This window comes from Streptomyces sp. NPDC007164, assembly GCF_040634135.1.
Classification (GTDB): domain Bacteria; phylum Actinomycetota; class Actinomycetes; order Streptomycetales; family Streptomycetaceae; genus Streptomyces; species Streptomyces sanglieri.
On the sequence record NZ_JBEYFB010000021.1, the window covers coordinates 1 to 112,222 of the forward strand.

97 protein-coding genes, 6 pseudogenes and 1 riboswitch (1 of these 104 cut by a window edge) are annotated in these 112,222 nt (G+C 71.6%); of the genes and pseudogenes, 37 read left to right on the plus strand and 66 right to left on the minus strand.

Annotated features, from left to right (window positions below):
• The 3 genes from ABZ622_RS24325 to ABZ622_RS24335 all read left to right on the plus strand — a co-directional run.
• On the plus strand, window positions 1–2,049 hold a 2,049-nt coding region (locus ABZ622_RS24325; RefSeq protein WP_360546456.1), incomplete at its 5' end, for a hypothetical protein.
• Window positions 2,050–2,172: 123 nt separating this feature from the next.
• The gene (locus ABZ622_RS24330; protein WP_360546458.1) at window positions 2,173–2,802 is read left to right on the plus strand and encodes an SMI1/KNR4 family protein; all 630 of its coding nucleotides are present in this window, start codon (window positions 2,173–2,175) and stop codon (window positions 2,800–2,802) included.
• 59 nt (window positions 2,803–2,861) lie between these two features.
• Window positions 2,862–3,644 carry a hypothetical protein gene (locus tag ABZ622_RS24335; RefSeq protein ID WP_360546460.1) on the plus strand — a complete coding sequence of 261 codons (783 nt, stop codon included), beginning with the start codon at window positions 2,862–2,864 and terminating at the stop codon, window positions 3,642–3,644.
• Here ABZ622_RS24335 and ABZ622_RS24340 read toward each other — a convergent pair.
• From ABZ622_RS24340 to ABZ622_RS24350, 3 genes are read right to left on the minus strand one after another with little or no spacing between them, the layout of a single operon-like run.
• Window positions 3,615–4,391, minus strand: coding sequence for a hypothetical protein (locus ABZ622_RS24340; protein ID WP_360546462.1), 777 nt, complete (start codon window positions 4,389–4,391; stop codon window positions 3,615–3,617). The two genes, ABZ622_RS24335 and ABZ622_RS24340, sit on opposite strands and share 30 nt — an antisense overlap.
• 13 nt (window positions 4,392–4,404) lie before the next feature.
• On the minus strand, window positions 4,405–4,782 hold the full coding sequence (locus ABZ622_RS24345) for a hypothetical protein (RefSeq protein ID WP_360546464.1): 378 nt from the start codon (window positions 4,780–4,782) through the stop codon (window positions 4,405–4,407).
• Window positions 4,763–5,230 carry a hypothetical protein gene (locus ABZ622_RS24350; RefSeq protein ID WP_360546466.1) on the minus strand — a complete coding sequence of 156 codons (468 nt, stop codon included), beginning with the start codon at window positions 5,228–5,230 and terminating at the stop codon, window positions 4,763–4,765. Before ABZ622_RS24350 ends, ABZ622_RS24345 begins: the two co-directional genes overlap by 20 nt.
• A 202-nt stretch (window positions 5,231–5,432) precedes the next feature.
• Between ABZ622_RS24350 and ABZ622_RS24355 the strand changes: the two genes are divergently transcribed.
• Window positions 5,433–6,179, plus strand: coding sequence for a hypothetical protein (locus tag ABZ622_RS24355; protein ID WP_360546468.1), 747 nt, complete (start codon window positions 5,433–5,435; stop codon window positions 6,177–6,179).
• A gap of 25 nt (window positions 6,180–6,204) precedes the next feature.
• On the opposite strand, the gene ABZ622_RS24360 is transcribed toward ABZ622_RS24355, so the two are convergent.
• Complete coding sequence (locus ABZ622_RS24360) at window positions 6,205–6,474, minus strand: hypothetical protein (protein ID WP_360546470.1); 270 nt, start codon at window positions 6,472–6,474, stop codon at window positions 6,205–6,207.
• A gap of 42 nt (window positions 6,475–6,516) precedes the next feature.
• On the opposite strand from ABZ622_RS24360, the gene ABZ622_RS24365 reads away from it, so the two are divergent.
• The gene (locus ABZ622_RS24365) at window positions 6,517–6,849 is read left to right on the plus strand and encodes a transposase (RefSeq protein ID WP_360546472.1); all 333 of its coding nucleotides are present in this window, start codon (window positions 6,517–6,519) and stop codon (window positions 6,847–6,849) included.
• A gap of 45 nt (window positions 6,850–6,894) precedes the next feature.
• Here ABZ622_RS24365 and ABZ622_RS24370 read toward each other — a convergent pair whose 3' ends face one another.
• Complete coding sequence (locus tag ABZ622_RS24370; RefSeq protein ID WP_360546474.1) at window positions 6,895–8,355, minus strand: amino acid permease; 1,461 nt, start codon at window positions 8,353–8,355, stop codon at window positions 6,895–6,897.
• Between the two features lie 270 nt (window positions 8,356–8,625).
• Between ABZ622_RS24370 and ABZ622_RS24375 the strand changes: the two are divergent.
• A pseudogene (locus tag ABZ622_RS24375) lies at window positions 8,626–8,736 on the plus strand (ATP-binding cassette domain-containing protein); the annotation flags it as partial.
• Window positions 8,737–8,904: 168 nt separating this feature from the next.
• Window positions 8,905–9,039 carry a hypothetical protein gene (locus ABZ622_RS24380; RefSeq protein WP_360546476.1) on the plus strand — a complete coding sequence of 45 codons (135 nt, stop codon included), beginning with the start codon at window positions 8,905–8,907 and terminating at the stop codon, window positions 9,037–9,039.
• Between the two features lie 164 nt (window positions 9,040–9,203).
• Here the strand turns inward: ABZ622_RS24380 and ABZ622_RS24385 are convergent.
• The 3 genes and pseudogenes from ABZ622_RS24385 to ABZ622_RS24395 form a co-directional block, all read right to left on the minus strand.
• Window positions 9,204–9,591, minus strand: a pseudogene (locus ABZ622_RS24385) (transposase); the annotation flags it as partial.
• A gap of 239 nt (window positions 9,592–9,830) precedes the next feature.
• Entirely contained in the window at window positions 9,831–10,664 is an 834-nt protein-coding gene (locus tag ABZ622_RS24390; RefSeq protein WP_360546478.1) for a PIG-L family deacetylase, read from the minus strand.
• A gap of 772 nt (window positions 10,665–11,436) precedes the next feature.
• Entirely contained in the window at window positions 11,437–12,168 is a 732-nt protein-coding gene (locus tag ABZ622_RS24395) for a PIG-L deacetylase family protein (protein WP_360546480.1), read from the minus strand.
• A gap of 164 nt (window positions 12,169–12,332) precedes the next feature.
• Here ABZ622_RS24395 and ABZ622_RS24400 point away from each other — a divergent pair, with 164 nt between their 5' ends.
• A complete protein-coding gene (locus ABZ622_RS24400; protein ID WP_360546482.1) occupies window positions 12,333–13,718 on the plus strand; it encodes an MBL fold metallo-hydrolase in 1,386 nt (461 codons plus the stop codon).
• A complete protein-coding gene (locus ABZ622_RS24405) occupies window positions 13,715–14,476 on the plus strand; it encodes a sulfite exporter TauE/SafE family protein (protein WP_360546484.1) in 762 nt (253 codons plus the stop codon). Before ABZ622_RS24400 ends, ABZ622_RS24405 begins: the two co-directional genes overlap by 4 nt.
• A gap of 24 nt (window positions 14,477–14,500) precedes the next feature.
• Here the strand turns inward: ABZ622_RS24405 and ABZ622_RS24410 are convergent, their stop codons facing one another.
• Window positions 14,501–14,779: a metal-sensitive transcriptional regulator gene (locus ABZ622_RS24410; protein WP_360546486.1), complete on the minus strand. Its 279-nt coding sequence runs from the start codon at window positions 14,777–14,779 to the stop codon at window positions 14,501–14,503.
• Window positions 14,780–14,878: 99 nt separating this feature from the next.
• Between ABZ622_RS24410 and ABZ622_RS24415 the strand changes: the two genes are divergently transcribed.
• On the plus strand, window positions 14,879–15,451 hold the full coding sequence (locus ABZ622_RS24415; protein WP_360546488.1) for a rhodanese-like domain-containing protein: 573 nt from the start codon (window positions 14,879–14,881) through the stop codon (window positions 15,449–15,451).
• A 102-nt stretch (window positions 15,452–15,553) separates the two neighbouring features.
• Here ABZ622_RS24415 and ABZ622_RS24420 read toward each other — a convergent pair whose 3' ends face one another.
• Window positions 15,554–16,849, minus strand: coding sequence for an alpha/beta fold hydrolase (locus tag ABZ622_RS24420; RefSeq protein WP_360546490.1), 1,296 nt, complete (start codon window positions 16,847–16,849; stop codon window positions 15,554–15,556).
• 106 nt (window positions 16,850–16,955) lie between these two features.
• Between ABZ622_RS24420 and ABZ622_RS24425 the strand changes: the two genes are divergently transcribed.
• Window positions 16,956–18,119, plus strand: a complete 1,164-nt coding sequence (locus ABZ622_RS24425) for a betaine/proline/choline family ABC transporter ATP-binding protein (protein WP_360546492.1) — start codon at window positions 16,956–16,958, stop codon at window positions 18,117–18,119.
• Window positions 18,120–18,172: 53 nt separating this feature from the next.
• On the opposite strand, the gene ABZ622_RS24430 is transcribed toward ABZ622_RS24425, so the two are convergent.
• From ABZ622_RS24430 to ABZ622_RS24450, 5 genes are all read right to left on the minus strand, one after another.
• The gene (locus ABZ622_RS24430; RefSeq protein WP_360546494.1) at window positions 18,173–19,456 is read right to left on the minus strand and encodes a transporter; all 1,284 of its coding nucleotides are present in this window, start codon (window positions 19,454–19,456) and stop codon (window positions 18,173–18,175) included.
• 4 nt (window positions 19,457–19,460) lie between these two features.
• Entirely contained in the window at window positions 19,461–20,054 is a 594-nt protein-coding gene (locus tag ABZ622_RS24435) for a hypothetical protein (protein WP_360546496.1), read from the minus strand.
• Window positions 20,051–22,180: a hydantoinase/oxoprolinase family protein gene (locus ABZ622_RS24440; protein ID WP_360546498.1), complete on the minus strand. Its 2,130-nt coding sequence runs from the start codon at window positions 22,178–22,180 to the stop codon at window positions 20,051–20,053. The genes ABZ622_RS24435 and ABZ622_RS24440 overlap by 4 nt, the downstream gene beginning before the upstream one ends.
• 100 nt (window positions 22,181–22,280) lie before the next feature.
• The gene (locus ABZ622_RS24445; protein ID WP_360546500.1) at window positions 22,281–23,891 is read right to left on the minus strand and encodes an FAD-dependent oxidoreductase; all 1,611 of its coding nucleotides are present in this window, start codon (window positions 23,889–23,891) and stop codon (window positions 22,281–22,283) included.
• Between the two features lie 38 nt (window positions 23,892–23,929).
• Window positions 23,930–25,036 (minus strand): LacI family DNA-binding transcriptional regulator, encoded by a 1,107-nt coding sequence (locus tag ABZ622_RS24450; RefSeq protein WP_360546502.1) that lies wholly within the window; start codon window positions 25,034–25,036, stop codon window positions 23,930–23,932.
• Window positions 25,037–25,189: 153 nt separating this feature from the next.
• Between ABZ622_RS24450 and ABZ622_RS24455 the strand changes: the two genes are divergently transcribed.
• Window positions 25,190–26,164, plus strand: coding sequence for an acetylxylan esterase (locus ABZ622_RS24455; protein ID WP_360546504.1), 975 nt, complete (start codon window positions 25,190–25,192; stop codon window positions 26,162–26,164).
• A gap of 221 nt (window positions 26,165–26,385) precedes the next feature.
• Here the strand turns inward: ABZ622_RS24455 and ABZ622_RS24460 are convergent, their stop codons facing one another.
• The 11 genes from ABZ622_RS24460 to ABZ622_RS24510 all read right to left on the minus strand — a co-directional run bounded on the left by ABZ622_RS24460 (window position 26,386) and on the right by ABZ622_RS24510 (window position 38,858).
• On the minus strand, window positions 26,386–27,336 hold the full coding sequence (locus tag ABZ622_RS24460) for an ABC transporter substrate-binding protein (RefSeq protein WP_360546506.1): 951 nt from the start codon (window positions 27,334–27,336) through the stop codon (window positions 26,386–26,388).
• A complete protein-coding gene (locus ABZ622_RS24465) occupies window positions 27,333–28,010 on the minus strand; it encodes an ABC transporter permease subunit (RefSeq protein ID WP_360546508.1) in 678 nt (225 codons plus the stop codon). Before ABZ622_RS24465 ends, ABZ622_RS24460 begins: the two co-directional genes overlap by 4 nt.
• On the minus strand, window positions 28,007–28,684 hold the full coding sequence (locus ABZ622_RS24470; protein ID WP_360546510.1) for an ABC transporter permease: 678 nt from the start codon (window positions 28,682–28,684) through the stop codon (window positions 28,007–28,009). Before ABZ622_RS24470 ends, ABZ622_RS24465 begins: the two co-directional genes overlap by 4 nt.
• 138 nt (window positions 28,685–28,822) lie before the next feature.
• A complete protein-coding gene (locus tag ABZ622_RS24475; protein ID WP_360546512.1) occupies window positions 28,823–29,269 on the minus strand; it encodes a nitroreductase family deazaflavin-dependent oxidoreductase in 447 nt (148 codons plus the stop codon).
• A gap of 132 nt (window positions 29,270–29,401) precedes the next feature.
• Window positions 29,402–31,000, minus strand: coding sequence for a helix-turn-helix domain-containing protein (locus ABZ622_RS24480; RefSeq protein ID WP_360546514.1), 1,599 nt, complete (start codon window positions 30,998–31,000; stop codon window positions 29,402–29,404).
• A gap of 118 nt (window positions 31,001–31,118) precedes the next feature.
• The gene (gene menC, locus ABZ622_RS24485) at window positions 31,119–32,225 is read right to left on the minus strand and encodes an o-succinylbenzoate synthase (protein WP_360546516.1); all 1,107 of its coding nucleotides are present in this window, start codon (window positions 32,223–32,225) and stop codon (window positions 31,119–31,121) included.
• On the minus strand, window positions 32,222–33,079 hold the full coding sequence (locus ABZ622_RS24490; protein ID WP_360546518.1) for a GNAT family N-acetyltransferase: 858 nt from the start codon (window positions 33,077–33,079) through the stop codon (window positions 32,222–32,224). Before ABZ622_RS24490 ends, menC begins: the two co-directional genes overlap by 4 nt.
• Window positions 33,076–34,221, minus strand: coding sequence for a M20 family metallopeptidase (locus ABZ622_RS24495; RefSeq protein ID WP_360546520.1), 1,146 nt, complete (start codon window positions 34,219–34,221; stop codon window positions 33,076–33,078). The genes ABZ622_RS24490 and ABZ622_RS24495 overlap by 4 nt, the downstream gene beginning before the upstream one ends.
• Before the next feature lies 1 nt (window position 34,222).
• The gene (locus tag ABZ622_RS24500; protein WP_360546522.1) at window positions 34,223–35,593 is read right to left on the minus strand and encodes a serine hydrolase domain-containing protein; all 1,371 of its coding nucleotides are present in this window, start codon (window positions 35,591–35,593) and stop codon (window positions 34,223–34,225) included.
• Window positions 35,594–35,616: 23 nt separating this feature from the next.
• Window positions 35,617–37,248 carry a prolyl oligopeptidase family serine peptidase gene (locus ABZ622_RS24505; RefSeq protein WP_360546524.1) on the minus strand — a complete coding sequence of 544 codons (1,632 nt, stop codon included), beginning with the start codon at window positions 37,246–37,248 and terminating at the stop codon, window positions 35,617–35,619.
• Window positions 37,248–38,858 (minus strand): ABC transporter substrate-binding protein, encoded by a 1,611-nt coding sequence (locus tag ABZ622_RS24510; protein ID WP_360546526.1) that lies wholly within the window; start codon window positions 38,856–38,858, stop codon window positions 37,248–37,250. The genes ABZ622_RS24505 and ABZ622_RS24510 overlap by 1 nt, the downstream gene beginning before the upstream one ends.
• 282 nt (window positions 38,859–39,140) lie before the next feature.
• On the opposite strand from ABZ622_RS24510, the gene ABZ622_RS24515 reads away from it, so the two are divergent.
• A complete protein-coding gene (locus tag ABZ622_RS24515; protein WP_360546527.1) occupies window positions 39,141–39,707 on the plus strand; it encodes a DUF4291 domain-containing protein in 567 nt (188 codons plus the stop codon).
• Window positions 39,708–39,870: 163 nt separating this feature from the next.
• On the opposite strand, the gene ABZ622_RS24520 is transcribed toward ABZ622_RS24515, so the two are convergent.
• Entirely contained in the window at window positions 39,871–40,887 is a 1,017-nt protein-coding gene (locus tag ABZ622_RS24520) for an aminoglycoside phosphotransferase family protein (protein WP_360546529.1), read from the minus strand.
• Between the two features lie 142 nt (window positions 40,888–41,029).
• The gene (locus ABZ622_RS24525) at window positions 41,030–41,539 is read right to left on the minus strand and encodes a DUF664 domain-containing protein (RefSeq protein WP_360546531.1); all 510 of its coding nucleotides are present in this window, start codon (window positions 41,537–41,539) and stop codon (window positions 41,030–41,032) included.
• A gap of 207 nt (window positions 41,540–41,746) precedes the next feature.
• Here ABZ622_RS24525 and ABZ622_RS24530 point away from each other — a divergent pair, with 207 nt between their 5' ends.
• Complete coding sequence (locus tag ABZ622_RS24530) at window positions 41,747–42,688, plus strand: aminoglycoside phosphotransferase family protein (RefSeq protein WP_360546533.1); 942 nt, start codon at window positions 41,747–41,749, stop codon at window positions 42,686–42,688.
• On the opposite strand, the gene ABZ622_RS24535 is transcribed toward ABZ622_RS24530, so the two are convergent.
• From ABZ622_RS24535 to ABZ622_RS24560, 6 genes are all read right to left on the minus strand, one after another.
• A complete protein-coding gene (locus ABZ622_RS24535) occupies window positions 42,675–43,790 on the minus strand; it encodes a hypothetical protein (protein ID WP_360546535.1) in 1,116 nt (371 codons plus the stop codon). The genes ABZ622_RS24530 and ABZ622_RS24535 overlap by 14 nt on opposite strands.
• 152 nt (window positions 43,791–43,942) lie before the next feature.
• Complete coding sequence (locus ABZ622_RS24540; protein WP_360546537.1) at window positions 43,943–44,980, minus strand: MsnO8 family LLM class oxidoreductase; 1,038 nt, start codon at window positions 44,978–44,980, stop codon at window positions 43,943–43,945.
• 91 nt (window positions 44,981–45,071) lie between these two features.
• Entirely contained in the window at window positions 45,072–45,263 is a 192-nt protein-coding gene (locus ABZ622_RS24545; RefSeq protein ID WP_360546539.1) for a DUF6381 family protein, read from the minus strand.
• A gap of 69 nt (window positions 45,264–45,332) precedes the next feature.
• The gene (locus ABZ622_RS24550) at window positions 45,333–45,791 is read right to left on the minus strand and encodes a hypothetical protein (RefSeq protein WP_360546541.1); all 459 of its coding nucleotides are present in this window, start codon (window positions 45,789–45,791) and stop codon (window positions 45,333–45,335) included.
• Between the two features lie 109 nt (window positions 45,792–45,900).
• Window positions 45,901–46,725, minus strand: coding sequence for a hypothetical protein (locus tag ABZ622_RS24555; protein WP_360546543.1), 825 nt, complete (start codon window positions 46,723–46,725; stop codon window positions 45,901–45,903).
• Window positions 46,726–46,966: 241 nt separating this feature from the next.
• Window positions 46,967–48,409, minus strand: coding sequence for a M60 family metallopeptidase (locus ABZ622_RS24560; RefSeq protein ID WP_360546545.1), 1,443 nt, complete (start codon window positions 48,407–48,409; stop codon window positions 46,967–46,969).
• A 494-nt stretch (window positions 48,410–48,903) separates the two neighbouring features.
• Here ABZ622_RS24560 and ABZ622_RS24565 point away from each other — a divergent pair, with 494 nt between their 5' ends.
• Together ABZ622_RS24565 and ABZ622_RS24570 are read left to right on the plus strand one after the other, a co-directional pair.
• Window positions 48,904–49,965 (plus strand): tetratricopeptide repeat protein, encoded by a 1,062-nt coding sequence (locus tag ABZ622_RS24565; protein ID WP_360546547.1) that lies wholly within the window; start codon window positions 48,904–48,906, stop codon window positions 49,963–49,965.
• Window positions 49,962–51,014 carry a polyprenyl synthetase family protein gene (locus ABZ622_RS24570; protein ID WP_360546549.1) on the plus strand — a complete coding sequence of 351 codons (1,053 nt, stop codon included), beginning with the start codon at window positions 49,962–49,964 and terminating at the stop codon, window positions 51,012–51,014. Before ABZ622_RS24565 ends, ABZ622_RS24570 begins: the two co-directional genes overlap by 4 nt.
• A gap of 43 nt (window positions 51,015–51,057) precedes the next feature.
• Here the strand turns inward: ABZ622_RS24570 and ABZ622_RS24575 are convergent, their stop codons facing one another.
• Window positions 51,058–51,939 carry a LysR family transcriptional regulator gene (locus tag ABZ622_RS24575; RefSeq protein ID WP_360546551.1) on the minus strand — a complete coding sequence of 294 codons (882 nt, stop codon included), beginning with the start codon at window positions 51,937–51,939 and terminating at the stop codon, window positions 51,058–51,060.
• Between the two features lie 75 nt (window positions 51,940–52,014).
• On the opposite strand from ABZ622_RS24575, the gene ABZ622_RS24580 reads away from it, so the two are divergent.
• Together ABZ622_RS24580 and ABZ622_RS24585 are read left to right on the plus strand one after the other, a co-directional pair.
• On the plus strand, window positions 52,015–52,728 hold the full coding sequence (locus ABZ622_RS24580) for a hypothetical protein (protein WP_360546553.1): 714 nt from the start codon (window positions 52,015–52,017) through the stop codon (window positions 52,726–52,728).
• On the plus strand, window positions 52,728–52,922 hold the full coding sequence (locus ABZ622_RS24585) for a hypothetical protein (protein ID WP_360546555.1): 195 nt from the start codon (window positions 52,728–52,730) through the stop codon (window positions 52,920–52,922). The genes ABZ622_RS24580 and ABZ622_RS24585 overlap by 1 nt, the downstream gene beginning before the upstream one ends.
• 69 nt (window positions 52,923–52,991) lie before the next feature.
• On the opposite strand, the gene ABZ622_RS24590 is transcribed toward ABZ622_RS24585, so the two are convergent.
• Window positions 52,992–53,723: a 2OG-Fe(II) oxygenase gene (locus tag ABZ622_RS24590; protein WP_360546557.1), complete on the minus strand. Its 732-nt coding sequence runs from the start codon at window positions 53,721–53,723 to the stop codon at window positions 52,992–52,994.
• A gap of 260 nt (window positions 53,724–53,983) precedes the next feature.
• On the opposite strand from ABZ622_RS24590, the gene ABZ622_RS24595 reads away from it, so the two are divergent.
• Window positions 53,984–54,985 carry a nitroreductase family protein gene (locus ABZ622_RS24595; protein ID WP_360546559.1) on the plus strand — a complete coding sequence of 334 codons (1,002 nt, stop codon included), beginning with the start codon at window positions 53,984–53,986 and terminating at the stop codon, window positions 54,983–54,985.
• A 300-nt stretch (window positions 54,986–55,285) separates the two neighbouring features.
• On the opposite strand, the gene ABZ622_RS24600 is transcribed toward ABZ622_RS24595, so the two are convergent.
• Window positions 55,286–55,414, minus strand: a complete 129-nt coding sequence (locus ABZ622_RS24600) for a hypothetical protein (RefSeq protein WP_360546561.1) — start codon at window positions 55,412–55,414, stop codon at window positions 55,286–55,288.
• A 215-nt stretch (window positions 55,415–55,629) separates the two neighbouring features.
• Between ABZ622_RS24600 and ABZ622_RS24605 the strand changes: the two genes are divergently transcribed.
• Entirely contained in the window at window positions 55,630–57,240 is a 1,611-nt protein-coding gene (locus ABZ622_RS24605) for a hypothetical protein (RefSeq protein ID WP_360546563.1), read from the plus strand.
• 27 nt (window positions 57,241–57,267) lie between these two features.
• Here the strand turns inward: ABZ622_RS24605 and ABZ622_RS24610 are convergent, their stop codons facing one another.
• Both ABZ622_RS24610 and ABZ622_RS24615 read right to left on the minus strand, forming a co-directional pair.
• Entirely contained in the window at window positions 57,268–57,981 is a 714-nt protein-coding gene (locus ABZ622_RS24610; RefSeq protein ID WP_360546565.1) for a TetR/AcrR family transcriptional regulator C-terminal domain-containing protein, read from the minus strand.
• 184 nt (window positions 57,982–58,165) lie between these two features.
• Window positions 58,166–59,772 (minus strand): annotated as a pseudogene (locus tag ABZ622_RS24615) (amidohydrolase).
• A 333-nt stretch (window positions 59,773–60,105) separates the two neighbouring features.
• Between ABZ622_RS24615 and ABZ622_RS24620 the strand changes: the two are divergent.
• Window positions 60,106–60,261 (plus strand): hypothetical protein, encoded by a 156-nt coding sequence (locus tag ABZ622_RS24620; RefSeq protein ID WP_360546567.1) that lies wholly within the window; start codon window positions 60,106–60,108, stop codon window positions 60,259–60,261.
• A 72-nt stretch (window positions 60,262–60,333) separates the two neighbouring features.
• Here ABZ622_RS24620 and ABZ622_RS24625 read toward each other — a convergent pair whose 3' ends face one another.
• The gene (locus ABZ622_RS24625) at window positions 60,334–60,957 is read right to left on the minus strand and encodes a TetR/AcrR family transcriptional regulator (RefSeq protein ID WP_360546569.1); all 624 of its coding nucleotides are present in this window, start codon (window positions 60,955–60,957) and stop codon (window positions 60,334–60,336) included.
• A 170-nt stretch (window positions 60,958–61,127) separates the two neighbouring features.
• Between ABZ622_RS24625 and ABZ622_RS24630 the strand changes: the two genes are divergently transcribed.
• Window positions 61,128–62,312: an amidohydrolase gene (locus tag ABZ622_RS24630; protein ID WP_360546571.1), complete on the plus strand. Its 1,185-nt coding sequence runs from the start codon at window positions 61,128–61,130 to the stop codon at window positions 62,310–62,312.
• Between the two features lie 137 nt (window positions 62,313–62,449).
• On the opposite strand, the gene ABZ622_RS24635 is transcribed toward ABZ622_RS24630, so the two are convergent.
• The 4 genes from ABZ622_RS24635 to ABZ622_RS24650 form a co-directional block, all read right to left on the minus strand.
• Window positions 62,450–63,856, minus strand: a complete 1,407-nt coding sequence (locus tag ABZ622_RS24635) for an SMI1/KNR4 family protein (RefSeq protein ID WP_360546573.1) — start codon at window positions 63,854–63,856, stop codon at window positions 62,450–62,452.
• Window positions 63,857–63,891: 35 nt separating this feature from the next.
• On the minus strand, window positions 63,892–64,110 hold the full coding sequence (locus tag ABZ622_RS24640; protein ID WP_360546575.1) for a hypothetical protein: 219 nt from the start codon (window positions 64,108–64,110) through the stop codon (window positions 63,892–63,894).
• Between the two features lie 67 nt (window positions 64,111–64,177).
• Window positions 64,178–65,263 carry a CU044_5270 family protein gene (locus ABZ622_RS24645; protein ID WP_360546577.1) on the minus strand — a complete coding sequence of 362 codons (1,086 nt, stop codon included), beginning with the start codon at window positions 65,261–65,263 and terminating at the stop codon, window positions 64,178–64,180.
• Window positions 65,260–65,964 (minus strand): sigma-70 family RNA polymerase sigma factor, encoded by a 705-nt coding sequence (locus ABZ622_RS24650; protein ID WP_360546579.1) that lies wholly within the window; start codon window positions 65,962–65,964, stop codon window positions 65,260–65,262. Before ABZ622_RS24650 ends, ABZ622_RS24645 begins: the two co-directional genes overlap by 4 nt.
• A gap of 142 nt (window positions 65,965–66,106) precedes the next feature.
• Here ABZ622_RS24650 and ABZ622_RS24655 point away from each other — a divergent pair, with 142 nt between their 5' ends.
• The 3 genes from ABZ622_RS24655 (at window position 66,107) to ABZ622_RS24665 (ending at window position 69,524) form a co-directional block, all read left to right on the plus strand.
• Window positions 66,107–67,708 carry a serine protease gene (locus ABZ622_RS24655; protein WP_360546581.1) on the plus strand — a complete coding sequence of 534 codons (1,602 nt, stop codon included), beginning with the start codon at window positions 66,107–66,109 and terminating at the stop codon, window positions 67,706–67,708.
• A 208-nt stretch (window positions 67,709–67,916) separates the two neighbouring features.
• Window positions 67,917–68,951, plus strand: coding sequence for a DUF4073 domain-containing protein (locus ABZ622_RS24660; protein WP_360546583.1), 1,035 nt, complete (start codon window positions 67,917–67,919; stop codon window positions 68,949–68,951).
• Window positions 68,952–69,077: 126 nt separating this feature from the next.
• Window positions 69,078–69,524 carry a hypothetical protein gene (locus tag ABZ622_RS24665; RefSeq protein ID WP_360546585.1) on the plus strand — a complete coding sequence of 149 codons (447 nt, stop codon included), beginning with the start codon at window positions 69,078–69,080 and terminating at the stop codon, window positions 69,522–69,524.
• Window positions 69,525–69,549: 25 nt separating this feature from the next.
• Here ABZ622_RS24665 and ABZ622_RS24670 read toward each other — a convergent pair whose 3' ends face one another.
• The 8 genes from ABZ622_RS24670 to ABZ622_RS24705 form a co-directional block, all read right to left on the minus strand.
• The gene (locus ABZ622_RS24670) at window positions 69,550–70,233 is read right to left on the minus strand and encodes an SGNH/GDSL hydrolase family protein (protein WP_360546587.1); all 684 of its coding nucleotides are present in this window, start codon (window positions 70,231–70,233) and stop codon (window positions 69,550–69,552) included.
• Between the two features lie 78 nt (window positions 70,234–70,311).
• Window positions 70,312–71,142 (minus strand): TIM barrel protein, encoded by an 831-nt coding sequence (locus ABZ622_RS24675; protein ID WP_360546589.1) that lies wholly within the window; start codon window positions 71,140–71,142, stop codon window positions 70,312–70,314.
• 148 nt (window positions 71,143–71,290) lie between these two features.
• Window positions 71,291–72,718: a polysaccharide lyase 6 family protein gene (locus ABZ622_RS24680; protein ID WP_360546591.1), complete on the minus strand. Its 1,428-nt coding sequence runs from the start codon at window positions 72,716–72,718 to the stop codon at window positions 71,291–71,293.
• Window positions 72,719–72,848: 130 nt separating this feature from the next.
• The gene (locus ABZ622_RS24685; protein ID WP_360546593.1) at window positions 72,849–74,282 is read right to left on the minus strand and encodes a polysaccharide lyase 6 family protein; all 1,434 of its coding nucleotides are present in this window, start codon (window positions 74,280–74,282) and stop codon (window positions 72,849–72,851) included.
• Window positions 74,283–74,328: 46 nt separating this feature from the next.
• Complete coding sequence (locus ABZ622_RS24690; protein WP_360546595.1) at window positions 74,329–75,672, minus strand: alpha-L-fucosidase; 1,344 nt, start codon at window positions 75,670–75,672, stop codon at window positions 74,329–74,331.
• 98 nt (window positions 75,673–75,770) lie between these two features.
• Window positions 75,771–76,637 (minus strand): carbohydrate ABC transporter permease, encoded by an 867-nt coding sequence (locus ABZ622_RS24695; RefSeq protein ID WP_360546597.1) that lies wholly within the window; start codon window positions 76,635–76,637, stop codon window positions 75,771–75,773.
• A complete protein-coding gene (locus ABZ622_RS24700) occupies window positions 76,634–77,605 on the minus strand; it encodes a sugar ABC transporter permease (RefSeq protein WP_360546599.1) in 972 nt (323 codons plus the stop codon). Before ABZ622_RS24700 ends, ABZ622_RS24695 begins: the two co-directional genes overlap by 4 nt.
• Window positions 77,602–78,930, minus strand: a complete 1,329-nt coding sequence (locus ABZ622_RS24705; RefSeq protein WP_360546601.1) for a sugar ABC transporter substrate-binding protein — start codon at window positions 78,928–78,930, stop codon at window positions 77,602–77,604. Before ABZ622_RS24705 ends, ABZ622_RS24700 begins: the two co-directional genes overlap by 4 nt.
• A 534-nt stretch (window positions 78,931–79,464) precedes the next feature.
• On the opposite strand from ABZ622_RS24705, the gene ABZ622_RS24710 reads away from it, so the two are divergent.
• Entirely contained in the window at window positions 79,465–80,475 is a 1,011-nt protein-coding gene (locus ABZ622_RS24710; protein ID WP_360546603.1) for a hydroxyacid dehydrogenase, read from the plus strand.
• A gap of 459 nt (window positions 80,476–80,934) precedes the next feature.
• Here ABZ622_RS24710 and ABZ622_RS24715 read toward each other — a convergent pair whose 3' ends face one another.
• Window positions 80,935–81,171: a hypothetical protein gene (locus tag ABZ622_RS24715; protein WP_360546605.1), complete on the minus strand. Its 237-nt coding sequence runs from the start codon at window positions 81,169–81,171 to the stop codon at window positions 80,935–80,937.
• A 179-nt stretch (window positions 81,172–81,350) separates the two neighbouring features.
• A complete protein-coding gene (gene cobN, locus ABZ622_RS24720) occupies window positions 81,351–84,947 on the minus strand; it encodes a cobaltochelatase subunit CobN (protein WP_360546607.1) in 3,597 nt (1,198 codons plus the stop codon).
• Window positions 84,948–85,017: 70 nt separating this feature from the next.
• A riboswitch (cobalamin riboswitch) is annotated at window positions 85,018–85,167 on the minus strand.
• A 46-nt stretch (window positions 85,168–85,213) separates the two neighbouring features.
• Between cobN and cobG the strand changes: the two genes are divergently transcribed.
• From cobG to ABZ622_RS24735, 3 genes are all read left to right on the plus strand, one after another.
• Window positions 85,214–86,542 (plus strand): precorrin-3B synthase, encoded by a 1,329-nt coding sequence (cobG, locus tag ABZ622_RS24725; RefSeq protein WP_360546681.1) that lies wholly within the window; start codon window positions 85,214–85,216, stop codon window positions 86,540–86,542.
• An 81-nt stretch (window positions 86,543–86,623) separates the two neighbouring features.
• The gene (locus tag ABZ622_RS24730) at window positions 86,624–87,250 is read left to right on the plus strand and encodes a precorrin-8X methylmutase (protein WP_266919945.1); all 627 of its coding nucleotides are present in this window, start codon (window positions 86,624–86,626) and stop codon (window positions 87,248–87,250) included.
• 2 nt (window positions 87,251–87,252) lie between these two features.
• A complete protein-coding gene (locus tag ABZ622_RS24735; protein ID WP_360546609.1) occupies window positions 87,253–88,758 on the plus strand; it encodes a precorrin-2 C(20)-methyltransferase in 1,506 nt (501 codons plus the stop codon).
• Here the strand turns inward: ABZ622_RS24735 and ABZ622_RS24740 are convergent.
• Entirely contained in the window at window positions 88,743–89,531 is a 789-nt protein-coding gene (locus ABZ622_RS24740; RefSeq protein WP_360546611.1) for a cobalt-precorrin-6A reductase, read from the minus strand. The two genes, ABZ622_RS24735 and ABZ622_RS24740, sit on opposite strands and share 16 nt — an antisense overlap.
• A gap of 11 nt (window positions 89,532–89,542) precedes the next feature.
• On the opposite strand from ABZ622_RS24740, the gene ABZ622_RS24745 reads away from it, so the two are divergent.
• Window positions 89,543–90,658: a cobalt-precorrin-5B (C(1))-methyltransferase gene (locus ABZ622_RS24745; RefSeq protein ID WP_360546613.1), complete on the plus strand. Its 1,116-nt coding sequence runs from the start codon at window positions 89,543–89,545 to the stop codon at window positions 90,656–90,658.
• Window positions 90,659–90,688: 30 nt separating this feature from the next.
• On the opposite strand, the gene cobM is transcribed toward ABZ622_RS24745, so the two are convergent.
• The 4 genes and pseudogenes from cobM to ABZ622_RS24765 all read right to left on the minus strand — a co-directional run bounded on the left by cobM (window position 90,689) and on the right by ABZ622_RS24765 (window position 93,775).
• Complete coding sequence (gene cobM / locus ABZ622_RS24750; protein WP_360546615.1) at window positions 90,689–91,438, minus strand: precorrin-4 C(11)-methyltransferase; 750 nt, start codon at window positions 91,436–91,438, stop codon at window positions 90,689–90,691.
• Complete coding sequence (cbiE, locus tag ABZ622_RS24755) at window positions 91,435–92,697, minus strand: precorrin-6y C5,15-methyltransferase (decarboxylating) subunit CbiE (RefSeq protein WP_360546682.1); 1,263 nt, start codon at window positions 92,695–92,697, stop codon at window positions 91,435–91,437. Before cbiE ends, cobM begins: the two co-directional genes overlap by 4 nt.
• A 151-nt stretch (window positions 92,698–92,848) precedes the next feature.
• Window positions 92,849–92,971 (minus strand): annotated as a pseudogene (locus ABZ622_RS24760) (iron transporter); the annotation flags it as partial.
• 285 nt (window positions 92,972–93,256) lie between these two features.
• A complete protein-coding gene (locus ABZ622_RS24765; RefSeq protein WP_360546617.1) occupies window positions 93,257–93,775 on the minus strand; it encodes a DUF402 domain-containing protein in 519 nt (172 codons plus the stop codon).
• 165 nt (window positions 93,776–93,940) lie between these two features.
• Here ABZ622_RS24765 and ABZ622_RS24770 point away from each other — a divergent pair, with 165 nt between their 5' ends.
• The 3 genes from ABZ622_RS24770 to ABZ622_RS24780 all read left to right on the plus strand — a co-directional run bounded on the left by ABZ622_RS24770 (window position 93,941) and on the right by ABZ622_RS24780 (window position 99,285).
• Window positions 93,941–95,185 carry an MFS transporter gene (locus tag ABZ622_RS24770; protein WP_360546619.1) on the plus strand — a complete coding sequence of 415 codons (1,245 nt, stop codon included), beginning with the start codon at window positions 93,941–93,943 and terminating at the stop codon, window positions 95,183–95,185.
• 198 nt (window positions 95,186–95,383) lie between these two features.
• Window positions 95,384–98,200 (plus strand): heparinase II/III family protein, encoded by a 2,817-nt coding sequence (locus tag ABZ622_RS24775; RefSeq protein ID WP_360546621.1) that lies wholly within the window; start codon window positions 95,384–95,386, stop codon window positions 98,198–98,200.
• 344 nt (window positions 98,201–98,544) lie between these two features.
• Window positions 98,545–99,285, plus strand: coding sequence for an ankyrin repeat domain-containing protein (locus ABZ622_RS24780; protein ID WP_360546623.1), 741 nt, complete (start codon window positions 98,545–98,547; stop codon window positions 99,283–99,285).
• Here ABZ622_RS24780 and ABZ622_RS24785 read toward each other — a convergent pair.
• The 3 genes from ABZ622_RS24785 to cynR form a co-directional block, all read right to left on the minus strand.
• Window positions 99,271–99,621 carry a hypothetical protein gene (locus ABZ622_RS24785; RefSeq protein WP_360546625.1) on the minus strand — a complete coding sequence of 117 codons (351 nt, stop codon included), beginning with the start codon at window positions 99,619–99,621 and terminating at the stop codon, window positions 99,271–99,273. The two genes, ABZ622_RS24780 and ABZ622_RS24785, sit on opposite strands and share 15 nt — an antisense overlap.
• Before the next feature lie 265 nt (window positions 99,622–99,886).
• Window positions 99,887–100,534, minus strand: a complete 648-nt coding sequence (locus tag ABZ622_RS24790; protein ID WP_360546627.1) for a GntR family transcriptional regulator — start codon at window positions 100,532–100,534, stop codon at window positions 99,887–99,889.
• Between the two features lie 61 nt (window positions 100,535–100,595).
• Window positions 100,596–101,504 carry a transcriptional regulator CynR gene (gene cynR, locus ABZ622_RS24795; protein ID WP_360546629.1) on the minus strand — a complete coding sequence of 303 codons (909 nt, stop codon included), beginning with the start codon at window positions 101,502–101,504 and terminating at the stop codon, window positions 100,596–100,598.
• Between the two features lie 276 nt (window positions 101,505–101,780).
• Between cynR and ABZ622_RS24800 the strand changes: the two genes are divergently transcribed.
• Window positions 101,781–102,281 carry a nucleoside deaminase gene (locus tag ABZ622_RS24800; protein WP_360546631.1) on the plus strand — a complete coding sequence of 167 codons (501 nt, stop codon included), beginning with the start codon at window positions 101,781–101,783 and terminating at the stop codon, window positions 102,279–102,281.
• Between the two features lie 9 nt (window positions 102,282–102,290).
• Window positions 102,291–102,575 (plus strand): annotated as a pseudogene (locus tag ABZ622_RS24805) (cytosine permease); the annotation flags it as partial.
• 429 nt (window positions 102,576–103,004) lie between these two features.
• On the opposite strand, the pseudogene ABZ622_RS24810 reads toward ABZ622_RS24805, so the two are convergent.
• Window positions 103,005–103,514, minus strand: a pseudogene (locus ABZ622_RS24810) (MFS transporter); the annotation flags it as partial.
• Window positions 103,515–103,582: 68 nt separating this feature from the next.
• On the opposite strand from ABZ622_RS24810, the gene ABZ622_RS24815 reads away from it, so the two are divergent.
• Window positions 103,583–104,572, plus strand: a complete 990-nt coding sequence (locus tag ABZ622_RS24815) for a CehA/McbA family metallohydrolase (protein ID WP_360546633.1) — start codon at window positions 103,583–103,585, stop codon at window positions 104,570–104,572.
• A 73-nt stretch (window positions 104,573–104,645) separates the two neighbouring features.
• Here ABZ622_RS24815 and ABZ622_RS24820 read toward each other — a convergent pair whose 3' ends face one another.
• Both ABZ622_RS24820 and ABZ622_RS24825 read right to left on the minus strand, forming a co-directional pair.
• Complete coding sequence (locus ABZ622_RS24820; protein ID WP_360546635.1) at window positions 104,646–106,676, minus strand: prolyl oligopeptidase family serine peptidase; 2,031 nt, start codon at window positions 106,674–106,676, stop codon at window positions 104,646–104,648.
• A 62-nt stretch (window positions 106,677–106,738) separates the two neighbouring features.
• Window positions 106,739–107,701, minus strand: coding sequence for a helix-turn-helix domain-containing protein (locus tag ABZ622_RS24825; RefSeq protein WP_360546637.1), 963 nt, complete (start codon window positions 107,699–107,701; stop codon window positions 106,739–106,741).
• A 91-nt stretch (window positions 107,702–107,792) separates the two neighbouring features.
• On the opposite strand from ABZ622_RS24825, the gene ABZ622_RS24830 reads away from it, so the two are divergent.
• A complete protein-coding gene (locus ABZ622_RS24830) occupies window positions 107,793–112,022 on the plus strand; it encodes a S8 family serine peptidase (RefSeq protein ID WP_360546639.1) in 4,230 nt (1,409 codons plus the stop codon).
• Window positions 112,023–112,145: 123 nt separating this feature from the next.
• Here the strand turns inward: ABZ622_RS24830 and lysA are convergent, their stop codons facing one another.
• Window positions 112,146–112,222, minus strand: partial view of a diaminopimelate decarboxylase gene (lysA, locus tag ABZ622_RS24835; RefSeq protein ID WP_360546641.1) — the 3' portion only. Its footprint extends 1,315 nt past the window's final position; only the last 77 of its 1,392 coding nucleotides appear in the window; its start codon lies beyond the right edge, outside the window — the gene reads right to left on this strand; it ends in the stop codon at window positions 112,146–112,148.

Below are 112,222 nucleotides of genomic sequence, written 5' to 3' on the forward strand. Positions count from 1 at the left end.
GCCGATGCCGATGCCGATGCGGAGGCAGCTGCCCGCCCGCCAGGCAGCCCCCGCCACAGCGGCAGGCCGCATGTGTCATTCAAGGAGCACCAGGTCATCGAACCCGGTGCGGCGGAAGAACGGTTCACTCTGTCCGCCGATGTGAATTGTCCGCACGACGGGGGGTCCGGACCGCCGGTCCGCCTCTACGGCGGAGATCTGCGCATCCGGGGCGACCTGGACTCCGAACGCAAGCCGCCGCACTGGCTGGCCCATGTGATCGTCGACGGGGATCTCGTCATCGGCGTCGGCCTCGACTGGGGGGAGGGCGACGGCGGGCAGTACACGTTCCTGCTGGTGACCGGCGATCTGCGGGCACACTCCGTACACATCAGCGGCTGTGTCGACGTTGTGGTGCGCGGCGATCTGCTGGTGACCGGCGGTGTCTCCTGCGACAGCCTCGGCGATGACCTCCACGACGACGGCGCGATGCTGACAACCGGGAACCTGTACGCCCGCTTTGTGTCGCTGCACGGCCATGTCGACCTGATGGTGCGCAGCAATCTGCAGGCGACCGACGGCATCCTGGGCCGTGACTGGGACGACCGGGGATCGCTGCACGTCGCCGGTCCTCTCCGCGCCGCGGCCGTTGTCACCACCGAGGAGTTCACGGTGACGTCGGGCAGCCCCCCGGAGGACGACCGCCATGTGGTGATCGACCTGGGCGATCGGGAGGAGCTGGCGGAGCTGATCCGGCCCGAGCTGCTCGACGACGCCGACGACACCGACGACCCGCTCGGCTGGGAGCTCGGTGCCCGCATCGCAGCCGCGCTGGCAGCCGGGATGCCCGTCCTGCGCGACACGCCCGGGCCGCAGCTGGCGGCCTCCGCGGACGAGGTGGCACGGCTGCGGGCCCGACCCTCGGAGGTCACCGAACTCGACCTTGCGACGCACCGGGCCCTGTGGCAGGACCCGGAACGGGTGCTGGACTTCACCGCACTGCGCAGGCTCCGGCTCACGGGCAACCGGTGGTCCGGCGCTGACCGGCTGCTGGCACGGCTCGGCGAGCTTCCGCATCTGGAGGAACTCGACATCTCGAACATGGCGCTGGCACAACTGCCCGCGGAGATCTGCCTGCTGCATGGCCTGCAGGTACTGAACATCGCCGACAACCCCCTGCGGGCCCTGCCCGACCGGCTCGGTGACCTCTCCGAGCTGCGGGTACTGCGTACCTGGAAACTGTCGTGCCCTCTCCCCGACGCCCTGTCCCGGTTGCCCGCCCTCGAAGAACTCGACCTGTCATGGCTGCACCCGGCACCGGCCGACCGCGTCGAGGACGACCCGGAACTCGTCCCGTCCCCGCGACTCGCCACCCGGATACCCGGATTGCGCAGGCTCAACCTGTCGGCGGCAGCGCTGGATTCGGTCCCCGACGACCTGCTGCTCGCCACCGCGCTGGAGGAGCTGAACCTCGACAGCGCCCTGGGCCGGGTGGAGCGGCTTCCCGACCTGTCACGGCTGCCACGACTGCGCGTCCTGCGTATGAACGGCAGCAGCGGCAACGCCGACCACTACCCCGGCCACCACCTGCTCGACCGCGTGTGGGCGATCACCACGCTCGAAGAGCTGGAAATCAGCCGCTGGGGCGAGCAGACCCGGTACAACGAACGGACCGGACGTAGGGAAGGGGTCCGGCCGCCCTTGACCCTGCCGGACGACGCCTTCGCCCGGCTGTCCCGCCTGCGGGTACTGGACCTGGGGTTCAACGGTCTGACGACGCTGCCCGAGTCGTTCTACGCGCTCACCGAACTCGAGGACGTCACCATCGACTTCGGTCTTCTGGACCCGCCCGTCCGGCAGCGGCTCGCCGCCCTCGCCCGCAGCGAGCCCGACAACCCCGCCCGCGACTGGATCCGCGCCGTACAGGTCAAGCTGCTCCTCAAGGCGGACCGTACGGACGACGCCTACCAGGCCGCCAACCGGACCCTCGCCCGCCGCCCGGACTTCCGCGGCCTCGCCGACGTCGCCGCCTCAACCGGCTACCGGATCTGGCGAGGCAATGCCGCCTGACGGCGCGTTGAAGCCGTCCGACAGCTTCCCCGCCAGTCCCGTCGGCCCACCACCGGTGCCCACCGCGTGCCGCACCACCGGAACGAGACCGCAAGAAGACCGCAAGATGAATGGAGCAGAGCATTGATAGATATACACGACAGCCTGGCGATCCTCCGCCGCGCCGCCGGGGACGGAACCGTCACGCTCTCGGCATCGGAGCCTGCCTCGGCCGAGGCCGTAGCGAACCGGGAAACAGGCCTTGAGCCGCACTTCGGAAGTTTCAGCTGGACGGCGCCGCCCAGTTATCGGGCCTTCCTCGCCGAGCACAACGCCTTCAGCTGTGGACGCGAGACGGACGGTGGTTCGGCGGAGTTCACCATCGTCGATGACAAAGCCATTGCCGAGCTGAACGCGGATCTGGTGCACCTGCCCGAGCATGTGGGCCGCGGGGACGGCCGCTGGCTGTCCACCAACCATCTGGTCGGATTCGCCGTCGACGGGGGCGACGAGGCGGTGTGGTGCTTCGATGTCACCCAGCCGGACGCGGACGGCGAGTACCCGGTCTACTACCACCACCAGGACGCCCAGGAGGGGCTCGCGCGCTATGTCGGTGGCGGCGACTGGGAGTTCGCGGACGAGGCACGGCCGGACTATTCCTCGTTCGCGGCCTGGCTGGGCGCGATGAGTGCCGCGTTCACCGCACGCCGGCCGCCCAGCTGGTTCCAGGATCTGGGTGCGCCGTTTCTGAGGTTCCACAACGCCGCGCGCTGACGGCCCCCTGGGTGGTTCAGATCCGGCGCGGCATGGCGTGAGTACAGGATGGAGGCGGTATGGCAGGAGAATCACCGACCGCGGAGTGGCCGTCGGGCGGACTGCCGCTCGACGCATGGCGGATCAGGACGGCGTACGAGCGGGTGAGACCGGCCCTGATAACGGATCCACTGTTCGCCGAGGACGCCGCGGACTTCGACGTCAGCGTGGAGGAGCTCGACCGGCGGATGAGCCGCCCGCCCGGTTGCCTGGACGGTGACACGCTGTGGGACTGGCTCGGCGGAGCCGATCAGTACCGGTGGGCGGGCCTGTGGGTGCTGGCCGAAGCCTTCGCCGGTCCCACATCGCTGCGGCTCGCCGGGCGGGTCACTGTTCCCGAGGGCGGCATCCTCGTTGCCACCGGCGACGTGGTCGTCGACGGGGACCTGGTGCTGGAGGAGCAGGCGGCGGTACTGGTCCTGGGCCGGCTGACGCTCACCGGAGCGCTGGTCGGATCCGTGTGGGACTACTCGCTCGTGTGCGCCGCCGAGGTCAGGTGCCGGAACGGGGTGACGTCCGGCGAAATCCTGGCGTTGAACGCCGTCCGGTGCACCGGCGCTCTCTACCTCAGCGGCAGCGACCACTCGTGCCGGGCGCCCCTCTTCGACGGTGGGGTTCTCGTCGACTTCGAGCGCTCCAACGCGTTCGGCCGCGTCGACGCCGACGAGCGGATCGCCGAGTGGGACTTTCACGCCGCGGCACGGGCACTGGGCCTGTCCGCGGACGACGAGCTGGCCGAGGCGTACGCCGGCAGGCTGCTGGGTGCCAGCCGGTCAGTGGCTCCCGACACGCGGCCCGGGTGACAGCGGCCACGGCCGTGCCGGAGTGGCGGCCGGGGTGAACTGGAAGTAATTCGAGTGGGCCCAGGGACCGGACCTGGTCTCCCCGCGCAGCCGCTGGTGGATCCCGGTCAGTTCGATCTGCGCCGCGCCGGAGCAGTCGTAGGCGTGTGACAACAGGTCGAGGGTGAGCTCACCGGTGTGCAGATAGCCGTACTCGGCCGTCCACAGCCCGATCAGGAATCGCGTGATGTGCGGGCCGCGCGGCGCCGCGAGCGCCAGCGCCTCGAACAGCGCGCGGGCCGACTCGGGTTGACGGTGGAGCTGGTCCAGCGGCCACTCCACCACCGGGGCGGGTACGACCACGGGCTGGGACAGGCACAGCATCGGGTGGCCTTCGTCCTCCACGACGGCTGCCGAACCCGCGCCGAGCAGGTCGGCCGCCCCGGCGAGCAGGTCCGGGGCCTGCCCGCGGCGACCAGCCGTACGTCGCGGCACCGCCCTCTCCACCAGATAATTGAACCCGGCGACCAGCGGGCCCTGCCCTCGTGTGAACACCTCATCTGCTACGGGAAGCACACCCACCACCTGGGAATGCCCCCTCAGGTTGGGAGAACGCACACCCCACTTGCTGAGCGTGTCCATCTGCCACAGGCCGCCGTAGCCCACCCTGCCCAGGCGCACCGCCCAGCGGTCGTCCCCGCCGAGCCGGTCGGGCAGCCGTGGCGGGGAGCCGGTGCCCCACCATGTCGCGATTCCCCAGTCACCCATCCTTGCGCCTCCGCTACTGGCCGACGGGCCGGCCCTCGGTGTCGATCCGCGTCCAGGGGCCGCTGTAGGAGCTGCCCTCAGTGTTCAGGATCACCTCGGCGGTTCCGTCGCGGAACGGCCGCACACAGATGAACCGTTGGCCCATCGGTATGCGCCACCGCCCCTCCGCGTCGATCAGACCGTAGGAACCGTAGGAGTAGGGGCTGCCAGCCTGATTCTCGACCCAGCTCAGCTCCAGATCGGCCGCGCTGTACGGGGACCGGTCGAACAAGTCGTGTTCCAGCGAGTATTCGAACAGCCGGTGCGGGTCGCCCGCTTCGTCGGGGGCCGTGTCCTCCCCGAAACCGAGGTCGGCGATATGCCGTTCCAGCCTATTCAGCTCGCTCAGCAACCACTCGGTGAAGCTGCCCGCATGTTTCGACCACGACGGAGTCTTCGATCACCCACACGCCGTCCTCCGCCAGTGCGAAACCATGGATGTCGGACAGGTCGTAGCCGGCGAAGAAGGCATAACGGCAGGTGGTGGGCTCGCCCTCGGCCTCCTGAGGAAAACCGCTGTCGGGGTCGTAGACCATGGGTGACAGCACGGCCATCGGCTCGGGGGGCAGAAAGGACGTCCCGTGGGAGTCGCAGTACTCGAAGCCGAGCACCGGATAGCCGACCTCCTTGACGAAGGCACGGTAGTCGGCGGGCAGCAGGTGATCCAGCCGGGCTCCGTACGGGTGGTCTGCGCTCCGCGCCTCGCGCAGGTCGGCCGGCGCGTACTCCAGCGCCCAGCCGAGCCCCTTGGCCTCCAGCGCCGCCTCGAACTCCCGCCAGCGGGAAACAGCCTCGGTCATATCGCTTCCTTTCCTTCTCAAGATGTGGTGCCGGCCGGCGGTCCCGCCGGTGGGCGGCGTCCGTCGAAGTGGCTCTCGGCTTCCACGTCGGGCTGGGAATTCGCTCGTGGTAAGACAGTAGGAGGTGCCTGTGACAGCTGGCCTCGCCTGCCTCGCCAACGGGCCGGGCCGGTTGTCAGTGCAGGCCGCTACCCTGCTCCGCATGGCAGTTGACCCTGTTGACCCAATGAAGAGCGACCCCGATCGTCCCGGGACGGGAGGCAGCCGGGAGCTGCCGACCGCCGCCCGGGATGTCGGGCAGATCCTCACCGAGCTGAACGACGACGACGGCGCGACCGACGCGTTCTGGCGGCTGCTGGAGCGCAGCACCAAGGTGCTCGGCGACCAGCATGGTTCGGCCCGGACTCTGACGGGTGATCAGGAACTGTGGGAGCCGCTGCTCCACCATGGCGACCTCGTCGTCACCGGCCATCTGTACGTGCCGACGGCGATCGTGGTCACCGGCTCGCTCACCGTCGGCGGCTGCCTGTACGACCGCGAGGACAGCTCCCGGATCGTCGTCGGCGGGAACCTGACGGCGCGCACGGTGTTCAGCGCCGGTGACCTGCTGGTCCGGGGCGATCTCGGAGCGGACGTCGTCTCCTGCGTCTGTCTCGACCCCCGTACGACCTGCGCGGGCACCGTCCGGGCGCGGTTGGTCCTGGAGGAGGACCCGGGAGATCGCGGGGCTGCCACGGTGGACGTCGGCATCCACCTCGACTACGGCACCTACCGCCTGGGATGGGACAACCGGGAGGACCTGCGGGAGCAGCTGCGCGCGCTGCTGGTGGACGAGGTCTTCACCAAGGACGACGACAGCGACGGCGACGACGAGTTGCGCCTGGACCGGTACGAGCTGTTCGACCGGCTGCTGGCGGAGGAGCGGGTGTTTCACGACGATGCCCGCTGACCGGCCCGCCGCCCCGTGGGCACGGCTACGCACGGTCGTAGACGACCGCACGGACGTCCCCGGCGCACAGCGCATCGGTGACGAGGGGTTCCACGCGGTCCCAGGTGCCGCCGGCCAGGCCGCAGCCAATGCGGGGCATGTGCACCGAGGCGTGCAGTCGTACGGCGTGCTCCGCCAGGGTGTGCAGACACTCCCACACCGCGTCGTAGCGGATGGGCGGGCCACTGTCGGCGGGCTCGGTGCCGGACTCGGTCCGGATGCCCTCGCGGGTCCGGATGCCGTGCCGGCCGACCATGTTCGCCGCCCACAGGGCGGGTTCACGAGCCGGAAGCCCGAGGTGGCACAGCGCCGGAAGGTGCTGGTCTGGGACGGGCTGTCCGCCCACTGGAGCCGTGCGATGCGTGCCTGGGTCGCCGAACAGGACTGGCTCGCCCTCGGGCGATTACCGGCCTACGCGCCGGAGCTGAACCCGGTGGAACTCCTGTGGTCCTCGCTCAAGAAGCGCGAACTCGCCAACCTCGCCGGCGACCACCTCGCCGACGTCGCCGATGCCACCGAGCGAGGCATCCACCGCATCAACCACAACCAACAGCTGCCGTGGTCCTTCCTCGCCCACACCGGCCTGACCATCCACCCGCCACACCCACCGAACTTACGAAAAGATCAGTAGAACTCAAGATGAACCCGCGCGGGCCGTCGCCGCTGCCTGGAAACGTCAGACGTCCTCGCGCTCCCGCGCCAGGACGTTCACCCGGGCCCGGACCACGAACCAGCCACCGACCAGCGCCGCCGCGATCAGCGGCAGGCACAGCACGGTCGTACGTCCCACCCCGCCGCCCCACCACATCAGGAAGACGACCGCGGCGAGGAATGCCAGCGTGATGATCTGCGTGTAGGGCGCCCAGGGCAGCCGGTACGAGGGGCGGGTGACCCGGCCGTCCCGCGAGCGGTGCCAGAACAGCAGCGAACAGAGCATGATCATCCCCCAGGTGCCGAGTATGCCGATCGACGCGAGGTTGAGAACGATCTCAAATGCCTGGCCCGGCATGACGTAATTGAGCACGACGCCCAGCACACCGAAACCGGCGGTCAGCAGGATGCCGCCGTACGGCACCTGGCCCTTGTTCATCCGGCCGGTGAACTTCGGCGCGGAGCCGGCCAGCGCCATGGAGCGCAGGATGCGCCCGGTGGAGTACAGACCGGAGTTCAGGCTGGAGAGCGCCGCGGTCAGCACGACCAGGTTCATCACACCGGCCGCGCCCGGGATGCCGAGCTTCTCCATGACGGTGACGAACGGGCTCTCGTCCCCCGAGTACGAGGTGTACGGCAGCAGGAGGGCCAGGAGCACCACCGAGCCGACGTAGAAGAGGCCGACGCGCCACATGATCGAGTTGATCGCCTTGGGCATGATCTTCTCGGGGTTCTCCGTCTCGCCGGCGGCCACGCCGCACAGCTCGACGGATGCGTACGCGAACACGACCCCCTGGATCACCATCAGCATCGGAAGCATGCCGACGGGGAAGATGCCACCACTGTCACTGATCGTGGAGAAGCCGGGTGTGTGACCGTCCACCGGGTGCTGGGTGACCACCAGGAAGATGCCGATGAGCATGAACGCGACCAGGGCGGAGACCTTGATGATCGCGAACCAGAACTCCATCTCACCGAAGTACTTCACCGAGATCAGGTTGGCGGTGAGCACGACGGCGAGGGCGATCAGGGCGAGGATCCACTGCGGGGTGTCGCTGAACATGCCCCAGAAGTGCGCATAGGTGGCGGCCGCTGTGATGTCAGCCACAGCGGTCGTCGCCCAGTTGAGGAAGTACAGCCAGCCGGCCGCGAAGGCGCCCTTCTCGCCCATGAACTCACGGGCGTACGAAACGAAGGCACCGGAGGACGGCCGGTAGAGGACCAGTTCGCCGAGCGCGCGCACGACGAAGAAGGCGAAGACACCACAGACCGCATAGGCGAGGGCGAGCGACGGCCCCGCCCCGGCCAGCCGTCCGCCCGCGCCCAGGAACAGGCCGGTGCCGATCGCGCCGCCGATGGCGATCATGTTGATGTGTCGGGACTTGAGGTCCTTGCTGTAACCGGCGTCGCCGGCGTCCACATGGGGGGAGCCCGCCGCCGGTGGGGCGACAGCGAGCGTATCGGCCGCGGTGGTGCGGTCACTCATGGAGGGGTTCGCCTTCGTGAGGGGAAGCTGGGTGTTCCCTGCGATGGCTGACTGGGGAAGTCATCGTCACCGTGGCACGGCCCGACGCCATCATCAGGGAATCTTGTGAATTTGACAGTGCCCTACGTCACGAAGGAACAGATCTGAGGTGTTTCAGAGGTTACGGGGCGGTAATGCAAGGCGCCGTATCTCCGCCGCGAAGGCCCGGACGACCGCCGCGCCGTCGCCGACGCGATCGACCGCTGCGGCATCCGCCCCTTCGCCGCACGTGAATACGCCTCCCGCTCCGGAGGCGAACGCCAACGCGTCCTGCTCGCCCGTGCCCTGGCCCAGCAGCCGCGCCTTCTCGTCCTGGACGAACTGACCAACCACCTCGACATCCGCGCCCGCTTCGAACTCCCCGCCCTGATCCGCTCCACCGGCGTCAGCACCCTCGCCGTCCTGCACGACCTCGACCTCGCCGCCCGCCTCTGTGCCCTGATCGTCGTCCTCGACCACGGCAGAGCGGTCGCCGCCGGCCCCGTCCTCGACGTCCTCACCCCGGATGTGATGCGCGAGGTCTTCGGCGTCGAAACCTCCACGACCCGGCACGACGACGGCGTCGTCCGGATCGCGTATGCGGCCCGTCCCTTGGCGAACGTCGAAGAACGCACGGCCGCTGAAGCTTCGTTCTCCGGGAACTGACGTGTTCCGTCTTCGGTGAACCGGGGTGATGTGCTCCGACCGACGTGTCAGTCCGAGGAGACGCAGTCTCTCGGGCTTGGCTCACTGCCCTGCTTCACCTGGAGAGTGCATCGTGCATCACGCCGTGCATGCCTGTGTGTGGACGCCGCGGCGGATGAGTTGTCGGTCAGCAGGCCGAACCAGCGCTCGACCTGGTTGATCCAGGAGGAGCCGGTCGGTGTGAAGTGGACGTGGAAGCGTGGGTGTTCGGCCAGCCACGCTCTGGCCCCGGCGGTGTTGTGGGTGGCGTAGTTGTCACACACCAGGTGCACATCGAGCTCGTGCGGCACGGCCTTGTCCATGGTGAGCAGGAACTTCCTGAACTCGATGGCGCGGTGGCGGCGGTGGAGTTCGCCGATGGCGGTGCCGTCGGCGATGTTGAAGGCGGCGAACAGGATGGTGGTACAGGCCGACGCCATCGACGGCCTTGTCCACGAACTGCGGGTCGGTGGACAGCTTGAAGCTGTCCTGCAGGTGCGGCTTGAGATCGAACTTCTTCCAGATCCGCCCGATGGTCCCCGCATTGCGATGGTTCGGGCGGCATGCCAATTTCGTAGCCTCGCGCCGCCCCGCCCGCAAACAGCAGCCCGTCCTTGGCGAGTTGTCGCCAAGGACGGATCGCGCTCTGCGACTTTCGGGCATCGTGGGCAGCCCGACTGCGGGCAGGAGCCCCGGCGCTGCACTGGCCGCCACCCGGCCGGCGAACCGGCCAGTCCACGCCGGAGCCGACGCGGTAATGACGACACAGCGGATCAGCGCAGTCCGGCGAAGAGATCGTTCTCGGGCACGGCCGCGCCGGTGGCATCCTTGACACGTACAAAGGTCTCCATGCCCATCAGCTCGCCGAACCTCTCCTTGCCCATCTTGAGGAAGAAGATGTTCTCGCCCTGACTGGCGTGCGCGGCCAGCGCATCGAACTTCTGGCTGCTGAATGCGGTGGTGTCCACCCATGTGGTGATCTCATCGTCGGGCAGGCCGATCTCGGCCATCGCGGCGGCCTCGGCAGGATCCGGCTCCGGCATGTCCTCATGGAACTCGCGCATGGTCTCCCCGAACCGCTGCATCATCGAGCGGGGCATCGTCGTCCAGTACACCTTCGGTGTCAGCGCGGTCATCTCCAGCGCCGCCATCGTGATGCGGTTGGCCTGGATGTGGTCGGGGTGGCCGTAGAAGCCGTTCTCGTCATAGGTGACGACCACATCGGGTCGGTAGCGCCGCATGAGTTCCGCAAGTCGGGCTGCACCTTCCTCCACGGGGGTCTGCCAGAAGGATCCGGGGGCGTCATTGCTCGGCCAACCGATCATCCCGGAGTCGGCATAGTCCAGCATCTCCAGATCGCTGACCTTCAGGACGTCACAGCTCGCCCTGAGTTCTTGGCGGCGCATCAGGGCGACGGCCGCCGGATCGTGCCCGGGATCGCCCGGCTTGACGCCCCCCGGTCCGTCACCGCAACCGCCGTCGGTACATGTCACGAGAACGGTACGGATGCCCTCAGCCGCGTAACGCGCGAGGACCCCTCCGGTTCCGGTGGCCTCGTCGTCGGGGTGAGCGTGCACTGCCATAAGCGTCAACGGCCGGTCAATCATGAAACAGTCCTCCTGCAGAAATACGGGTCGGTGTCCGAGCGCGCGGCGGGCATACCGCGATCCAGGGGACCGGATCCTGGCGGGGCCGACGCCCTTGCAGTCTCCGTGTCTCCCCGCCCGTACGGCGCCGGTCCCTCGGTCGATGCAACCGTTCCGACCGGGCCGGCTGTTCCCGGCACAGCCAACTGGTCTTCCAGGCGTCGGAGTTTCAACGCGAACGCGGCACAGGCGCGGCCTGCACCTCGCAGCGCCACGCCGCCCTACGTCCTCCGCACCAAGCCGCGAGTCACGGGCAGTTCCGACCATTCCCGCACAGGTCACGGGCCGACTCCCCCACAGCACGGGATTTCGGCCTGCCCAAAACGTCCCTTCCGTGGACTCTCAAGCTGTCACCCACCGTCCTGGCAACGGGAGCCCCGCGATGCCACATACCCATCCGCAGTACGAGACCGCCTTCCTCAATCTCCCCGAGGCGGCCGAATATCTGGGGCTTTCCTCGAACACTCTGTACGTCTGGCGCCATCATCGACAAGGCCCCCAAGTTTCCGCATGGGGCGGCGAGTCATGTACCGCATCTCGGCCCTGGATCGGTGGGTGCGCGGCCAGGAGATGTCCGACTAGTGCTCCAACGCCGCCCTATCATGACGCTTGCATGCCAATGAACTGGACAGCATCAACACGTGGGCCTGCGGTTTTGCCTCCAGAAGCAGTACCGCGCATGCGCAACGCCGAACACGCACCACCGGGATACCGGGTGGAGCCCGGACCCGGGTCAGCGGGTGAAGAGTTCGAAGGTGACGGCCGGGCGGCCACCGAAGCGCTCCCCCTCGGCCCGCGCGTGACCGGTCAGGAAGGTGCGGCAGTACGCCTCGGGGTCCTCGTCCGTCAGCGCCTCGATGTACGTACGGTGCGCCAGCAGCGAGCGCACCGAGCGCTCCAGCCCGGCCGTCACGTCGACGGCGTGGGTGGGCGCGTCCGACCCGGCGACCGCGACCCACCGCACCCCGTTCCACGGCAGGAGCCCCGACTCCGCGAGTTCCGGAAAGATCCAACGATTGCCCGCATCGGCGACGGCATCCAGCGTGGCGCGGCCGACCGCCCGGTGGTCGGGAGTGTTCCAGACCACGCCGCCCCAGGTGTCCCCGTGATTGAGCGTGACGACCAGCTCGGGGCGTTGCCCGCGGATGGCCGCGGCGATGTCCCGGCGCAACGGAAGGCCGTACTCGATCACGCCGTCCCGGTGATCGAGGAAGTCCACCCCGGAGACACCGACGACGGCGGCGCTCGCCCGCTGCTCCCGCTCGCGCAGCGGCGCGCACTTCTCCGGGTCCAGTGTGTCGATTCCGGCCTCGCCACGGGTGGCGAGGAGGTAGGCGACCTCACGGCCCTCGTCGGTCCAGCCCGCGATCGCCGCCGCGCAGCCGTACTCCAGGTCATCGGGGTGCGCGACCACGGCCAGGGCGCGCTGCCAGTCGGTGGGCATGGGTTCGAGCTGATCCGTCATGCCGGCAGGCTAGCCGTCGCCGATCGTCCCCGCCCCGTGCTCCGGGAGCGCCTCCCCCGGCGTCGCGTACGTCTCACCTCACCCAGAAATACCCCCTGGGGTATTGGTGTTAGCCTGATGCAGAGATACCCCCCGGGGTAAAGCATCACGGAAGGAGCCGTGTCGTGTTCTTCGTCGACACCATCGAAACCGCGGGCCTCGGCAACCGCAGCTATCTGGCCGGCGGGCAGCGGGCCGCCGCGGTCGTGGACCCGCCGCGCGACATCGACCGGGTCATCGCCGCCGCCGCCCGGCGCGGCGTACGGATCGCCCTGGTGGTGGAGACGCATCTGCACAACGACTACGTGACGGGCGGCCTGGAGCTGGCGCGCGTCACCGGGGCCAGCTATCTGGTGCCCGCCGCGGCGCAGGTCTCCTTCGACCGGGTCGCGGTCGCCGACGGTGACATCACCCCGGTCGACGACGGCCTCGCGCTGCGTGCCCTCGCCACCCCCGGGCACACCCCGCACCACACCTCGTACGTGCTGTCGGAGGAGGGCCGCGACGTGGCCGTCTTCACCGGTGGTTCACTGCTGATCGGCAGCGTGGGCCGGCCCGACCTGGTGGAACCCCGGCTCACCGCCGGACTGGCCCGCGCCCAGCACGCCTCCGCGCACCGGCTCGCCGCCGAACTCGCGGACTCGGTGCCCGTGCTGCCCACCCACGGTTTCGGCAGTTTCTGTTCGTCCGCGCAGGCCGAGGGGTCGGCCACGACGATCGGCGACGAGCGCCGCCGGAACGACGCGCTGGTCAAGGACGTGGACACCTTCGTCGCCGAGCTGCTCGCCGGCCTGGACGACGTCCCCGCGTACTACGCGCACATGGGCCCGGCCAACGCCGCGGGGCCGGCCCCGCTCGATCTGACCCCGCCCCGGCCGGCCGACGCCGAGGAGATATCCCGGCGGCTGGCCGCGGGCGAGTGGGTGGTGGACCTGCGCAGCCGGGTCGCGTTCGCCGAGGGGCATGTCGCCGGATCGTTCAACTTCGAGGGCGACGGCCCGCTCGCGACGTACCTGGCCTGGCTGATCCCATGGGGGCGGCCGGTCACCCTGCTGGCGAGCACCGCCGCCGGCATCGCCCACGCGCAGCGCGAGCTGTCCCGGGTCGGGATGGGACGTCCGGTGGCCGCGGCCACCGGCGGTCCCGAGGACTGGACGGGCCCGGCGACGGCACCGCGGTCGTTGCGCAGGTCCGACTTCGCGGGCCTGGCTGCGGCCCGGGAGCGGGGCGAGGACCCGGTGGTGCTCGATGTGCGCAGAAACACCGAGCACCTCGGCGGTGCGATCGCGGGGGCGGTGCACATTCCGCTGCACGAGCTGCCCCGGCGGCTGGGCGAGGTGCCGCCCGGCGTGGTGTGGGTGCACTGCGCGGGCGGGGCACGGGCGGCGATCGCCGCGTCGATGCTGGATGCGGCGGGGCGCGAGGTGGTGGCCGTCGACGACGGATTCGACGCGGCGGCCGGGGCCGGTCTGGGTGTCGCCGCGCCGGTGACCGCTTCCGCTTCGACGTGACCGCACTGATCGTGGCGCTGATCGCCGGTGCGGTGGTCGGCCTGGCGCTCGGCGGGCTCGGGGGCGGCGGAAGCGTGCTCGCCGTCCCCGCGCTGATCTATCCGCTCGGCTTCACCCCGGCCGCGGCGACCACCGCCGGACTGCTCATCGTCATCGCGACGTCCCTCACCGGACTGGTCGCCCATGCCAGGGAGGGCGGGGTCCGCTGGCGCACCGGAGGACTCTTCGCGGCGGCCGGGATCGCGCCGGCCGCGGTCGCCGGGGCGCTGTCGGTACGTGTCCCGGCCGGGGCGCTGACCGCGGGGTTCGCCGTACTCGCGGCGGTCGCCGCGGTGCGGATGCTGCGGCCCCGGACCGGTCGTGAGCCGCAGCCCGGACCCGGTGCGGGCGGCGCGCCTGCCGGACGGGTCGCGCGGACGGGTGCCGGGCTGGGCGCGGTGACCGGGTTCCTCGGTGTGGGCGGCGGGTTCCTGGTGGTCCCCGCACTGGTCACCGTGGTCGCCCTCCCGATGACCGCGGCGGTCGGGACCAGCCTGCTGGTCATCACGGTGAACTCCGTGGCCGCGCTGGTCACCCGTCTCGCCACGCCCACCGCGCTGGACTGGGCGGTGATCGCCCCGTTCACGGCGACGGCGATGCTCGGTGCCTGGGACGGACGGCGGCTCGCCGCGAAGGTGTCCACGGCCGCCCTGCAACGGATCTTCGGCGCGGTACTGCTGGCCGTGGCCGTGTTCATGCTCATCGACGCCGTGGCATGAGCCACGGCGTCGCCCCCGGCCGGCTCAGGCCAGCGAGAGGAAGAGCTTCTCCAGCCGCGCCCGCATCCGGTCCCGGTCCTCCGGCTCGCCGCCGCCGTCGGCCATGCAGTGCTGGAGACCCGTCGCGATGATCGCGAAACCGGCCCGGTCCAGCGCCCGGGACACCGCCGCCATCTGCGTGATCACGTCCTCGCAGTCCCTGCCCTCCTCGATCATCCGGATCACCCCGGCGAGCTGGCCCTGCGCGCGGCGAAGGCGGTTGAGGACCGACTTCAGTTCGTCGGCCGCCATGTCGAGTTCCACGCATCCTCCTCCTGATACCCCGAGGGGTATTCTAGCCCGACCGGGGAAGGGCGGACCCAGTTTCGCCCGAGCCCCGGTGAACGAAAGGAAACACAGCTCGTGACCAGCCCCGTCTCCCTCTCCCCCGCCCAGGCCGCGGCCCGTCTCGCGGAGTTCACCGTCATAGATGTGCGGGCCCCCGGCGAATACGCCTCCGGGCACGTTCCTGGTGCGCTGAACATCCCGCTGGACCGCTTCGCCGAGGCAGTGCCCGCGCTGAAGTCCGCGGCGGCCCGCGGCCCGCTGCTGATGGTGTGCGCCTCCGGAGTACGCTCCACCCGGGCCTGCGACATTCTCGCCGCCGCCGACATCGACGCCGCGACGCTCTCCGGCGGCACCTCGGCCTGGGAGGGCGAGGGACGCGATCTCGACCACCCCGCCGGGGCCCGTACGACCTGGCCGATGGAGCGTCAGGTGCGGCTCGCCGCCGGCTCGCTGGTGGTGGCCGGCCTGCTCGCCGGGGTGCGGTTCCCGGCTGCCCGCTGGATATCCGCCGGGATCGGCTCCGGCCTGGTGTTCTCCGCTGTGAGCAACACATGCGGCATGGCGGCGGCCCTGTCGAAGCTGCCGTACAACCGCGCCCCGCGCGCGGCAGCCGGTCTGGACGACACGCTGCACGCCCTTCAGGGCTGACCCTGTGATGCCGTGAGCGGGAGGGGCCGGCAGTCCGGCTCCTCCCGCTCACGACCAGGGCCGGAGCGCTCACGGACAGGGCCGGAGCGCTCACGACCAGGGTCAGACGTCGTCCCGGACCAGGGCGAGCAGCCGGTCCAGCACTCGCGGTCCGCCCGCGCGCAGCCCGTCGTGCTCGTACTCGTTGGTCACCCAGGTGCGCAGCCCCCGGATCGACGCGGCCGTGCGCAGCGCATGTTCCGTGTCGACGTACATGTCGTCGTGGTACACGGCCGCCGCGACCGGCACCTGATTGGCCGCCAGGCGCTCGGGGTCGTACAGCGGCGTCCAGTCGGTGCGGGCGGCCAGCAGCCCGGCGGTCTCGCGCAGCGGGCGCAGCGCCGGGTCCACCTCGAAGTGCCAGGGGTGGATGCTCTCCCCTGTGAAGAGCACCGGGCCGTCGCTCTTGAGCGCCGCGGCCGCGTCGAACTGTGGGAATTCGGCACGGACCCGCTCGGCGGACCAGTCGGTGGGCCGCTCGTCCTGGCCGTAGATCGCCTCGTGGAGCAGCGCGTACAGCGGGTGTCCGGCGAATGAGGAGGCCGTGCGCATGGCCTCCTGGAAGGTGTCGGAGAGCTCGGTGCCGTGCGGGGTGCGGACGAAGGCGTTCTCCAGCAGGTAGTGCAGCTGGTGGCTGCCGCTGCCGCCGCCCAGCATGATGCCGAGGGACTGGAACCCCTCGGCCGTCAGGCGGTGTCCGGCGCTGTCGGTGGGGTGTTCGAGGAGATGGGCGGTGATCTCCCGGGCGCGCTCGACGTCCTGCGGGTAGCGGGCGTAGTGCGCGGCGGCCTTGCGCTCGATGCGGGGGTAGGCGGCCCGGTACACGTCGTCGGCGTGCGCGGCCAGGGAGGGCAGCCCGCCGGTGATCAGGACGGCCCTGAGCCCTTCGGGCGCGGCCGACAGGTAGCGGACCGCGCAGAAGCCGCCGTAGGACTGACCGAGGACCGTCCACGGTTCGCCGCCGGTCAGCTGCGGGCGGATCAGCTCGCAGTCGCGCACGATGCTGTCGGACCGGAAGCGGGTGAGGTAGTCGGCCTGCTCGCGCGGGCCGCCGCGCAGCGGCAGTGTCTGCCGGTTGGCGGGGGTGGAGAGGCCGGTGCCGCGCTGGTCGAGCAGCAGCACCCGGAACTCCTGCACGGCCCGCCCCAGCCAGGCCTCCGTTCCGACGAACCGCCGGGCGCCGAAGCCGGGACCGCCCTCCAGATAGAGCAGCCACGGCAGCTCCTCGCCGGTCCGGCCGCTCGCCACGGCCTCCCTGCCGAAGACCTCGATCTGCTCACCGCCCGGATCGCTGTGGTCGAGCGGGACCGTGAAATAGCGGTCGGTGAAGACGATGCCGGGATGCCGGTAGCTGCTCACAAGGTGCTCCTGAATCAGATGTGCCACGGACAGTTCAGCACACGGCCCCGACCCGGACGGTCGCGGCCCGTGTGCGGGGCGCCCGGGCAGCTCCTACCGTGCAGGCATGATCCGGTTCGAGCAGGTCGGCAAGGTGTATCCGGACGGTACGGCCGCGGTCGACGAGCTGTCCTTCGAGGTCGCCGAGGGCGAGCTGGTCACCCTTGTCGGGCCGTCCGGCTGCGGCAAGACGACCACCATGATGATGGTCAACCGGCTGATCGAACCGTCGTCGGGCCGGATCCTCGTCGACGGCGAGGACATCTCCGGGGTCGACCCGGTGAGACTTCGCCGCCGGATCGGCTACGTCATCCAGCAGGTCGGTCTCTTCCCGCACCGCACGGTCCTCGACAACACCGCGACCGTTCCCGCGCTGATCGGCTGGAAACGGGCGAGGGCCCGGGAGCGGGCGGCCGAGCTGCTGGATCTGGTGGGCCTGGACCCGAAGACGTACGGTTCCCGCTACCCCGCGCAGCTCTCCGGCGGCCAGCGCCAACGGGTGGGGGTGGCAAGGGCGTTGGCCGCGGATCCGCCGGTGCTGCTGATGGACGAGCCGTTCGGTGCGGTCGATCCGGTGGTGCGCGAGCGGCTGCAGAACGAGTTCCTGAGCCTGCAGGCGACGGTCCGCAAGACGGTCCTGATGGTCACCCACGACATCGAGGAGGCGGTCCGGATGGGCGACCGGATCGCGGTGTACGGGGCGGGGCGCATCGAGCAGTTCGACACCCCGGGCGCCGTGCTCGGGGCACCCGCGACCCCGTACGTGGCGCGGTTCGTCGGCGCCGACCGGGGACTGAAGCGGCTCTCGGTCACCACGATCGAACGGGAGGACCTGGAGGAGCCGCCGGTCGCCCGGCTGGACGAACCGGCCGGCCCGGCGGCGGCCCGGCTGGGCGAGGCGGGTGCCCGCTGGGCGGTGGTGCTGAACGGCGAGGGCGATCTGCACGGCTGGGTGGCGGCGGACGCGCTGCGGATCGCCGGCGAACACGGCACGGTCGGCGAACTGGCCCGCAGGATGGATGCCTGGGTTCCGGTCGGCGCCCCGCTGAAGCAGGCATTCAGCGAGATGCTCCAGCACGACGCGGGGTGGGTGGCGGTACTGGACGGCTCCCGTTTCCTCGGCGTACTGACCCCGGCCAAGCTGCACGAGGCCCTGCGCCGCTCCGTCGACGCGGACGCCCGCGGCGTGGCCCGGGACGAGGTGCCGTTCGACTCGGTCGCGGACGCGTAGGGGGCGGGACCCGGGTCCCGCCCCCTACGCGGGCGAGAGCCCACGTGAACGTGTCAGAGATACGTGGCGGCGGTCACGCAGAAGCCGCCGAGGGCGACGGCCCACACGTAGGGCAGGGTGCGGATCATCACCTGTTGCGGGGTGACGCCCGCGTACTGCGCGCTCCACACGGTCTGGGTGCTCGTGGGGTCGGCGACACCGAACACCTGGTTGTACGAGGTGGCCAGGCCGAGCACCGCGGTGGCGGGGTAGATCCCGGCGGCGATCAGGACACCGGCGATGCCCGCGCCGAGACCGAAGACGTTGAGCGGCCCCCGGTAGAGGCAGAGCGGCACCAGGACGGTGAAGACGAGCACGAAGAGCACCGCGTTCTGCGGGCTGACCGCCTTGACGAGGGGTTCCAGCGCGTCGATCGCCCCGGGCAGTTTCACGGCCGCGAGCAGGATGCCGATGGCGATGAACAGGGTGATCGGTGCGGCGGCCACCTCGAAGCCGCCGTAGAGGGTACGCAGCAGCCGCTTGTTCATCTCGCGCGGCCGGGTGGTGGTGATCAGGCAGTACAGCACGCCGGCCAGCAGCGAGGGGATGATGGCCACGTCGAGGCCGAGGGCCAGCACCAGCGGTACGACCGGGGTGAGGAGCGCGTACCAGGGGGCGTCGCCGAGCCGGGCGCGCCGACTGGAACGCGGTTTCGGGGTGAGGGACTTGGCGGACCAGGCGTGCTCGACGCCCCGGCGGCGGGACTCGACGAGGACGAAGAGGACCGCGGCGGCCAGCGCGAACGGGAACAGTTTGATCATGAAGCCGCGCACGGTGGGGATGGGCAGTTCGAGGGCCGTCGAGAAGAACTGCCAGACGGGCAGCTCGAACGGCATGCCCGCCGCGATGCCCATGAGGATGGTGCCGGCCGCGGTGACCTTGGGGATGCCGACGGCGATCATCGCGGGGATGCCGATGATTCCGGCGAGCATCGCGGCGGGCGCGGAGCCCGTCACCGTACCGACGAGGGTGGAGACGGCGAGGACGCCGAGGGCCACCACGACCGGGCGGTCGCCGCCGAATTCGACGATCTTGCGGACGAGGGTGCCCGCGATGCCGGTCTCGTCCAGGAGCTTGCCGAGCCAGGAGCCGAGCAGGATGGCGATCATGGTGGCGGCGAGGGCGGGTGCGCCTTCCTGGAGGACGGTGACCAGGACGCTGTTCTTGCCGGTGAGCGGGGCGCCCGCGACGAGGGCGATGACGACGGCCAGGACGACGAGCGCGAAGGCCGTGGGGAGTTTCCGGGTGAGCATCGCGGCGACACCGGCCGCCATGACGAGGAGGATGACGACGCCCATGGCGTTACTTCTCTCTTCCGTGCGCGTGCGGGGCAGTGGTGTGGGGCGCGCCGGCCGTGGCGAGTGCGGCGGTCAGCAGCAGTGGGCTGCGGCCGAGTCCGCAGGCGGTGCGGGCGTGCGCGTGGGCGGCGATCTCCTCGGCCCCGGCGACATGGCCGTACAGGCGTCGGCGTCCGATCCGCAGCACGACATGGCCGAGTGCCTGTTTCAGTGCTGCTTTCGCCGGGCCGTGATGGAGCTGTTCGTGGACGGCCTCGTGCGCGAGGGCCGCGGCACGCACCGAGCCCGCCGGGTACCAGTGGCGCCAGCCGTTCTCGTCGACCAGGGCCTCGGCGCGGGCGAGGGTGTCGGTGTACAGCTCGACGGTCGCGGGGCGTGAGGTGTAGCGGGCGAGCAGGCCGTGTTCCAGCCCGCCGTCGCGTTCGACGACCCGGGCGCGGGACGGGCCGGGGGCGAGCCGGGCGCCGAACTCCGTCGCCACGGTGGCCCAGTGGCGCAGCAGCTCGGGGTCGCGCCCTTCGTGCGTGGGGGTGGCCGCCAGGAGCCGCACGCCGAACTCGATGTCGTCGGTGGCGGCAAGGCCGACGGTGGTGGTCATGTCCTCGCCTCCACGACCGCGACCACGGGCTCGTCCGCGGCGCGGGTGCCGAGTTCGCTGCGGGCCAGGGCGAGCAGCGGCTGCGGGTCCAGGACGCCGGAGAGGTCGGCGATGCGGGAGCCGAGGAGAAGCCGCAGGGCGGGGGCGCGGACCCCGCCGTCGCCGTACGAGGTGGCCTCGCCGACAAGCCGGGCGAGCGTCTCGGGGGCGGCGGCGACGGTGGTCGTCTCGACCAGGGCGTCGGGGGCGTGCAGCCGGACGACACCGTCGGCGTCGACGACCCGGACGGGATGCCGGGTGGCGCGGAAGCGGCGCCGGACCTCGGTGCCGTAGACGGTGTGGGCGGGGGTGGTGGCGAGGATGCTCACGTCCGCCGGGTCGGCCTTGAGGCTGGCCGCGGCGGCGCGCAGCCGTTCGTCCCCGTCGGCGCGGTGGGCGCGGTCCTGGGTGCGCAGTTCGGTGGCGCCGGTGGCCACCGCCCGTACCGTGCTGGTCTGCGGGTCCACGGTCACCTCCACCTCCACGCCGTCGGCGGCGGCGCCCTGGGCGACGACGGCCGCCTCGGCCTCGGCCCGGACGGCGAGGATCTGTTCCTGGCCGGCGCCCGGGATGATCCGTTCGATCTGCTCGCGGACCAGGGCGAGGGCGACCCCGATGGGGCTGATGACCTCGCTGTGCCGGGCGATCCGGCCCTCCTGGCCGGTGACGGACGCGAGGTGCGGGGTCACGGACGCGGCGCCTCCGCCGCCGCCGACCAGTACCGCGGTGTCCTTCTCCAGCCGGTAGTCGCGGATCATGGCGTCGGTGACGGCCCTGACCTGCTCGGTGCCCGCGTCGAGGAGCCGGGCCGCCGCGGTGGCGACATCGGTGGACAGCGCTACGGCCAGCGGGGCCAGCGCGGTGCGGGCCACCTCCTGGTCGCAGCGGGCGAAGTCGCCCTCGGGCACCCGGCCCAGCGCGTTGGCCGCGCAGGTCATGGTGATCGCGTACCGCCCGCCGGCCGCGTCGATCACGGCGTAGTCGTCGGGGTCGCCCGCCATCGGCCGGACGGTGGTGATCCGCGCGTCGCGCAGCTCGTCGAGCGTGGCGAAGCAGGCGTACGGCAGTCCGGCGATGTGCGCGCTGCGGGGCCCGGCGCCGACGACCTTGCCGCCGTCGATCCGGACCATGGACCCGCCGCCGACGCCGACGGTCCGTACGTCGAGCGCGGAGAGGTAGGACGCCTTGCCGAGGATGGTGGCGTGCCGGACGGCGACCTTGCCCCGGCGCACCACGCTGATGTCGGTGGAGGTGCCGCCGGTCTCCAGGAAGAGGCCCTCGCTGATCCGTTCCTGCATCAGCGCGCCCGCGACCCCCGCGGCGGGGCCGGAGAGCACGGTCAGCAGCGGACGCCTGCGCATCTCGTCGAGCGACATCACCCCGCCGTCGCACCGCATCACCATCAGCGGCGCGTTCACCCCGGCCTTGGTGATGGAGGCGTCCACGAGGTCGGCGGTGGCCAGCATGCGCGGCAGGATCGCGGCGTTGACCACGGCGGTACGGGTCCGCTTGGCGAGTCCGTACAACGAGGTGATCTCGTGCGCGGCCGTCATCGGCAGTCCGCGCGGGCGGGCCGCTTCGAGGACCGCCTGTTCGCCCTCCGGCCGGTCGACGCCGAACGGTTCGCTGGCGACGAGGACCTGTGCGCCTTCCCGGGTGACGGCGTCGACGGCGGTGCGCACCTCGTCCGCGTCCTCGGGGTCGGCCACATGGGCGTAGGCGAGCGGAAGCCGCTTGCCCGGGGCGAGTTCGAGTCTGCCGAGCGAGGCGAGCCGGCGGGTGAGCACGGCGCCGGGGCCCGTGCCGATGCCGATCAGCCCGACGGTGGCGACATCGCCCTCCAGCAGGGCGTTGGTAGCCTGTGTCGTGCCGTGGGCCAGGAAAGCGACGTCCTCGGCGGCGTGGCCGGTCTGTTCCAGCAGCCGGTCGAGTGCCTCGACGATGCCGTGGGCGACACCGTCCTCGTGGTGGTGGCTGGTGGGAACCTTCACCTGCCCCAGCAGTTCGAGGGTCGTGGCGTCTACGGCCACGGCGTCGGTGAAGGTTCCGCCCACGTCGATACCGACGCGGATGCGGTGGGTGGTCATGGCTGGGCACCTCCTTGTGCGGGTGGGTTGATGCGCGGGCGGGCCGGGTGGGACAGGTGGAGCTGTCCCACCCGGCGATTCACGGTTGCGGCGTGTGCGGTCAGTAGCCGCGCACGTCGGGCCAGTGGCGCTGGACCCCGTCGCGGTCGAGGAGCCGCGCGAACGCCTCGTACCGCTTGTCCTCGGACTGGACCTGCTGCGGTTCGACGTCCTCGGTGAGGCAGTGGGCCGCCAGGGCACCGGCGACCTCGCCGATGTTCCACTCCACCGGGTGGAGCCGGTAGCAGCCGTTGGTGATGTGGGTGGTGCCGATGTTCTTGCCGGCGGGCAGCAGGTTGCGGACGCGGCGCGGTACGAGGGCACCGAGCGGGATCTCGAACGGGACCGAGCCGATGTCGATGTAGTTGTCACCTCCGGTGGAGGGGTGCAGATCGATGCGGTAGCTGCCGACGCCGACCGCGTCCCGGTGCCGGGTTCCGCCGTGCGGGCCGACGATGTCGATCGAGACGTCGTGCTCGGTGACGGTGGTAACGGCCTTGATGCGGCGGGACTCGCGTACGTAGGGGGCCTTGGCGAGGCCGTCGGCGGTGCCGGTGATGTCGGGGCGGATCCGCAGACCGGGGAATCCGGTGCCGCCGTCCTGGCGGGGAGCCTCGGTCTGGAGCCAGTACAGCAGCGAGAGCGACAACTGCCGCGCCTCGGCGACCGCTTGGGCGGACACCTCCTCACCTGCACCGATCAGGGGCTTGAGCCAGTAGTCGTTGAGCGGCCAGTTGACGAGTGTGATGTCGGAGCCGAAGGCGCCGGGGCGGTGCATGCCCCGGGCGAGGATGCGGCGGAAACCCCACAGTTCCTTGTCGCCCGCGTCGGCGCTCTGGTCGGCGCTGACGGCGAGCGGATCGATGTCCGGGTTGGGGACGAAGGTGCGCGGCACGGATTCCAGCGAGCGGGGGTCCGGTGCCTGGAAGCCGAGCAGCGGGCCGGGCCAGAAGTCGGGGCGGTAGGAGCGCCAGAAGTCGTAGTCGGCGGGGCGGTCGACGGTGTGGTTCTCGCCCTCGTGGTGGGAGAGCGCGAAACACACGGTGATGCCCTGCTGGTTGAGCGGCTGGGCCTGTTCGGGGGCGTGCGGTTCGTCGAACTCGCCGCGTGCCTCGGCGCCGATGGCGTGCTCGACGCCGCCGAGTTCGAGGAGTTCTCCGGTCTCGGTGGCGTCGATGACGTAGCGGGCGGTGAGGGTGGTGCGGTCCCCGGTGCGCAGATTCTCCAGGGTGACCGCCCGGATGACATCGTTGTCCGCCTCGGCGGCCACGGCCCGGTGCTCGGTGAGCAGGGTGAGGCGGCCCGCCGCGCGGTGCGGTGCGAGCATCGCCTCCAGCACGGTGAGCGCGACGCGCGGCTCGTGGCAGAGCTTGCTGACGCGTCCGGCGCCCGGGTTGAGGTCGGTGAGGGCGAGGGCCTCGGAACGCATCGGGTACCACTGGCGGTAGTACGCGCGGATGCCTTCGCGCAGCCTGCGGTACGAGGCGGTGGTGCCGAACTGCTCGACCCACGGGTGCTCGTCCGGGGGGACGGCCTGGGAGGTGAGCTGGCCGCCGATCCAGTCGATCTCCTCGGTGAGGACGACGGTGCGTCCGGCGCGGCAGGCGGCGAGCGCGGCGGCGACGCCGCCGAGTCCGGCGCCCACGACGAGGATGTCCGGTTCGGGTATCACGGGTCTCCTTGAGCTGTACGTACGGGTGGTGCGGTCGGTCAGTGGTCTTCGGTGGCGGGCGGCGGGCCCGAGGTGGCACCGGGCCGGAAGGCGCAGGCGACCAGGGGTTCGGTGGCCTCCTCCCCCGCGACCAGCGCGGCGAGCATGCGCACGGCGGCCGCGCCGAGCCGGGTGCGGGGGATGTCGAAACCGGTGGGTTCGGGGCCGTCCGCGAGGTCGGCGGGCGGGCTGCCGAGCAGTGCCAGCGAGGCGTCGCGCGGGCACTCGATCCCGGCGGCGGCGGCGGCGCGGCGCAGGGCGCGCCAGGCGGCGCCGGTGTCGGTCTCCTCGGCGACGAACGCGGTGACGCCGTCGGCGAGCCAGTTCCGCAGCCGCTCGGGGGTGAGGTCACGTTCGGGGTCCGCGGAACGGAAGACGGCCTCGGGGCCGGCCGGGCCGGCCGCCGCCAGTCCTTCGAGGAATCCGCGTTCACGGTCGGTGGAGGCGGGTGCCTCGTCGTCCTCGCGGATCAGCACCATCCGGCGGTGCCCGAGGCCGGCGAGGTGGCCGACGACCTCGCGGGCGGCGCTCACGTAGTCGGCGCCGACCCAGTGCAGGCCCGCCGGCTCGTCCCGGCGGCCGAGGTGGACCACCGGGAAGCCGTCGGTGACCAGCCGGCCCAGCTCTTCGGCGGGTGCGTGACGGCCGAGGAACAGACAGCCGTCGGCGAGTCGGACCCGGCTCAGCGCGTCGGGTACGGCGGCCCCCGCGCCGCCGGTGCTCGACCCGGTGAACAGCACCAGGTCGTAGCCGCGCTCCGCAGCCTCGCGCTCCACGCCCACCAGGAACGGGTAGTACGAGTGCTGCACATCGGTGGGGAAGGTCGCAGTGAAGCTGAACACACCCAGCAGGTTGTTGCGCGCCGCGGCGAGCCTGCGGGCCGCCGGGTCGGGGACGTATCCGAGGCTGCGGGCCGCCTCCAGCACCTTCTGCCGGGTCTCCTCGGAGATCGCGGGCCCCTGTCTCTTGTCCGCGAGGACCAGCGAGACCGTGGCCTGTGAGACCCCGGCGAGCCGTGCGACCTCCGCCTGGCGCGGGCGGGCCGTGCGGCCTGCCGGTGCGGGTGAACGGCCGGGCCTGGCCCGCTTCCTGGGTTCCTCCACCATGGCTCCTCATATCGATTAATGCGTATTACTAATGCGCATTAACGAGTACTGTGAGGGCCAGTCGGGCGCCGGTCAAGAGGCCGGGCCCAAATTCTTCACTGCGCACCCCCCGTACGGTGTGTTCAACCATCCCCGCGGAGAAGGCGGTCCCCCATGTCCCTGTTCGATCTGCCGCTCGACCGGCTGCGCGACTACCGCAGCGGTTCGGTCGAGCCGGAGGACTTCGACGCGTTCTGGACGAAGACGCTCGACGAGGCCCGGTCCCACGACCTCGACGCCCGTTTCGAGCCGCGCACCGGCACCGGGTTGTCCACCGTGGAGGTGTACGACGTGACGTTCGCGGGCTTCGGCGGTCATCCCGTCAAGGGCTGGTTCGTCGTCCCGTCGGGCGCCACGGAGCCGCTGCCGGTGGTGGTCGAGTTCATCGGCTATGGCGGCGGTCGGGGCCTGGCGCACACCCATCTGCTCTGGGCCTCGGCCGGTTTCGCCCACTTCGTGATGGACACCCGGGGCCAGGGCAGCGGCTGGCTCGTCGGCGACACCCCCGACCCGGTGGGCAGCGCCCCCGCGTACCCCGGTTTCATGACTCGTGGTATCGAGGACCCGGAGTCGTACTACTACCGGCGGGTATTCACCGACGCGGTGCGTGCCGTGGAGGCGGCGCGCTCGCACCCGCTGGCCGACGCGGCGCGCACCGCGGCCATCGGGGAGAGCCAGGGCGGCGGCATCACGCTCGCCGTCGGCGGGCTGATACCCGACCTTGTGGCCATCGCGCCGGACGTCCCGTTCCTGTGCGACTTCCCCCGCGCCCTCACCGTCACCGACCGGACCCCGTACCGCGAGGTGGGCAACTACCTCAAGACGCACCGCGGCCGGGCCGAGCGGGCGCGGGCCACCCTGTCGTACTTCGACGGGGTGCACTTCGCCGCGCGCGGGCGCGCTCCGGCGCTGTTCTCGACCGCCCTGGAGGACATGACCTGCCCGCCCTCGACCGTCTTCGCCGCCTTCAACGCGTACGCCCACCAGGACAAGACCATCGAGGTGTACGACTTCAACGATCACGAGGGCGGCGGCCCGTTCCAGCAGGCCGTGCAGCTGGGCTGGCTCCCGGGAAAGCTGCGGGCCTGACCGGGGGCGGCGGCGGTCAGAGGCTGTCGGGTGGCCTTCGATCGGAGAGCGGACGCGGTCTGGTGCGTGCGATTCCAAGGCGCCGGGATGTCCTCGGGTGGGGCCTCCCCTGCTCGAACGGAGTTGAGAGCTTGGGGAAGGAGCTACTAGGGCATTTCGGCAACGCCGGAAGCGTGCGTGCCAGGGCGTGGCCGCCCGATCAGAGGTCGCCCGACAGCCTCTCAGTCGCGCGGGACGAAGCGCTCGGACTCCAGGTAGTTGCGTGCCACGTCCTCGGGCAGCCGCCGCCAGCTGTCCACCTGCTCGTTGAGCCGGGCCAGGTCGGCGGTGGTCAGTACGGTGTTGAGCCTGCCCAGCGCCTTGCGGACGCCTTCGCTGCCCGCCCGGGACCGGTTGACGACGGGGACGAGGTAGTCGGCGTTCTGCAGATGCTTGTCGTCGGCGAGCAGGACGAGGCCGAAGTTGTCGAGCGTGGCGTCGGTCGTGGTGGTCAGGACCATCTGGTCCTGACCGTTCTGGACGGCCTGTTTGGCCTGGGTGGTGCCGACGCCCTTGGGGTCCACGGCGGTGACGCGGATGCCGTACGTCTTCTTGAGTCCGGGTGCGCAGTAGGGGCGCCGCACGCATTCGTCGCCGGCGGCCAGCCTTACGGGCAGTCCGGATCTGCCCAGGTCACCGAGGGTCTTGAGGTGGTGCTCGGCCGCGTAGCGGGCGGTGACCGCGAAGGCGTTCTGGTCGACGGCGCGCCCGGCGTCCAGAACGGTGAGGCCGCGGGGCGCGGCGAGGGCCCGCAACGCCTTCATGGTGGCGGCGAGGTCGGGCGAGCCCACGGGGGTGGCGTCGGCGCCGTTCTTCTTGGCGTTCAGCCAGTCGGCGAAGGTGGCGGCGTACTCCGGTACTACGTCGATCTGGCCGCTCTCCAGCGCCGGTTCGTAGATCTCCCGGTTGGTGACGGAGATGATCTTCGTGGAGTAGCCGGCCCGGTTCAGCAGCAGCGCGTACATCTGGGCGAGCAGGTCGCTCTCGGTGAAGCCCGCGGAGCCGATGGTGAGATGTCTGCTGTCGCCCGGCGGTGCGGTGACTTCGCCCTGTTTCTCCAGGGAGGGGCCGGTGGTGCAGCCGGCCACCGGGAGCAGCACCAGCAGGATCGGGACGGCGGTCCGTGGCCTCATCCGGATCCCTTGCCGCGGAGTCTGTCCGGGACGAGCAGCCGGCCCGCTTCGAAGAGCCCTTCGACGATCAGCGCGAAGACCGCGACGAGGACCGCCCCGGCGACCACCTGCGAGGTGGAGGCGAGGTTGAAGCCGGCCGTGATGATGCGGCCGAGTCCCCCGCCGCCGGCCAGTGCCGCGAGGGTCGCGGTCGCGACGAGCTGCACGGCGGCGATCCGTACGCCGGTGAGGATCAGGGGGAGGGCGAGCGGCACCTCGACGCCCAGCATCAGCTGGCCGCCCGTCATGCCCATTCCTCTGGCGGCGCGCACGATGTCGCGGTCGACCTCCCGCATGCCGACGTAGGCGTTGGTGAGCAGCGGCGGTACGGCGAAGAGGACCAGGGCGATGACGGTCGGCCACTCGCCGTGCCCGCCGATCGGGGTGAGCAGAAGCAGTACCAGCACGGCGAAGGTGGGCACGGCCCGGCCGATGTTGGAGATGTTGACGGCGAGTGCGCCGCCCTTGCCGAGGTGGCCGAGGACCAGGGCGACGGGCAGGGCGATCAGGCAGCTGATGAGCAGGCAGACGACGGTGAGGAAGAGGTGCTGGCCCAGCCGGTTCCAGATGCCGCCGTCGCCGGACCAGTTCGCGGCGGTGGTGAGCCAGGACCAGGCGTCGGCGAGGGTCTTCACGACTGCCTCCGGGTCCATGGGGTCAGCACTCGCTGCGCGAGCAGGAGCAGCAGGTCGGCGGCGACGGCGATGACGACGCAGAGGACGGAGGCGGTGAGCACCTGGGCCTTGAAGTAGGTGTTCATCCCGGAGTAGATGAGGTTGCCGAGCCCGCCGTAGCCGACGATCGCACCGACCGTGACCAGGGAGACGGCGGAGACGGTGGCGATCCGCAGCCCGGCCATGGCCGCGGGCAGCGCGAGGGGCAGCTCCACGGCGAGCAGCAGCCGCAGCGGCCCGTATCCCATGCCGCGTGCGGCCTGCCGGGTCTCCTCGGGCACGGCGCGCAGTCCGGCGAGGATGTTCCGTACCAGGAGGGTGAGCGAGTACAGCACGAGCCCGGCGACGACGAGCGCGGCGGAGAGTCCGTACACCGGCAGCAGCAGCGAGAACATGGCGAGCGACGGCACGGTGTAGAGGATGGTCGTCACGCCGAGCACGGGGCCCGCCGTCCAGCGCCGGTGCCGGGCCACGAGGGCGAGCGGAACGGCGATGACCAGCCCGATGAGCACGGAGGCCAGGGTGAGCTGGAGGTGCTGCACGACGGCGTCCCAGAGGATCTCGCGACGGCTGGAGAGATAGGCCCCGCAGAGCCACTCGTTGCGCGCCAGGCAGTCGTCCGGGGGCACGGTCACCCGTCCATTGGAGCGCGCGGTGCGGTCCGGGCGCGCGTCCTGATCGGCTGTCCGGGGCCGCACCGCTGCCGGGAACGGGCCGGCCCCGGCCGGATGCGGGGGCGCGGGCCGGTGGGCCCGCGCCTCCCCCGGCGGTCGTCAGTGCTGCCCGGCCGCCGGTTCGAGGACGAAGACCGGGATCTGCCGGTCGGTCTTCTGCTGGTAGTCGGCGTAGTCGGGGAACGCCTCGACCGCGCGCCCCCACCACACGTCCTTCTCCTCGCCGGTGGCCTCGCGCGCGTTCATGTCCTGGCGGAGGGGCCCGTCCTGGAGTTCCACCCGGGGGTCGGCCACGATGTTGTGGTACCAGACGGGGTGTTTGGGGGCACCGCCCTGCGAGGCGACCACCGCGTACCTGCCGTCGTGCTCGACCCTCATCAGCGGGGTCTTGCGGATCTTGCCGCTCCTGGCCCCGCGGGTGGTGAGGATGATGACGGGCATGCCCCGCATCGTGGTCCCCTCGGTGCCGCCGGAGCTCTCGAACAGCTCGACCTGGTCGCGGACCCACTGTTCGGGGCTCGGCTCGTACTCTCCCTGCAGAGGCATGGTTTCTGTCCCATCGTCGGCTTCCGGACACACGGGCTTCGGTGTGTCCCACTGCTCCGGGAAACTCTCGCACCATTCCGTCCGCCCGGCGCCCGGATCGAGCCCGGTGCCACGGCGACGGAGTGACCGGCATCAGGAGTGCGGCGGTCGCAGCCGCAGTTGCAGCATCGCTTCGAATCTCGCCTCCGGGTCGCCGAGATCGATGCCCGCGACCACGGCCAGCCGCTTGAGCCGGTAGCGGAAGGTGTTGGGGTGGATGTGTACGGCGGCAGCGGCCGCGGGCACATCGCCGAAGGTGCTCAGCCAGGCGTCCAGGGTTTCGGTGAGGGCGGTGTTGTGCTCGGCGTCGTAGGCGCGCAGCCGTACGACCGGACCGTCCGGCAGATCGTCCTCGGCGGCCATCCGGTCCGTCAGTTCCTCCAGCAGCGAGGCGGCGTAGACGTCCGACAGCCGTGCGGCCCTGCGCTGGGTGCGGCCGGAGCCGAGGACCCGCAGCGCACGGTCCGCGTCGGCGCGCGAGCGGCGCAGCTCCACCGGGCGGGCGGCGAGCCGGCCGACCCCGATGACGGCGGGCACCCGGTCGCCGATCCGGCCGAGGAACGCCTCGGCCACCCGCAGCCCCTGCTCGTCCGAGCCGGTGGGCAGGACCGCGTAGGTGACCCCGCCGATCGCGGCCGAGGCGGTGCGGGGGTGGATCGCGGCCAGGTGCAGGGTGAGCGCCTCGGCGACCCGGAGGCCCGCGGCCACCCGGTCCGGCGCGTACTGCTCGCCGGTCACCGAGAGCGCCAGTACGCAGGCGGGCTGCGCGGACAGGCCGAGCCGGACGGCGGCCTGCGGGGCGTGTGTGCCGCCCTCCAGGACGGTGGCGAGCAGGTCCGCGCGCAGTCGGCGTTCGGCGTCCTCGCCGGTGCGGCGGCGCAGCAGGTGCAGGGCGGCCACCTTCGCCGCCTCCTGGAGCGCCTGGGTGCGGTCCGCGCTCAGCGGTGCGTCGACCACGACCCAGATCGAGCCGAGGATCTCGCCGCCCGCGCGGACGGCGATCGCGACCCGGGGCTTGTCCGAGACGCCGTCGATGTAGACGGGTTCCTCCTTCCGGTAGAGGGCCTGGAAGGCGCCGCGTTCCTCCAGGGCGCGCAGTTTCTCGGCGGGGACCTGACGGTCCAGGACGGTCGCGATCCTGGCGTCGTCGGCCTCGTCCTGTCTGCTGGAGAAGGCCAGCACCCGGCCGCCGCGGTCCTCCACAGTGACCGGGCCGTCCAGCAGTCCGGCCGTCGCGTTGGCCAGGGCGAACAGGTCACCGGCGAGGAGTTCGGCGCCGTCCGCCTCGTCGGGGCCGCCCACCGTGCCCAGTTCGTCGACGGCGAGCAGCGACCGCAGCAGCGCGGCCACTTGGGCCCAGGACGCTCCCGGGGTCAGGCCGAGCACGGTCACACCGGTGCGGGCGGCCGCCTCGGACACCGATCCGTACACCGGGACCGGGGAGCGGACCACCACGGCCGCGGCGCCGAGCCCGGCCGCCCGGTCGACCAGGGCGGCGACCGGCCCGGCACCGTACACACCGACGCCGAGCACCACCGCGCCGGGCAGCCTCGCCGGTTCGTCCAGGGGGTCCTGGATCAGCACCCCGGTGACAGTGCGGGCCGGGTCGGCCTCCCCGGCCAGCACTTCGATCAGCGTCGATCCGAGATCGCTGAGGATCCGGCCGAGCACGGCCCGTGGCTGCTCCGTCATCTTCACAAGGTAGTTGATCGCAGATCGTCCGCGACGGGGACGGCCGCCGCTCCCAACGCCCGGTCCGCCCGGGGTTCGCGCAGGTCGGGCCCGGTGAGCGGGTCCTGTGCTCCGCGGGTCACCGGCCGATCCATTCTGTCGACTCGGTCACCTCGGCCAGCTGCCCGGGGATCGGGGAGATTCCGATGCCGGGTCCGGTGGGCACGTCGAGATGGCCGTCGCGCAGGGTGAACGGCTCGGTGATGTCGGTCCGGTAGTACCGGTCGGAGGCGGAGGTGTCGCCGGGCAGGGTGAAGCCGGGGAGTGCGGCGAGGGCGACGTTGGCGGCGCGGCCGAGGCCGGTCTCCAGCATCCCGCCGCACCAGACGGGGACGCCGTTGGCGGCGCACACGTCGTGGATCCGCCGGGCCTCCAGATAGCCGCCGACCCGTCCCGGCTTGATGTTGACGACCGAGCAGGCGCCCATGGCGATGGCGTCGGCCGCCGAACGGGCGGACACGACGGACTCGTCCAGGCAGATCGGGGTGCGCACCTGGCGGGCGAGTTCCGCGTGGCCCCGGATGTCCTCCTCGTCCAGGGGCTGTTCGATGAGCAGCAGCCCGTACGGGTCGAGCCGGGCCAGCTGCGCGGCGTCGGCGAGGGTGTACGCGGTGTTGGCGTCCACCTGGAGCTGTACGTCGTCGCCGAAGCGTTCCCGGACCGCGCGCACGGGTGCCACGTCCCAGCCGGGTTCGATCTTCAGCTTGATCCGGAGATAGCCCTCGGAGAGATAGCCGTCGACGGTGTCGAGCAGTGCGGGGACCGAGTCCATGATGCCCACGGACACTCCGGCCGGCACCCGTTCGGCCGTTGCCCCCAGCCACTGGCCCATCGACAGGTCGTGGGCGCGCAGCCAGGCGTCGAGAACCGCCGTCTCCAGGGCGGCCTTGGCCATCCGGTGGCCCTTGAACGCGGCCAGTGCCGGGGCGACCGCCCACGGGTCGAGGGCCGGCAGGGCGGCGAGTGTGGGTACGAGATAGCTGCGCAGCACGTCCGCGGCGGCCGCGGTGTACTCCGAGGAGTACAGCGGATCGGCCATGGTGACGCATTCGCCGTAGCCCTCGTGGTCCTCGGTCTGGACCCTGACCAGAAGGATCTCCCGGGTGGTCATCGTGGCGAACGAGGTCCGGAACGGTGCGACCAGCGGCATCGCGATCCGGCGCAGTTCCACACCTGTGAGCTTCATGCCTGACTCTCCTGACGTCTGTCGATCACGTACCAGCCGTCCCGGGTGAATCCGGTGACGGTGTGCCCCTCGGCCATCAGGCCGCCGAGTACCTCGCGCAGCGCGTGGCGCCATTCGCGGGCCAGGGGCGGGTCGGTCCGGCGCAGTTCCTCCGCCTCGGCGGGGATCCGGACCAGGACGGTGTCGCCGTCCCGGCGCCCGACGGCCGGGCGGCCGTCGGGTTTGGCGTCCAGGGCGACCACCGTGCGGGGGCCCGCGACATCGGCGGTGACGGTGCGGGGGGTGCCCTCGGCGGATCCGGCGGCGTGCTCGCCGGTCAGTTCCCAGCGGACCAGCAGCCGGTCGGTCTCGGTCCCGGCGTTGACCTCGTCCTGCATGGCGCCGTAGAAGTCGGCCAGGTACTCGCTCGGTTCCGCGCCCAGTTTGGCGAGGTTGAAGTAGGCGTTGCGGCTGATCAGCGGGTCGAAGGTCCAGGTGACGGTGGTGATGTCGCGGGCCAGTGCCCAGGCCCGCTGATGCTGTTTGACCGCGAAGCCGACGTTGCGGCCCCGGACGCTGTCGTCGACCCCGGCGATGTGCGAGTGCAGTCCGGCGCTGGCGAGGAAGCCCAGGCAGAAGCCGACCATCCGGCCGCCCCGGTCGACACCGACGACATAGCTGCCGGAGTGCGCGAAGACCCGCAGCAGTTCCGGGGTGATCAGCGGGTTTCCGGGAACGGGCCGCCAGATGCGGTCCAGCACCCGGCAGGCCTCGTGCATCTCGTCCAGCCCGTGCAGCTCCCTGATGGTGACGCCCGCCCGCTGTGTGGCCAGCTCCGCGGCGGCCGTCGCGGCGGCCGCCTGCGTACCGTTCATGGTTCCACCCGGCCGGGGACGGCCGGCGGTCCGCTCCGCAGCGAGGCCACCAGGGCGGCGACGAGTGCCGTGCGGCGGGGCAGTTCGGCGACGACCACGTGCTCGTCGTCCGCGTGGGCCCCGCCGCCCACGGCCCCCAGGCCGTCGAGCGTGGGGGTGCCCACGCCGGCGGTGAGGTTGCCGTCGGAGGCGCCGCCGACGGCCACGCCGCGCAGCGGGCCGAAGCCGAGCTCCGCGTAGTGGCCGCGGGCCAGTTCGAACAGCCCGGCCGACGCGGTGGCCGGCAGCGGCGGCCGGTTCGGGCCGCCGGAGAAGGTGAGCGAGGCGCCGTCGACCACCGGGGGGAGGCCGTGCACGGCGCGGTCGACCCGGTCCTGTTCGGCGGCCGTCGCCACGCGTACGTCGACCAGCAGCCGGGCCGTGTCGGGCACCGTGTTGCGGGTGGTGCCGGAGGAGGCGACGGTCGGGGTCACCGTGGTGCCGGCCGCCGGATCGGCGAGGGCGGACAACGCGAGGACCTGGTGGGCCAGTTCGGTGGTGGTGTTGACGCCCCGGTGGGGTTCCAGGCCGGCGTGCGCGGCGCGTCCGGCGATGGTCAGCTCGTAGCCGGACATGCCCTTGCGCGCGGTCTTCAGCGCGCCACCCTCGCTCGCCTCCAGGACGAGCACGGCGCCGGTCCGGCGGGCCTCGTCCTCGATCAGGGCGCGCGAGGTCGGAGCGCCGATCTCCTCGTCCCCGGTGAGCAGGACCGAGACGCCGTCCAGGTCGTCGAGGACCGACAGGGCGTGGAACAGCTGCACCACACCGGCCTTCATGTCGAAGCAGCCGGGTCCGGTGAGCCGCCCGTCGGTCACCTCGAAGGGGTGGCCGGCCAGGGAACCCACCGGCCACACCGTGTCGAAGTGGCCGAGCAGCAGCACCCGGTCGCCGGAGCCGAAGCGCCAGCGCAGGGCCGGGCGCCCCGAGCCGTCGATCCACTCGGGTGCCGCACCGGTCAGCCGGGTGCCGAGGCCGGCGACGACGCGGGCGCATCCGGTGACCGCGGCCAGGTCGTCGCTGGGCGACTCGGTGCGGACCAGCTCCTCGATGTCGGCCAGCAGGCCCGGCAGCCCGGCCTCCAGTGCGGAAACGATCGCGGTCACGTCAGCCCACCTTGGGCGTGGCTCGGCCACCGTGGTGGATGTACGGGGTGCCGTCGGCGAGTGTGTAGAACACGACCGGGACCCAGAGCTCGAATCCGGGCCGCTGTACGACGAACAGTCCCGGCTCGACGGGGTGCAGCTCGTACTCCTTCTCCGTTTCGGGGGCGAGTTCGGCCAGCGGTCCGGTGATCTTGTCCAGCATCACCAGGCCGCCGTCCCGCTCCACGATCTCCACCCGGCTGGAGAGCCGCTGGTACACACCGACGTAGTCGGCGGGGTCCACCGCGACCGGTTCCGTCGCGGGCTCGACGGTGGTGCGCATCGTCACCCCGGCCAGCTCCCGGACGATCTCGGCGTACAGGTCCCGGTAGAGGCTGGAGGTGTCGCCGCCGTTGGTGAGCAGGCAGATCGCCAGCTCGGCCTCGGGCAGCACCCGCAGGTAGGCGTTCTGTCCGATGGTGCCGCCGTCGTGTCCGTACACCCGGTGTCCGTCCCAGGTGTCGAGGAACCAGCCGAGCCCCCAGGCGTTGCCCAGGACGTGCGGGTCGGGGAGCTCGACCTGCGGGGTCTGCATGGCGGCGACGCCCTCGGCCGAGAGGATCTTGGTGCCGTCGGCGGTGACGCCGTTGTCGAGGTGCAGCCGGGCGAACTCCAGTACCTCGCGCGGCGTGGAGCAGATCAGCCCGGCCGGTCCGGCGGAGCGCATCAGACCCCACATCGGGGCCTGCGCGGGCGGGCTCCCCAGGTGTCCGATGGCGGCGCGGTGGCGCAGCACCTCTTCCGGCAGGGTCGCGGTGTGCGTCAGGCCGAGCGGCCGGTACAGGCGCTCGCGCATCAGCTCGTCCCACTGGACGCCGGTGACGACCTCCAGCACCCGGCCGAGCAGGGTGAAGCCCGCGTTGCAGTACGACATGGTGGCGCCGAGCGGGTGGTTGGGACTGGTGTCGCCCAGCAGCGCGACGTACTTCTCCAGGCAGTCGTCGCCCCGGCCGGTGTCGGTGAAGAGGTCGCCGTCGATGCCACTGGTGTGGGTCAGGAGGTGCCGCAGCGTCAGCCCTTCGGTCAACTCATCGGTGGCGAGCCGCAGTTCGGGGAGTACGGAGGCGATGGGGGCGTCCAGTTCGAGGACGCCCTCGTCGATCAGGGCCATGGCCACGGTGGTGGTCCATACCTTGGAGATCGAGCCGATCTGGAAGAGGGTGTCGGTGGTGGCCCCGATCCCGGCATCCGTGTTGGCCAGGCCGATGGCGGTCTCGGCGACCAGTTCGCCGCGGTGCAGGATGCCGAGCGAGGCGCCGGGCACGGAGTGACGGGCGGCGAGTTCGGTGAGGCGGGTGGTCCAGCGGGCTGACAGCTCGGTGGTGTCGGTCATGTTGTGCTCCGATTCCGTTTCGTTCAGCGGTTGGTGTGTGTGGTGACCCATTCGATCAGCCTGCGGGAGTAGTCCTCCCGGTGCGAGGGCCGGCCGTCGAGGAGGAAGAGGTGCGAGCTGCCGGGGTAGACGACCAGCCGGGCCGGTACGCCCCTGGTGCGCAGGGCGTGGAACCACTGTTCGGCCTGGCCGACCGGGCAGGTGTCGTCCGCGCCGCCGTGCAGGATCAGGGTGGGTGCGCGTACCGCGTCGGCGTGGCTGAGCGGCGAGAGTTCCGTCAGCCGGGCCGGGTCGCCGATCTCGTGCTCGGCGATCAGGTGTCCTTCTTCGGAGGTGCCGGCCATGCTCTTCAGGTCGACCAGGACGCCGCCCGGGACGACGGCGGCGAACAGGTCGGTGCGGGCGGAGAGCCAGCAGGTCAGGTAGCCGCCGTAGCTGTAGCCGGTGAGCGCGATCCGGTCCGGGTCGACGAGCCCTTCGGCGACGAGGGCGGCGACGGACTGCAGGACGTCCTGCTCGTCCGTCTCGCCCCAGGCGCCCACCGCGCCCGTGTAGAACGCCTCGCCGTAGCCGTCGCTGGCGCGGACGTTCAGTGTGAGGATCGTCCAGCCCTGTGTGGCCAGTTCCTGGTGGTAGAGGTGGGCCGGGTCGGAGTGCGGGGCCCAGGCGTTGTGCGGGCCGCCGTGCACGTCGACCAGCAGCGGGCCGCCCGGGGGTGTGTCCGCGGCCCGGGTGATCATGCCATGCACGGCGGTGCCGTCCGCGATGCCGAACTCGCGTTCGGTGACCGGGTGGAGGGCGATCTCCGGCAGTGACCGGGCCATGTGGTCGGTGAGCCGGGCGGGATGCTGACCGGACGTCCAGTCGTCGAGGTCGAGCAGCACGACCTCGGCGAAGCGTGCCGCGTCGGAGACCACGACCGCCGCCCGTCCGGCCTTCGCGGCGACCGAGCAGCCGCTGACCCCGGTGCCGGCGGGCAGCGGGGAGGCGCTGATCCCCGCCGCGTCCAGCCGGTACAGGCGGGTGGCGCCCCGGTCGCGGGCGCAGAACACGATGTCGTCGCCATGGAACTGCGGCAGCGCGCCCACGCCGCCCCGGGAGGCGACCGGGAAGAGCGGCCAGGCCACCGCGAACGCCGCGATCAGGCCCACCGCCAGCAGGAATTCGGGCACCGCGCCCAGGAACCCGGTGACTCCGGTGAAGGCGAGTTCGCCGCGCCGCCTGCGGCCGTCCTTGGTCAGCACCGCGGCTGTCATGCCGACGGGGACGGCGATCAGCAGGATCAGTACGAACGCCGGGACGGCGATCTGCAGGGTGGCCGGGAGCCGGCCGGAGATGATCTCGGACACCGGCATCTGGGCACCGATCGACTCCCCGAGCCTGCCCTGGAGCAGATTGCCGACGAAGTCGCCGTACTGCTTCAGCAGCGACTGGTCCAGGCCCAGCGACTCCCTGCGGGCCGCGACCACGGCCGGGTCGGCCGTGGTGCCGAGAACCGCCCGGACCGGATCGCCCGGGATCAGGTGGATCATCGCGAACGCGGCCGTGACCAGCGCCGCGAGCGACACCAGCAGCCGCCAGGCGCGGCGCAGGACGAATCCGGCCCAGGGGTTGCGGGCCCTCTCTCGCAGGGAGTTCATGGTGATCGTCGCCATCAGCCGGCGCTCCGGCGCAGGGTGCTCGGCACGATGCCGCTGCCGTCCACCTCGAAGGTGACGCCCTTTCCGTAGTATCGGTTCGCCTTGCTGACGATCGGCGCGATGTCGACGTGCTTGACCAGGGCGGCGTCGGCCGCTTCCCACAGCGGACAGCCGGAGGCGCCGGGCTCGGCGGCGGCCTGAGCGATGAGCCGGTGGTAGTCGGGGTTGACGACGGAGCCGAAGTTGTTGCCCTTCGGCGGCGGCGGTCCGTCGTAGAACTGGGTGAGCTGGTCGGGGAGGGTGACTCCGATGGGCGCCCAGGCGCTGTCCCAGTCGCCGCCGCCGAGCGTGCTGATGATGCTGCCGGAGCCGGTGGGCTTCGCGGTCGCCTTCACGCCGAAGGACGTCCACTGCTGGACGGCGAGTTCGACCGCCGAGCCGACCTGGGGCCCCTGGTTGGTCGCGTAGTTGAGTCCGACGGCGAGCGGCTTGCCGTCCTTGGTCCAGGTGCCGCCGCTCTTCTTCCAGCCGGCCGCGGTGAGTGCGGCGGCGGCCTGCGCCGTGTCGTGGGCCGGGAGGTTGTCCGTCACCGTGTCGCCGGTACAGGGGGTGGGGGCGATCTCGCCGATGCCGGTGGCCGGCTTGCCCTTCCCGCCGGTGGCGACGCTCCCCAGCTGCTTCAGGTCCAGTACGGAGACCAGGGCCTTGCGCACCGCGGGATCGGCGGTCGGACGGCCGGCGGCCTGGTTGAACAGGAACTGTCCGAACAGCGCCGTGGAGCTGCGGTACTTCACCTTGGCCGCGTCCAGCCGGTCCTGGTCGGCACCGTTGATGAGGGCGACATTGATCTGGCCGGCCATCAGGAGATTGGCCGCGGTCGATTCGTTGGCGACCACCTTGACCACCACCTTGCCGGGCATGCCCGCACCGGTGGACCAGCGGGGCCCCCAGCTGTATTTGTCCCGCTTGACGTACGTGTAGTGGTCGCCCGGAACCGCTTCGGTCAGCCGGTAGGGGCCGCTCGCGTTGGTGGCCCTGGCCAGTGCGGCCGGTTTCGCCAGGCTGTTCTTGCAGAGCAGCGGCAGCAGCCGGGACATCTGCACGATGAACGGCGCGGGCTTCGTGGTGGCGACGGTGACCGTCCGGGTCGCCTTGTCGGCCTTCGCCACGGCGGTGACGGGGACCGAGATGCCGAGCATCGGCGACTGGTTCTTCGGATCGGCGATGTGGTTGTACTCGGCTGCCACGTCCTCGGCGGACAGCGGCGAGCCGTCCTCGCAGGTGACACCGGAGCGGATGGTGAACTTCGCCGAGGTGGTCGTGGCTGACCACCTCTCCGCCACTCCCGGCACCAGCGAGCCGTCGGCGTCGATGTGCACGAGCGTGTCGTACGCGAAGGAGTTCATCGCCAGCGCGGTGCTGACCAGTGCCGTGGTGGGGCTGAGGCTGCCGGGGTCACCGGCGACGGCGACGACCACCGTCGACCCGTCACCGCCACCGGCGGACGTGTCGCCACCGCACGCGGCCGCGGTGCCGACGAGGCCGAGCACCGTGACCACCGCGGCCGCCGTCCGGGTCCTGCAGGCCGTTCTGCTGCTGGTCTCCGTGCCTGCGGTGCTGGCCATGGTCACCTCCGAGGGAGCGGCACTCCGCCGCCGAGTGAGGGAACAGTAGGCAGCGCCGGACCGCCTCCGAGTGGTGGCGCCGCACAAAAAACCGGCTCTCCTACGGTGCGCCGCGACGAAGACGTACGCCCGGGAAACCGACGGCTGATCCGGCAGCTGAACCGACGGCTGATCCAGCGGTCCGACCGGCGGCTGATCCGGCGGTCGGGAGTCCCGGAGTACGGATTCGGGGGCGCGGATAATCGATCGTGGTGAGGCCCGGCACCTGGCACCCTGTGCCGCATGACCCCACAGCACCGGATACGGGCCGACCATGACGCCCGGACGATCGTCGTCTACCAGGCGTATTCACCGGCGGTCGCCGGTCCGGCCCTGCGCGCGAGGCGGTTCGTCCCGCCGTTCTCGTTCAACCGGATGACCTGGATCAAGCCGTCGTTCCTCTGGCTCATGCACCGCAGCAACTGGGCGCGGAAGCCGGGCCAGGAACGGATTCTCGCGGTTCGGATCACCCGGGCCGGCTGGGAGGAGGCACTCGCGCAGGCGGTGCTGACGACGGCCGATCCGTCAGCCGTCGCCCAGGCTCCCGTGCACGTCCAGTGGGATCCCGAACGGTCGCTGCGGGGAGCCGCGCTCAACCACTACAGCATCCAGGTCGGGGTCGGGCGCGGTCTGATCCGCACGTTCGCCGAGGAGTGGGTCGTCGACATCACCGATGTCACGCCCACGGTCCAGAAGATCGCGGCGCTCCGGCAGGGCGGCCGGAGTGCGCAGGCCCAACGGCTGCTCCCGCCCGAGCGGATCCTCCCGGTGCCACCGGCCATCGCGAAGCGCCTCGGCATCGACTCGTAGAGCTGCCGCAACACCGGGAGCGGGGTGTGCCCGGAGTACCGCTCGCAGGTGTGGATCCGCATGGTGCAGCCGCGACCGACAGGGACAGCGTCGGAGCAGCGTGATCGCCGGTCGTCCGGCCGGGCACACCGCTCGGCCCGCCCGTCCCGCCGCCGCTCCGCCCCTACAGCGGTGGCTCGGTGAAGAGCTTCAGCAGCCAGCGTGCGCTCTGTGCGTCGCCGGTCCCACCGACAGCGCCGGACGCGCCGGGGAAGAGCCGCTCCCAGGAGCAGGCCCGTCCGATCGCCCCGAGTCGCCACGCCAGGCTCAGTGCCCGCCGCAGTTCGGCCGTTGTGCGGCCGTCGCCCGTCCACTGTTCCAGGTAAGCGTCCCGCAGCCGGGGCAGTACCTCGGGGCCGAAGCGGTCTCGGGCCGCGAGGGCGGGAACGAGGAAGCTGCAGAAGGGGTGTGCGACGGCCGCGTCCCCCCAGTCGAAGAACGTGTAACGGCCGGGCTCCGGTGCGAAGAGCTGGCCGTCGTGCAGATCGGAGTGGTCGAGCGTGTCGGCGATGCCCACACCCGCCAGTTCCTCGCACCACCCCACGAACCGGGGCCGCAATTCACCCAGGGCCCTGCGATCGGCGGGCTCCAGTGCGGTGTTCGTCCCGACGAGCCGGTCGAAGATCCTTGGGAGCGCGGCCGTGCGCGCGCCGGGCACTCCGAGCCGCTCGATCTCCTCGGCGTACGGAACGAGTGCGCGTTGCACTCCGGCGTACTGCCGCAGCGGCTCCTCCCAGGCGCGCGGATCGATCGCGGCCGGGGCCACCGAGTCGAGTGCGTCGCAAAAGAGCGTGCCGCCGTCCGGCAGCAACGACCAGCCCCGGCCCGCGTCGACGGCGAGCGGCCGGAGTACGGATCCGGGCACCCAACGGGCCAGCGCCCCGGCCAGCCCCGCCTCGAAGGCGCCGGCGGGCGGGTTGGCCTTGAACCACACGGTGTCGCCTCCCGCCACGGGCAGCCGCACCAGCACGGACCAGGGCCGGAGCCGCACCTTCCATGGCCCGGTGGCCCGCAGACCATGAGCGGCGAGCCCGCGCTCCGCCCACGCGAGGGCGTCCTCCCGCCAGGCCTGCTGTTCCCAGGGCGTCACCGCGTCCGGGTACTTCCCCCGGTCCACGGATACCGGTGCGTCGCTTCGCATCGCGCCATCCCATCACTGCGCGGGTGCGGCCTTCATCCGAATTTCCGGTGAGGGCGCGGGGCCCCGGACCGCACGTCCCGCTCTCCGCGTCGTATGGAGGCCGGGGCGCCGGCCGCCCCGGCCGCTCCCCGACGGCCCCGGTCTACCGGCGCTCCAGCGCTCCCCGGACGAAGGCGGCCTGGCCCGCGTGCTGCAGATCGTCCGAGATGACGCTGATCAGCCGGACCCCGAGGGTGACCGGCGGCGACCACGCCTCGTCGACGATGCGGTCGAGCGCCTTGTTGTCGAGCCCGCGCACGAAGGCGAGGGTCCGCTCGTGGACCGCGTCGTGATAGCCGAGCAGCAGTTCCGCCGAGCCCACCCGTACGGCCGCGACATCCGCGCTGCTGTGTCCGTAGCCGGTGGTCTCCTTCGGGAAGGGCAGATCGAAACGGGCAGCCCAGTCCTCGGAGAACCAGACCTGCTCGACACCGGCCGCGTCCGAGACGTGGTCGTCCTGGATCCTGGTCAGATGCCACACGAGCCAGCCGATGGAGTTCGCCCCGTCGTCGAGACGGGCGTGGAGGTCGGCGCGTGAAAGGCCCTCGACCGCCGAGTGCACCGTCTCCCGGACGCGGGTGAACGCGTCGGTCAAAAGGTCAGCGCTTTTCATGCCCTCACCCTCCCCGCTGCCGGCCCGCTCCCCCGCCATCGACACGCGCCGCGCGCCACGACCCGCCTCGGTCGCGGACGGCGGCCTCCCGCACCGCTTCGCCGTGCGCGTAGGGTGGCGGCATGCTTTGACGCCTGCCCGGCCCCCGGGCACCACCGTGAACCTCCCTCGTACCGACCGAATCCGGATCAGACGAAGGAGAGACACATGAGTACGTCCCGACCCATCGACATCCCCGACGCGTTCGCCGCGTCCTACGGCGGCAACGGCGGGGCGTCCGCCCGAGCCTGGATCGCCGCGCTCCCCGGGCTGGCCGCGGACTTCCTGGACCGCTGGAGCCTGCGGCCGGACGGCCCCTCGGCGCACGGCATGGCCTCGCTGGTGCTGCCGGTGATCCGCGCGGACGGCACGCCCGCCGTGCTGAAGCTCCAGGAGGTCACCGAGGAGAACATCGACGCCGTGCCGGGTCTGCGGGTGTGGAACGGCGACGGCGTGGTGCATCTGCTCGACCACGACCCGGACACCGGCACCATGCTGCTGGAACGGCTGGACACCGCACGGCCGTTGTCGGCGGTGGCCGACGAGACGGCCGCCGTACAGATTCTCGCCGAGTTGCTGGCACGCCTGGTCGCGGTGCCCGCGCCGCCGGGCTTCCGGCGGCTGGCCGACATCGCGGCGGCCATGCTCGACGAGGTGCCCGGCAGCGTGCCGCGGCTGCGCGATCCGGCCGAGCAGCGACTGGTACGTACTTGCGCCGCCGCGGTGGCCGAACTCATCGGCGAACCCGGTGACCGCCTGCTGCACTGGGACCTGCATTACGACAACGTCCTCGCCGGAGAGCGGGAGCCATGGCTGGCCATCGATCCGGAACCCCTGGCCGGCGATCCCGGTTTCGACCTGATGCCGGCGATGCACAACCGCTGGGACGAGGTCGTGGCCACCGGCGATGTGCCCCGCGCGGTGCTCCGCCGCTTCGACCGGCTGACCGAGGTGCTCGGCCTGGACCGGCAGCGGGCGATCGGCTGGACGCTGGGCCGCGTCCTGCAGAACGCGCTGTGGGACATCGAGGACGGCAAGACCGCTCTGGAGCCGGCCCAGGTCGCCATCGCCACCACCCTGTTGGCCCGGCCACGGCCTACGGCAGGCTGAACCGGCGGCGCACCTCGTCGAACAGGCGGGGGTAGTCGCTGCCGTACGTGACCGCCGCGGCGAACAGCGCGTCGAGCGCGGCACGCAGCGGCACCGTCTCCGTCGCGTCGAACAGGGCGGGCACGGCCATGGCCTGTTTCAGGATCCCTCCCCGGCTGCCGTCGGTCGAGTCCACGAGGGTGTGCGGGATGGCCGGGTCGGCGAAGAAGCGGTCCCAGGCGCGCTGGAGATCGTCGAACGGCGCGGGCAGCTCGTGTCCGAGGTCCATGGCTTCGAGCGCGGGCGTGATCCAGTCGATGCCGTCGAGACCGGCTTCCGCGTACGCACGGTGGGCGGCCCAGCGGGCGATCGACCGCTGGGCCGCAGGTCCCGCCGCGTCCACCGCGTGCGGGAGGCCGCAGTCCAGGGCCCGCAGCCCCGCCACATTGCCGCCGACGTCCCGAAGGGCCCGGCTGGGCAACCGCCCGCCCCACTCCAGGGCTTCGGAACGCCTCTGTTCGGCCGCCTCGGCCCGCGCCTGCTTCTCGGCCCGCAGGCGCCGTGCCTCGGCGCGCTCCTCCGGCGACGGAGGCGGCGGCAGGGCGCGTGCCCACTGGTGCCAGTACGCCGCGGCGCCCGCCGTCTGCTTGACGACCTCGTCGGGGCGGGGCGCCGCCGGCCAGAACTGCAGGAGGTACCGGTCGGCCGCCGCCTCACCGGAGAGAATGGCGAGCTCCTCCTCGCGGGCCCGGTCCATGTCGCGTCCGCAGTACCGGACCCGGTGGCCGGTCACGGGCAGATCCAGCGACACGAGGGGACCGTCACCCCATGGCAGGACGACCGTGGACCCGGAAGCGGGCCGGAACGCTGCCTCCACCACGTCCTCCCAGCTGTCGTCGAGCGGAGGGGCGGTGTCGTGCACCTCGACGGTCAGCCCCACCTCCCCGGTGTGCAGGCCCGTGTTCAGAAACAGATATCCCGGCACGGCGGCCCCGCAGAGCCCGCCGGCCTGCCCGGCGAAGGTCTCCGGCAGACCGACGTACTCCCCCTCCTCGTCGGGCCTGCTGTCCACGTAGAACTGCCCGTAGGCGACGCGCAGTTCCCCGCAGTACACCGTTCGCATGCCCACCCCTCCACCGTCACGACGTATCCGGTCCAGAGTATGCGGGCCGCCGGTCCACGCCCCGTGCGCGATGGCCCGGGACGGCTTCGACCAGTACACATGGCCGGAGTCCGACTGGTGCCCCCGGTGACGGAACACCGGGCGCGGGCCGGTCACCGGATCGCGCCGGGCCCGGCCCGGCCCGGGGACGGCCGCGCGATCCGGGCCAGGCGACGCAACGAGTCGAGCAGGGCGACACGGTCGTACGTACTGGTCGTGACGAGCACCTCGTCGGCGCCGGTCTCCTCGATGGCCGATTCGAGCCCCGTGACCACTTCGTCCTCCGTGCCGTACAGGTGGCCGCGCATCCCCTGCTCGTAGAAACCGCGCTCCTTCTCCGTCATGGTCCGCGCCTCGATCCGCTCGGCGGGAGCGAGCGGCGGGAAGACGCCATGGGTCCGGGAATGGGCCATGGACCATGCTTCCGGGATCAGGATCCGGCGGGCCTCCTCCCGGTTCCCGGCCACCGCGATCGTCCCCGACACGACGACATAGGGCTCCGCGGCCCAGGCGGAGGGGCGGAATTCGCGGCGGTAGCGCTCGACGGCGCGCAGCAGCTTCTCCCGGCCCCGGAGGTCGCCCACCACCAGCGGCAGCCCGGCAGCGGCCGCGATGCCCGCGCCCTCGCCGGTGGCCAGCAGGAACGGCGGGATGCGCAGCCCCTCGGCGGGAAGGGCATGCACCTGCGGGTGGGAGCGCTGGGTACCGTCCAGCCAGCCGAGCAGTTCGGCGAGCTGTCCGGCGAAGTCCTCGACGGCCGACCTGTCCCGTCCCAGCGCCTTGCGGATGCCGTCGGTGAAGCCCACGGAGCGGCCGAGACCCATGTCGATCCGGCCGGGGAACAGGGACTCCAGCACGCCGAACTGCTCGGCCACCAGCAGTGGTTGGTGATTGGGCAGCATGACGCCGCCGGTGCCGACCCTGATGGTGGAGGTGGCGGCCGCGACGGCTGCGGCCAGCACGGCCGGCGCGGAACCGGCGACGCCCGGCACGCTGTGGTGCTCGGACACCCAGAACCGGTGGTAACCGAGCGCCTCGGCCTCCTGCGCGAGGCGCACCGAGTCGCGCAGCGCCTGCGGGCCGTCGTGCCCCGCACGGATGCGGGAGCGGTCGAGGACGGAGAACCGGGTGGATGCGATCACTGAGCTCACACCGTTGTTCAACGTCCGGGGCGCGGCGGCATTCCCCCGGGCTCCCGCTCGGGTGCGGGAGCCCGGGGGGTGGTGCCGGACTCCACCGGCCTCACTTCATGGGGTAGATGTCCCCACTCGCCATGCCGCTGACCTGCTCGCTCTCCGATTCGATCCTGCGGGCCTTCTCCTTCAGACGCCGGCGCTCCTCGGGGTCGGTGGCATGCTCGGCCTCGTTGTTCAGGTCCTTCGCCTTGGCTCGCATCTGCTGCACGCGATTGCGCAGCTCGTCCGACTCACTCATGATCACTCCTTGGATGTGCGGGCCCCGCCACGGAGCCGGGCGTCGTCCGTACCGTCCCGGGGCGTCGGGTCAGCCCCGGGACCGGTGCCATGGACATCTGGACGCGGCCGTGCGCGGCCGGCGGGCATGGGCACCCAGGAATCCGAGACCGATGCCCAGCATCCAGAAGTCCTTGGCGAGCGGGACGCCGTTCTGGGTGGGGCGAAGGCTCCCGGGCTCCCGCATCCCGGGAACCCGGAGGTACAGACCGACCAGGCCCCCGGAGAACCCTGTCAGCGCGAGCCCGGCCAGCCGGGTCGGCACGAAAGGGGCGAGCAGCGTTCCGCCGACCGCGATCTCCGACCAGGCGAGCAGCCGGGTGAACCGCTCCGGGTCGATCTTCTTCAGGAACGGATAGGCGACACAGGCCATGCCATGCACACCCTGGGCCGTCTCCGCGTCGGCATTCAGCTTGCCCAATCCGGAGTTCAGGATGAACGCACCGGTGGCGAGGCGAGGGGGGACATCGCGTGGTTCGAGAGTCGTCATGGGAGCCTCCGTCCCGTTCTGGGCCCCTCGTCGAGCTTAGCCAGTGGGCGCGGGTAGCGCTTCGCAGGAGCAGGGGACCTGGCCCGGCCATGGTTCTGGGTTCAAGGATTCAGTCCGCTGCGGGTTCGGGCGCGGCCGGAGCCGCGTTGCCCGTGACCGTGACCTGCTGCCCCCGGCTCGTGGTCTGCGAGGCGGTGCTCAGGCAGCTTCCGGACGACGGGTCGGTGACCGTGGGAAGGCTGCCCGTATGGGCGACGCCGGCCTCGGCGCCGACCGGTTTGCCGTACGTCACGGTGATCCGCTGGCCGCAGCCCGCGGCGAGGTAGGGCTCGATGAATCCCTGATCGGCGTTCTTGAACCGGCCCGAGGCCGATGGCAGCCCGAAACTGCCGATGTGCGCCACCGCCGCCCCGGTCGCCGTCTCGACGACGTCCCCCGTCATCAGCTGCGTCGCCCCGGTCGCACTGGCCCGCTTGAGCACCAGGGAGTACATCGTCCCCGGTGTGTAGCGGAACCGGACGGCACAGCTCACTCCGGCGCCGCCGTCGGCTCCGTAGGTGCAGTGGTCGTCCGTCGTCGTGGCATCGGCGTTGAAGGAGCTGAAGACCGCCTGGAGCACGCGGTTGCCGTTCGCGTCCACGGGCTTCGGCTGGAGGCCGGCGTAGGGGCGTGTGCCGCTCTCCAGGGTGGTGTAGTACGCGAAGTAGACGCCGGACGCGTCCGGCGCGGAGTCCACGGACATCGGCAGGATCAGCGTGGACACGGGGGTGGGTGCGTTCGTGGTCCAGCGGAGGATCGGTGTCGAGGCCCAGGACTGTCCCGCCGCGCCGAGCGCGAGCAGCGTGGTGGCGGCGAGGACCGTACCCGACCTCATCAGGCGCCGCGGACGCCTGCGGGCGGGTGTAGCGGAGCGGATTGTCGATGGCGTGCTCATGTCATCTCCTTGGCTGGTCTGCTGGACTGACGACGCGCTCTCTCGTTGTGTACGGCTCTGCGGCCTTCCGGCTCTTGCCGTGTCAGGCGCTGTGGCCTTCCGGCTCTTGCCGTGTCAGGCGCTGTGGCCTTCCGGCTCTTGCCGTGTCAGGCTCTGCGGACTTTCGGCTCTTGCCGCGCACGGCTTCGCGGACTTCCGGCCCGGCACCCCGCGGCCCACCGGGCCGCGGGGCCGGCCCCGGTCAGTCGGTGAGCGTGCTGGGATCGACGGGCGGCTTCGGCAGGCCCAGTGCAGCGAGCGCGGCGACGCCCTCGGAGTCGATCGGCAGGGCCCACTTGTGGACGAAGAAGTCGGTGAGGTCGTATCCGGCGGTTCGGCCGGCACAGCTCGCCAGGGCCAGGTACTGGCGGGCGTTGATGACGGGGTCGTACGTGTAGTCGTCGACCGGAGCTTCGTTCTGGTGCTCACTGCGTACGAGCCGGTGCAGCTTCGGCCAGAAGTCCTCGCCGAAGGCCAGCTCCAACTGCCGTAGCGGGACGAGCTTTTCGTACGCGCCGAAGGTCTTCTCGTAGCTGATTCCGCTGGTGCCGAGCTTCGGCAGCGCGGTCTGGAAGTGGTTCAGCCCGGTCTTCGGGTCGGCCGTCAGCAGGTTGGAGGTCTGACCGAGGGTGCGCTGCGCGGCCAGTGAGTAGATGTTGACGGTGACCTCGGTCAACTGGTCGGCCTGATAGGCGCCTTGCTGGTTGAGGTGGCCGAGCTCGTGGTACAGCCCCCAGCCCCGCGTGCTGAGGCCCGCCACCGTGCACAGCCGGTCCATGTAGGCGCGCGGGAAGCCGTTGTACCCGTGCCAGGCGTAGGCCCCCACCCCGCTGGGCACGACGCCGACCTCGTTGAAGTGGTAGCGGCCCGCCTTGGGGCGGTTGAGCCGCCCCCTGCCGTCCAGGCCGCTGATGCGCGCATGACTGTCGATGACGGTGTCGAAAAGCCCCATCAGCTTCGCGTGGTCCTCGTCCCGGTAGAGCAGCGCGCCTTCGCGAGTGAGGGTGAGGATCGCCCGACCGGTGATCAGCTCGACCCAGGGGACGTCGGCCCTCTCGTCGAGCTGCTGCTGGAAGGCGGCCTCATCGGTGCGGCCGAGTTCGAAGACCGCCATGCGCGGGGTACCGGGGCCGAAGGTTACGGCGGCACGCTCGCCCTCCCCCGCGAAGCTCAGGTAGATCGGGCCGCCGTGGACATCCCCGACCGTGTTGTGACCCGGGCGCAGCGGTACGGCTCGCGGCTCCTGGAGCGCGGCGTCCTCGTTGTAGTAGTCGAAGGTGCCGATGTGCAGCACCGGTACGCGGCCGCCCGCCGGACGGACCGTCACCGAAATGGGCCTGCCCGCCGGGGCATACCGGCCGGTGGGAATGAAGTCGCTGGACCGGAGGGCGCGGGCCAGTCGCATGCGCTCCTTCTCGGCGTCCGGAAACGCCTTGACCAGGAGCGTGTCCTCCGAGCCGTGTCCGGCCCGCTGTCCGCCCCACTGTCCGGTCTGCCGGGCGGCGGCCGGGCCCGCGCCCAGCAGGGTTGCCGCACCGGCGCCGGCTAGGGAGCCGAGGACGGTCCGGCGATTCATGGCACGCGGCATGGAGCCGTCCGACGTACCGGGGGCCGGGGTGGTGAACGGCGATCGGGCAGGACGCATCCGGGAACTCCCTTGAGGATCAATGGAATCGGAGGGTCGTGGGGGCTGCGCGTCAGCATGTAAGCGATTGCCATGGGGCGCAAGGGGCTCTCAAATGTTTCTGTCTTTTACTATGGCCAGGGCACATGGCGGCGACAGTAACCGCTAACACTCTTCGCCATTACGGGCGGAGTCGGCGACGTCGGGCGGTTCCGGCCCGACGGCCACGTTCCGGACACGGGACAGCAGCCCCGCCGCAGCAGCGATGTCGACTTCCGTCGATCGCGGAGCAACCTCGGACGCACGACTGTCGTCCTGATTCATAACAAGCTTGATCCACAGCAACGCGGTCGCCACAAGCGACAGCCACGAGCAGCAGCCACTCAGTCACGTCCGAAGCCCCCGCCCGACCCCACGAGCACCCGGGTTCGTCGACCGGGCATCTATGCACCGAATGTATACATCGAGCGCATAGTCATGCCCTGTTCCGATCCGGGCACGCACGAAAGGCTCCCATGCACAGCAAGGCACTGGCGCCCGAGTACCAAGGCGCACTCACCAAGATGTCGGTGAACTCCTCTCTCGCAGATGTACTTGCGGAAGGTGTACGCCACTTGAGGGAGGCCGAACTCTCCGGTTCACAACAGGAGGTGGCCCGGTGCGGGCTCGCCGTCGCCGAGGCGCACCGCCGGCTCGGCAACGTGACGGAAGCCGATCGGGCCTGGAAGGCCAGCTACCGGTCCGCCCGCTCGGCCGGCGACCTCGGGGCGATGGCCTGGGCGCTCTGGAGCGGCGGGACTCTGGCCAGGCAGCGTGGTGAACTCAGGCTCGCGTTCCGGCTGTTGGGGCTCGCCGCCGACATGGGCAAGCGTGGCGGGGACATAGTCGCCCGCGGCTACTCCCTCGCCGGCCTCGCGGAGACCGGCCGGATCCAGGGCGACTACCGCACCGTCGCGGCCCTGCACGAGCAGCTGCTCGCCGAGGCACGTGTGCGCGGCGAGGCGCGTCACACCGTGTGGGCGCTGGAGGGGATCGCGCAGATCCACCGCAACACGGGCTCGCTCGACACCGCCCTGGCCATGTTCGAGGAGGCGGCCGAGCTGGCCGGCAACGCGGACGACCGGCGCGGCCGCGCGTGGGCCCTGCGCGGCATGGCCGACATCATCTCCCTGCGGAACGATCCGGAGCGTGCCCTCGCGCTGCTCGCGGAGGCCGAACTCACCTGCCGTGAAATGAAGTTGTCCAGCGCCCTCGCCTACAACCACAAGATGCGCGCCAACGTGCTCTTCCGTGCCGGGCGGTACGAGGAGGCGCGCGGGATGTACGAGGAGGCGCTCGCGGAGTTCCGTGCCATGACCGAGCCCCGGGGCGAGGCGCTGGCCCGGCTCGGGCTCGTCAAGTCGCTGGCCCGGCTCGGCCGCGACCGCGACGACACCGCGGCGGACCTGAACGAACTGCGCCGCACCCTCAGCCGGATCGGCCTGCTCAACGCCCGGGACATGGTGGACAAGGCGTACGCCGAGCTGGGCGTAACGCCGGTCGACGGCGGCACGGACGAGGAGAGCGGACGACGATGACGCCACCGCCCGCAACCCGGCAGGCCGCGCCGCCGGAGGTGCTCGTCCGCTGCCGCGACCAGGTGCGCCCGGCGCTCGCGCAGGCCGTGCGGCAGCTGCATCCGTGGCATGCGGAGATGGCCGCCTTCTCCCTCGGGTGGGCCACGACGGACGGCAGCCCCGCCCCGGGCTCACAGGGCAAGGGGATCCGCCAGGCGCTCACACTGCTCAGCGCCGAGGCCGCCGGCGCCCCGGCGCGGGATGCGGTCGTCGGTGCGGTCGCCGTGGAACTGATCCATGTCTTCTCGCTCCTCCACGACGACATCATGGACGGCGACGAGACCCGCCGGCAGCGGGCCACCGTGTGGAAGGCGTACGGAACCGGTCCGGCGATCCTCGCGGGCGACGCGCTCTTCGCGCTGGCCGTGCGGACCCTGGCCGAGGCGCCCGGAAGGCACAGTGCGGCGGCGGTCCGGCAGCTCGCCGGAACGCTGACCGACCTGGTGCGCGGTCAGGCCGACGACCTGCTCTTCGAGTCCAGGCCGTGGAGCGGGCCCGAAGCGGTCCAGCCGCACGAGTACCGGTGGATGGCCGAGAACAAGACGGGTGCGCTGCTGGGCTGCGCGGCCGGTCTGGGCGCCGTGCTCGCGGGAGCCCCGGCCACGACCGTCGAGGCGCTCGCCCGGGCGGGCCGGCACCTCGGGGTGGCGTTCCAGGCGGTGGACGATCTCCTGGGGACGTGGGGAGACCCCGAGGTCACGGGCAAGCCCGTGCACAGCGATCTCCGCCGGCTGAAGAAGACGTACCCCGTCCTCTCCGCGCTGGCCACGGACGGTCCCGCCGCCCGCCGGCTCGCCCTGCTGCTCGGCACCGGCAACCCGCTCGACGACTCCGAGGCCCGCCGGGCGGCCGAACTCGTCGAGGAGGCCGGCGGACGCACCGCCACCCTGGCCGAGGCCCACCGGCAGGTGGACATCGCCCGCCGCAGCCTGGAGACCGTACCGCTCGCACCGGCCGCGCTGGGCGAAATCCTGGCGCTCTTCCCGTACCTCATCGACCGCACCGGCTGACCCGGACCCGGCCGCCCCACACCCTTTCTCTCCCCCGCGCAGGTCAGCCGGTGAGCGCGGCGACGAGTGCCTGAGCGACCGCCGACGGGGCCCTGGGACGGAGCACTTCGGTGCGGTGGACCAGGCGAGGGGCGGAGAGCGGGATCCCGGCGGTGCCCGGCAGGGCCGGGGCGAGGGCGAGGGGCAGGGCCGCCAGGCCGTGCCCGGCAGCCACCAGTGTCCCGAGGCCGTGCACATCGGTTCCGCGGTACGTCAGGTGCGGGCGGAACCCGTCGGTGTTGGCAGCGGCGCGCAGCTGGGCGAGCGGTACGGCGGTGTCGGGTGCGTCGATCCAGTGGGCGTCGGCCAGGTCGAAGAGGCGCAGGGTCCGCCGGTGCGCCAGTGGGTGGCCGGCGGGGAGAAGCACGGCCAGGGGCCCCTCGGCCACTGCCAGCCCGGTCACGGGTCCGGTGTCGGGCGTCGGCAGTGGGTCGCTGGGGGCAGCCGCGCCGTCGATCAGGCCCAGGTCCGCGGCTCCGGTGAGCACCGCCTGCACCACCGCCGCCCGTCCGAGCACCTGGACGTCCACCGCGAGCCCCGCCGTGCAGGTGCGCAGGCGAGCCAGGTCACCGGCTACGCGGGGTGTGAGGGCCGCGGGACTACAGGCGAGGGTCAGTGCGGCGGTGTGCGTCCTTCCGACCCTGGCCACATCGGCACGGGCGGCGTTGAGGCGGAGCAGCAGCGGGGAGGCGTGCTCCATGAGCCTCTCGCCCGCCGCTGTCGGCCCCACGGGGCGGCGCTCCACGAGCCGGGCGCCGAGGTCGTTCTCCAGGGCGGCGATGTGCTGCGACACGGCGGACTGGGTGTAGCCGAGCGCCTGGGCGGCGGCGGAGAAGGAGCGGTTCTCTACGACGGCGACGAAGGTACGCAGCAGATGCGGATCCATGAGTATCAGTATTGCTGATGCCGAATGCACCGATCATCGTTGGACGTGATGCGGAAGCTGGGCTTCGATGGGCGCATGACCCACACCGCACGTATCGCCCTGGTCGGCGACCGGGATCCGGCCGTCCGCTCCCACACCCGCGTCCCCGTTCTGCTGGAGTCCCTGCGCAACCGCGACGGTCTTGACCTCGACGCCTACTGGATCCCCACGCAGGAGGCCGAGGAGGGCATCGAGGGGTTCGACGCAGTCTGGATGCTGCCCGGCAGCCCGTACCGCAGCGAGGCGGGGGCGCTCGCGGCCATCCGTACCGCCCGCGAGAACGGCATCCCGTTCCTGGGCACCTGCGGGGGCTTCCAGCACGCGCTGCTGGAGTACGCCCGCAATGTGTGCGGCCTGACGGACGCCGGTCACGCCGAGAACGCGCCGCTGACCGCCGCCGAGGACGCGGTGCTCATCCCGCTGGCCTGCTCGCTGGTCGGCCACGAGGGTGCGATCGAGCTCACCGACGGCTCGTGGGCCGCTCAACTCCTGGGCGCCGAACGCACGGTGGAGCGCTACTACTGCAACTACGGCCCCAATCCGCGCCATCTCGAACTGCTGCGCTCGCACGGGCTGTGCTTCACCGGCATCGATGACGCGGGCGAGGTGCGGATCGCCGAACTGCCCGGACACCCCTTCTTTCTCGCCACCCTCTTCCAGCCCGAACTGCACGGCGACGGCACCAGGCCCCACCCCCTGATCACAGGACTGGCCGAGGCCGCTGCCCGGCACGCGAAGGGCGCGTTGTGATGCGGATGATCCCCGACCGCACCGCCCGGGGCTGGAGAGCGCGCGCGACGGCCGTGATCGCCGCCTATCTGCGGGCCTGCACGGTCCCCGACGCCTACGCCGCCAGCCCCCTCGCGCCGGTTCCGGACGCGGCGCTGGCCGCCGGTCGCACCGACCCGCCGCGGCACCACGGCCTCCGGTCCGGCGGCTCGTAGCCGGCCGGTGCGAGACCGTGTCGCGGAAGGCCCTGTCGCGGGAGACCGGGTCGCGGGAGACCGTGTCGTTCACTGCGCGTCGTGGAAGACGAGGCCGAGGGTGCGGCGCCGGCCGGAGCGGACGGTACTGACTCCGTGGCGCATGGGCGCCGTCGACCAGCCACCCTTGGAGGCGACCGGCCGGTCACGGGTGGTGAAGACCAGTCCGTGTCCCTGGAGAAGGGTGGCGGCCGATCCGCGGGACTGCGCGCGGGGCCGCTGCTCGGTCATGAGGAACTCGCCACCGGTGTAGTCGGTGCCGGGCACGTCGAGTCCGATGACGACCTGGAGCGGGAAGAGCATGTCGCCGAATACGTCGCGGTGCAGGGCGTTCCAGTCTCCGGCACCGTAACGCAGCAGGATCTGGGCGGACTTGGACTGCCCCGCCGCGTGACACATGCCGATCCATTCGGCGAGCTCCTCGGGCCACGGCGCGGACCTGCCCAGCTTCGCGGACCAGTCGCGGGCGATGGGCAGCAGGCGCGGGTAGAACGCCTCCCGCAACTCCCGTACCACTGCGGGCAGATCGTGGGTGAAGTAGCGGTACTGGCCGGAGCCGAACCGGTGGCGGGCCATGTCGACGGTGGTGCGGAAGCGTTCGGTCTCGTCGTACAGGGCGGCGATCTCCCGGCACTGGGCGGGAGTGAGAAGCCGCCCGGTCGGTGCGCTGCCGTATGCGGCGATCTCGTCGGTGAGTGCGGCCCAGTCGGTGGCGTCGACCTGGTCGCGCACGGATCCGGCCGGGTGTGTCGTATCGATCATGGGCCTGGTTCCTGGTTCCTGGTTCCTGATCCCCGGTTCCTGGGGGATCCCTGGTTCGTGGGTGCGCGGAGCCCGGTGCGGTACCGAACGGGATACCGGTGGCCCCTGTGGTCAATGCTGGCTCGCCCGGGACATCGGATCCGGCGCTATTCGGACATCGCGCTGCGCGATCGGGCCCCTCGCGCCGGGCCCGCCGGACGTGGGACGGTGGACGTGGGACGGTGGAAGGACACCGTGCGCTGCGCCGCGGGAAGTGCCGGATGCCTGCACAGCCGCTCGACGACACGATGCTGAAGGAGCTCGTCGCCGATGCCACCGCCGCCCCGTCCATGCACAACGCCCAGCCCTGGCGGTTCCGGTACGGGCGGGCCGGCCGGACGCTCACGCTCCGGGCGGAGTTCGACCGCGAGATGCCGGAGGCGGACCCCGCCACGCGCGCCCTGCACGTGGGGTGCGGTGCGGCGCTGCTGAATCTGCGGGTGTCGGCGTCGTACCGGGGCCTGGACGCGCTGACCACTCTGCTTCCGGTTCCCGTCGATCCGGTCGTCATGGCGACCGTCCGCCTGGCGGAGCGCAGCCGCGTAGCAGCGCAGCCGCCGGATGCGGCCCTCGCCGCTCTGCACCCCGCGATCCGGGACCGGCACACCAGCCGCTATCCGTTCGACGACCGGGTGATCCCCGACGACGTCCGCGCGCGCCTCGTCGACGCGGCCCGCGCCGAGGAGGCCGACTTCTCGTTTCTGCCGCCGGAGCACCTGGAGCGGGTGCTGGTACTGATCCGGGACGCCGAGGGGTTCGACCTGAGCGACCCGGCGAGAGACGCGGAGCAGCGCTACTGGACCCGGGACACCAAGGTGGAGGCAGCGGTCGACGGTGTCCCGGACTACGCCTTCGGCCCTACCGACGCATCGGGCAGGGCGGTCAACCGGGACTTCGCCGGTACGGACGTCATTCCGGGCCGGGCGCACGCCCCGTTCGAGGACCGGCCGCAGCTCGCCCTGCTCCGTACCGTGCGCGACCGCCCGGTGAACTGGCTGCGTGCCGGTCAGGCCCTGGAGCGCGTCCTGCTCATCGCCGTACGGCACGGGCTCGTCGCCTCGTTCGCGACACAGCCCCTGGAATGGCCGGAACTCCGGCATCTGCTGCGCGACCCGGCTCTCGGCACGGGGCACCCGCAGATGATCGTGCGTCTCGGTTACGGGCCCGAAGGGCCGTGCACACCTCGTCGCCCCGTGTCCGAGGTGCTGACGATCGAGCCCTGAGGCCGGACGCACGGTCCCGCTCGGCGCGGCGGCATCTCTGAACTCGGCGGTGGTTGCTCGAAGTTGTGTGCGCTGCCGGTCTCCGGCGGTCGGGCGCCGGCTGCGGCCGCCTTCGCGGGTCCAGCAGGAATGCCACCGCCGCCGAGATGTCGTCGGCGGTACCCAGCCGGCCCGTCGGGTTCGGCGCGTACTCGGCCACCACCAGCGGTTCCGGCTCTGGCCACTCCCCCGGCCGGCCCCGGGCGGCCGCCCCGTCCTCGAACATCTTCCGCATGCCGTCGGCGACGATCACCCCGGGGCTCACCGTGTTGTGCCGTTCATCGCCTCCAGCCAGGCAGCCGGCTCCGCGGACTCCCGGTCGTGCTCGGCGAACGGGCCGGCGTTGTTCACCAGCGCGTCCACGCCCCACTCGGCGTCCCGCCGCGCCACCTCTCGGCCGCCTCGTCATCGGCGAGGTCACCCGGCACAGTGTCCGTCGCCGCACCGATGGCTGGCCGAGACCAGTAGCCGCCTGTGACAGCCGATCCCGGCCGATGGACCCCACGCACTCCGACACCGGCCCCACGCCGCTACTAATTCGTATTAGTACCTTGACTTCCTCCATCGGCGGGCTCGAAGCTGGGCGCCACCCACAGTGAGCACGCATGAGTGAGGACGCCATGAGTGAGATCACCCGCAGAGGGTTCGGCCGCATGGCCGGGCTGGCAGCACTGGCCGCAGGATTCACCGCCGGGACGGGAGGCGTGGGCACGGCCGCCGCAGCCGCCGCCACCGCCACCGCCCAGGAACCGTTCGAGCTGCGCCACCTCAGTACGTTCGACCAGCGGCGCTACTTCACGTACCCCACGCACAACGGATTCGTGGACGCCGACCGCATCGTGCTCGGGCAGCGGGAGACCGGGGCCACGAGTCTGTGGGAGGTGAACGTCCGCTCCGGCACGGAGCGGTTCCTGGCACGGTTCGCCACCCCGGCGGGTGACCGGAATCCGTTCGTCTGGTGGAACATCCACTCCGGACGCCTCGTCACCTGCGCCGAGAACGCGGTCTGGCTGATCGATCTGGCCGCCCCCTCGCCCGTGAAGCTCTACTCACCGCCGCCGGGCCGCGCGCTCAGTGTCGTCGTCAATCTGCATCCGGCGGGCGACCGGGTGCTGTGCAGCCACTACCCGGCACCGATCACCGCCGGTCCCACCACGGCGGTGGAGATCGAACTCAACGGCGGCCGGGTGCGAGAGGTCTTCTCCGGGAGCGTACTCGCCACCCACTTCCAGTACAGCGCCCACGATCCCGAATGGATCGGCTACGCGCTCGGCGGCAACATTCACTCCTGGGCCCTGCACCCGGTGCACGCGCCGAACGGCAAGATGATCTGGGACCAGGCCGCTGCGGGCGTGCCGGTCGGCACCCACGGCGTGTGGAAGTCCCGCGCCGACACCGGGAGTCTCGTCGTGGGTATCGGCGGCAGCTCGGCGGGGTTGTGGATGGTTTACCCGGACGACCGGCCGGACCGGCTGCTGGCGCCGGGCCCCTCAAGCACGAACGGCACGTACAACCACTGCGACATCTCCGCCGACGGCCGCTGGGCGGTCACCGACACCAACGGTCGCAACGGTTCGGCACTCGGGCAGGTGGGCTCGGTGGCCCTGGTGGACCTGACCGGTGTACACCCGCCGCGCACGCTCGGCCTGGTGGGCTGGGGATCCGCCCACCCCGGCCACCCCCATCCGGGCTTCTCGCCCGACGGCCGTCTGGTCGCCTACACCGACACGGAGGCCGCCACCGACCGTACCCGCGTGGCGCTCTGCGATTCACGCGGCAGTTGGACGCCGCGCCCGCTGGACTGGGTGGCGGAGGCGGAAGCGCTCGCGTTCTCCGCATCGGGCGGGCGCGCGGAGGTCTTCGCCGACCCCCAATGCGGCGCTGGCCACGGCGTGTTGTTCACACCGGACACGCCCGGCTCCGCTCTGACCTGCACATTCCAGTCGCCGGAAGCCGGGCTGCGGACCCTGCGGCTGCGGGTGAAGCGGCACGACTCCCGGGGCATCTACCGGCTGTCGGTGAACGGCGCCACGGTCGGAGCACCGCTCGACCTCTACAGCCCGGTGATGACCTACGCCGAGCCCGAGTTCAGCCAGGTGTCCGTGCGGGCGGGAACCAACACGCTCCGGCTGACCCACGTCGGGCAGCACCCCGACAGCACCAAAACCCCCGGGACATGCGCCATCGACCGCATCGGCCTGAGGCGCGCCGGCTAGCAATTCTCGCAGGTGGCGCCGAGCCGTTCAGCCACTCCCGGGGGCGCGGGCGGCAATGGCGTCCAGCATCAGGTCCAGTGCGAAATCAAAGTCGGCGTCGTCGTCCACCGAAGCCAAGTAGGGGGCCGCCGCGGCGATATGGGGGTGGGTCGCGGCGGGTACGGCGGCGTACTCGCCGGACCAGGCCGACTCGTCGCCCCGGCGGGTGTGCGCGTCGAGCGTGCGGTAGGTGGCGTCCAAGCACGACCGGGCCAGCAGGAAGTCCACCAGTGCCCGGTAGTGGCGCACCGCCTGCTCGGGCGGGAACCCCGCGTCGGACAGTGCGGTGAGGGTCAGCTCGATCACCCGCATCTCGGCCGGTCGCCGCGTGATGCGTACCGTGGCGAGCACGGCGGCACGCGGGTGCGAGAGATAGACCTTGTGCACGCGGATGAACAGTCCGCGCAAGGACTGCCGCCAGTCGTCCGAGGGCTCGAACCCTTCGAGGCCCTCCTCCAGCAGGTGGTCCGCCACCGCGAGCAGCAGATCATCCTTGTTGCGGAAATGCCGGTAGAGCGCCGTGGGGTCGGCGCCCAGCTGGGCGCCGACCCGGCGGAACGTCAGTGCGTCGGCACCTTCGGCGTCCATCAGCGCGAGGCACGCCTCGACGATCAGCCGAGTACTGAGTGACGGCCGCGGGCGGCCGGAGTCGGTCTGTTTTCCCTTCGCCGCCGCGGCCGAGTTCCCCGTACGTGGCTCCACTGCGCACTCCTTCGCTCAGGTCAGCCCCATTGTGCCGTCGGCCGCGCCTGCGCCATCCTTTCGCCACACCGGGGTCAACCGCGTTGTCATCACCGTTGACGTACCGCGCCGCCCGCGTACACAGCGGAGTGTGACCGGCGCGGAGAAGGACCGCTGAGGGGCCGGGGCGAGGGGCGAGGGGCCGTCACAGGCCGGCGTCGCGGTGGGTGGTGCGGCCGTCGACCACGGTGAGCACGACGGGAAGGCCGGCCAGGTCGGTGGCGGGCGTGGCGAGCGGGCTCTCCGCGAATGCGGTGAGGTCCGCCCGGTGGCCGATGGCCAGGCGCCCCGACTCGTGTTCCGCGCCTGCCGCGTAGGCCGGATTGAGGGTCATGCCCTGGAGCGCTTCGAGGGCGATGAGGGCCTGGCCGGGGTTGTGCGGCGGCCGGCTGAGGTCGCGGCTGGGGCGGCGGTGGCGGGCGCCGGCCATCACGGTCAGCGGCGGGTAGGGGGCGATGGGCCAGTCCGAGCCGAGTACGACGGTGGCGCCGGACTCCCACAGGTCGCGGCAGCGCCAGGCGTGCGCGGCGCGCTCCTCGCCGAGCCGCCGGGACCAGTTGTCGGTGTGGTCGGCGCGGGTGAAGTCACAGCAGTGGGTCGGCTGCATCGACGCGACGACACCGAGCTCCGCGAACCGGCGCAGGGTGTCGTCGGGGACCGTCTCGATGTGCTCGACCCGGTGCCGTACGCCGCGGTACTCCGCGCTCGTCGACGCCTCCACCGCGTCCAGGACGTGGCGCACGGCGGCGTCCCCGATGGCGTGGGTGGCGGTGGGGACACCGGCCCGGTGGAGTTCGCCGATGATCCTGCTGAAGGCCGCGGGGTCGGGCCAGAAGGCGTGCGTGGACTCGCCGTGGCAGTCGGGGCGCTCCAGCCAGGCGGTGCCGTTGTCGATGGTGCCGTCCATGAACAGTTTGACGCCCGCCACCTCCCACAGCCGGCCGCCCCGGCCCTGCTGGGCGATGAGGTCGGCCACGGCCCGGCCGTCGGCTCCGGGCTGGAGCCAGGGTGCGACCCGCAGGCGCAGCGGCAGTTCACCCGCCTCGTCGAGATCGGCGTACAGCGACAGGCTCTCCCCGTTGGCGTCCATGGCGTGTCCGCCGGTGAGTCCGGACGCGGCCACTTCGCGCAGCGCCGAGGCGAGGCGGGGGCGACCGGCGGTGCGGCCCGCTCGACCAGTTCGCAGGCGGCGTCCTCCAGCAGCAGACCGGTGGGGCGGCCCGCCTCGTCGCACACGATCTCGGCGTACTGCTCGAACCGTCGGGGCCCGTCGACGCCGGCGATCTCCAGCGCGCGGTGGCTGGCGATCATGGAGTGGGCGTCGAAGAGCAGCAGAACGGCCGGGATGCCGTCCAGGACCGGTCCGATGGTGGCGGACGCGACGGGCCGGTCGCCGAAGACGTTCGGGTCCAGGCCCCAGCCGTGCAGCCACGCTCCGGGAGCCAGCGATCCGGCCTCCCGCGCCAGGGCCCGACGCACCTCGTCGAGGGTGGTGCATCCGGACAGGTCCAGGCCGTGGGTGAGCTCGGCGCCCATGAGGGGATGGATGTGGCCGTCGACGAGGCCGGGCGTCACGACGGCGCCCTTGAGATCGATCACCGTGGTCGCCGGTCCGGCGAGGGCGCGGATCCGCTGGTCGTCGTCGAGTGCGGAGATCCGTCCGTCGGTGACGGCCAGGGCGGTCTGCGGGAGCGGTTCGCCGGTGACGACATCGAGGAGGCGGGCGGAGAGAAGGACGAGGCCGGGATGCACGGGCGGACTCCTTGAGGGCTGGTCAGTGGGTGGCGAGAAGAGCTGCGGTGCGGGGTGCCGGATGGACCGCACCGGTGTCCGGCACGGCAGCGGCCGTGCTCCGCGTCAGCACGGAGCTCCACGTGGGCCCGCTGGCCTCGCGGCGGGCGGCATCGACCTCGCCCTCCCGGTCGGGACGCCGGCCGCCGCCGCCGTCTACGCCTTCGGGATGCGCCGCCGGAGCGGCCCGCTCGCCCGACGTCCGCACTGACCGGCCGGATCCGGCCCGGCGTCGGACCGGACGGACGCGATACGCTCGATCTGTAGGCAGGCGTTCCGACCACGGAGGCTGCCATGAAGGAGAACATCGAGTACCCGACTCCGTCGCAGGCCGAGGGCGAGAGGCTGGACGAGGACAGGGACCCGGCCGAGGAGCGGCACCCCGCCACCATGCGCACCCAGCCGTCCCAGGCGGAGGGCGAGCGCCGCGCGGAGGACGAGGAAGCCTGACACGGACGGCGGCCCCCCGGCATCGGCCGCACCGGTGCGCATCCGTGCACGTCGGCGCGGCTCGGATGCCGGTCAGTCGGCCGGGCCGCCGCCGGTCCGGCCGACGGCGGGCAGGCGCGGCACCTGTCCGGCCAGGGCGAGATCGACCAGCTGCCGCACCGTGTCGTCATGCACCGGAGCGGGCCGGAAGGACCGTCGGTAGACGAAGAACCCGTTCCACAGGTCGAGGAGTGCGTCGGCGTCGATGTCCGCCGGGAGGTCACCGCGGGCGATCCCGCGCTGCATGACGGCCCGGACCTGGTCCCGGCGCCGGAGCACGACATCGAGGAAGGACTGGAGGACGCCCGATTCATCGGCTGCCGCCTCGGTCAGACACAACCGTGTGAAGGTGTCCCGAGCGCGGGTGAATTCGTCGATGTGGTCGAAGACGACGAGCAGTTCGGCGCGGGTGTCACCGAGGTCGGGAACGGAGCGTACGTCGGCACGGGCGACGAGCACCTCGGCGGTCACCGCCGCCTTGTGCGGCCACCACCGGTAGAGGGTCTTCTTCGACACCTTCGCGCGTACCGCGATCTCGTCCATGGTCATGCCGAGATAGCCGATCTCGGCGAGCAGCTCGTCGGCCGCGCCGATGACCCGGTCCCGGACTTCCTCGCTGCGGGGCCGGCCGACCGGTCGCTGAGTGCTCTTAGCCATGACAACCCATTCCGGGGCATGCGGCGCCCCACGTCAATGGGAACCGGATGGTTTCTCCGAGAAGGTGCCACCCCCTGGCTATTTCCCTGACGGGCGAGTAGACATGGAGTCGATTAAGGAAACGAGTAGTTTCCATTTTCGCGCGCCTACTTCAGTGGAGGGGATCCCCCATGCCCGCAGCCGGCTCATCGCTCCGCGACCGCGTCGCCGCCCGCCTCGACACGTACAAGGACCGGCTTCTCGAACTCAGCCACGCACTGCACGACGATCCGGAAATCTCGTTCTCCGAGACACGGGCCGCCGAACGGCTCGCGGCACTGCTGGAGGACGCCGGGTTCGCCGTGAATCGCGCGGTGTGCGATCTGCCGACCGCACTGACTGCCGAGTACGGCAGTGGTGACCTGACGATCGGGGTGTGCGCGGAGTACGACGCGCTGCCCGGGATCGGCCATGCCTGCGGGCACAACATCATCTGCGCCGCCGGGGCGGGCGCGGCGATCGCCCTGGCCTCGGTCGCAGACGAACTCGGCTTCCGGGTGAAGCTGCTCGGTACCCCGGCCGAGGAGGAGGGCGGCGGCAAGGTGCTGATGCTCGAACGCGGCGCCTTCGACGACGTGACCGTGGCGATGATGGTGCACCCCGTCCCCGTCGACATCACGGACCCGCGCGGCTCCAGCAACGCGGTCGGCCGCTTCGAGGTGACCTTCACCGGCCGGGCCTCGCACGCCGCCGCGGCCCCCGAGGGCGGGCTCAACGCCGCCGACGCGGCGGTCGTCGCCCAGGTCGCGGTGGGCCAGCTCCGCCAGCAGCTGCGGGACGGGTACCGGGTGTCCGGGATCGTCCGCCTCGGCGGGGAACGCACGAACATCATCCCCGAGCGGTCGGTGCTCGAGTACGAGGTGCGCACCCCCACCGGCGAAGAACTCACCGTTCTGCGGGAACGGGTACTCAACTGCTTCCGCGGCGCCGCACTGGCCACCGGAACGACCGTGGACGTACGGCAGATCCAGCCCGACTACCTCGATCTGCGCCATGACCCCGCGCTGATGACCTCCTACGCCCGCAATCTGCGCGCGACCGGGCGGGTGGTGCCCGAGCCCGGTCCCGTACCGCAGGGCACGGGCGGCTCCACGGACATGGGCAACGTCACCCACGCCCTGCCCGCCATCCACCCCGGCCTCGGGGTGCTGGGGGCCCGCGGCATGCCGCACACCCGGCAGTTCGCCGAAGAGACCGCGAGCCCGGCCGCGGACGACGCGGTGGTCGACGGGGCACTCGCGATGGCATGGACCGGCCTGGACCTCGCCTCCGATACGGAGTGGCGGGCCCGCTGCGTGACCGCTCGGCACGGCTGACGCACACCGGACCCGGCGGCGGGATCAAGGCCGCGGTACGTCATCTGCCCGAGGACCCGGGCCCTGTCACGTCCGGAGCGATCCGCGACGGCGAGCATCGCGGTGGCCCCGGGTCATGAACTCCGTGACGGCACCGCTCACCGCCGTATGGGGCCGACATCGCCTTCGAGGACGGTCTGGGTGATCCGGGGCCGGTCCCAGAGGGCCAGGAGTTCGTTGGCGATGGCCACGATGGGCAGGGGGTTCTGGATGCCGTGCGCCGTGATGGCAGCGGCCGACAGACTGCGAGGGACGGCACCCGCGTCGAGGAGGGCGCGCCATTCCTCCGGGCCCAGCTCCAGGAACTCCAGTGTGGTGAGCCCGGCGATCTCCATGGGATCGGCGAGCGTTCCGGGGTAGGCGGCCAGGGTCCGCAGGCGGGGCAGCCCGGTGACCGGGGCGAGGCTGAGCGGCTCGTCCTCCCACACCCCGATGGACAGGACCTCCAGACCAGGATGCACGGCCGCCTCGATGCTCGGCAGGCTCCGGATGTTGACGTGGGCCACGGCCGGCGGCCGGTCTCCGCCCGAGCCGTCACCTCGCTCGCCGGGCCGACGCATCACCAGGTCGGTGAGCGAGTCGGCGACCAGGCAGGCACCGATGTTCTCCTCGTGGCTGAGGATGATGATCTGTCCCGTGTGTCCGCGCGGTCCGGGTGTCAGGTCGACCGCCAGCCGGTCGCCGCCGCCGTTGTCCCCGAAGACGATCCAGCCGGGTGAGCCGACCAGTCCCTGCACCGCGGCGTCGGGCCGGGTGACGACCGCTTCCATCGCCGCGAACTTCCAGAGGCAGTGGCGGGACGACGCCTCCGCGATGTACAGGTCGTCCAGGGCGAAGAGCTCGCAGCCGACCGCCCTGCATTCGCGTTCCGCCGCCGTGTGGTCGTCGACCCGGTCCTCCCACCGTGACCGTGTCACCCGGTAGAGCGCCTTGAGTTCCTCGGGCAGGGTGACGCCGAGGCGGGTTTCCGTCGCGGCGATCTCCGCCTCCGTGGCGCCGATGGCGTCCGGCAGCCGCTCGTGGAGCGTCCGCCCGAGCAGCGCCGGATCCGCCGAGGGGGCCGGCGTCGCGCCGGGCACCGGATCGGGAAGGCGGAGCCAAGGCTGGGGAACGGCGCCCTCGACCAGGATGAGCGACCCCGGGTGCGGGTCGCCGAGGCCGGGCTCCACCGCGGGGCTCGACCCGAACAGGCGGCGCTCGGTCTCCCCCGTCGCTGATATCTCCGCTGTGAACGGGACGTCGTCGACACCGGCGTCCGCGAGTGCGCGACGCACCCGCTCCACCGCCCGCATCTCGTCCTGCATGTCCTCGGCCCGGGCGGCCCGGTCGGGCCGGGGCAGCCGGCGTTGCCGCGGCAGGCTCCAGCTCTGTCGGCCGATGCGCCCCGCCACGCGGATGGAGGAGGCCGCCTGCTCCGTCTCTCCACCGCCCCGCAGCAGTCGCAGCACGGGTTTCCAGGTCGCGAAGTCGTGCAGCGGCGACGGACGAGATCTCTGATCAGCCATGCGCAGACCCTATGCGCCACCACTGACACCGGAGTTCACGATGCCTCGTACCCCGCTGCCGGGCGGCTCGGCAGCGTCTGCCGGGCCCCGGGCGGTGCGGTCAGTGCCTCCCGCGCAGCGGCGACGAAGGCGAGCTCGGCGCGCTGAATGCCGTCCGGCGCTTCATGGCGGCGCAGGCGGTCGGCGACATCCTGTGCCGCAGCGTCGACCGCGGCGCCGTCCTCCAGGTCGTACAGCGGGCCGTGGCCCGCCACGATTCCACACGGGGGATATCGTTGGCAGGTGCGGCCATTCGCCCCCGGCTGCTCCCCCGCCCCGCCGTCACACCGCCGGCAGTTCGCCCGCGCGGTCCACCGCGGCCCTGGTGAGGACCGCGGACGTGCCCATGACGGTGCCTGCCGGGCCGGCGCCACCCGCTTCGGCGAGGACCGTGCGTTCGCCGAGGAATGCGTATGTGGTCCGGTCGAAGATCCACTGTGTCTGCTCCCCGTGTGCCGTGCGGGCGACGGCGACGCCCTCGCGTCCCGTGGCGTCGTCGGCCGCGTCGACCACGGTGACACCGGGGATCTTCGCGGCGGCCCGGTAGAGCGCGGCGCCGACCTCCGGTGGGGCCCATGTCTCGGCCAGCAGTTCACCGATCGCGGTGAACGCTCGCTGGTCCGGGTCCTGGCCCTCTCCCCGGGTCTCGTCCCGGATCAGTTCCATCAGGGTGTCGGGGTCGGTGGGCAGTGACGCGACGTATGCGTGGGTCGGGTTGCCGATCGACGGCTGGGAGGCGTTGAGGGTGCTCGGCCGGGGTGTCTCCCCCGGACCGTCCAGGGTTTCGACGGGGCCGTCGGTGCCGAGCGGGGTGTCGGGCCCGCCCGCCTCGCGGAGCAGGCCGGGGCGGCTGCCGTCGGCGGACAGCCACACCTGCCGCTTGTGCACGGAAGGCATGGTCACGGGGCCGCCGCCTGCGCTCTGTCCCGCGTAGGCGACCCTGCTCTCGACGTACACGAACTGGTCGGCGCGGACCGTCGGCTGCTCCGAATCGGCGGCGGCGAGTGCGATGCGGTCCAGGAGCCGCGTCGCTTCGGAGGCGTGGGTGGTACCACCGCCCGGAACTGCGGTGGTGGCGCGGCCGGGGGTTTCCACGAGCTTCACCACCATCACGCCGCCGACCACCAGGGCGCAGGCCACGGCCGGCACCGCGAGCCGGACCAGGCGGCGACGCGGGCGCGTGGCGCGGGCACCGCGCCTGCCGGAGGCGTCGGCGGGGGCCGCGTCGGCCAGGAGTGTCCGCCTCAGCAGCAGTGCGCGGTCGGGGGCCAGGCCGGGGACCGGCGGTGGGGGCAGCAGGGCGGTGAGGCCGAGGCGTTCGTCCTCCTCGGACGGGTGATCCGGGGGGTGCGGAGGGGTGGTGTTCATCCGTGGATCTCCTGGCTGGACGAGCGGACCGCGGTAGCGCGGCCGGGGACGGGGGTGTCGGGGGTGGGGTGGGGCGCGCTGTGCTCCGCGGGGCAGGTGCCCCTGCCCGGCTCCGCCGGTGGCCGTGCGGCTTCGGGCCGGCCGCCTCGCCCGGTGCGTGAGCGGGCGGCGCGGGCCTCGGCGCCGGCGAGTTCGCGCAGTCGGGTACGGGCGCGGGAGAGGCGGGAGCGGACGGTGCCGACCGGTACGCCGAGCGCCTCGGCCGCGGCCGCGTAGTCCAGGCCCTCCCACACCACGAGGGTGAAGACCTCCAGGTCGCGGCGGCGCAGCCGGGCGAGGGCGGTGTGCGCTGCCCGCAGTTGCTCGGAGTCCGCGAGGTGGGTCACGAGGTCGTCGGCGAAGTCCGGGACGGAGCCGCGTTCCGGGACTCGGGCGAGGGCGATGTCACGGCGTCGGCGGGTGCGCGCGTTGCGGCGCATGATGTTGGTGGCGATGCCCAGCAGCCACGGGCGCAGGCTGTCCCCGTCGGGGCGCAGCTTCTCCCGGCTGCGCCACGCCTCCAGGAAGGTCGCCGAGACGACGTCCTCGGCCTCCGCCCAGTCGCCGGTCACGCGAAGGGCATAGCGGTACAGCACCTGGGCGTGCTCGTCGTACAACTCACCCAAGGCGTTGCGGTCCCCGTGGCGGAAGCGATTCCTCATGAGTGTTTCCACACTCTGCCCTGCCACGTCCGTTGCGCCGGTTCCCGTGACGTGCGCCACATGCGTGGTGCGGGGCCGTGGCCTCGTGGCCGGTGTGACGCGGCTCACCGGAACTCCTCGGCCGGGCAGCGCAGTGCAGGGCATGACCAATTCTTCCGTACCCCGCCGGACCGTCCTTCGGACCATGGCTCTCGCCGCGGCCGTGGCCGGCGGCACGACGCCCGCCTGGAACTCCACGGCGTTCGCCGCGGCGCCGCAGACGTACGCCCTCACGATCAAACACCTCGACCGCGACGGCAGGCCGACGGGGACGTACGAAACCACCGTCACCGGCATCTCCGGTCCGGGTGCCGACCAGGAGGTCCGGCCGTACGACGCCTCCGGCACGGCCACCGTGCGGCTACCCAAGGGCCGTTACCTGCTGAGCAGCGCCCTGGCGGCCGGTGACGGTGCGGGCGGCACGGGCGGCACGGGCGGCACGGGCGGCACGGGCGGCACCGACTGGATCGTCCAGCCGCGGCTGGACCTGGACCGTGACACCACCATCACCGTCGACGCCCGGACCACGGCGCCCGTCGACGTACGGCCGCCCGACCGCTCGGCGGGCTTCATGCACAGCGCGATGGTCGTCGAGGTCAGGCATCGGGGCGTCGAACGGCTCGTCAACCTGATCTCGGCCTCGGCGAATCTGCGCGTGGCGCACCTGGGCCCCCACGCCGAGGCCGGTTCGGTGAAGCAGTGGTTCGACTCGTACTGGACGACCAGGAGCGCCGACTACGCGCTCGGATACGTCTTCACGGGTGCCCGTGCCCTGACCGGCCTGACCCGGCATCCCTCCGCCAAGGACCTGGCCACCGTGAAGATCCGTGCCGCCGCGCTCCCGGGCACCGCGGGTACCGGCTCCGTCGACCTGCAGCCGAGTGCCGGACCGACCGTCGGTGTCTCGCGGACCCTGGCGGCTCCCGGCACCGCCACCTACCTCGTGACTCCGGAACGCGGCACCTGGGACATCACCTACATGGCTCCCCGTGTGCCCGGCGGTTCGACGAACCGCTACAGCGCGGACGGTGTCGCCGTGCGCGCCGGATCCACGACCACCCATGACTTCGACAACGCCGTGTTCGGGCCCGCCCTCGCGGGCCGTCCCGGTGTCGTGCGCGACGGGGACGGACTCACCGTCGATGTTCCGCTGCTCGCGGACGGCGGCGGCCATGTGCCGTCGTCACCGTCGTACGCCTCGGCCTCGACCACACTGCACCGCGACGGCGTGCTCGTCGGAACCCGGACCGGTGCCCCCGGGCGGGCCGCGTTCACCGTCGCCCCCGGGCGCGCGACGTACCGGATGACCAGCACGGTGAAGCGCACGGGTGCGCCCGGCACCGCCACCCGTGTGACCGCCTCGTGGACCTTCGTCTCGGACACGAGCACCGGTCCGGCCCCGGTACCGGTGAGCGTGGTGCGGTTCTCGCCCGTGCTCGGCCCCACCGGGACCGCCGTGGCGGGCGCGGTGCTCCGGGTTCCCGTCACCGTCCAGGGCGCCGCCGCGAAGGGACGTGTCCGTGGGCTCGCCGTGTCGGTGTCCGTGGACGGCGGCGCTTCATGGCGCCGGGTGCCGGTGGAGCGTGGTGCCGTCCTGATCCACAACCCGGGTGCGGGCACCGGTGTTTCCCTGCGTGCGGAGCTGACGGACACCGTGGGGAACACACTCACCCAGACCGTCGTCGACGCCTACCGCACGCGGTGACCCGGCCGGCGGCCGGCCCGGCGTCGGGCAGACGGCCGGGCGGCCGCCGCCGAGCGCTGAGCGAAGTCCCGACAGAACCCCACCGCCGGAATCAGCCAGACCGAACAGTTCAGGCCACAGTCATCTCCGATACCCCACCGGGCCATCCCGAGCAGCGACACTCCCCCTGTCCCATTCGCACGGGGGCGTACAGACGAAGGAAGTTCCGATGGATCGCAGATCGTTCATGGCCACCACAGGCACCGCATCCCTGGTGGGCGGCGCTCTTGCCGCCGGGGCCGGGATCACGGCACCGGCCGCCGAGGCCGCGCCGTACCGGCCCGGCAAGGGCCGGACGGTCCGGTTCAACATCATCAGTGACATCCAGGGCGACCTGACCGACTTCGGCAAGGCCCTCGACGACCTGCACCGCATCAACCCCGACAGCGCGGGCCTCGGCATAGCCGGCGACATCACCCCGCGCGGCTACGACTTCGAGTACGCGGCGGTCCGTCAGACCCTTCAGCGGCACCCGCACCCCAGGAACGTCGCCTGGGCCATCGGCAACCACGAGTTCTACGTACCGAAGTACAGCGACCCCAACACGCTCGCGCAGGCGACCTGGCCCAACGGCACCACGGAGGACTCCCTCTTCCGCAGCTTCTACAACTTCGCGGGCCGCAACAAGGTCTACTCGGAGACCTCGTTCGGCGGGGTGCCCGTGCTCAGTCTCGGGACCGAGCGCTACTCGCACTACCACGACGCGAAGCTGTGGGACGAGGTGTGGATCAGCGACGAGCAGTTCGCCTGGCTGGAGGACCGTCTCGCGTACTGGGCCCGCCGTCGCAGGCCCGTCATGGTGATGACGCACCACCCGCTGCCCAACACCGTCTCGGGCACCCACAACAAGCTCTACCTCAACGACTACCTCCAGCCCGACCGACTCCTGTCGATCCTCGGTCGCCACAAGGACGTGTTCCTCTTCTCGGGGCACACCCACTGGGACCTGAACCTGTCGGACTGGGTGGTGCGCCGGGTCGTCCCGGGCACCGGCAACCTCGAAGGCTTCACCGTCGTCAACACCTCGGCCGTCCAAGTGGGCTGGATGGACGACGGCAAGGGCGGCGAGGTCTCCCTCGGCGATGCCTTCAACCAGGGGCTCCAGATCGAGGTCGGTGCCCACTCCGTCGTCATCAAGGCCCGTGACTTCACCACGGGGACCTGGCTCAAGCAGCTGACGGTCCCGCTGCACACCAGCGCCTGATCGCTCGCAGCACGGATGCCGTGCCGTTCCGTACCGAAGCCCGGCACAGTACGGCACGGCATCCGCCGGCGGCTCACTTCGGCAGCCGTGCGGCCCCGCGCGCCGCGCCGGAGCGGGTCTGCTGCCATGATGGACAACGATCACCGCACCGACTGCCCCTGGGGTTCCACTGGGGACAGATTCGTCCTGGGCGACACTGACTTCGCCGTCGACCGATCGGAGTCATCGGTCCGGACGGCACCGGACGGCACGGTGACGATCGAGGTGTGGGGAACCGACGAGGCCCTCGACGCACAGCCCGACACCGGCCGGTACGCGTGGGCGGTCCATCCGCCGCGCCTCTACCTCACGGAGGTTCCCGTCGCCTGGTCCGGTGCTGTGGCCACCGTGAGGTTCGACGACGGCATGGCCGACCGCTACGACATCGGTCTCTACCTCCACGAGCACGGTGACGTCATCGGCGAGCTGACCCTCGATCCGGCGCGCTCCCTGCGCATCCGCGGTTCGGCACAGGTCAACGGGCGGACCGAACCGGTTAATGTCGAGGTGGGGCTCCCCCTGCCTCCCGAGTAGGGGGAGTACTCCGCGGCCCGCCGCCCTACCCGCGCGGCACCGGGGTGACGGCGGCGGAGCCGACCGCGGCGAGCCAGGCATCGGCGACGATCCGGTGCCCGACGGGACTCGGGTGCACCCCGTCCCGGGCCAGCTCCGCGGCCTCGTACCGCTCCCGGGCATGCCGCATCGCGAGGTCCGCACGGACCAGCTGGGCCCCGTTGGCCTTCGCGGCCCGGAGTACGGCGTCCGTACGGGGTGTCAGGTCCTCGAACCAGCCCTCCTGTTCGGCGGTGACCGGCAGCAGGAACGGGGTGATGACGACCAGCCGGGCCGACAGCTCCCGCGAGGTATCGGCGAGGAGGCCGTCGAGGCAGGCCTCGAACTCGTCCACCGGGCTGGCGAGTTCGCTGTCGTAGCGCCGCCAGGTGTCATTGATGCCGATCTTCACCGTGACCACGGTGGGCCGGTGAGCGATGACGTCGGTGGTCCAGCGGGCTTCCAGGTCGTACACACGGTTGCCGTTGACGCCCCTGTTGATGACGGCAGGACCGGGTCCGCCGTCCGTCCGGTCGTGCAGGGTGCGTGCGATCTCGTTCACGTACCCGCTGCCGAGCGACGCGGAGTCCGTACGGTCGCGGCCCGCGTCGGTGATGGAGTCACCGATGAACAGAAGTGTGTCCGACTCCGTGAAGTGCGTGCCTTCTCCGTGCGTGCCTTGGATGTGCATGTCTGCCGTCCTGACGGTGGGGTGGTGGGTGCTGGGTCAGTAGCTGCTGATCGAGTGTGCCCCGTACGTCAGAGTGTCCTACCGAAGTGCGCCCCGGGGCAGCGGTCCCCGGCGGTGGGCCGCCACGCGCCGCAGCGTCGCGGCCTCGCGCGCCAGTACGGCGGGGTCGTCGCCGGGCACGAACTCCAGCAGCGCCTCCATCGGGACGCGCCGTGCGTTCAGCAACTCGAATACTCCGGCCCACAGTTCGCCACGATCGGCCAGCGGCAGTCGATGGTTGCCCGGCCACCACGAGAAGACATGCACGGCGCTGACCCGGTCTACGAGCTGGGAGAGCCCCGCCAGCGCCTCCTCGTCACAGACGTCGAGCGGCGGCTGCCAGTAGGTGCGGAGATTGTCCGCGCCGACCTCGTCCAGCAGCCGGAGCGTCGAGGCGACGGTATCGGTGAGCGTCTTCGAGTGGAACTCCAGCGCGAGTTCCAGCCCGTGGTCCGCGGCGACATGGGCCGCCTCCCGCAGGCCTGCCACGGTTTCGCCGCGTTCCTGCGGTGTGGCGGCGGCCGACCCGACTCCGCCCGCCCAGACCCGGACCCGGGGCGCCCCCAGCAGGACCGCGGCGCGGGCGATCCAGGGGAACGCGGCCCGCTCGTCCTGCGTGGCGCGGTAGTAGGAGCCGTAAGAGCAGCAGATCAGCCCGTGCCTGTCGCAGGCCTCGCGGGCCTCGCGGAGCGCGTCGGGGTCCGCCGCGGGGGCGTGCACGTCCGCTCCCCACTCGATCGCCTCCAGGCCCGCGTCCGCGGCCCGGCGTGCGACCTCGGCGGCCGGCAGCTGCCGGAAGGTGACCGAGCACAGTCCCGGCGTGGTCACGGTGGCGCCCGGGGTGCGGTCCCGGCTTTCCCTGTCTGTCACGGCGTTCCTTTCCTTCGGCCGCCTCGCGGTGGCTCGTTCCTGGCGGGCAGCGCCTCGCCCTGTCCGGGGAGCCCGCCGGGCGGCCTTCGGCCGACGGGCGCCCCGGACCCTCTCACCGGCGGCGCGTCACATCACCACCGGTGTCGCCTCACGACGCGTTCGGGCCGACGTCGGCGGCCGTGAGGGGGTGACGGAGCACGGGCGCGGTCGAGTACTCGTCGGCGCCGATGTCCCGCGCGCTGCCTCGCGCGTCACCGTCGATGTCGTCGGCCACGGCCGTGCCGGTGAGGGTCGCCGCGCCGATCGCCGGGCTTCCCGCCGACAGCCGGGCGACGCCGTCCGTGCCGGTCACCAGTTTCGGGTCGACGCGGGTGTAGCCACCGGAAGGGATGTTGCCGTTGGCGGCCGCACCCCACAACATGTTGCTCTTCCAGGTGAAGCCGGTGGTCGCACCCATGGACACGAGGCTGCCGTTGTCGCCGACGATCAGGTTGTCGGCGACGACCACGTCCTTGGGCTCGTACGTCCGGGTCTCGCCCGAGAGCGAACCGGAGTTGTTGAGCAGGGTGTTGTGCACGATCACCGCGCGGTCGCAGGCGTCGTTGCCGCGCCGCTCCTCCTCGGTCTCGCCCGAGTTATGGTCGCGGGTGGTCCCGCTGCCGACCACCAGGGCGCGGGCGGACAGTCCGCCGAGGTAGTTGTTGACGATCAGGTGGTCGTTGCCGTAGAGGCGTACGCCCTCGCTGCCGCCGATCAGGTAGTTGCCCTCCACCCTGGAGCGGTTGCCGTGGCGCAGCACGATCCCGCCGCGGCTGTCGCGGATGGTGTTGTAACGGATGATGTTGTCGGAGGACTTCACCGAGATCGCCTCGGGGTCTCCGTCGGCGTGCTCGAACAGGTTGTACTCCACCACCGCGTGGGCGCTGGACAGCGCCCGTCCGCTGACGCCGAGCCGGATCGACTCGCCGCCGTTGGCCCCGGCGAAGCTGTGGTCGGAGAAGTGGTTCCGCAGGATCTGGAGGTTCTGGGCCATGCCGGTCGAGCCGGGGCCGTCCACGACGAGGAAGATTCCGGCGGTGGTCTTGTCGTGGAAGTGGTTCCGGTCGACCTTCGAGTCGTCGGACCGCACCAGGAGCCAGTACGGGTCGCCGGTGTCCGCGAACTGGAAGTCGTTGCGGGTCATCCGGATCGACGTGCAGTTCGCCGGGAGCTCCATCGTGGTGCTCTGCCGGAAGGCGAAACCACTGATGGTGATGTTGCTCGAATTGGCGAATACGAAGCTGCGTTCGCCGCGCAGCACCGCGCCGCCGCGGGTCTTGGAGACGATGGTGATCTGCGCGGCGCTGGTGCCGTGCTTGCCGGACACGTTGATCGCGCCCCCGGACGGAACGGTGTACGTGCCGTCGGCCACGATGATCCGGTCGCCGGGTACGGCGGCGTTGATCGCGCTCTGGAGTTCGGCCAGGGAGCCGACCGGCTTGTCGGCGGCCGAAGCGTCGATCGACATCGAGGTGCTGAGCGGCACGGCGGCGAGTGCTGCCACCGCGGTGCCCCTGAGGAACGTGCGTCGTTGCATGGTGCCTCCTGTGGCGACAAGGTCATGACGGGCCCGATCCGTACAGCCCCCGCGGCTGGACGTGCCGGTGTTCGGCGGCGGGGACAGCCGGGGGCGGACCGGACCGGCTGTCCCGCTCGGGCGGACGCGGTCAGCGGGCGTCGGGGCCGACGTCCGCGGTGGTCAGTGGCCCGCGCCGGGGCGGCCGGTGCGAGTACTCGTCCGCGCCGACGTCGGCGTGCCGGCCGCGCCGCTCACCGTCGATGTCGTGGGTGACCGGTGGCCGCCGGAGCGTGCCCGCGTCGATCACCGGGCTGTCGGCGGCCGGCCGGGCGATGCCGTCCGCGCCGGTCACCAGCTTCGGGTCGACGCGGGTGCGTCCGTCGGCGGGGACGTTGCCGTCGGTTCCGGCACCCCACAGGATGTTTCCGGACCAGGTGAAGCGGACCGTGTTCGCCATCGCGACCAGCTCGCCCGTGTCCCCGACGAGCAGATTGTCCGCGACGGTCACATCGCGCGGCTCGTGGGGGCGCTGGCTCTCGCCGGAGAGGGTGCCCTTGTTGTTCACCAGGGTGTTGTAGGCGATGAGGACCCGGTCGGGCGCGTCGTTGCCGCGGCGGTCGTCGGGCGACTCGCCGGGCAGGTGGTCGCGCTCCGAGCCACTGCCGATCACCATGGCCCGCCCGGACAGACCGGCGAGGTGGTTGTTGACGATCACATGGTCGTTGCCGTAGATCCGGACGCCTTCCGTGCCGGCGACGAGGTAGTTGCCGTCCACCCGGTTGCGGTTGCCGTGCCGCAGAACGATTCCGCCGAGGCTGTTCCGGATGGTGTTGTGCCGGATGACGTTGTCCGAGCTCTTCACGGAGATGGCCTCCGGGTCGCCGTTGGCGCGCTCGAACAGGTTGTACTCCACGACCGCGTGGGCGCTGGACAGGGCCCGGGGGCTGACGCCGAGCCGGATCGGCTCGCCGCCGTTGGACCCGGCGAAGGTGTGGTCGGAGAAGTGGTTCCGGAACACATGGACGCGCTGGGCCATCTCCTCGGTGCCCGCGCCCTCGATCCCGAGGTAGATGCCGAGTGTGGATTTGCCGTGGAAGTGGTTGTGGTCGACCTTGCTGTCGTCGGCGCGCACCATCACCCAGTGCAGGCCCTCGATGTCGGCGAGCTGGAAGTCGTTGCGGGTCAGCCTGATGTGCGAGCAGCTCGGGGGGATGTCCAGGGTGCTGCTCTGGCGGAAGGAGAAGCCGCTGAGCGTGATGTGGCTGGACCCGTCGAGGACGAAGCTCTGTTCGCCTTCGAGGACGACACCGCCGCGGGAGGCGGCGACGACGGTGATGGGCGCGCGCTCGGTGCCCCGCTTGTTCAGGATCGTGATGGGCCGGTCCGACGGCACGGTGTACGTACCGTCGGCCACGACGATCCGGGCGCCCGGCCGTGCCCGGTCGATCGCGGCCCGGAGCTCTTCGAGCGAACCGACGGCGGCCGGGGCCGTCGTGGCGCTCGCGGTCACGAGACCGCCGGTGGCGGCGGCGGCGAGCGTCGCCCCTGCCGCGGAAGCCATGAGGAACGTGCGGCGTTGCATGGTGCCTCCGTGAGTGTGGTGGTGGATCGGTGGGGCAGGGCCGTTGTCAGCCGTCGGTCCGGTCGTCCGGGGTGTCCAGGAACAGCTCGATGACGGGCACCGGGGTGTCGGGGCGCTGGACGGGGATCTCCAGGGTGAGCGTTCCGGCGGGCTGTCCGCCCATCTCCGTGTTCATCGCGGGCCGGTCCGGGTCGATGTGGACCTGGATGATCTCGGAGGCGTCGTTCAGCAACTGGGCGTAGCGCACCCGGCCGGCGAGTCCCGGCAGGTGCAGATGGCGCAGCGGCCAGGCCAGGAGGTGGACGTAGAGCCGGTCGCCGCGCCGGGTGTACCGGCACTCCGGCGGGGCGGTGTACGGGGCCGGGCCGCAGCCGCGGACGGAGCGCTCGTGCAGGTCCATCCACCGGCCGATCTCTCCGAGGACGGCGACGGCGCGCGGTTCGAGGTCGCCGCGGCCGGTCGGGCCGACGTTGAGCAGCAGATTGCCGCCCTTGGACACACCGTCGACGAGCATCCGGATCAGCAGGTCGGCGCTCTTGTGGTCCAGGTTGTCGCGGTCGTAGCCCCAGCTCCCATTGAGCGTCTGGCACGCCTCCCACAGCACGGGCCGGCCGTCCTTGGTCATGGGGCCGGAGGGCTGGTACTGCTCGGGGGTGATGAAGTCGCCGGGCAGGCCGGTCCTGTCGTTGACGAGGATGTGCGGCTGGAGTTCGCGGACCGTCTCCAGCAGCTTCGGGGAGTCCCAGTCGTCCGGGCCCTTGCCGCCCCACCAGATGCGCCCCGCGTAGGAGAAGTCGAAGAACAGGTAGTCGATGCGGCCGAAGGAGGTCAGCAGCTCGCGGACCTGGCCGTGCAGATAGCTCCGGTACTCGCGGATGTCGCGGTCGGCGGCCGCGGCCTTGAACTCCTCGTCGTCGCGCTGCGGATGGGTTCCGTCCACGGGGAAGGAGGGGTGGTGCCAGTCGATCAGGGAGTAGTAGAGCCCGACCTTGAGCCCTTCGGCCCGGCACGCCTCGACGAACGGTCCGACGAGGTCCCGGCCGTGCGGGGTGTTGGTGACCTTGTACTCGGTGAGGGCGCTGTCCCAGAGGCAGAAGCCGTCGTGGTGCTTGGTGGTGAGGACGACGTACCGCATGCCCGCCGCCCTGGCGGCCCTGGCCCACTGGACCGGGTCGTAGCGGTCGGGGTCGAAGTGGTCGAAGTAGACCTGGTACTGCTCGTCGGTCAGCTTCTCCCGGTTCTTGACCCATTCGTGCCGGGCGGCGAGGGAGTACAGGCCCCAGTGGACGAACATGCCGAACCGGTCGTCGGTGAACCAGGTGGTCTCCGGGGCCGGGGGCTCGGCGGGTGCGGAGGGGGACGCCGACGGGGTCTCAGCGCTCGGGGTCATGGGGCATCGTTCCTTGTCGTCGGCGGCCGGGCTTGCCGGTGCGCTTCCGGAGGGCTGGGCTGGTCGTGCGGGGGGGCAGGTGCGGGCGGTGTGCCGGGTCAGCCCTTCAGCGCTCCGGAGGACAGACCGTGCACGAAGGACCGCTGGAAGAACAGGAAGACGATCACGGAGGGGAGCAGGGCCAGCAGGGAGGCGGCCATCACCACTCCGGGGGTGACGGCGGGGTCGATCCGCAGGGTCCGCAGCGCCAGCGGGAGGGTGTACGAGGAGGAGTCCGTGGAGACCAGGAGGGGCAGCAGGTACTGGTCCCAGATCATGGTGAAGCCGAAGACCCCGATGACCCCGAGCGCGGGCTTGCACATCGGCAGGATGATCTGGGCGAAGATGCGCAGGTCACCGGCGCCGTCGATACGGGCGGCCTCTTCGAGCTCCCGGGGCACGTCCTTCATGAACTCGGTCATCACGAGGATGGAGAAGCCCCAGGCGCCCAGCGGGACGATCATTCCGGCCAGGGTGCCGATGAGGTTGAAGTGGACGACCGGCAGGTCGGAGAGGATCACGGACAGCGGGAGGGCCAGGATCTCCTCGGGCAGCATCAGTGTCGCGAGGATGGCGACGAGGACCAGGGTCATCCCCGGGAAGCGCTTCCTGGCCAGTGCGTACCCGGCCAGGACGGAGACGGCCACCTGGAGCAGCAGCCCGAAGCCGACCACGAAGAACGAGTTCAGCAGGTAAGCGAGCACACCCTGGTCGAAGGCGATCTTGAAGTTGTCCAGGGTGGCGCCCGAGGGGATGACGCTGAGCTGGGTCGGGTCCTTGACGTGGCTGAAGGCGCTGACCAGCAGGGCCAGCAGCGGCCCGGCGAAGACGATCAGGACCAGCAGGTAGGTGACGGCCTTGAGGATCCGCCCGCCGGGACTGCGGCTCTCCGTCAGACCCAGCGCGGTCTCGGTCGGCGCGTTCATTTGCTCTCTCTCCGTCGCAGCAGGTGGACGACGACTGTCAGGATCAGCGTCGCGATGAACAGCAGGACGGCTCCCGCCGCGCCGACGCCGAGTCGGTTCTGCTCAAGCCCGAGCTTGTAGATCAGGGTCATCACGACCTCGGTGGAGCCGTCGGGCCCACCGTTGGTGAGCAGGAACACCTCGGTGAAGACGCGCAGTCCGCGGATCGCGGCGAGGATGAACAGGATCGAGAACACCGACCGCAGTCCGGGCACCGTCACATGCCAGACCCGTTGCAGCCGGGAGGCGCCGTCGACCTTCGCGGCCTCGTACAGGCCGCGGTCCACGCTGGTGAGGCCGGCGAGGAAGATCATCATGTCGTAGGGGGCGCCGCGCCAGATGCCGGTGACCATGATGGAGGCCATCGATGAGTCGGGGTCGTTGATGAATCCCGAGGGGCCGAATCCCACCAGGCCGAGGATGGAGTTGAGCATGCCGTCGGAGGTGGGGTGGTACATGATCCGCCACAGCTCGGCGACGACCGCGATCGGCACCACCACCGGCAGGAACGCGGCGGAGCGTACGAACCCGAGCCGGCGGCCCTGCCCTTCCATCAGCAGCGCGAGTGCGAGACCGAGGACCATCGAACCGGCCGTCTGCCCGGCGGCGAGGACCACGGTGTGCCAGGCGGCCTCGCGGAAGCCGTCGGACTGGAGCACTGTGGCGTAGTTCTCGGTGCCGACCCACCTGTTGCCGAGGTAGGGCTGAACGTCCTGGAAGGACATGGTCAGCGCACTGACCATGGGGATGAACTTGAAGTACAGGAAGAGGAGCAGTGCCGGTGCCAGGAACAGCCAGGGCGTCCACCACCGGCCCGCCCGGCGGTCGTGCCCGCGGCGGCCGGCGGCCCCGCCGGTCGCGCGGCCCGTTTTCCGGGTGGCGGGCCCGGCCGCCGGGAGGGCGGCCGGATCCGCCTGGTCAAGACTCATGACGCGGCGATTCCCTGTTCCTTGAGGATGTCGGCGAGCTGCTTGTCGAGCTCCTTCAGCTTGGTCCCGGTGTCCAGGTCGCAGTCGGCCAGCAGGGCGTTGACGGTCTCCGCGGTCGTCTGCCGGACGGGGGTCCAGTTCGGGATGGACGGCGCGTACCGGCCGGTGCTCCGGTAAATGTCAGCGTAGGTCTTCCACCGGGGGTCGGGGCGGACCTGGGAGATGTCCACCGTCTTGTTGACGGGCAGCTGCACGGTGAAGCCGGTTTCGCCCGCCATCCCGGTCTTCTGACCCTCGGCGGAGACGGCGAAGTCGGCGAAGGCGTCCTGGCCCGCCATGTTCTCGGAGCCGGCCATCAGGTAGATGGATCCGCCCTCGGCGAGCACGGTGGCGTCCTTCGGGCCCTTGGGCATCGGGACGACCTCGTACTTGTCCTTGCCGAGGGTCTCGTCGAAGCGGGGCAGCAGATACGGGCCGACGACGAACATGCCGGTCCGGCCCGCCTCGAAGGTCTCGTTGGTGGGCGGGGTCTCCATGGTCACGGCGCCCGGCTGGATGACCTTGCTCTTGCAGCCGAGGTCGCGGAACCACTGCACGGCCTGAACCGATTCCTTCGTGGTCATCGAGGGCTTGTACTTGCCGTCCCCGGCCCCGGTGATGAAGTCACCGCCCGCGGCCCAGAGGAAGTTGGAGAAGTACCAGGAGGCGTATCCGCGCTTGGTGGACAGCGGGGCGGCGAGGCCGTACGTGTTCTTCTTGCCGTCGCCGTCGGGGTCCTTGGTGGTGAAGGCGTCGGCCATCGCGGCGAAGTCGTCCCAGCTCTGCGGGACTTCGAGCTTCAGCTTCTCGCGCCAGTCCTTGCGGATGAGCAGCGCGGACGCCTGCGCCGAGTACGGCAGGCCGAACTGCTTGCCGTCCACGCTCTTTCCGGAGTCCAGCCCCTGGCCAACGATCTGCTTGCTGTTCTTGAGCTTGTCCAGGTCGATCTCCCGGAGCAGACCCTGACTGTGCATGGCGCCGAGTTGCGTCACATCGTTCATGACGATGTCGGGCAGCTTCTTCTGTGCGGCCCGCTGCTGGAGCTTGGTCTCGAAGTCGTCGAAGATCGCCGTGACCTTGACCTTGAAGCCCGTGGACTTCTCGAAGGCGGCAGCGAGCTTGAGGGCTCCCTGCTCTCCCGGCCCGCCCGGTGTCGTCCGGGTCCACAGTTCGAGCGGTGCCTTCGAGTTCTGCTTGGCGTCCACTCCCGCAGGCCCTGATGTACAGCTGGTGAGGACAAGTGCGGACGCGAGAACACCCGCACCGATCCACCGCGTTCTCTGCATGACAACTCCTGTTTCGCCGCATCACAGCTGGCCTGGAAGCGCTTGGTCACAACTGGGCTGGAAAGCGCTCGATCACAGCTGGCCTGGAAAGCGCTTGCTGGGACGCTAACGGGGTCCGAATCCTTGGTCAATAGTCCGATGAATACAAAAGCTTCGCGATGGCTCGCGAGAACCTTGCCGGACCCGCTCCCGCACCCCTCCCCCGCCGCCCACCACCCCGGCACACGGACCGGGCACCCGGCGAAAACACCTGGTGGGCGGGTAGTTCTGCCGCCAGGCAGACCGGTCGGCCGACCGCGTACCGACCGCACATGAGCATGACACTCACCAGGACAGTCGATGCCGAGTGGCCGATCTTCATCCAAGGTCCTCCCAATCATCCGATGTATCGTGCCTGCAAGCACATAGACCAAGGCAACGAACAAGCCACGCCAATCTTCAACACCGGGTCAGACATTTCCCCACGCGCCCGACCAGGGCTCAGGAGTCGACCCGCTGACCGTCCGTCAGTAGAGAGCCGAGGAGCGCAACGCCATGAACGAGCCGGCCCGCCGACCGACAGCCCTGTTGGTCATGGAGGAAGAACGCAGGGCGGATGTCTATCCCCCCGAGGTCCTGGCCCAGGTCGAACGTCTCGTACACCTGCAGGGTCCACCGCTCACACGTCAGCAGCTCGAAGAGGATCCCGGCGTGCTGCGACAGGTCGACGTCCTGCTCACGGGCTGGGGCGCGCCCGTGCTCGATGCCGCCTTCCTCTCGCATGCCTCTCGGCTGCGGGCGGTCCTCGTCGCCGCGGGCTCCGTGCGGCATCTGACCACACCTGAGTTCTGGGCACGCGGCGTGCCGATCGTCTCCGCCGCCGCGGCCAATGCCGTCCCGGTCGCGGAGTTCACTCTCGCCCAGGTCCTCCTCGGGCTCAAGCAGGTACATCGCATCGCCCGGGAGGTGGCGAGCAGCCGCCGCTTCCCCCACAACCCCCAGGTGCCGGGCGCCTACCGGTCACGCGTGGGCCTGTTGGGGCTCGGGCACATCGGCCGTCTCGTCGCGGCCCACCTCGGCCGTTTCGACATCGAGGTCCTCGCCACGGATCCCGTCGCGTCCCCCGAGGCCGCCGGGCAGGCGGGCGTCCGGCTGGTCGGCATCGAGGAACTGTTCGCCACCTGCCATGTCGTCAGTCTCCACGCGCCCCTCCTGCCCGAGACCCGCGGCACGATCGGGGCACGGCTGCTGAACTCCCTGGGGCCGGGCGCGACACTGATCAACACCGCGCGCGGCGCGCTGATCGACGAAGCCGCCGCGGCGCAGGTCCTGCACGCCAGACCCGACCTCACCGCCGTGCTCGATGTCACGCACCCGGAGCCTCCCGCCCATGACTCGCCACTCTTCACCCTTCCCAACGTCGTCCTGACACCCCACCTCGGCGGTGCCCTCGGGGCCGAACGTCATCGTCTCGGAGAGCTTGTGCTCGACGAACTCCGACGCTTTATACATGACCAACCTCTCCAGCACGCGATCGACCCCGCCCGCGCCGCGTCACTGGCCTGAGGCGGCGGTGGCCGGCCCGCGACGTCAGCGAAACGTCAGCGAAACGTGCGTGGAACGTCAGCGTGCGGCAGGAGAGTTCGGGGTCCGGCCGGGCCGTCGGCCCCGAATCGCGCATGGCGTGTCGGCATTGGGCGTGTTGGGTTTTCGGGTGTCTGGTGTTTCACGTGCTGGGGTTTCGCGTGTGAGGTATTCGCGCGTGGGGTTTTCGCGTGTGCCCGCGGGTCGGTCAGGGGCGGCCGTCGGCACATCGCCGAGGGAGTCGGTCATCGAGCCGCCGAGGATCGGGTCCGCTGCACGGACGAGAGTGCGCCGGAGCTGATCGGACGGTCGGGAGCCGTACCAGGGCCGAGTGCTGGTCGCGGACCGTCGGCGGCACCCCACCGAGCGGTCGGCGACGGCCGTGCGGAGTGGGCGACGGACTCGCGCCGGCCACCCCGCACGGCCGCTGCGGAGCGACCCTCAGTGCGGCCGCCAATGGAACTTGCCGCCGCCCACCCACCGCACAACACCCGGGTCGTCGAGGTCATGGACTTTGATTCCCGCGGCCGAGGCGGCGGCGAGCACATCCATCATCGACGTTGCCGCGCTCACCACCTCCCCGTCGATCTCCACCAGGCGGAAGGGCGGATCACCGGGCTGGACTCCCAGCACGGTGATCCGGGGCGACGAGATATAAGGACTGCCACTTTCGGTCATGCGTAGATCGCTTCCACGCCACGGGCGACACTATGCCCGGCGTCACTACGGGTGACGCCCCGTCGCGGAACAGTGCGTCTACCTGGGGCAATGGCACGCCGCCCGCCGGCCCCGGCCCGCGCCCGGGCCGGGGCTCGCTCATCCGTCGCCGTCCGGTGGCCCGGTGCCGGGCCCCGGGGTCAGTCCTCGCCCTCCAGGTTGCCCTCCGTCTCCAGGTATGCCTGGCGCAGGGCGTCGAGGATCGCCGGGTCGGGCTTGGCCCACATGCCGCGGGACTCGGCCTCCAGGAGGCGTTCCGCGATGCCGTGCAGGGCCCAGGGATTGGCCTGCTGGAGGAACTCGCGGTTGGTCGGGTCCAGCACGTACGTCTCGGTGAGCTTGTCGTACATCCAGTCGGCGACCACGCCCGTCGTCGCGTCGTAGCCGAAGAGGTAGTCGACGGTGGCGGCCAGCTCGAAGGCGCCCTTGTAGCCGTGCCGCCGCATCGCCTCGATCCACTTGGGGTTCACCACCCGGGCGCGGAAGACCCGTGAGGTCTCCTCCACCAGGGTGCGGGTGCGGACCGTCTCGGGGCGGGTGGAGTCGCCGATGTACGCCTCGGGGGCGGTGCCGCGCAGGGCGCGGACGGTGGCCACCATGCCGCCGTGGTACTGGAAGTAGTCGTCCGAGTCGGCGATGTCGTGTTCGCGGGTGTCGGTGTTCTTGGCCGCGACCGCGATCCGCTTGTACGCCGTCTCCATCTCCTCGCGGGCCGGGCGGCCGTCGAGTTCGCGTCCGTAGGCGTAGCCGCCCCACACCGTGTAGACCTCGGCGAGGTCCGCGTCGGTGCGCCAGTCGCGGGAGTCGATGAGCTGGAGCAGACCGGCGCCGTACGTACCGGGGCGGGAGCCGAAGATACGGGTGGTGGCGCGGCGTTCGTCGCCGTGGGCGGCCAGGTCGGCCTGGGTGTGGGCGCGTACGTGGTTCTGCTCGGCCGGCTCGTCCAGGGAGGCGGCGAGGCGGACCGCGTCGTCGAGCAGGCCGATGGTGTGCGGGAAGGCGTCGCGGAAGAAGCCGCTGATGCGCAGGGTGACGTCGATGCGCGGGCGGCCGAGCTCGGCCGGCGGGATCGCCTCCAGGCCGGTGACGCGGCGCGAGGCGTCGTCCCAGACGGGGCGGACGCCGAGCAGCGCGAAGGCCTCGGCGACGTCGTCACCGGCGGTGCGCATCGCGCTGGTGCCCCACAGGGACAGGCCGACCGAGGTGGGCCAGTCGCCGTTGTCGGTGCGGTAGCGCTCCAGGAGCGAGTCGGCCAGGGCCTGGCCGGTCTCCCAGGCCAGGCGCGAGGGTACGGCCTTGGGGTCGACGGAGTAGAAGTTGCGGCCGGTCGGCAGAACGTTGACCAGGCCGCGCAGCGGGGAGCCGGAGGGTCCGGCGGGGACGAACCCGCCGTCCAGCGCGTGCAGGGCGTGGTCGAGTTCGTCGGTCGTGGCGGCCAGTCGCGGCACGACCTCGCGGGCGGCGAAGTCGAGGATGTCGGCGACCGCCCGCGGGTGCCCGGCCGCCACTTCGGCGACGGCGTCCGGGGACCAGCCGGCGTCCTCCATCGCCTGGACCAGGGTCCGGGCCCGCTCCTCCGCCTCGTCGGCGGTGACTCGGGTCGCGGCGGACTCGTCGAGCCCCAGGGCCTCGCGCAGGCCCGGCAGGGAGGCGGTGCCGCCCCAGATCTGGCGGGCCCGCAGGATCGCGAGGACGAGGTTGACCCGGTCGGCGCCGGCCGGGGCGCCGCCCAGCACATGCAGTCCGTCACGGATCTGGGCGTCCTTGATCTCGCAGAGCCAGCCGTCGAGATGCATGATGAACTCGTCGAATCCCTCGTCCTCGGGGCGGTCCTCCAGCCCGAGGTCGTGGTCGAGCTTGGCGGCCTGGATGAGGGTCCAGATCTGTGCGCGGATCGCCGGGAGCTTCGCCGGGTCCATCGCCGCGATCTGGGCGTGCTCGTCCAGAAGTTGTTCGAGGCGGGCGATGTCGCCGTAGCTGTCGGCTCGTGCCATCGGCGGTACGAGGTGGTCCACCAGAGTGGCGTGGACGCGCCGCTTGGCCTGCGTGCCCTCGCCCGGGTCGTTGACCAGGAACGGGTAAATCAGTGGCAGGTCGCCGAGGGCGGCGTCGGGGCCGCAGGCGGCGGAGAGGCCGGCGTTCTTGCCGGGCAGCCACTCCAGGTTGCCGTGCTTGCCGAGGTGGATCATCGCGTCGGCGCCGAAGCCGTTGTCGTCGGCGGCAGCGGCGATCCAGCGGTAGGCGGCCAGGTAGTGGTGCGAGGGCGGCAGATCGGGGTCGTGGTAGATCGCGATCGGGTTCTCGCCGAAGCCGCGCGGCGGCTGGATGAGGATGAGCAGATTGCCCCGGCGCAGGGCGGCGAGCACGATGTCGCCGTCCGGGTTGCTCGACCGGTCCACGAACATCTCGCCCGGGGCGGGGCCCCAGTGCCGCTCGACGGCCTCGCGGAGCTCGGCCGGGAGGGTCGCGTACCAGCGCCGGTAGTCGGCGGCGGGGATACGGACCGGGTTGCGGGCCAACTGCTCCTCGGTGAGCCATTCCTGGTCGTGGCCGCCGGCCTCGATCAGTGCCCGGATCAGCTCGTCGCCGTCGCCCGAGACCAGGCCGGGGACCTCCTCCGTACCGAAGTCGTATCCCTGGTCTCGGAGTCGGCGCAGCAGGGCGACGGCACTGGCCGGGGTGTCGAGGCCGACGGCGTTGCCGATGCGGGAGTGCTTGGTCGGGTAGGCGGACAGCACCAGTGCGATCCGCTTCTCGGCGGCCGGGATGTGGCGCAGCCGGGCGTGGCGCACGGCGATCCCGGCGACGCGGGCGGCGCGCTCGGTGTCGGCGACGTACGCGGGCAGGCCGTCCTCGTCGATCTCCTTGAAGGAGAACGGCACGGTGATCAGGCGGCCGTCGAACTCGGGGACCGCGATCTGGCTGGCGGCGTCGAGCGGGGAGACGCCCTCGTCATTGTCCTCCCAGTCGGTGCGCGATCCGGTGAGGCAGAGCGCCTGGAGGATGGGGACGTCGAGGTTGCTGAGGACGCCCGCGTCCCAGGACTCGTCGTCGCCGCCCGCCGACGCCTCGGCCGGCCGGGTGCCGCCGGCGGCGAGGACGGTGGTGACGATGGCGTCGGCGGCGCGCAGCGCGTCGATCAGCTCGGGCTCGGGGGTGCGCAGCGAGGCGACGTACAGCGGCAGCGCGCGGGCACCGGCGTCCTCGACGGCGCCGCACAGGGCGTCCACGAACGCGGTGTTGCCGCTCATGTGATGGGCGCGGTAGTAGAGCACGGCGACGACCGGGCCGTCGGTGCGGCGGGCGGTGCGCTCCAGCGGGCCCCAGGAGGGTGCCGGGGCGGGCGGTGCGAATCCGTGGCCGGTGAGCAGGACGGTGTCGGAGAGGAAACGGGCGAGCTGGTCCAGGTTGGCGGGGCCGCCGTGGGCCAGGTAGGCGTGGGCCTCGGCGGCGATGCCGATGGGGACCGTGGAGGCGGCCATCAGCTGGGCGTCGGGGGCCTGTTCGCCGGTGAGGACGACGACGGGGCGTCCGGTGGCGAGGACTTGGTCGAGGCCGTCCTGCCAGGCGCGTACGCCACCGAGGAGACGTACGACGACCAGGTCGACGCCGTCGAGGAGCTGCGGGAGGTCCTGGAGCGGGAGCCGGGAGGGGTTGGCGTAGCGGTAGGAGACCGGGCCGTCCGAGGCGCGGGCACTGAGCAGGTCGGTGTCGGACGTCGACAGGAGCAGGATCATGCGGCGTCGGGCCTTCCTCGGGGTGTCCACGCCCCGGGCGGTGTCGGAATGGAGTCTCCCCAGCTCGACGGAGTCGAGCGGCGGGGAAGGGAGTTCCTGACTCGCCCGGCCGGGGCCGGGTTCACAGTGGCGGGACCGTGCCGGAATCGCACCGGACTTCCTCCCCTGTCGCCGTCTGTGGCGACGACGTGCCGGATGGCCCGTCAATAGGCATAGTAAGGGCCGGTCACCGATGGAGGACATACGGTTCTGTTCAGATGGTCGGTATGCTCGCCGCCATGCCCCCACCTGCCACTTCGCCTTCGCTGCCCGCAGACTCGTCTGCCCGGGACCGCGGTGACGCCTGCCCCGGCACGCTGCGGCTGCACCGGGCGGACGACGGCGCTCTGGCCCGCGTCCGGGTGCCCGGTGGTCTGCTGACCGCGGTGCAGGCGGATGCCCTCGGTGTGGTGGCGGAGAGACTGGGCGATGGTGAGTTGCATCTCACTTCGCGAGGCAATGTGCAGTTGCGCGGGCTGAGCCCCGACTGCGGTGGCGAACTGGCCGACCGGCTGGGCGAGGCGGGACTGCTGCCCTCCGCCCGCCACGAGCGGATACGCAACGTCGTGGCGTCGCCGCTCTCGGGGCTCGACGGCGAAGGAGCGGCGGACGTCGGAGCGTGGCTCCGGGCGCTGGACGCGCTGCTGTGCGCGGGCGAGCGGACGGCCGGGCTCTCCGGCAGGTTCTTGTTCGTGCTCGACGACGGCCGCGGCGATGTGGACGCGCTGGGCGGCGATGTGACGCTGCTGGCGCAGGACGGCGGAGTGGCGCTGCTTCGGATCGGCACGGCCCGGACCGTGGTGCGGATACCCGGTGCGCAGGCGCCGCGGGCCGCCCTCATGGCTGCGGAGACTTTCCTGGAGCGGGCGTCCGGCACCGGTGCCTGGCGGGTGTCGGACCTGCCCGGTGGCGCCGGCTCCCTTCTCGACGAGGTCGTACGGCGGTTGCGGGAGGCGGATCCCGGCACCGCCGCCACCGAGGTCCGTGACTGTCCGCGCGGCTCGGACGGCCCCGCCCCCGGCATGGTGACCGGCCCGCACGACCGGGCGGCGTTGTCCGTCGGCATCCCTCTGGGGCGGATCACCCCGGCGCAGTGGCGGTCGCTGACGGACACGGCCCGGCAGCGGGGACGTGGTGAATTGCGGCTGACCCCGTGGCGCGGGGTCGTCGTACCGGGGGTGGAGCGGCGGCGGGCTGCGGGGCTGCTGGACGAACTGGGGGCCGCCGGCCTCGTCGTCGGACCCGACTCCCCCTGGACCGGGGTGGGTGCCTGTATCGGCCGGCCCGGCTGCGCGAAATCGCTGGCCGATGTGCGGGCCCGGGCGGCGGCCGTGGTGGGGCCCGTGGGCCTGCTGCCGGTGTACTGGTCCGGGTGCGAACGCCGGTGCGGCCATCCCCGCGGCGAGTGGGTCGATGTGGTCGCCGTCCCCGGCGGACACCGGATCTCCGTCGTTCGGGGCGAGGAGCGGGGCGCACCGGTGAGCGTCCCCAGCCCCCCCGACAGCCCTGGCGGACTCGCCGAAGCGGTGGCTTCGGCCCGCGGCACGCGCGGCTGATTCCGTACGCGCGGCTCCCCTGTACTCGCAGTACCTGCTGTACCCGACCGTTGCACGCCCGAGGAAGAAAGCGAAAGCACTGTGCACCAGTACGAGAAGGACGGACCGGCGATCTATCGCCAGTCCTTCGCCACGATCCGCGCGGAGGCCGATCTCGCGGGCCTGCCCGCCGATGTGAGCCAGGTCGCGGTCCGCATGATCCACGCCTGCGGGATGGTCGACCTCGTCCGCGATCTCGCTTTCACCCCGGACGCGGTCGCCCGTGCCCGTGCCGCGCTGCGGGGCGGCGCGCCCATCCTGTGCGATGTGGCGATGGTCGCCAGCGGTGTGACCCGCAAGCGGCTGCCCGCGGACAACGAAGTGGTGTGCACCCTGTCCGACCCGGCGGTGCCCGGCCTGGCGAAGGAGCTGGGCACCACGCGCAGCGCCGCCGCCCTGGAGCTGTGGCGCGACCGGCTGGACGGTGCGGTGGTGGCCGTCGGCAATGCGCCGACCGCCCTGTTCCGGCTGCTGGAGATGATCGAGGAGGGCGCGCCCCGCCCCGCCGCCGTCATCGGTGTGCCGGTCGGCTTCATCGGTGCCGCCGAGTCCAAGGACGCCCTGGCCGCCCACCCGTCCGGCCTGGAGCATCTGATCGTCCGGGGCCGTCGCGGCGGCAGCGCCATGGCGGCCGCCGCCCTCAACGCGATCGCCAGCGAGGAAGAGTAGACGTGAGCGAGCAGAAGACGGGCCGGCTGTACGGGGTCGGACTCGGCCCCGGCGATCCGGCTCTGATGACCGTACGCGCGGTGGAGATCATCGCCGAGGCCGATGTCATCGCCTATCACAGCGCCCGGCACGGGCGGTCCATCGCCCGGTCCATCGCGGCGAAGCACATCCGTGCCGACCATGTCGAGGAGCCGCTGGTCTACCCCGTCACGACGGAGACCACGGATCACCCGGGCGGTTACCGGGGGGCGATGGAGGAGTTCTACGCCGAGGCGGCGGCCCGTCTGGCGGCGCATCTCGACGCCGGGCGGACGGTCGCCGTGCTGGCCGAGGGCGACCCGCTCTTCTACGGCTCGTACATGCACATGCACAAGCGGCTCGCCGACCGGTACCCGACCGAGGTGATCCCGGGCGTGACCTCGGTCAGTGCGGCCGCCGCACGCCTGGGCACCCCGCTCGTCGAGGGCGAGGAGGTGCTGACGATCCTGCCCGGCACGCTGCCCCAGGAGGAGCTGACCGCCCGTCTCGCGGCCACCGACGCCGCCGTGGTGATGAAGCTGGGGCGTACGTTCCCGGCCGTACGCGGCGCCTTCGAGGCGTCCGGGCGGCTGCCCGAGGCGCGGTACGTCGAGCGCGCCACGATGGCCGGGGAGCGGGTGGGCGACCTGGCCGGGGTCGACCCGGACTCGGTGCCGTACTTCGCGGTCGCGGTCCTGCCCAGCAGGATCGGGGCGCCGCGTCCCGAAGGCGCCCCGGAGGGTGGCGAGGTGGCCGTGGTCGGCACCGGTCCGGCCGGGCCGCTGTGGCTGACCCCCGAGACGCGCGGGGCACTGGCCGCCGCCGACGATCTGGTCGGCTACACCACGTATCTGGACCGGGTGCCGGTCCGGCCGGGGCAGGTGCGCCACGGCTCGGACAACAAGGTCGAGTCGGAGCGGGCCGAGTTCGCCCTCGATCTGGCCCGGCGCGGACGGCGGGTGGCCGTGGTGTCGGGCGGCGACCCCGGGGTCTTCGCGATGGCGACGGCCGTCCTCGAAGTGGCGTCGCAGGACGAGTACGCGCAGGTGCCGGTGCGGGTGCTGCCGGGGGTGACGGCGGCCAACGCCGCCGCCGCCCGGGCGGGTGCGCCGCTGGGCCACGACTACGCGACGATATCGCTCTCCGACCGGCTCAAGCCGTGGGAGGTGATCGCGGAGCGGCTGCGCGCGGCCGCGACGGCGGATCTGGTGCTGGCGCTGTACAACCCCGGGTCGCGCAGCCGGACCTGGCAGGTCGGCAAGGCCCGTGACCTGCTGCTCGAACACCGCTCGCCGGACACTCCCGTGGTCCTGGGCCGCGATGTCGGCGGGCCCGCCGAGAACGTGCGGACGGTACGGCTCGCGGACCTCGATCCCGCCGAGGTCGACATGCGTACGATCCTGCTCGTCGGGTCCTCGCAGACCCGTTGGGTGAAGCGCGGGGCGGGGCAGCAGATCGTCTGGACGCCCCGCCGCTATCCGGAGGGCTGAGCCGGGCCGGCCGTCGCCCGTCCCTGGCGGAAGAAGTGTTCGCGCAGCCAGGCGACGGCCGCTTCCGGACCGTCGACGACCGGGATGCCACGGGGCACGGGCGGCCGTCGCACCACCACGACCGGGATCCGCGCCTCGCGGGCCGCGGCGAGCTTGGGGGCGGTGGCGGCGCCGCCGCTGTCCTTCGTGACGACCACGTCGATGCGGTGACGGCGGATCAGCTCGCGCTCCCCGTCCAGGCTGAACGGGCCCCGGTCGAGCAGCACCTCCATGCGGGCGGGGTACGGCGCCTCGGGGGCGTCCACCGAACGCATCAGGAACCACAGCTCGTCCAGCCCGGCGAAGGCGGCCAGCCCCATGCGTCCGGTCGTGAGGAAGACCCGTCGGCCCAGCGCGGGCAGCGCCGCCGCGGCCTCGGCCAGCGAACCGGCCGGATGCCAGTCGTCGCCGTCACCGGGCACCCAGCCGGGGCGGCGCAACGCCAGCAGGGGAACATGGGCCCCAGCGGCGGCAGCGGCCGCGTTGAAACTGATCGTCCCGGCGAAAGGATGGGTGGCGTCGATGAGCGCGTCGACCCGGTGGGTACGCAGCCATGCGGCGAGCCCGTCGGCTCCGCCGAAGCCGCCGATGCGGACCTCGCCGGGCGGAAGCCTCGGACCGGCCACGCGTCCGGCGAGCGAGCTCGTCAGCCTGGCGCCGGCCGGGAACACCTCCACCAGCAACTCGGCGAGGCGGCGGGCCTCCGTCGTGCCGCCGAGTACGAGTACATGCATCGGATCCATCCATGGGTGAGATTGAGGGCGGGCGCAGCGCCCAGCTGAAGCACACCGGTCTGCGACCCGGCTGGACCACCGGAGCCTGTGCCACCGCGGGGGCCACCGCCGCGTACACCGCCCTGCTGACGGGCGACTTCCCCGACCCGGTGACGATCACCCTACCCAAGGGGCAGACGCCCGCTTTCGCGCTCGCGGTGGAGGAGCTGGCCGGGGGGCGGGCGACGGCCGGGGTGGTCAAGGACGCGGGCGACGATCCCGATGTGACGCACGGTGCTCTCGTCCGGGTCACCGCGCGGCTGCTGCCGCCGGGCTCGGGTGTGGTGTTCCGGGCCGGACCGGGTGTGGGCACGGTCACCCTTCCCGGGCTGCCTCTCGATGTCGGGGAGCCGGCGATCAATCCGGTGCCGCGGCAGATGATCCGCGACCACATCGCCCGGGTCGCCGCGGAGCACCGGGGCACGGGGGACGTGGAGGTCACCGTGTCGGTGGACGACGGCGAGGAGATCGCCCGCTCGACGTGGAATCCGCGTCTCGGCATCCTGGGCGGTCTGTCGATCCTCGGCACGACCGGTGTGGTGGTGCCGTACTCCTGCTCGGCGTGGATCGACTCGATCCGTCGCGGGGTGGACGTGGCCCGTGCCGCCGGGCACACCCATGTGGCCGGGTGCACGGGTTCCACCTCGGAGAAGACGGTGGTGTCCGAGTACGGGCTGCCGGAGATCGCGCTGCTCGACATGGGGGACTTCGCGGGCGCGGTGCTCAAGTACGTCCGCCGTCATCCGGTGGACCGGCTCACGGTCTGCGGCGGCTTCGCGAAGCTGTCGAAGCTCGCTGCCGGGCACCTCGATCTGCACTCCGGCCGGTCGCAGGTCGACAAGCCGTTCCTGGCCGGGCTGGCCCGGCTCGGCGGTGCGGACGAGGCGTTGGCGGCCGAGGTGGCGGTCGCGAACACGGGGCTCGCGGCACTCCGGTTGTGCCAGGCCCGGGGTGTTCCGCTGGGGGATCTGGTGGCCGTGGCGGCGCGGGACGAGGCGCTGTCGGTGCTGCGGGGTGCGCCGGTGGCCGTCGATGTCATCTGCATCGACCGGGCGGGCACGGTCGTCGGGCGCAGCACGGTGCGCTGACCGGCCGCCCGGCCGATGCGGCGGCCCGGCTCAGCAGACGTGGCGTTCGCGTCCGGGCGAGTAGAGGTGGCTGTCGTGGAACTGCTCGGCGCCCAGGGTGCGGCCGACCATGATGACGGCGGTGCGGAGCACGCCCGCCGCCTTCACCTGCCCGGCGATGTCGTCGAGGGTTCCGCGCAGGACGATCTCGTCCGGGCGTGAGGCCAGCGCCACAACGGCGGCCGGGCAGTCGGCGCCGTAGTGCGGCAGCAGTTCCTCCACGACCCGGTCCACGTACCTGGCGGCGAGGTGCAGCACGATCAGGGCACCGCTGCGGCCCAGCGTGTCCAGGTCCTCGCCCTCGGGCATCGCGGTCGCGCGGTGGGCGATCCGGGTGAGGATGACGGTCTGGCCGACGGTCGGTACGGTCAGTTCCCGCTTGAGCGCCGCCGCGGCGGCCGCGAACGCGGGTACGCCGGGCACCACTTCGTAGGGCACCTGGGCCTCGTCGAGCCGGTGCATCTGCTCGTTGACCGCGCTGAACACCGAGGGGTCGCCCGAGTGCAGCCGGGCCACGTCGTGGCCGGCCTCGTGCGCGGCCAGCAGTTCGGCGGTGATCTGGTCGATGTCGAGCTGCGCGGTGTCCACCAGGCGGGCGTCCGGGGGGCATTCGGCGAGCAGTTCCCCGGGCACCAGGCTGCCCGCGTACAGGCACACCCCGCAGGAGGCGAGGGTGCGGGCACCGCGCACGGTGATCAGGTCGGCCGCCCCGGGGCCGGCGCCGATGAAATACACGGTCATCTGTTGTCTCCTGGGTGTTGCGCGGGCTCGTGTGCCGAGTGTTCCGCTTCGGGACCGGTCAGGGGTTTGCGTACGGACCACTGGGTGACGGGCATGGCCTGCCGCCAGCCGGTGAAGCCGCCGACCGGCACTGCGTGCGCGACGGCGAGCCGGACCAGTTCGCCGCCGTGTTCGCGGTGTGCCTCGGCGAGCAGCGCCTCGGACTCCAGTGTGACCGTGTTGGCGACCAGTCGTCCGCCGGGCGGCAGCGCGTCCCAGCAGGTGTCGAGCAGGCCGGGCACGGTCAGCCCGCCGCCGATGAACACGGCGTCGGGCGTGGGAAGTCGGGCGAGGTTGCCGGGTGCCGGGCCGGTCACCACGCGCAGGGCCGGCACGCCGAGCCGGTCGGCGTTGCGGGCGATGCGTTGTGCCCGTCGCGGATCGCGTTCCACGGTGATCGCGCGGCAGGAGGGGTGGGTCCGCATCCATTCGATCGCGATGGATCCGGAGCCGCCGCCGATGTCCCACAGGAGTTCGCCGGGGGCGGGTGCGAGCACACCGAGGGTCGCGGCCCGGATGTGCCGCTTGGTGAGCTGTCCGTCGTGTTCGTACGCCGTGTCGGGCAGGCCGGGTACGGCGCCGAGGCGCAGGGCTTCGGGGGTGCGCCGGCATTCGACCGCGATGACGTTCAGCGGGTCGCCCGGTGGGTGCGGCCAGTGGTCCGCGGTGCCCTCCAGGCATGCTTCGTCCGCTCCGCCGAGTTGTTCGAGCACGCGCAGCCGGCTCGGGCCGAAGCCCTGTTCGCGCAGCAGTCCGGCCACGGCGGCGGGGGTCCGGGCGTCCGCGCTGAGGACGAGGACCCGCCGGCCGTGGTGCAGGGCGGCGGCCAGCCGGGCGGTGGGGCGGCCGACCAGGGTGACGACCTCGGTGTCCTCCACCGGCCAGCCGATCCGGGCGCAGGCGTAGGACACGGAGGACGGGTGGGGCAGGATCCTCAGCGCTTCGGTGCCGAGCACTTCGGTGAGGGCCCGGCCGATGCCGTAGAACATCGGGTCGCCGCTGGCCAGGACGGCGACCCTGCTCCCGGCGTGCGCGGCGAGCAGGCCGGGAACGGCGGGCCGCAACGGTGAGGGCCACGGGACCCGTTGTCCCCGGCAGGACGCCGGGAGCAGGCCGAGTTGCCGCTCGCCTCCGATGAGGACCTGTGCGCCGACGAGTTCCGTGCGCGCCGCGTCGGGCAGTCCCGCCCATCCGTCGGCGCCGATTCCCACGACGGTCACCGCAGGTGGGACGGGTTGTTCGGGTGGTGCGAGAGTCACGGACGGTACCTCGGTGTTCAGGGGATGACGCAGCCGAACTCTACTGTCCGGCCGTGATCGGGCGGCGGCCAGGTGCCCGCCGTGGGACCTTGCCCGGCGCACCGCGGCGCCCTGCCTGCGCTCCGGCAACCTGCTTGCGGAACTTCGCGACGAGCTTCTCCGCACGGTCCTCGACGTCGAAGACCCTGCCCAGGTTCCGCAGATCGGTGTACAGGGCATCGAGTGGTGTCATCACTTCGGGGCCTTCCCCCGGGCGCCGAGCGCCCTGCGCAGCACCACTCGCAGTCCACGGCGAATGGGCAGGAGCCTTCACCACCGCGGGTGATCGGGCTTGCGGGGCCCACTTGTACGGGCTCGACCTGTCGTTGCGGGTCAGCGCCGGACTTCGACCGGACTTCCCCCGTGGGGCAAGTGCAGGCGAGTGCAGCTCAGCGCGAACGGGGTTGCGTGCCGCCGGAGGGTGATCACGCCGGTTCCGAGCAGGCAGCCGGGGAACCGGATGCGTTCGCGGAACGGCCGGTCAGTACGCGGACATCCTGGCGAGCCACGACCGACGGCAGCGGCCGAAGGGCTCGGAGTCCTCGGTGAGCGCGGCTCGCAGCTGTTCGGCCGTTGTTGTAGCTCGGGCTATGACGTCGGGCGGGTAGGCGTACCGGACCTGGTGATCGGCGAACTCGTCCTCGTCGTCGACGAAGACAGTCCCCCCGTCACGTGTACGGCAGACGTCGAGATCCAGGTCGATCATGGTGACCTCCCCGGGGTGCGGCCACCGGGGTGGGGTGGTGACATCGCAGTAGGCGTCAAGCCGTGCGGGGGCCGCCTGGAACAGCCCCGTCCACCAGGCATCGCGGGGAATGAGCATCACCCTGGCTTCCCGCGTGGTGTAGACGGCGCCCTCGGCGCCCGTGCTGCAGACGGTGCCGGCCGGCGCCCCGAGCCAGACCCCGTGCTCGTCCTCCCCCAACCGGACCATGGGATGGCGCCGGTGCGGGGTGCCGTCGTACTTGCGGACGGAGACCAGTACCCGAGCGGCGTTCATGACCGGGACAGTACAGCGGCGAGAGATTCGCCCGTCGCTCCGGCCGCACAACCAACCGTTGTGTTCTTCCGGCAGGTCGGTTGTTTGATCTCGCTGTCCCTGGCTCGCTTTGATACCGACGTTCAGCGCGCGGTCGTTTCGAAGTCGGCGAGAGGTGCATCGGGAATGGCGGGCAGGCAGGCTCTGGGGCGGCGGTTCGGGTGGTTGTGGGCGGCGTACGCGGCCAGTGCGTACGGCACCGGGCTCGGGTTCGGTGCGTTGCCCCTGATCGCGGTGCTCGTGCTGCACTCGGGGCCGACCCAGGTGGCGGTGCTGGCCGCAGCGGGGCGGGCGGTGGGGGCGGCGCTCGCGGTGCCGCTGGGGCCGTGGGTGGAGTTCCGCCGCAAGCGGCCGGTCATGATGGCGATGGACCTGACGCGGTTCACGGCCTTGATGAGCATCCCCGCCGCGTTCGCGTTCGGACTGCTCGGCTTCGCCCAACTGCTCGTCGTCTCCGTCGTCGTCGCCGCGGCCAACATCGCCTTCAACGCGGCCGGCGGCGCCTATCTCAAGACGCTCCTGCCGCCGGAGCAACTGCTCGTCGCCAACGGCCGGTTCGAGTCCACGACGTGGACCGCGACGACGGTCGGGCCACCGCTCGGCGGGGCCGCGATCGGGCTGTTCGGCCCGGTGACGACCGTGGTGGTCGACGCGGTCAGCTATCTACTCTCGGCACTGGGCATCCGGGCCATCGGCGGGACGGAACCGTGTCTCGCACGGACCGGCGCACCCCGGCTGCGGGCGGGCGATCTGCTCGCGGGCTGGCGCCACATCCTCGGCCACCCCGTGCTGCGCCCGCTGTTCTTCAACTCGATCGTGGTCAACGGCCTGATCATGGCATCCGAGCCGCTGCTCGCCGTGCTCCTGCTCGGCCGGCTCGGGTTCTCCCCCTGGCAGTACGGTCTCGCGTTCGCGGCCCCTTGCGTCGGCGGCCTGATCGGCTCACGTCTCGCGCGCCCGCTCGCGGCACGGTTCGGGCAGCACCGGGTGCTCCGCATCGCCGGAGCGCTGCGCGCGTGCTGGCCCCTCGGGCTTGCGTTCGTCCGGCCCGGCGTCCCCGGGCTCGTACTCATCGTCGTCGTCCAATTCGGCCTGGTGACCTGCTGCGCGCTGTTCAACCCGCTGCTGTCCACCTACCGGCTCGACCACACCGACCCCGGCCGGGTCGCCCGCACCCTGACCGCGTGGTCGATCAGCAGCAGCGCCGCCATCGCCGTGATGACCGCGGGGTGGGGTCTGCTCGCCGCCGTCACCGGCCCCCGTATCGCGATCGCGGCCGCCGGAGTCCTTCTCCTCGCCACTCCGCTGCTGCTCCCGCGCCGCGAGATTGCTCCCCTGGACACGGGGAAACAGGCCGCAAGCCTCTTGTGACCGTTCGATCTCCGCCTCCGTCACACGACAGTAAGCGTTTTCAACAACCCGCCTGGAAGCGTGAGTTCAGCCTTTCGCGGAGGCCGGATCTCTGAGGTCGGGAGCCTTGACCGTCGATAGTAAGCGCTCTAGATTCCCTGCATCTTGTGCCGGCGGCAAAGGGGCGGTCACCCGGACGGTGGCTGGGCTCCGCAGTTCATGCATCACTGGATCTCGGGAGCCACCATGGAGTTCGGCCGCAGGGCTGTGCTGTGCGCAGCCATCGCCACCACACTCGCCGTCGCTGCGGGCGGACTGTTCGCCGCGAGTCCGGCCGCCGCCGCATCGGTGCCGGCCGAGGACGAGTTCTTCGGTGTCTGGAACCCGGCCACCGGCACCTGGACGAAGGAGCCCGCGCTCGACTACGCGGCGTTCGGCGCGCTCGCCGAGGTCGAGGCGGCAGCCAAGTCCGGTGCGTACGAAAGGGCTTCGGCCGGTCTGCTGGCGTACTACCGCGGCCGTGAGGGCCGCACCCCGCCGCCCTGGGTACAGAACAACGTCTTCGTGGCCGGCCAGGAAGAGCTGTTCCTCGACCACTTCTGGACTCTGGGCACCGGCGAGGCATACATATCCACGTTCGCCGTGGACGGCGCCGAGGCCGAGGTGACCGCCGATGTCACGCGCAATGCCCGGTCCGCGCACGCGTCGGGCTGGATCGGCTTCATGCTGATGGCCCGCCACAAGGAGTCCTCGACAGCCGAGTTCCGATCCCGTCAGGCCGCGAGCGGCGGTCCGGTGCTGTCGGTGACGCTGGCCGACGGAACGGTCTTCGACCTGGCGGCCGACCATGACACATACATCGCCAACGGCGATCTGTCCGGGGCGGTCCTCGGCGCCGAGCCGGAACTCCAGGTGCGGGACGAGGGCACGGGCCCGTACGGGCCGCAGACCCGCAAGGCGTACCTGAGCTTCGATCTCAGCACTCTGCCCGCCGCGCCGACGAAGGCCGTGCTCAGGCTGACCGGCCGCAGCGCCGCGGCGGACGGTCCGAAGCAGGTGGTCCTCTTCCAGGAGAAGGAGGCGTTCGACGAGGCCACCCGCACCTGGAACAACACCGTGCAGAACACCTTCTCCTGGCAGGGCGACCCGGGCGGCTTCGACTGGAAGGGACCGGCGGGCTCCGACCCCGAGTACAGCTACCAGCTGCCGCGCTTCTACTTCGCCGGCCCCGTCGCCGACGCGTACCGGACCACGGGGGACGAGAGGATCGCCGCGGGGCTGCTCTCCCTGATGACAGACTTCGTCCAGGACGCCGCGGACCGCCCCGGTGGGGTGCCGGGTTTCCCGCGCAATCTGGATTCCTGCTGGCGGTACCTCAACTGGACGTATGCGTACGACGTGCTGCGCACCAGCTCCTCGCTCACCCCCGCGATCAACACCACGCTTCTGCGGGCATTCGTGGCCGGTGCCCGGTACCTGGCCACGACCACGTCCAACACCCCCAACTGGATGATCTCGATCCGCAGCACACTGCTCGGACTCGCCCTGTATTTCCCGGAGTTCAAGGGGAGTTCGCGGTGGCTGGCCGACGCGCAGACGTTCCTCGGCGAGCAGTTGCGCTCCGCGTTGTTCCCGGACGGCGGCTACGTAGAGGCGAGTTCGGGCTACGCGATGGGGGTCGCCCAGACCTTCGGCAAGAACGCCGCCCTGCTCAAGGCCAACGGGGAGAGCTTCGCGGCCGGTGAGGATCTGCGCGCCCTGTCGTGGTATCTCGCCGACCAGGCCTACCCCGACGTACGCGACCCGTCGTACGGGGATTCGGGCACCGCCGACTGGTCGCCCGGTCTCGCCGTGCTTGCCGACCTGCTGTACGACGAGGAGCTGCGCCATGTGGCCACGCAGGGCGGCGCGGGCAGGGCTCCGGGCCACACCTCGGTGGTCTACCCCGTGACCCGGACCGCCGTGCAGCGCACCGGCTGGGCGGAGCAGGATCTGTACCTGCGGTTCTCCGCCGACCGCGGTCCGCACTCGGTGCGCGACGATCTCGATGTCGCGGTGTACGCGTACGGCAGGCCGCTGCTGCCGGAAATGGGCGCCTTCAGCTACAGCAGCGACCCGAAGTCGAACTGGCTGCGCTTCGACTCCCGGTCCCGCAACACGGTCACGGTCGACGGCGTCCCCCAGGTGCTCGACGCGGCGGCCGGGCTGAGCCAGACGCACACCCCGTGGTTCGACCTGGCGACCGGCTGGACCGACGCCTCGGCAGCCGCACGGCACAGCCGTACGGTGCTGTTCGTCCGGGGCCGCTTCTGGATCGTGTCGGACGTGCTCACTCCGCACGACTCCGCCGGGCACTCGTACCAGCAGACGTGGCACTCCCTGCCCGATGCCCGGTTCACGGTCGACCCCGTCACCAAGGCCGCGAGCACAGCCTTCGCCACGGGTGCGAACATCCGCATCGTCCCGTCCGATCCGGCCCCGATCACCGCCGGACTCGACGACGGCTACTACTCACCGGCCTTCTACACCGTCTCGGAGGCGAAGTACGTCTCCTACACGCTGAAGGCCACGGGAACGGCCCGTCTCGACACACTGCTGCTGCCGGCCCACGCGGGTTCCGGCGCCGAGGCCGAGGTCACACGGGTGCGCACCGGCGACGGCGCGTCCGCGCTGCGCTTCACGGCCGACCGCAGCTCCGGGTGGTACCTGCACGCCGGCGGGGCGGGCCGGGAGCGCGCCTTCGGTCCGTACGCCGCCGACGCACGCGTGGCGTACGCGGAGACGACGGACGGCGTGGAGCGACTGCTGCTCGCCGGCGGAACGGTGCTGCTGCGTGGACGCAGGCCGCTGATCCGGGCCGACCGCGAACTCGGCACCCTGGCAGTTGAGTTGGACCGGGAGCGGCGCAGTGTCGCCGTGGCGGGCCTGAGTGGGGCCACGCGTCTGGAGGTCGCCGCGCCGTGGGCTCGGAGGGTGACGGTGGACGGTGAGCCGGTTCGGTTCACCGTCCGGCACGGCATGGTCCGGCTCGGCTGACTTCGGGACGCGGACGCGGACGCGCCCGCGAAGCCGTGGGCGAGACGACCCGCTGTCCCTTCGGGGCAGAGGAGTTGGGTTGCTCGGGTGTCACTCGGTTCAGGGTGACGAAGGTGCCCGCGGCGCGGAGCCTCAGCGTGAGGCAAGGCGGTGGCCGGTCGCGCAGCCGCAGCGTGAGGGCAGGATGGCCGGCCGCACATCAGCCGATCGGTCGACCCCGATGTCGTCACGACGTCCGCGCATCGCCATCCGGTTCAGCGATGCCATGGGCCGCCGGGCACGCCCAGCATGGACGGTGCGGGCCCGCACCGTCCGGGGCCCGCACCCACGGATTGAGAGGAACCATGTCTCCGGCACGACGCGCTGCCCTCCTGATCGTCCCGCTCGTCGGCCTGACCGCGCTCGCGACCGCGTGCGGCGCGCAGCCGGACGGCGATGCCACCGGGCGGAAGCCCTCGGTCACCGGCTCCGGCCCGCTGTCCACGAAGCGGTCGGCCGCCGACCGCGAGCTGCTCGAAGCCGCACGTTCCGGTGACACCCGCGGGGTGCGCGGTGCGATCGAGCGGGGCGCCGACCTGGAGACCCGTGACGAGAACCGCCGCACCCCGCTCCTCCTCGCGGCCACCGGTGATCACGTCGAGTCCGCCGAGATGCTCGTCAACGCCGGGGCCGACCCCGATGCGCTGGACCAGCAGCACGACACTCCGTGGCTGGTGACGGGCGTGACCGGGAGCGCGGCCATGGCCCGGACGCTCGCGGCGGCCGGCCCCGACTACACCGTCGTCAACCGGTACGGCGGCACCTCACTCATCCCGGCCGGCGAACACGGCCATGTCGCCTATGTCCGGGAAGTGACCACCAACCCGGACATCGACGTCGACGTGAATCACATCAACGACCTCGGCTGGACTGCCCTGTTGGAGGCCGTGATCCTCGGCGACGGCGGAGCGGACCACCAGGAGACCGTGAAGCTACTGCTGGCAGGGGGTGCCGATCCGGCGGTCGCCGACAAGACCGGGACGACCGCGCTGCAACACGCCGAGCGGCGTGGTTTCGACGAGATCGCCCGGCTACTGGGCAAGTGAGGCGGGCCGGCCACCGGTGGTCCGCTCGATCACGATGCAGGCGAACAGCGCCACGACGAGCCCGCTCACCGCGTCGGAGAGCTGTGGTGCGAACCAGTGGACGAGCCCGCCGGCCGCGCCACCCGCGGTCCAGGTGATGAAGGCGGTGGGACGCACCGTCGTATCCGGGCGTACTTCGGACGGCGGCGGTGCCACGGTCGCTACGGCGGCGGTCAGGGCCGCGACCTGCTCGTCGAGGGCCGAGGTGTCGAGGTCGGTGCCGAGGACGTGGCCGGCGATCTCCAGGGGGTGGCCGTCCTGGGAGCCGCCGACGCATCGTCCAGGCGCCGCTCGCACGCACGCTGCCGGAGAGCCGGCACCTCGTCGTCTGCGTCGGCGGTGGTGGCGTGCCGGTGCGGACCGACAGCAAGGGGCGGCAGACAGGCCTGCAAGCGGTCGTCGACAAGGACCTCGCCTCGGCGGCCCTGGCGGCCGAACTCAAGGCGGACATGCTGGTGATGCTGACGGTCGGTGACTTGGTCAGCGCGAACTGGAATCGTCTACGTCCGAGCGCTCTCGGCGGCCCGGTGCCGGGCGTGCCGCCCCGGACGGGCCGCTCCGCTCAGCCCTGGGACCTGCGTCGCGCGGCGGCCGCGTTGCGGCCCGTCACCAGGTGCTCGCCGGCCAGCCGTTCGACACCGGCGACGTCCCGCTCCGCGATCGCCCGGTACAGCCCTTCGTGCTCCTGCGCGACGCCCCCGAGGTCGTCGTGCTGTCCCAGCAGCCAGCGCATCCTGCTGCGCAGCGTGCTCTGGAGCTCGTTGAGGAGTTCGTTGTCGGCGAGCTCGGTGACCGTCTCGTGGAAGTCGGCGGCGGCGCGGTGGGCCCGTACGGCGTCCCCGCTGTCCGCCGCCTTCAGCTCGGCGTCGAGATCCGCGCGGAGCTTTTCGAGCCCCGCGCGGGTGCGCCGTTGGGCGGCGAGCCGGAAGGTCAGCGTCTCCAGTGCCGCGCGCACCTCGTCCAGGTCCTCGACGTCCGCCGGCGTGAACTCCCGTACGACGGCCCAGGTCCGCGGCCTCGGTGTGACCAGCCCCTCGGTGACCAGCGCTTTCAGAGCCTCCCGGATGGGCAGCCTGCTCACACCGAGCTCCGCGGCGAGCTCGCGCTCGACGAGTTTGCTGCCCGGTTCACGCACACCGTCGATGATCGCGTCACGCAGCAGGCGTGTGACCCGCTCCGACTCGGGCTCGAACTCCCCAGACCCTGTCATGTCCTCAATTCTCTCATCGCTCGAAGTCAGTATTCGGTATGCCGTCCCTGGGACGGGGGGCTCAGGCGGGCGCGTAACCGCGTGCGCCGACCAGGTCGCGGGCGAGCCGGGTGAAGGCACGTGCGGCGGCACTCTCGTAGGCGCTCTCCCGGTGCAGCAGCGTGGCGACGCGGGCGGGCAGCGGAGGGTCGAGGGGAATGGGCCTGAGGTGCGGGTGGTCGTCCGTGACCGCGTCGGGCAACACGGTGGCCAGCAGCCCGGTGCGCCGGACGATCTCCGTGAGTGCCTGGATGGTGTTGGCCTCCACGGCGATCGGCGGGCTGACGCGATGCGTGGCGAAGTAGCCGTCGATGTGGATCCGGGTGGCGAAGTCGCTGCTGAGCAGCGCGAGTTGCTGGTTCGCCAGATCACGCACCGGCAGCGGCCGGGCGCCCCGTTCCGTGGCGCGGTCCGCGGTGACGACCAGGCCCAGGGTCTCGGTGAACAGTGCGGTCGCGATGATGCCGGGCAGATGGGTGCCCGCGAAGGCGATGCCGAGGTCGAGGTCGTCGGCCAGCAGGCTCGCTTCGATGCGGTCCTGCGTCATCTCCCGCAGATCCAGTGTGATGCCGGGGTGGCGCGTGTGCAGCGCCTCCACCAATGGGCCGATGAGGTACGCGGTGAAGGTCGGCGTCACCGCGAGGCGCAGATGCCCCCGGGAGAGGTCGGCGACATCGAGTACGGCGCGGTCGGCGGCGGCCAGCTCCCGCAGCGCCCGCCGCGCGTAGTGCACATAGGCCTCGCCCGCGTCGGTGGTGCGGACGCCGCGGCCGCCGCGGTCGAGCAACTGCACACCGACGACGCGCTCCAGCTGCTTGATCTGCTGCGAGAGCGTCGGCTGCGAGATGTGCAGCTCTTCGGCGGCGCGCGTGAAGTTGCCGTGCTCGGCCACCGCGATCAGATAGCGGAGGTGACGCAGTTCCGGACCCATGCCCGAAGTATAGAGAACCTCAATCGGAATCCCCGCATGAGCACCATGACGCCTATGGCGTGCCGGACGACGGGACACCTCATCGGCCACCATCCAATCAGTGATGCCATCTATGAGAATCATGGATAACAAGACTTGGACACTATAGATGGAGCCATGCATGGTGGAACTCGTCGACCCTGGAACTATCGGCCCGTCGACCCGTCGGCCCGTCGGCCCGTCGGCCCCGAACACAACAACTCACAACACCCACCGCCTTACACCGGAGGCCTCGCCATGGACTTCGCCCAGCGCACCATCGACATCGCCCGCAAGAACGTGGAGGAGGGCGGACGCCCCTTCGCCACCGTCATCGTCAAGAACGGCGAGATCCTCGCCGAGAGCCCCAACAGGGTGGCCCAGACCAACGACCCCACTGCCCACGCGGAGATCCTCGCCATCCGGGACGCCTGCCGGAAACTGGGCACCGAGCACCTGGTCGGCGCGACCATCTATGTGCTCGCCCACCCCTGCCCGATGTGCCTGGGATCGCTGTACTACGGCTCCCCCGACGAGGTCGTCTTCCTCACCACCCGTGACGCCTACGAGCCGCACTACGTGGACGATCGCAAGTACTTCGAACTCGACACCTTCTACGGCGAGTTCGGCAAGGACTACACCGATCGACGCCTGCCCATGCGTCACGAGGCGCACGACGCCGCCGTCGATGTGTATCGGCTGTGGCAGCAGCACAACGGTGGCAACCGCCGCGTCCCCGGCGCACCGACAGCCGTGTAACCCCTCCATCTGCTCTTTCTCCTGCTGACGCTCACGGGCTTCATGGGGCACAAGACCGTTGTGCCCTGCCCCGTGATGAGCCGCGTCGCCTGGTTCGGCATCCAGACCCGTCTCGCGTCCTCCGTGCTGAGCACGCTCGTCGTGACGATGTTCCCCGGCCTCCGGTCCCTGGACACCAACTCCGTTCTCGGACGGTCGGCTCCCGACTGGATCGCCTTCCTGGCGCTGTGGGCCCTTCAGGTGCTCATCATGAGTTCCGGGATACAGATGATCCGGGGGTACATGGTCTTCGCCGGTGTCGTCCGCGGGACGTGGCCGCGCGGCGAACTCATCGCGGAGGACGGGAACAGCATCCGGCGGACCGGCCGACTGATCAAGAGGAGCGAGGACTGACCGGGGCGCTGCGCGGTGTCGCCAGCACCGCCCGAAGCCCGGTGGGCCGCCCCGACGGGCTTCAGCCCGTCCCCGGCCGCGACCGGAGCCGCAGATCGGTGGATACCGCAGTGCCCGCGGCGGTCGCCCGTACGGCGGGCACGCCGCTGTACGCAGCGACAATGTCCAGCCCACGACCGCATTCCGCGTGGGCGGGAGCCGGACCGGGCCGGTCATGATCCGCCGGCCGCCAGTGCCCCCGGTCCCGCACCTCGATCTTCAGCACGTCGTCGCGGACGCCCAGGCAGAGCGTGACATCATCACGATGTGGCCGTGGCGGCGCTGCGAGTGATCGGCGGGCATCACGGCGGTGCCGAGGAGTGCGGTGAGGGCGATCGGCACATTGACCAGCAGGCACCAGCGCCATCCGAACCCTTGGGTGAGCGCCCCGCCCAGAACGACGCCCAAGGAGGCTCCGCCGAGGGCGCCGAAGACGGCGATGGCACGGCGTCGCTCGCGGGGGTCGGTGAAGTTGGTCGCGACGAGCGCGAGGGCGGATGCGGCCGGCAGCGCGGCGAAGGCGCCCTGGACGGCGCGGGCCGCGAAGAGGGCCCGGGCGGTGGGTGCCGCGCCCGCCGCCGCGGAGGCGAACGCGAATCCGAGCAGACCGGCGGTGAACACCCGCCTGCGGCCCAGGTGGTCGGCGAGCCGCCCGGCGAGCAGCAGCAGTCCCTCGAAGGCGACGGTGTAGGCGGTGGCCACCCAGGGGCGGTCGCCGTCACTCATGTGCGGTTCGCTCTGCAGCGAGGGCAGGGCCACGTTCACGATCGTGCTGTCGAGCAGAATCATCAGCTGGGCCAGTCCAGGACCAGGGCTGTGCGCCCACCAAGTATGGGATACGGAAAATTCGACACCGGCAGGAGAAACGGATGCCTGAGCTGACTGCCCCACCGACACGCGTGGCCGGCCGAGGACGAGGTTGGTACCGGGGTGACTGCCATGTGCATTCGGTGCACTCGGACGGCGAGCTGACACCGGAGCAGCTCGCGGCCGGTGCCCGGGCGGCGGGGCTCGACTTCCTGGCTACCACCGAACACAACACCGCTGCGGCGCACGGCGCCTGGAACCGGCACGTCGGCGACGATCTGCTGGTGATCCTCGGCGAGGAGGTCACCACCCGGACCGGGCACTGGCTCGCGCTGGGTGTCCGCCCGGGTCAGGTGGTCGACTGGCGGTACGGCCTGCGGGACGGGCGGATCGACGGTCGGATCGACGAGGTGCATCGTGCCGGTGGGCTGTGCGTGGCGGCCCATCCGCACGCACCGTACGCCTCGGGCACGTTCATGTATCCGTACCGGGGGTTCGATGTGGTCGAGGTGTGGAACGGGGCGTGGAGCTCGGACGTGCCGTGGAACGCCGACAACGAGGCGGCCCTGGCCGAGTGGGGACGCGGCCTGGCCGCGGACATTCACCGGGGGCGGTGGCGCCCCGCGATGGGCAACAGCGACACGCACCTGCCGGGCCAGATCGCGATCCCGCACACCGTCGTGCTGGCCGAGGAGCTGAGCGCCGACGCGATCCTCGCCGGGATCCGGGCCGGCCGGAGCTGGATCGCCGGATCCCCCGCCGTGGAGCTTTCGTGCACGGCCTCGGCCGGTGGTCGGAGCGCCGGAATCGGTGAGCGGCTGAAGGCGGGTGACACACCTGTCGTGGTGCGGGTGGACGTGCGCGGTGTGCCCTCGGGCACGGTCGGCTTCCACACCGAGCAGGGCAGGGCACACAGCGCGTCGTTGCCCGAATCGGGAACGGGCGCCGTGGAGTGGCGCACCACTACGGCGGACTCCGCGTTCGTCCGTGTCGAGGTGCGCCGTCCCGACGGGCACATGGCGGCGCTCGGCAACCCGATCATCCTGGCCTGAACGCATCCTGGCCTGAACGAGCCTGAACCGGTCTCAGCGGGCCTGAACGGGCCTGAACCGGCCTGGATGCCTGCTACGTCTCCGGCGCCAGGTGCTGCCGGAGGAAGGTATGCATCAGGGCCTCGTTGTGGGCGGACTGTTCGTTGTCGCCGGCGCCCGCGTGCCCGCCTCCGGTGTTCTCGTGGAACAGGACCGGGTGGCCGAGTTCGCGCAGCCTGGCCGCCGCTTTGCGGGCGTGGCCGGGGTGGACCCGGTCGTCACGGGTGGAGGTGGTCAGCAGCACCGGTGGGTAGGCCTGGTCGGCGGTGAGCCGGTGGTACGGGGACAGCTCGCGCAGGTGCGGGAGGTCGGCCTCGTCGTCCGGGTTGCCGTACTCGGCGGTCCAGGACGCGCCGGCCAGGAGCTTGTGGAAGCGGAGCATGTCCAGCAGCGGCACCTGGGCGACGATCGCACCGAACAGGTGCGGGTAGCGGGTGAGCATCGCGCCCATGAGCAGGCCGCCGTTGCTTCCTCCCGCGGCGCCCAGCATGGCCGGGGTGGTGATGCCGCGCGCCACGAGGTCGCCGGCGACGGCCGCGAAGTCCTCGAAGGCTCGCGGCCGGTCCGCGCCGAGAGCGGCCTGGTGCCAGTCCGGTCCGTACTCGCCGCCGCCCCGGATGTTCGCGATCACGTAGGTGCCGCCGCGCTCCAGCCACGCCCGGCCGGTCACCGCGTCGTAGGAGGGGATGAGGGGGACCTCGAAGCCGCCGTAGCCGTAGAGCAGCGCGGGGCCGGGTCCGGCGCCGGGGACACGGCCGGGGCCGATCACGAAGTAGGGCACCCGGGTGCCGTCCCGGGAGGTGGCGAAGTGCTGTTCCACGGCCAGCCCGGCCGTGTCGAAGCGGGCCGGGGTCTGTTTGAGGATCTCGGAGTCGGCGCCAATCCGCCCGTGGTGGAGGGCGGACGGCTGGAGGAACCCGGACACGTCCAGGAAGTACTCGTCGGAGACGTCGGGGTCGGTGTCGACGACCGTGACGCGGGACAGCGCCGGGACGTCCGTCAGCGGCTTGCGGGTCCATGCGCCGCCCGGGGTGGGGGTGAGGACCTCGATGCGGGTGCTGACGTCGCGCATCGTCTCCAGGATCAGATGGTGGCGGGTCCAGGAGTGCCCGGCGAGGGCCGTCCGCTCGTCCGGGGTGAACAGCACCTCTGCGGTGCGGTCGCCCGCCAGGAAGGCGTCGAAGTCGAAGGCGAGCAGGGAGCCCGCCGGCTGTCCCAGCCAGTCCGACTTCAGGGTGACGATCAGATGCCGGCGGTGGGCATAGACGTTGGCGTCGTCGGGGACGTCGATCCTGACGAGCGAGGCGTCCGGGGTCAGGAGGTAGGTCTCGCTGCGGAAGAAGTCCAGCCAGCGGGAGACGAAGTCCCGCTCGAACCCGGGTGTGGCGTCGTGCCGGCCTCCGGCCGCCACATCGCCCTCCTCGGCCTCGAAGACCAGGACGGACTCTTCCAGGGGCGTGCCGCGGCGCCATCTGTGTACCGTGCGCGGATAGCCGGCGTCGGTCAGCGAGCCGGGGCCGAGGTCCGTGCCGATGAAGACGGTGTCCGCGTCGATCCACCCGATCCGTGTCTTCGCCTCCCCCACCCGGAACCCGTCGTCGACGAAGGTCCGGGTGGACAGGTCGAACTCGCGGACCACGACGGCGTCCCCGCCGTCGCGCGACAGACACACCAGTGCCCGGTCGTGATCGGGGCGGCGCACCTGCGCACCGGCCCACACCCATTTCTCGTCCTCCGCCGCGGCGAGCGCGTCGATGTCGAGGAGGACCTCCCAGTCGGGCGAGTCCTTGCGGTACTGCTCCGGTGTCGTACGCCGCCACACACCGCGCACCTGCTCGGCGTCCTGCCAGAAGTTGTAGAGGAACGCGCCGCGCCGGACGGCGTAGGGGATGCGGTCCGAGGCGTCCAGCACCTCCCGAAGGCGCTCCTTCAGGGCAGGGAACCCGGCGTCGGCGGCCAGTGCCGCCGCCGTCTCGGCGTTCCGCTCGGCCACCCATCGGAGCGCGTCCTCGCCGTCGATGTCTTCCAGCCACAGGTACGGATCTTCATCAGTCACGAGTGGCATTGTGCAGCCACGGCCCGCGTACGGAGAACACAGCCAGGTGTTCGACGTCCGGGCGTGCGGGCTCAGAGCCAGCCGCGACGGGCGGCGATCACACCTGCCTGGAAGCGGTTGGCGGCGCCGAGGAGCTCGTGGAGGCGGCTGATGCGGCGGCGCATGGTCCGCACGGACCAGCCGAGCTGGCGCGCTATCGCCTCGTCCTTGAGGCCGCTGACCAGGAGGGTGAGTACGCGGCGGTCCTCCTCGCCCAGCGGGTCCTCGGCGGGGGCGTCCAGGGGCAGGGCCTGCTTCCAGCACATCTCCCAGTAGTTGGTGAGGGCGTCGAGCAGGGTGGACGGGCGGATCACCGCGGCGCGGACGTCGTTGAGGTCGAGGGAGAGCGGCATCAGGGCAAGTCTGCGGTCGGCGATGGCGAGTTTGATGCGCAGGCCGGGCATGACGCGGGCCTGTTCGCCGTGCCGGACCAGTTCGCGGATGTCGTCGAGGACGCCCGGCCATTCCAGGGCCTCGGGGGCGTAGACCGCGCGGTAGCGCACGCCGCGGCCCATCGCCGTCGCCTCCACCGGGTTGGAGGTGGTCAGGGCGTACGGCGGCCGGTCCAGGGTCATCACGTCCTCGTGGGCCTCCTGCTGAAGCCGGACGAACCAGCGGCCGAGCGCCTCGCTGCCGGTGGTGATCTCCACCTCGTCCTCGTCCGTGGCGCCGGTACGCGCCGCGGCGAACAGCCGGGACAGCTCGTCGGCCGCGGAACGGACCCGCTCCAGCTCGTTGCTCCTGGCCCGTACCAGCGCCTCGACGGCGGCCCCCGGCTCGATCGCGGCGTACCGGCGGCGGGTGCCGGCGAGCCGGCCGACCAGCCCGTGGTCGCGGAGCCGGTCCAGCGCCCTGGCGACGCGCTCGGCCGAACAGCCGAGGTCCGCGGTGAGTTCGGCGGGGGCAGCCGTCCGCCGGGTCAGGACGGCTCGGTAGACGCTCTCGTCGAACGGATCGATGCCGGCTGCCGTGAGTCGCGGTGTCTCGGGAGTCATGGACGGATGGTGGCCCAGTTGTGCCAGCGGCAGCAATGGGCCACGAAGATCCATTGTGCGGCAAGTGCCCGCACCACTAGGACCTTTACGCATGGCAATGAAGTCACGAAGATCCCGTCATGCCGCTCTCGCCGCCGCTGTTCTCGCCGGCACGTTGGCGGCGACACCCGGTGCCGCCGACGCATCCACGCCCGACCCTTCGCAACGAGTGATCGTCGAACTGTCCGGGAGGCCCGCGGTCACCGCCGCGCCCGGCGGTTCGCTGCTGTCCGCCGAGGCCGCCGAGGATGTCGGCGCCGCCCGCCGCGCGCTCGACGTACGACAGGAGACGTTCCTCGGCTCGGCGAAGAGCGCCGGGCTGCACCCTTCGGCAACCCGCAGGCTCGGACTCCTCATCGACGCCGTGGCGATGACGGTGCCCGCGTCGGAGGTGGGGCGGCTGTCCGCGCTGCCGGGCGTCACCGCCGTCCGCCCCGACACCCGGGTGCTGACGAAGACGGACGTGAGCGTGCCGCTGATCGGCGCGCCCGACGTCTGGCGGCGCAAGGACCCCGGCGGCGGCCGTGTCAACGGGACGGGGACCACCGTCGCGATCCTGGACAGCGGGGTCGACTACACCCACCCCGACCTGGGCGGCGCGCTCGGCAAGGGCCACAAGGTCGTCGGCGGGCACGACTTCGTCAACGGCGACGACGACCCGATGGACGACAACGGCCACGGCACCCACGTCGCCGGGATCGTCGCGGGCAGGGCCGCCACGAAGGGCGGCATCACGGGCGTGGCGCCGGGCGCGGATCTGCTGGCCTACAAGGTGATGGACGCCGACGGCTCGGGCTACACCTCCGACATCATCGCCGGGATCGAGGCGGCCTCCGACCCCGCCAACCCGCACCGTGCCGACGTCATCAATCTGAGCCTCGGCGGCCCCGGCGACGGCACCGACCCGCTGGGCCGCGCCGCCACCGCGGCCGTACGGGCCGGTGTGGTCGTGGTGGCCGCGGCCGGCAACGACGGACCCGGCGCGGGTACGGTCAACAGCCCCGCGACGGCCGACGGTGTGATCGCGGTCGGCGCGTCGACGAGCAATGTGCGGCTGCCCAGCGCGTATCTGGCGGGCGCGAAGCCGGAGTTGATCCAGAGTTACCGCGGCATCCTGTCCGCGAACCCGCCCGAGCGCCCCGTCACGGCGCCGCTCGTCGACGTCGGCGAGGGCACCCCCGAGGACTGGGAGCGGGTCGGCGACGTACGCGGAAAGGTCGTACGGGCCAGGATGCTCGTCGCCGCCGACGCCCGGTACCTGACGGCGAGCGCGTTGGAGTGGGCGCAGGAGGCGGAACGGCGCGGCGCGATCGGCGTACTGGCCGGACTGCCCGGCAACGACGGCCCGGTGTTCGCCGCCGGAGCGGCGGGAGAGGCCCCGCCACCGGAGGTGCACCCCGAGCCGGGAGTGGCACAGGTGCCGTCCTCGCCCGCGCGGATCGACGCCTCCGGCGACTCGCTGCGGATGGACCACCTGGTGGTCATGGGCATCGACTCGACCCAGTACACGGAGTTGAGTTCCAGGCTCGCCGCCGGGAAGGTCTCCGTGACGCTGCGCGGCACCGACACCACCGACCGGATCGCCTCGTTCTCCTCACGCGGCCCCTCCCAGGCGTTCGGCCTGAAGCCCGATCTGGTCGCGCCGGGTGTGGAGATCCGCTCCACGATGTCCAAGGCGCTGTACGGGCCCGGCGAGTACCGCATGTCGGGTACGTCGATGGCGGCCCCGCACGTGGCGGGCGCCGCGGCCCTGCTGCGCCAGCTGCACCCCCGACGTACGCCCGCCGGGATCAAGGCCGCGCTGGTCGGCACCGCCGAGCCGCTGAGCGGCAGCGGGCCCACGACACAGGGCTCGGGCCGGCTCGATGTGGCCACCGCCGCCTCGGCCACGCTCGGCGCCGCACCTGCTTCGGTGTCCTTCGGGCTCGCCGACCTGTCCGGGCGGAAGGTCGGCGGCACCTCGAAGGTGACGCTGCACAACTCCGGCAGGCGGCCGGTCACGGCCTCGCTGCGCACCGACGGTCCGGCGACCGTCTCGCCGAGGCGGGTCACCGTACCGGCCGGGCGGACCGCGACCGTCACGGTCTCGCTGCGCGTCGCCAGGCCGGACACGGACACCGAGATCGGCGGCCGCATCACGGCGACCCCCGACCGGGGACCGGCGATCCGGGTGCCGTACCTGCTCGCCGTCCGGCATCTGGCGGTCCAGGCCGCACCCGACCCGAGCGACGGTCACTCGACCGTGCACATCGCCCCGCCGACCCGGCTGGCCGCACCACCGGTCGTCACCGTCACCCCGCCTCGCGGCCGGTCCACCGACATCGCCTCCACCCTGGATCCCGCGACCGGCTACTACCGGGCGGAGGTGACCGGCAAGGCGGCCGGCGCGTACCGGGTCTCGGTGCACGGCACCGCAGGCACCGGGCAGCGGCTGATCGGCTCCAGTGCCTTCGAGGTCACCCCGGCCGACAGCCGCGGCGACCGCTGGCAGCCGGTGGGCCCCAACGGGGAGGCCGGCTCCCTCACCCTCTCGCCTGGCAGGCCGGATCAGGCCGTCCTCACCCAGTACCAGAAGGCGGCTCCCTGGCTGACCACCGACAGCGGCGCCTCCTGGCGGCAGCTGGGACGGCTGCCGGTCGCGGACGGCACGGGGCAGCTCGTGGTGGACGCGGAGAACCCCGACCGCTGGTGGTACTCCGTGAACAGCGTCCACGACCTCAGCCGCCGGGGCACCGTGCTGCGCACCGACGACAAGGGCCGGACCTGGCGCACGCTCGACGTCCCGGACACCCGTATCACCGCGTTCACCGCCGATGAGCACACCCGCACCCTGGTCGCGGTCACCTCGGACGCGCTGCTGGTCAGCACGGACGCGGGCGACCACTGGACGACGTACCCGACCGGCGTCACCGGTGCCGTCACCGCCGCCGCGATCACCGGTGACACCCTCTACATGACGACGAACGACGGCGTCTGGGCCCGCTCCGGCATCGGCTCGGGCGACCCCGGTGAGGCGCGCAGGCTGTACGTCCCGTCCGGCGAGCACGTCGGCGGGCTGGCCGCCGACTCCTCGGTCGTGGCGGTGTACGTGACGGGCACCGGAGTCGTCGGCTCCCACGACGGCGGGAAGAGCTGGGCCACCCTGCTGCCCTTGGCGGAAGGCGGCCTCGGCCTGACCGTGTCGGGCGGCGACCTGTACCTGCGCACGCTGTCCGGCAGCGGCCGGCTCAGCCGCGACCACGGGCGGACGTGGACCACGGTGGCCACCCCGTCGCGTGCGGCGGTACCGGTGGACTACGACCGCTGGGCCGATGGTTCAGTCACCGTCTCCGCCGAGCAGGACGGGGTCTACCGGGGCGCCCCGGACGGCACCGGCTACCGGCGGATCGGCGTCCAGGGACAGACGGTCCTCGATCTCGCGGTCAGTGACGGTCATCTGCTCGCCGCCACGGACAGCGCGGTCTACCGGACCGCACTTCCCGTCGCGGGCCCGGAGTGGGGCCGGTCGGGCGGCGAGGGCATGCGCGGCGTCACCGTCCCTCAGCTCGCCACTTCGGCCAAGGAGCCGAAGGTGGTCTGGAAGGTCCGGCGCACCGGGTTCGGCGCGTTCACCGTCGAGCGGAGCGCCGACGGCGGTGCCACCTGGAAGAAGCGGGGCACCTCGGCCGAGGTGCCGACGGCGCTCCTGGTCCACCCCGCCGACCCGAACCGGGTGATGGTCGGCTTCCGGAGCCTGTTGGGGCAGGGGCTGTTCGCCACCAGCGACGGCGGCGCGACGTGGAAGAACCTGTACCACGAGCGCTCCTTCGACACCATCGTGGGCGATCCCTCCGATCCGCTGCGCCTGTGGCTCGGCAACAGGTCCGGCCTCTACCGCTCGGACGACGGCGGTGTGACCGTCACCCGGGTCGCCGACGGCCCGGTGGCCGCGATCGATCTCGCCGGCCGGCGTCTCGTCATCGGCGGTGAGAACGTCCGCGTCAGCACCGACGGCGGCCGGACCTTCCGCACCGCGGACACCGGAGCGCTCGCGATCCATGTCTCCGACCTGCTCCGGGTCGGGGACACGTACTACGCGGCCACCGCCAGCTCCGGGGCCAGTGGTCTCCTGCAGGGCGGCCGCGGTGTGCTGCGCAGCACCGATCGCGGCCGGAGCTGGCACAACATCTCCACCGGCCTGCAGAACACCGATACGACGAAACTCGCCGCGAGCCCCGACGGCCGCACGCTCTACGTCGGCACCCTCGACGGCGGCGTACACCGTCTCGGCCTGCGCCGCTGATCACCACGGACCGCGGGCGGCGGCTTCCTCCCGCCGCCCGCGGTCCTGTGCTCCCGATTCATCCCGAGCGAGAGGAGAGTGCGACCGGCTCCTCAAGTTGCGGACGCGGGGCGTGATGACCACTCAGAGACCGATGTCGCGGCCGTTGATGTCGGCGAGGGACTCGCGTCGGACCAGCAGCCGTGCGCGGCCGTCCGCCA

Bases quoted from the DNA above. Each gene is read 5' to 3' on its own strand.
- ABZ622_RS24335 (WP_360546460.1), top strand. From the start codon at position 2,862: ATGGCAGGAGAATCACCGACCGCGGAGTGGCCGTCGGGCGGACTGCCG.
- ABZ622_RS24340 (WP_360546462.1), bottom strand. From the start codon at position 4,391: ATGGGTGACTGGGGAATCGCGACATGGTGGGGCACCGGCTCCCCGCCA.
- ABZ622_RS24350 (WP_360546466.1), bottom strand. From the start codon at position 5,230: ATGACCGAGGCTGTTTCCCGCTGGCGGGAGTTCGAGGCGGCGCTGGAG.
- ABZ622_RS24355 (WP_360546468.1), top strand. From the start codon at position 5,433: ATGGCAGTTGACCCTGTTGACCCAATGAAGAGCGACCCCGATCGTCCC.
- ABZ622_RS24360 (WP_360546470.1), bottom strand. From the start codon at position 6,474: ATGGTCGGCCGGCACGGCATCCGGACCCGCGAGGGCATCCGGACCGAG.
- ABZ622_RS24370 (WP_360546474.1), bottom strand. From the start codon at position 8,355: ATGAGTGACCGCACCACCGCGGCCGATACGCTCGCTGTCGCCCCACCG.
- ABZ622_RS24380 (WP_360546476.1), top strand. From the start codon at position 8,905: ATGCGCGAGGTCTTCGGCGTCGAAACCTCCACGACCCGGCACGACGAC.
- ABZ622_RS24390 (WP_360546478.1), bottom strand. From the start codon at position 10,664: ATGATTGACCGGCCGTTGACGCTTATGGCAGTGCACGCTCACCCCGAC.
- ABZ622_RS24395 (WP_360546480.1), bottom strand. From the start codon at position 12,168: ATGACGGATCAGCTCGAACCCATGCCCACCGACTGGCAGCGCGCCCTG.
- ABZ622_RS24425 (WP_360546492.1), top strand. From the start codon at position 16,956: ATGATCCGGTTCGAGCAGGTCGGCAAGGTGTATCCGGACGGTACGGCC.
- ABZ622_RS24430 (WP_360546494.1), bottom strand. From the start codon at position 19,456: ATGGGCGTCGTCATCCTCCTCGTCATGGCGGCCGGTGTCGCCGCGATG.
- ABZ622_RS24435 (WP_360546496.1), bottom strand. From the start codon at position 20,054: ATGACCACCACCGTCGGCCTTGCCGCCACCGACGACATCGAGTTCGGC.
- ABZ622_RS24440 (WP_360546498.1), bottom strand. From the start codon at position 22,180: ATGACCACCCACCGCATCCGCGTCGGTATCGACGTGGGCGGAACCTTC.
- ABZ622_RS24450 (WP_360546502.1), bottom strand. From the start codon at position 25,036: ATGGTGGAGGAACCCAGGAAGCGGGCCAGGCCCGGCCGTTCACCCGCA.
- ABZ622_RS24455 (WP_360546504.1), top strand. From the start codon at position 25,190: ATGTCCCTGTTCGATCTGCCGCTCGACCGGCTGCGCGACTACCGCAGC.
- ABZ622_RS24460 (WP_360546506.1), bottom strand. From the start codon at position 27,336: ATGAGGCCACGGACCGCCGTCCCGATCCTGCTGGTGCTGCTCCCGGTG.
- ABZ622_RS24475 (WP_360546512.1), bottom strand. From the start codon at position 29,269: ATGCCTCTGCAGGGAGAGTACGAGCCGAGCCCCGAACAGTGGGTCCGC.
- ABZ622_RS24480 (WP_360546514.1), bottom strand. From the start codon at position 31,000: ATGACGGAGCAGCCACGGGCCGTGCTCGGCCGGATCCTCAGCGATCTC.
- menC (WP_360546516.1), bottom strand. From the start codon at position 32,225: ATGAAGCTCACAGGTGTGGAACTGCGCCGGATCGCGATGCCGCTGGTC.
- ABZ622_RS24490 (WP_360546518.1), bottom strand. From the start codon at position 33,079: ATGAACGGTACGCAGGCGGCCGCCGCGACGGCCGCCGCGGAGCTGGCC.
- ABZ622_RS24500 (WP_360546522.1), bottom strand. From the start codon at position 35,593: ATGACCGACACCACCGAGCTGTCAGCCCGCTGGACCACCCGCCTCACC.
- ABZ622_RS24505 (WP_360546524.1), bottom strand. From the start codon at position 37,248: ATGGCGACGATCACCATGAACTCCCTGCGAGAGAGGGCCCGCAACCCC.
- ABZ622_RS24510 (WP_360546526.1), bottom strand. From the start codon at position 38,858: ATGGCCAGCACCGCAGGCACGGAGACCAGCAGCAGAACGGCCTGCAGG.
- ABZ622_RS24515 (WP_360546527.1), top strand. From the start codon at position 39,141: ATGACCCCACAGCACCGGATACGGGCCGACCATGACGCCCGGACGATC.
- ABZ622_RS24520 (WP_360546529.1), bottom strand. From the start codon at position 40,887: ATGCGAAGCGACGCACCGGTATCCGTGGACCGGGGGAAGTACCCGGAC.
- ABZ622_RS24525 (WP_360546531.1), bottom strand. From the start codon at position 41,539: ATGAAAAGCGCTGACCTTTTGACCGACGCGTTCACCCGCGTCCGGGAG.
- ABZ622_RS24530 (WP_360546533.1), top strand. From the start codon at position 41,747: ATGAGTACGTCCCGACCCATCGACATCCCCGACGCGTTCGCCGCGTCC.
- ABZ622_RS24535 (WP_360546535.1), bottom strand. From the start codon at position 43,790: ATGCGAACGGTGTACTGCGGGGAACTGCGCGTCGCCTACGGGCAGTTC.
- ABZ622_RS24545 (WP_360546539.1), bottom strand. From the start codon at position 45,263: ATGAGTGAGTCGGACGAGCTGCGCAATCGCGTGCAGCAGATGCGAGCC.
- ABZ622_RS24550 (WP_360546541.1), bottom strand. From the start codon at position 45,791: ATGACGACTCTCGAACCACGCGATGTCCCCCCTCGCCTCGCCACCGGT.
- ABZ622_RS24555 (WP_360546543.1), bottom strand. From the start codon at position 46,725: ATGAGCACGCCATCGACAATCCGCTCCGCTACACCCGCCCGCAGGCGT.
- ABZ622_RS24560 (WP_360546545.1), bottom strand. From the start codon at position 48,409: ATGCGTCCTGCCCGATCGCCGTTCACCACCCCGGCCCCCGGTACGTCG.
- ABZ622_RS24565 (WP_360546547.1), top strand. From the start codon at position 48,904: ATGCACAGCAAGGCACTGGCGCCCGAGTACCAAGGCGCACTCACCAAG.
- ABZ622_RS24570 (WP_360546549.1), top strand. From the start codon at position 49,962: ATGACGCCACCGCCCGCAACCCGGCAGGCCGCGCCGCCGGAGGTGCTC.
- ABZ622_RS24575 (WP_360546551.1), bottom strand. From the start codon at position 51,939: ATGGATCCGCATCTGCTGCGTACCTTCGTCGCCGTCGTAGAGAACCGC.
- ABZ622_RS24580 (WP_360546553.1), top strand. From the start codon at position 52,015: ATGACCCACACCGCACGTATCGCCCTGGTCGGCGACCGGGATCCGGCC.
- ABZ622_RS24585 (WP_360546555.1), top strand. From the start codon at position 52,728: ATGCGGATGATCCCCGACCGCACCGCCCGGGGCTGGAGAGCGCGCGCG.
- ABZ622_RS24590 (WP_360546557.1), bottom strand. From the start codon at position 53,723: ATGATCGATACGACACACCCGGCCGGATCCGTGCGCGACCAGGTCGAC.
- ABZ622_RS24595 (WP_360546559.1), top strand. From the start codon at position 53,984: ATGCCTGCACAGCCGCTCGACGACACGATGCTGAAGGAGCTCGTCGCC.
- ABZ622_RS24605 (WP_360546563.1), top strand. From the start codon at position 55,630: ATGAGTGAGGACGCCATGAGTGAGATCACCCGCAGAGGGTTCGGCCGC.
- ABZ622_RS24620 (WP_360546567.1), top strand. From the start codon at position 60,106: ATGAAGGAGAACATCGAGTACCCGACTCCGTCGCAGGCCGAGGGCGAG.
- ABZ622_RS24625 (WP_360546569.1), bottom strand. From the start codon at position 60,957: ATGGCTAAGAGCACTCAGCGACCGGTCGGCCGGCCCCGCAGCGAGGAA.
- ABZ622_RS24630 (WP_360546571.1), top strand. From the start codon at position 61,128: ATGCCCGCAGCCGGCTCATCGCTCCGCGACCGCGTCGCCGCCCGCCTC.
- ABZ622_RS24635 (WP_360546573.1), bottom strand. From the start codon at position 63,856: ATGGCTGATCAGAGATCTCGTCCGTCGCCGCTGCACGACTTCGCGACC.
- ABZ622_RS24645 (WP_360546577.1), bottom strand. From the start codon at position 65,263: ATGAACACCACCCCTCCGCACCCCCCGGATCACCCGTCCGAGGAGGAC.
- ABZ622_RS24650 (WP_360546579.1), bottom strand. From the start codon at position 65,964: ATGAGGAATCGCTTCCGCCACGGGGACCGCAACGCCTTGGGTGAGTTG.
- ABZ622_RS24655 (WP_360546581.1), top strand. From the start codon at position 66,107: ATGACCAATTCTTCCGTACCCCGCCGGACCGTCCTTCGGACCATGGCT.
- ABZ622_RS24660 (WP_360546583.1), top strand. From the start codon at position 67,917: ATGGATCGCAGATCGTTCATGGCCACCACAGGCACCGCATCCCTGGTG.
- ABZ622_RS24665 (WP_360546585.1), top strand. From the start codon at position 69,078: ATGATGGACAACGATCACCGCACCGACTGCCCCTGGGGTTCCACTGGG.
- ABZ622_RS24670 (WP_360546587.1), bottom strand. From the start codon at position 70,233: ATGCACATCCAAGGCACGCACGGAGAAGGCACGCACTTCACGGAGTCG.
- ABZ622_RS24680 (WP_360546591.1), bottom strand. From the start codon at position 72,718: ATGCAACGACGCACGTTCCTCAGGGGCACCGCGGTGGCAGCACTCGCC.
- ABZ622_RS24685 (WP_360546593.1), bottom strand. From the start codon at position 74,282: ATGCAACGCCGCACGTTCCTCATGGCTTCCGCGGCAGGGGCGACGCTC.
- ABZ622_RS24690 (WP_360546595.1), bottom strand. From the start codon at position 75,672: ATGACCCCGAGCGCTGAGACCCCGTCGGCGTCCCCCTCCGCACCCGCC.
- ABZ622_RS24695 (WP_360546597.1), bottom strand. From the start codon at position 76,637: ATGAACGCGCCGACCGAGACCGCGCTGGGTCTGACGGAGAGCCGCAGT.
- ABZ622_RS24700 (WP_360546599.1), bottom strand. From the start codon at position 77,605: ATGAGTCTTGACCAGGCGGATCCGGCCGCCCTCCCGGCGGCCGGGCCC.
- ABZ622_RS24705 (WP_360546601.1), bottom strand. From the start codon at position 78,930: ATGCAGAGAACGCGGTGGATCGGTGCGGGTGTTCTCGCGTCCGCACTT.
- ABZ622_RS24710 (WP_360546603.1), top strand. From the start codon at position 79,465: ATGAACGAGCCGGCCCGCCGACCGACAGCCCTGTTGGTCATGGAGGAA.
- ABZ622_RS24715 (WP_360546605.1), bottom strand. From the start codon at position 81,171: ATGACCGAAAGTGGCAGTCCTTATATCTCGTCGCCCCGGATCACCGTG.
- cobN (WP_360546607.1), bottom strand. From the start codon at position 84,947: ATGATCCTGCTCCTGTCGACGTCCGACACCGACCTGCTCAGTGCCCGC.
- cobG (WP_360546681.1), top strand. From the start codon at position 85,214: ATGCTCGCCGCCATGCCCCCACCTGCCACTTCGCCTTCGCTGCCCGCA.
- ABZ622_RS24740 (WP_360546611.1), bottom strand. From the start codon at position 89,531: ATGCATGTACTCGTACTCGGCGGCACGACGGAGGCCCGCCGCCTCGCC.
- ABZ622_RS24745 (WP_360546613.1), top strand. From the start codon at position 89,543: ATGGGTGAGATTGAGGGCGGGCGCAGCGCCCAGCTGAAGCACACCGGT.
- cobM (WP_360546615.1), bottom strand. From the start codon at position 91,438: ATGACCGTGTATTTCATCGGCGCCGGCCCCGGGGCGGCCGACCTGATC.
- ABZ622_RS24765 (WP_360546617.1), bottom strand. From the start codon at position 93,775: ATGAACGCCGCTCGGGTACTGGTCTCCGTCCGCAAGTACGACGGCACC.
- ABZ622_RS24770 (WP_360546619.1), top strand. From the start codon at position 93,941: ATGGCGGGCAGGCAGGCTCTGGGGCGGCGGTTCGGGTGGTTGTGGGCG.
- ABZ622_RS24775 (WP_360546621.1), top strand. From the start codon at position 95,384: ATGCATCACTGGATCTCGGGAGCCACCATGGAGTTCGGCCGCAGGGCT.
- ABZ622_RS24780 (WP_360546623.1), top strand. From the start codon at position 98,545: ATGTCTCCGGCACGACGCGCTGCCCTCCTGATCGTCCCGCTCGTCGGC.
- ABZ622_RS24790 (WP_360546627.1), bottom strand. From the start codon at position 100,534: ATGACAGGGTCTGGGGAGTTCGAGCCCGAGTCGGAGCGGGTCACACGC.
- cynR (WP_360546629.1), bottom strand. From the start codon at position 101,504: ATGGGTCCGGAACTGCGTCACCTCCGCTATCTGATCGCGGTGGCCGAG.
- ABZ622_RS24800 (WP_360546631.1), top strand. From the start codon at position 101,781: ATGGACTTCGCCCAGCGCACCATCGACATCGCCCGCAAGAACGTGGAG.
- ABZ622_RS24815 (WP_360546633.1), top strand. From the start codon at position 103,583: ATGCCTGAGCTGACTGCCCCACCGACACGCGTGGCCGGCCGAGGACGA.
- ABZ622_RS24820 (WP_360546635.1), bottom strand. From the start codon at position 106,676: ATGCCACTCGTGACTGATGAAGATCCGTACCTGTGGCTGGAAGACATC.
- ABZ622_RS24825 (WP_360546637.1), bottom strand. From the start codon at position 107,701: ATGACTCCCGAGACACCGCGACTCACGGCAGCCGGCATCGATCCGTTC.
- ABZ622_RS24830 (WP_360546639.1), top strand. From the start codon at position 107,793: ATGGCAATGAAGTCACGAAGATCCCGTCATGCCGCTCTCGCCGCCGCT.